Consider the following 115,063-nt stretch of genomic DNA (forward strand, 5'->3'; position numbering starts at 1 on the left):
TGCCGTTCAGGACCTGTGGATGATGCTCGCCGGTGACCGTCAGGAATGCCTGGGGCAGCTGTCGGAATTGATGGACGGCTACCAGGAATTCCACGACTTCGACCCACGCGAACTGGCCCTGATCGAACCGCTGCGCGCCCTGCGCCTGATGCACTACAGCGCCTGGCTCGCACGGCGCTGGGACGACCCGGCGTTCCCCCACAGCTTCCCGTGGTTCGGCAGCGAACGTTACTGGGGCGACCAGGTGCTGGCGTTGCGCGAGCAGTTGTCGGCGCTCAACGAAGAACCGTTGAAGTTGTTCTGATCCCTACCGTCTGGGCCCTGACCTTGGGCCCTACACTTTCAACACACATCCCCTGACAAATATCCTTACAATCGCGGCTTTGTTAGCTGCCTAAGCAAGGATTCTGCATGCAAGCCGCCAACCCCCGTCGCGGATACATATTGGGCCTGAGTGCCTACGTCATCTGGGGCCTGTTCCCGATCTACTTCAAAGCCATCGCCAGCGTTCCCGCCGCAGAAATCATCGTCAACCGCGTGCTGTGGTCGGCGTTGTTCGGCAGTTTGCTGCTGATGGTCTGGAAACACCCGGGCTGGCTCCGAGAACTGCGGGACAACCCCAAGCGCCTGGCAATCCTGGCCCTCAGCGGCACCTTGATCGCGGCCAACTGGCTGACCTATGTGTGGTCGGTGAACAGTGGCCGCATGCTCGAGGCCAGTCTCGGTTACTACATCAACCCGCTGGTGAATGTGCTGCTGGGCATGGTGATCCTGGGCGAGCGCCTGCGTCGCCTGCAATGGGTCGCCGTGGGGCTGGCTGCTGTGGGTGTGGCGCAACAGGTGTGGCAGGTAGGCAGCTTGCCGTGGGTGTCCCTGGTACTGGCAGCCACCTTTGGTTTCTACGGCTTGATCCGCAAGCAGGCGCCGGTCAAGGCATTGCCCGGGCTGGTGGTGGAAACCTGGATGCTGGTGCCGATTGCCATCGCGTGGCTGCTGTTCAACCCGTCTGCCCACAGTGCACAGATGGAATTCTGGGGCACCTCAGAAGCGTGGTGGCTGGTGGCCGCTGGCCCGGTGACACTGATCCCGCTGGTGTGTTTCAACGCCGCCGCGCGGCATTTGCCCTACACCGCCCTGGGCTTCCTGCAATACGTTGCGCCGACCCTGGTGCTGCTGGAAGCGGTGCTGCTGTTCAATGAACACCTGGCCCCGGCCACGTTGATCGCCTTCTGCTTTATCTGGGCCGGCCTGGTGGTTTACAGCCTCGACGCCTGGTTGACCGTGCGGAAAAACTGATCAAATAACGTACAGCCTACTGCAAGCCACAGCCGGCGTGGCTTGCAGGCATTCACCCCAAGGTTATCCACAGCCTGATCCCCGGCGTTTGTGCACAAGCCCTTGAAACTGCTCGTTTTTTACTCAACTCGCGCAGAGCCACGGCCCGCTTGGGCTGGGCGCGGGTCTCTACAGGTTATCCACAGGCCCATGCAAGATTTCCATGCATAACCTTGTGGGCAACTATTCCTCGCTGCGCAGTTCCAGTTCCACCATCAGGTCGTCTGCCAGGGTTTCCAATGCCGCCTGCAAGGTCTCCAACGGCAGTGTCAAAGGCACCGCCAACAAGGCTTCGGCGTGGAACAGCGGGTCACTGCTCATGGGTGCCGGGCGCACGTCGGTGATCAGGCGCTCCAGGTTGACCCCCTGCTTGCTGAGTAGCGCGGTGATGTCGCGAACAATCCCCGGCCGGTCATTGCCCACCAGCGCCATCGCGATCGGTTGCGACTCACTGGCGGCGACGGAACTGCTTTCGCCCAGCAGCACGCGAATGCCATGGGTGGACAAGTCTTCCAGCGCCCCAATCAAATCCAGACGATTTTCCGCCGGCACGCTCACCCGCAAGATCCCGGCGAACTGCCCGGCCATATGCGCCATTCGGCTTTCCAGCCAGTTGCCGCCATGGGACGCGATGCATTGGGCGATGCGTTCGACCACGCCAGGTTTGTCCGGGGCGATGACAGTCAGTACGAGATGGTCCATGGTGTCGTCCTCTTCTTATGATTCTGTAGGAGCGAGCTTGCTCGCGAAGAACGTGAGAGCACCGTTGGGTGTCAGGCATCCCGCGTTATCGTTAACGATCTTCGCGAGCAAGCTCGCACCTACAAGGTGGACGCAGGCGCTCGCGAAAACAAATCGTGTACCATTTTTATATTTATCTGGAACAATCCAATAGTTTTTTGAGAACATCCTGTACCCCACTGTGACCGTACGACCAAAGTGGGTCGCTAAACGACGTATTTAGTCTAATTTTCACAACCGCAACTCATCATGTAGTATGCCCAATCGCGCACTACATAACGTTAGGTCGATGTCTGCCAAGGCAACCACGCACCGCGACGCAGCCCGCCCAGCCGCCTTCAACGGCATGTACTGGTGCAGCGTGCTCACGGTTTACATGGCCAGAGGCTTCATTGGTAAATTGAAAAGCTGAAAAGCGCATAAGCTCCGCAGAGTGAGGCAAGCAATGACTGAACACGTTCAAGTCGGTGGCCTGCAGGTCGCCAAAGTCCTGTTCGACTTCGTGAACAACGAAGCCATTCCTGGTACCGGCATTACCGCCGACCAGTTCTGGGCCGGTGCCGACAAGGTCATCCACGACCTGGCGCCGAAGAACAAAGCCCTACTCGCCAAACGCGACGATTTTCAAGTGCGGATCGACACCTGGCACCAGGCACACGCCGGCCAGGCACACGACGCCGTGGCCTACAAAGCCTTCCTTCAAGATATCGGATACCTGCTGCCAGAAGCCGCGGATTTCCAGGCCTCGACCCAAAACGTCGATGAAGAAATTGCCCACATGGCCGGCCCGCAGCTGGTAGTGCCGGTGATGAACGCCCGTTTCGCCCTCAACGCCTCGAATGCGCGCTGGGGCTCTCTGTATGACGCGCTGTATGGCACCGACGCTATCAGCGAAGCCGACGGCGCCGAGAAGGGCAAAGGCTACAACAAGGTGCGTGGCGACAAAGTCATCGCCTTCGCCCGCGCCTTCCTTGACGAAGCCGCGCCATTGGCTGCCGGCAGCCACGTGGACTCCACTGGCTACAAGATCGTCGACGGCAAGCTGGTGGTCAGCCTCAAGGGCGGCAGCAACAGCGGCCTGCGCAGCGATGCGCAGTTGATCGGCTACCAGGGCGACGCTGCCAAGCCGACTGCCATTCTGCTGAAACACAACGGCCTGCACTTCGAAATCCAGATCGATGCCAGCACCCCGGTCGGCCAGACCGACGCCGCCGGCGTGAAAGACGTGCTGATGGAAGCCGCCCTGACCACCATCATGGACTGCGAAGACTCCGTCGCCGCCGTCGATGCCGATGACAAGGTGGTGATCTACCGCAACTGGCTCGGCCTGATGAAGGGCGACCTGTCCGAAGAAGTCGCCAAGGGTGGCAAGACCTTTACCCGCACCATGAACGCCGACCGCGTTTACACCGGTGCCGACGGCAAGGAAGTGACCCTGCACGGTCGTTCGCTGCTGTTCGTGCGCAACGTTGGCCACTTGATGACCATCGACGCAATTCTCGACAAAGACGGCAACGAAGTGCCGGAAGGCATTCTCGACGGCCTGCTCACCAGCCTGGCGGCGATCCACAGCCTCAACGGCAACACCAGCCGCAAGAACAGCCGCACCGGTTCGGTCTACATCGTTAAGCCGAAGATGCACGGCCCGGAGGAAGCTGCGTTCACCAACGAGCTGTTCGGCCGCATCGAAGACGTGCTGAAGCTGCCACGCAACACCCTCAAAGTCGGGATCATGGACGAGGAGCGCCGCACCACGGTCAACCTCAAGGCCTGCATCAAGGCGGCCAGCGAGCGCGTGGTGTTTATCAACACCGGCTTCCTCGACCGTACCGGCGACGAAATCCACACCTCCATGGAAGCGGGCGCGATGGTGCGCAAGGCCGCCATGAAAGCTGAGAAATGGATCGGCGCCTACGAAAACTGGAACGTCGATATCGGCTTGAGCACCGGCCTGCAAGGCCGCGCACAAATCGGTAAAGGCATGTGGGCCATGCCCGACCTGATGGCCGCCATGCTTGAGCAGAAGATTGCTCACCCGCTGGCCGGCGCCAACACGGCGTGGGTTCCTTCGCCAACGGCGGCTGCGTTGCACGCGCTGCACTACCACAAGGTTGACGTATTCGCCCGCCAGGCTGAGCTGGCCAAGCGCGAACGCGCGTCGGTCGACGATATCCTGACCATTCCTCTGGCCCAGAATACCGATTGGTCCGACGAAGAAATCCGCAACGAACTGGACAACAACGCCCAGGGCATCCTCGGTTACGTGGTGCGCTGGATCGACCAGGGTGTAGGTTGCTCGAAAGTGCCGGACATCAACGACGTCGGCCTGATGGAAGACCGCGCCACCCTGCGCATCTCCAGCCAGCACATCGCCAACTGGTTGCGCCATGGCATCGTCAATGAAGCCCAGGTGATGGAAAGCCTCAAGCGCATGGCGCCGGTGGTGGACCGTCAGAACGCCGGTGACGCGCTGTATCGCCCACTGGCTCCGGATTTCAACAGCAACATCGCGTTCCAGGCGGCGGTGGAGTTGGTGATTGAAGGGACCAAGCAGCCGAACGGTTACACCGAGCCGGTGTTGCACCGTCGGCGTCGGGAGTTCAAGGCCAAGAATGGCTTGTAACTAATCGCTGGAAACGAAAAAGCCCTGATCAATAAATGGTCAGGGCTTTTTTTGGCATTTCGTAGCAGCTGTCGAGCCTTGGCGAGGCTGCGTCGGGCGCGACTCGGTTCAGTGCCTGGATCATCATCGGCAGTGCGACCGACGCAGCCTCGCTGGCGCTCGACAGCGGCTACGGGAGGATCCGTTACTACGCCATCCCCAATTCCCGCTTCACCATCTTCGCCAGCTTCACGCTATCAATGGGCTTGAGCAAAAAATCCACCACGCTCAAATGCATCGCATCGATCACATCCGGCGCTTCAGCGTCCCCCGACATGATGATGATCGGCAACGCCGCCCGGGTGGATTCGCGCACCTGGCGAATCAATTGCAGCCCGTTGCTCGGCGCCATGCGCAGGTCAGTGATCAGCAAGCCAATGGAGCTGCTGGAGCTCAACAAGTCCCATGCCGCCTCGCCGCTGTCGGCGGTCATGCAACGAATGCCGTCCAAGCCAAGAATTTCTGCCAACAGTTCCCGCGCGTCCTTGTCGTCATCCACGATCAAAACCCGCTGTGGCGGTAAATCAGGCTCCTGCATAACCGCGCTCAGGGCCTCGCGCTCGGCGTCACTCAAAATATCGTGGTCGGACATACGTTTCTCGGCAGTTCTAAACAATCTCCCAGCACAGAGGTCAGACATCGCCGGAAGGGCGAACAATGTGCACTTCGTCGGAAAGTTTGCCTAGTGGGTGTTCTACGGGGTTTGGACGATATTCATGTAAGGTTTTTCCCTAGTCAGTGAGGGCGAATCGCTACCTAGACTTACGTCCAATGGGCACCCGCAGCGCAGGAGTCGACCATGAGGAACGATAACGACAAAAAAACTGCGGTCATAGGTATGAGTAAAGCTGATGCTTTCACACAAGCGGGGAAAACCGCCGTGTTGCAGAACATCCACGGCACCCTGCAATTCCTGCAACGCTTCCCGCCGTTCAACCAGATGGAAAACACCCACTTGGGGTTTCTGGTAGAACAGTGCCAATTGCGCTTTTACGCCCCCGGCGAGAGCATCCTCAAGCCCTCGGGCGGGCCGGTGGAACACTTCTATATCGTCAAGCAAGGGCGCGTGGTCGGCGAGCGCCCCGACTCGGCCGAAACCACCTTTGAAATCACCACCGGTGAATGTTTTCCGCTGGCTGCCTTGCTGGGAGAACGGGCGACCCGCACCGAGCATAAAGCCGCCGAAGACACCTTCTGCCTGCAACTGAACAAGCCGGCCTTTATCAAGCTCTTCGCCCTTTCCAGCGCCTTCCGCGACTTCGCCTTGCGCGGGGTGAGTAGCCTGCTGGACCAGGTCAACCAGCAAGTCCAGCAAAAGGCCGTGGAAACCCTCGGCACGCAGTACTCGCTGAACACCCGCCTGGGCGAATTGGCCATGCGTCACCCGGTGACCTGCAGCCCGCTGACGCCGCTGCGTGAAGCGGTCACGCAAATGCACGAGCAGCAAGTGGGCAGCATTGTGATCGTGGATGAACACAAGGCGCCCCTGGGGATTTTCACCCTGCGGGACCTGCGCCAGGTGGTGGCCGACGGCACCAGCGATTTCAGCCAGGGCATCGAGCGCCATATGACCCAGGCGCCGTTCTTTCTCACCCCGGACCACAGCGCCTTCGACGCGGCGATCGCGATGACCGAACGGCATATCGCCCACGTGTGCCTGGTCAAGGATCAGCGTCTGTGCGGCGTAGTCTCCGAACGTGATCTGTTTTCCCTGCAACGGGTGGACCTGGTGCACCTGGCGCGCACCATTCGCAATGCGCCCAGGGTCGAAAACCTGGTGGCGATCCGTGGCGAAATCGGCCAGTTGGTGGAGCGCATGCTCGCCCACGGTGCTTCGTCCACCCAGATTACCCACATCATCACCTTGCTCAACGACCACACGGTGTGTCGCGTCATTGAGCTGACCCTGGCCGAAAAAGGCGACCCCGGCGTGCCGTTCAGCTGGCTGTGTTTCGGCAGCGAAGGCCGCCGCGAGCAAACGCTGTATACCGACCAGGACAACGGCATCCTGTTCGAAGCCAGGGACGCCGCCGAGGCCGCCGAGATTCGTGGCCGCCTGCTGCCCCTGGCACAGCAGATCAACCAGAGCCTGGCGCTGTGCGGCTTCACCCTGTGCAAGGGCAATATCATGGCCGGCAACCCTGAGCTGTGCCTGTCCCGGGCCGAATGGGCGCGGCGTTTTGCCGGGTTTATTCGCGAGGCAACGCCAGAGAACCTGCTGGGTTCGAGCATCTATTTTGATTTGCGGGTGGTTTGGGGCGATGAGCAAGGGTGCGAGCAATTGCGTCAGGGCATTCTCGACCAGGTGGCGGACAATCGTTTGTTCCAACGCATGCTGGCGGAGAACGCATTGCGCCAGCGCCCGCCGGTGGGGCGTTTCCGGGATTTCGTGCTGACGCGCAAAGGCGCCGACAAGGCGACACTCGACCTCAAGGTGCAAGGCCTCACGCCCTTTGTCGACGGTGCTCGCCTGCTGGCATTGGCCAACGGCATCAGCGCCATTAACACCCTGGAGCGCTTGCGCCAACTGGTGGCCAAGGAAGTCATCGAACGCCTCGACGGTGCGGCCTATGAAGAGGCCTACCACTTCATTCAACAAACCCGCATGCAGCAGCACCAACTGCAAACCCGCGAGAACCTGCCCTATTCCAACCGCGTGGACCCCGACAGCCTCAACCACCTGGACCGGCGCATCCTGCGTGAATCCCTGCGCCAGGCCCAACGCCTGCAAAGCAGCCTGACCTTGCGGTATCAGCTGTGAGCTTGTTTGGTTGGCTGCGCAAGCCCAAACCTGGCCTGGACGCAGCGCAACAGCGGCGGGTTGAGCAATTGCCCAAACCTCGGGAGCTGGGTGACGGTTCGCTGCGGGACCAGCGCTGGGTGGTGGTGGACCTCGAAACCAGCGGCCTGAACCTCAATCGTGACCAAGTGCTTTCCATCGGCGCGGTGGTGATCGAAGACGGCGCGGTGGACTTTTCCCAGCTGTTCGAACGCACCCTGCAACGGGCCGAGACCAAGCTCAGCCCCAGCGTGCTGATCCACGGCCTGGGGCCCAGCGCCATCGCGGCGGGCAGTAACCCGGCAGAAGCGTTGATGGACTTCATGGAGTTTGTCGGCGACAGCCCGCTGCTGGCGTTTCATGCGCCCTTCGACCAACACATGCTGTGCCGGGCACTCAAGGACAGCCTGGGCTATCGCTTGAACCACCCCTTTCTGGACGTGGCCGACATCGCCCCTCTGCTGTGCCCTGATGCCAACATTCGCGAAGCGGGGCTGGATGACTGGATCACGCATTTCAAGCTGCAAGTGGGCGAGCGCCATCACGCCAGTGCGGATGCGTTGGCGACGGCGGAATTGATGTTGATTTTGTTCAGCCGCGCACGGCAGCAGCAGATCGACAGCCCGCACGCGTTACAGCAGCGCCTGGGCCAATGGAAACGTCGCAAGCAAGCGCCCTCATTCTAATGGTGGCGAGGGAGCTTGCTCCCGCTGGGGTGCAAAGCGCCGCCAAAATCAGCCAACCCATTTCCAACTGAATAAATGCACTGCCCGGATTACGACTGCTACGCAGCCGAGCGGGAGCAAGCTCCCTCGCCACACTAAGCTGCATCATCGTGATAGATATCATTACGCCGCCGCCCGACCAACGCCAATTGCACCCGTACGACGCCTCTGCCACAATCGCGAATAATTCTCGTTAGTTTAAACTTTCCGATCGGTGTCGCCTTGTCGTCCATCCAAAGTCCCCACAGTGAGCTTGTTGGCGCGTTATACCGCGACCATCGCAGCTGGCTGTTGGCGTGGCTGCGACGCAATGTAGCCTGCCCCAGCCGTGCCGAAGACCTGAGCCAGGACACCTTCATGCGCCTGCTGGGCCGTGAAGAACTGCGTGAACCCCGCGAGCCGCGGGCGTTCCTGGTGGCCATTGCCAAAGGTCTGCTGTTCGACTACTTCCGCCGCGCGGCACTGGAACAGGCTTACCTCACCGAGCTGATGCTGATCCCGGAAAGCGAGCACCCGTCCCCGGAAGAACAGCAACTGATCCTCGAAGACCTCAAGGCCATCGACCGCCTGCTGGGCAAACTTTCGAGCAAGGCCCGCGCGGCCTTCCTCTATAACCGCCTCGATGGCTTGGGCCACGCCGAAATCGCCCAGCGTCTTGGGGTTTCCGTGCCTCGGGTACGGCAATACCTGGCCCAAGGCATTCGCCAGTGCTACATCGCCCTGTATGGCGAGCCCCTGTGAGCCCGGTCAGTTCCAAGCCGGTCTCGGCACGGGTGCTTGACGCCGCCATTGCCTGGCAACTGTCCCTCGATTCGGGCGACGGCAGCGCCGTGGAACAAGAGGAGTTCGCCAAATGGCTGGCCAGCAACGAAGAACACGCCCGGGCCTGGCGCCAACTGGGCATGCTCGATCAGCGTTTCAGCGTGGCCTCGGGCCCGGCCCGTGCGGCGTTGCTGCAATCGCGCGAAGGCATTCGCAAGCGCGTGCGCAAGCTCGGCAGCGGCCTGGCCAGTGTGGTGCTGGTGTGCGGCCTGGTGCTCTTCGCCGGCCAGCGCTACGTGCCGCTCAGCTATTGGCTGGCCGACCAGCGCACCGCCACCGGCGAACAGCGCACCCTGAAGCTGGCGGACGGTACGGTGATCAACCTCAATACCCACAGCGCCATCGACGTTCGCTTCGACGAGAAACGCCGGCTGATCGTGTTACAGGAAGGTGAAATCCTCATCGAGACCGGCCACAACGACGCCCGCCCGTTTTTTGTCGAAACCCGCGAAGGCAGCCTGCGCGCCTTGGGCACGCGGTTTATCGTCAAGCGCGAAGACGACGGCACGCGCCTCAGCGTGTTGCAGTCGGCCGTCGGCGCACAGCCTGAAGCGCTGCATCAGGAGCAGATCTTCAAGGAAGGCCAGCAAGTCCTGATGCGCCGCGACGGCCTCGGCCCGATGCTGGCTGTCAACCCCGGCACCGACGCCTGGACACGCGGCATGCTGGTGGTCGACAACGCGCGCCTTGGCGACGTGGTTGAGGAACTGAGCCGCTACCGCACCGGCTACCTGGGTGTGGATAAACAAGTGGCAGACTTGCGGATCACCGGCAGCTTCCCGCTGCACGACACCAACCTGGCGCTGAATGCACTGCTGCCGACCTTGCCCGTGCAAATCGAACAGCACACCCCATGGTGGGTCACCGTAAAGGCCAAGCCGCCCACGCAATAGCCGCGTAGCGCACTCAATAGCCCCGTAGCAGCTGTCGAGCCCAAGCGAGGCTGCGTTGGCAGCGCTGCCGAACCTTCGCCTGGCATCGTACCGAGTCGCGCCCGACGCAGCCTCGCTTGGGCTCGACAGCTGCTACGGAAAATAGCGCCTGGGTCACCGGTGCGGGCCACATGGAAATTATTTTCATTCGGCCCTATCACTTTTTGCATCTCGTTCGGCACATAGGCAATTGAGAAATATTTCCATTCAGGAGCCGCCGTATGTCCCGCACGCTAGACACCTTGTTGCGCCCCAGCCTGTTAGCCGTGGCCATCGCCCTCAGCGCCCCGCTGGCCAGCACTCAGCTGATCGCCGCCGAACAGGCCTCCAGCGTGCGCGCGTACAACCTGCCGGCAGCGCCGCTGGCCACTACCCTGAACCAGATCGCCAGCCAGGCCGGTTTGGCGTTGACGCTGAACCCAGGGTTGGCCTCGGGCAAGACATCGGCACCGGTTAAAGGGCAGTTCGATGCGCAGGGCGCATTGCGTGAAGCGTTGCGTGGGACCGGGCTGCAACTGGAGCAAAGCAGTGCAGGCACGTTCAGCCTGGTCGCGATTCCGGATGGGGTTGTGGCGTTGCCGGAGACCAGCATTACCGGGCAGGCGGATGCGGAAAGTGCGTGGGGGCCGGTGGATGGCTACCTGGCGTCTCGCACCGCTGCCGGCACCAAGACCGATACCGCACTGGTCGAGGCCCCGCGTTCGATTTCCGTCGCCACTCGCCAGCAAATGCAGGACCGCAACGTCCAGAACCTGGATGACGCCGTCAAGTACATGCCCGGCATCGTGTCCGCCAGCTACGGCAGTGACACCCGCTACGACTGGATGCGTGTTCGTGGCTTCGAACCTACCCAGTTCCTCGATGGCCTGCCGCTGCCGCGTGGCGTGTACGCCAACCCGAAAGCGGAAACCTGGAACCTCGACCGCCTTGCGCTGCTGCGTGGCCCGGCTTCATCCGTCTACGGCCAGACCCCGCCAGGCGGCCTGCTGGATATGGTCAGCCGACGTCCAAGTGCCGAGTCGAGCAATGCCATCCAGGTGCAGTACGGCAGCGACAACTACCGCCAGATCAACTTCGCCAGCACCGGCAAAATCGATGATGAAGGCCAGTTTCTCTATGGGCTGACAGGCGTTGTGCGCGACGCCGGCACGCAGATTGATCACATCGACAACAAGCGCTACAACATCGCCCCCAGCCTGACGTGGAACATTGATCCGGACACCAAGCTGACCCTGCTGTCGCAGTTCACTCGCGACGATACCGGCGCCACCAGCCAGTTCCTGCCGATTCAGGGCACCAAGATCAAGTCGCCACTGGGGGATATATCGCATCACAAGAACCTGGGCGATCCTGACTACGAGTACTACGACCGTACCTACTACGCGCTGGGCTATGCGTTCGAACACCGTTTCAACGATACCTGGCAGTTCAAGCAGAACCTGCGCTACACCAAGTCGGAATTGTCTTTCCAGACCCTGACCGTCGGCGCCTATCCGTACACCCTGGTGGATGCGAACGGGAACGTCGGCCGCACGTCGACCAACGTAGACGAAAACATCGGCCAGTTCGCAGTTGATAATAACTTCCAGGCCGATTTTGCCACCGGCGACATCACCCACACGCTGTTGCTGGGCCTGGACCATCAGCGTACCGACACCTCGTACCTGTCGATCTACGGTGACGGCGGGACCACCAACGTCATCAACCCGATCTACGGACAGCCTATCGTTCGCCCACCGCGCTCGGCGGCGTACTACGACTACAACCAGAAAACCGTCCAGACCGGCCTCTATGCGCAAGACCAGATGGCCCTGGATAAATGGCGCCTGACCCTCGGAGGGCGTGAAGACTGGGTGCATCAGGGCACCACCTACTTCAATCAGAAAGATGCAACGAACACCGACCGCATCAAGCACTTCAGTGGCAATGCTGCACTGAGCTACGTGTTCGACTCGGGGTTTGTACCCTACATCTCCTACGCCGAATCCTTCCAGCCCGCGAGCAACGCCAGCGTCTCGGCAACCGAGTCGTATAAGCCTACAGAAGGCAAACAATGGGAAATGGGGATCAAATACCAACCACCCGGCTCGAATACCCTGCTGACTGCCGCGGTCTACGACCTGACGCAGAAAAACGTACTGGTGACCACCACCACAGCGGGCAGCATTCCGGTCACTAACCAGACCGGTGAAGTGAAAGTCAAAGGCCTGGAATTGGAAGCCGTGTCGGATGTGACCGAGAACCTCAAGGTTATCGCGGCCTATACCTTGGCTAAATCCGAAGTGCAAAAAGGGGATTACAAAGGTAATCGCCTGCAACTGATGCCCAACCAGCAAGCCTCGCTATGGACTGACTACACCTGGCACAGCGGCGCGCTCGATGGCTTCGGCATTGGCTTCGGTGCCCGCTACACCGGTAATACCTATGGCGACCAGGGTAATACGTGGCTAGGCAAGGCGGATGCCTACACCGTGTTCGACGCCTCGGTGCACTACGACCTCGGCCGTCTGGACAACAGTCTCAAAGGTGCCTCGGTGAAACTGAACGCAACCAACCTGTTCGACAAGGACTACATTTCCACCTGTGATGGTTTCTACTGCTACTACGGCGACCAACGTAGCGTCGTCGCCAGTGCCACCTACCAGTGGTAATCGGCTGAGTTAACAACCGGGCCGCCCCCGTGGGCGGCTTCGGTGTGTCTGAAGGCTAGAAAATGAAAAGCAAAACCATCCGCCGCTGGTCCTTCATCCACACCTGGACCAGCCTCGTCTGCACCGTATTCCTGCTGCTGCTCGCCCTCACCGGCCTGCCGTTGATCTTTCACCACGAGATCGACCACCTGCTGGGCAACGAACCCGAGCTGGCACAGGTGCCCGCCGATACCCCACAGCTGAACCTCGAACAGCTTGTTGCCAAAGCCCAGGCCCATCGCCCCGGCGAAGCCATGCAATACCTGGCCTGGGACGAAGACGACAAGAACGGCGTGATCGCGATCATGGCCGCCACCGCCGGCACCGAACCCAATTCCTCCCACACCTTCATGCTCGACGCCCGCACCGGCGAGGCCGTGGAAACGCCTTCGGCCAACGGCGGGCTGACGATGTTCCTGCTGCGCCTGCACGTCGATATGTTCGCCGGGCTGCCGGGCAAGTTGCTGCTGGCGTTCATGGGCATTCTGTTCGTGTTGGCGATCATCTCCGGCACGGTGTTGTACCTGCCGTTCATGCGCCGGCTGAAGTTCGCCACGGTGCGCCAGGACAAATCCACCCGTCTGCGCTGGCTCGACCTGCACAACCTGATCGGCGTGGTCACCCTGACCTGGGCGCTGGTGGTGGGCGTGACCGGCGTGATCAGCGCCTGCGCCGACCTGATCATCGCCGCCTGGCGTACCGACAGCCTCAGCGCGATGATCGAACCCTACAAAGACGCCCCGCCACTGACCTTGCGCGCCCCCGCCACCGACCTGCTAACGATCGCCGCCAAGGCCGCGCCGGGCATGGAGCCGGACTTTATCGCATTCCCCGGCACGCGCTTTTCCAGCGAGCATCACTACGCGGTGTTCATGAAAGGCAGCACGCACCTGACCTCGCACCTGCTGACACCGGTGTTGATCGACGCCAGCAACCTGCAGGTCACCGCCATCGCCGAACGACCGTGGTACATGGACGCCATGGGCATGTCCCAACCGCTGCACTTCGGTGACTACGGCGGCATGCCGATGAAGATTCTCTGGGCGGTGCTGGACGTGCTGACCATTATTGTTCTGGGCAGTGGCGTGTACCTGTGGCTGGTGCGGCGCAAGGCGGCCAAGTCATGAAGCCGCGGCAGTCGAATTTCTGGAAGGTGTTCGGTATACCGCTGGCCATCGGGCTGCTGAGTGCGGCCGGGTTGTTTGCGGCGTTGCTGGGGGATGGCTTGTGGGATTCGTTGAGCTGGGTGGGGCTGGGCATTCCGGCTGTAATTGGGGTATGGGCGCTTTTGTAGGCGCTGGCTTGCTCGCGAAAAGCCTGAGAACGCCGCGTTAAACCAGACGCGCTGCGTTATCGTTGACGCCTTTCGCGAGCAAGCTCGCTCCTACAGAGGAATGCCCATGTCCACCCCCAGCATGACGTTGTTCCACAACCCTGCCTCGCCGTTTGTTCGCAAAGTACGGGTGCTGTTGCACGAGACCGGCCAACTGGATCGCGTGACGTTGCAAGCCTGCGTGCCGACGCCGGTCAAGCCTGACGCGGAGGTGATCCAGGACAACCCGCTGGGCAAGATCCCCGCCCTGCGCCTGGCCGATGGCAACGTATTGCATGACAGCCGGGTGATCCTCGATTACTTCGACTATCAACATACCGGGAGCCCGCTGATCCCCCGGAACGGCCCGGCCCGCTGGCGCCGCCTGACCCTGGCCTCCACCGCCGACGGCATCATGGATGCCGCCGTGCTGGTGCGTTATGAAACCGCCATGCGCCCCGAGGAAAAACACTGGGACCTGTGGCTGGAAGGCCAGCGGGACAAGATCCGCCGCGCCCTCGACATGCTGGAACAGGACGCCATTGCCGAGCTGGCCGGGGCGTTTGATGTGGCCGCGATCAGCGTGGCGTGTGCACTGGCTTACCTGGACTTCCGCCACCCGGACATGCAGTGGCGGTCGAGCCATCCGAAGCTGGCGGCGTGGTATGCCGAGGTGAGTCAGCGGCCGTCGATGCTCCAGACCCAGCCACCGGTTTAACCTGCTGCAAGGGCCCCTCTGTGGCGAGGGAGCTTGCTCCCGCTGGGCTGCGCAGCGGCCCCAAAAATCCTGGGAGCGCTTCGCACTCCAGCGGGAGCAAGCTCCCTCGCCACAGCAAGCTCCCCCACCACAGCAAGCTCCCTCGCCACAGCAAGCTCTCTCACCACAAAAAGCTCCCGGGCTTCGGGAAACAGTGCATTGATCCGCATCATCAACGTCGCCCCTACCTGCTGATCTTCCCGCAACCCCAACGACCTACTCATCACCCACCTCCTTGCGCTTGCCCACGCCATACCAATCCAGCTTGCGGGTCAGCACCATCACCGTGCCCAGCAACCCGAACAGCAGCAACGACCCCATCAACAACGCGTAATCCTCGGCACTCAGCAACCCGTACAGCAAGCCATACAACGCCGCCAGCGCCGCCGAAAACCCCAGGCCATGAGCGACGCTGCGCAGCACATGGCAGACGTAAAACCCGATCAACAACACACAGGCCGCCGCCGATATCAGGTAAGCCGGGCCAAACCCGATATGCTCGGACAACGACAACAGCAGCAGGTAGAAAAACGCCAGGGCAAACCCCACCAGCGCGTACTGGATCGGGTGCACCGCCAGGCTCTTGAGCACCTCGAACAGAAAGAAACCGGCAAAGGTCAGCGCAATAAACAACAGCGCATATTTGATCGCCCGGTCACTCTTGAGGTACTGGTCCACCGGGTCGATAAAGCTCACGCCGAAGCTGCGGCTGTTGAAGTCGTCACAGCCGCGCTCGGCCAGGCAACTGCTGAGTGCTTCTTCCAAATTGGTGGAGAAAAATGTGGTCTGCCAATGGGCGCTGAAGCCTTGCGCGGTGACCTCACGCTGGGCCGGCAGGAAGTTGCCGATAAAGCTTGGGTGCGGCCAGTTGGACGCCAACTTGACCTGGCTGGTCTTGCCCACCGGCACCACTTGCAACTGCTCGGTGCCTTGCAGGCGCAGGTCAAAAGCGAAGTCAAAAGGCGCCGGCTTCTGGCTGTCCTGCTCGGGCAGCATCACGTGTACACCCTCCCCCAGCCACGCCACTTGGGTGCCCGGTGAAAACGCCAGTTGCTCACCGCCCAGCTCCAGCTTCAGCGCGTTTTCGATGCCACGAATGTCGCTGATACCCACCGCCAGATACGCCGGGTCAAAGCGGTAATCGGCGAAGTCTTCACTGATACCCAATTGCTCCGGCAATACAAAGCGCCCGCTGATCCGGCTGTCGGCGTGGAACAACCGTGCCTGGTAAATGCCCCGAGCGCGCACTTCGGTTTGCACCTGCCCGTCGAGGGCAAATTGCTCCGGCAAGAAATACAGATGACCGCGCACCTCACGGGTTTCTTCGTAGCGTTCGTTGAGCTTTTCATTGAGCTTCCACTCCCGGACGGTCTTGCGATAAGGCACCACCAGCACCGGGCCATTGAGGCGCTGGCTGTAGCTGGAACTGCGGGCGATATCCTGCAAGACGTCGTCGCGCAGTTGCTGACGGTCGGTAATCACCCCGTGGATCATCAGCAACGGAATCAACAACAACACGATCAGCAGCGCGATGGCGCCCAGTTTGAAAAGCAGATTGCGGTTCATGAAGCTCTCCCTGTTTTGATGGGGAGAGTCTGGCGGGCGCTTAAGGGGGATTTATGAAGGGAATGTGGAGACTGTGTGGAGATGCAGTTTTACCTGCACGCCGCCAGGCACGTTGCCGATCTGCAGTGAGCCGCCGTGCAGCTTCATCACCTCTTCGACAAAATTCAGCCCAAGGCCGGTGCTCTTGCGCCCACTGGCCGGGCGCGGCAGGGAATAGAAGCGCTCGCTGAGGCGCGGCAAGGCGTATTCGGGAATCGGCTCGGCCTGGTTGAACAGAGTGAATTCGACGCCGTCATTCACAGCCTTGGCGCTGAACCGCAAGGTGCCACCGGGCGGGGTGAAATCCAGGGCGTTTTCCAGCAGATTTCCCAGGGCCTGGCGCAGCAGGAACGGCTCGCCGTACACCTGCACATCCGCGGCAATCCCCTGCTCGACCTGCAAGCCGGCGCCTTCGATACGCGCGCATTGAGCCTTGAGTACTTCGTCCACCAGCGCTGCCAGCGACAGGCTGCTCTGGTCTTCAAGGCCCTGGCGCTGCTCCACCTGCGCCAGGTTCAGCAGGCGTTCGATCAATTGCTGCAAGCGCGCACTTTCACTGTCGATATTGCTCACGAAACGCTGCTGCTGATCCCGGGACATGTCGCCCTGCAACAGCTCCGCCGCCCCGCGAATCGCCGCCAATGGGCTTTTCAGTTCGTGGGTCAGGGTGTGCACATAACGCTCGACGTACGCCTTGCCTTCCAGCTGGGTGCGCATGTGTTCCACGGCGGTGGACAGCTGCTCCAGCTCACCGCCGCGATAGTGTGGCAACTCGGCACGCCGGCCCTCGCTGACGGCCTGGGCATACGCCGTGAGTCGGCGCAGCGCGACACTCAACCACCACGACAACAACGCGCCAAACAACAAGCCCAGGCCCACCAGCCCGGCGCCGTACCACAGCAGCCGGTCTTCGGTGCGATCCACATACGGCTGCAACGAGCTGTTGGGCTTGGCCACCGTGACTACGCCGATGATCTGCCCGTTATCGCGGATCGGCGCGCCGACGTGCATCACCGATGAGGCCGGGTCATCCAGCTCGCTGCGGGTCGAGCGCGCACCGTATTCGCCGCGCAGGGTCAGGTACACGTCATTCCACTTCGAGTAATCCTCGCCCACGGCCTCGCCGCTGGAGTCCAGCAGCACAATGCCCTTGGCGTCGGTGACGTAGATGCGGTGGTTGACCTGGTTTTTCGGCAGGCCCCAGATGTTCGCGCCGGGCTGGCGCTCGCCGTAGGCCTTGAGCAGCTCGGGCCAATGGCTCTGGCCGAGGGTGCCGTTCTTCACATCGCTGCGCAGGATTTCCGCCAGCAGGTTGGCGGTGTCCACCAGGGTTTCTTCGGTGGACTGGCGCACACCGGGGCGGATTTCCTTCATCACGGTGCTGAGTACAAAGTAGCCGGTCAGGCCGATAAACAGCGCATAGACCAGGAAGAACCGGATCCCCAGGCGCATCAGCTGTTGCCCGGGCTGTAACTGTAGCCAAGGCCGCGATGGGTCTGGATCGGCTCAGACTCGGGCGCCACCGTACGCAATTTGCTGCGAACGCTTTTGATATGGCTGTCGATATTGCGCTCGTAGCCTGCATCGGCCGCCACGCCCACCGCATCCAGCAGTTGCTCGCGGCTGAACACCCGCTCGGGTTGCTCCAAGAGGCTTTGCAGCAGGCGAAATTCATGGCGCGTAAGGTTAAGCGGCTGCCCGCGATAACTGATCTGCATGCGCTCCAGGTCCACCTGGAACACCGCCGGAGCCACACCGGGGCCAACCCGTTTGAGGATCGCCCGAACCCGCGCCGCCACTTCGCGCGGGCTGAACGGCTTGACCACATAGTCGTCAGCGCCGATCTCCAGGCCCACCACGCGGTCGATCTCGCCGTCCCGGGCGCTGAGGAACATCACCGGCACTTCGCTGAAGCGCCGCAGTTGTTTGCAGGTTTCAAAGCCGGTGATATCCGGCAGGCCGATGTCGAGGATGATCAGGTCCGCCGGGGTTTGCCGCTGATGGGCCAACGCCGCCTGGCCGAGGCTCAGCCAGGTGGTGGTGAAGCCCTCGCCTTGCAGGGCGAAAATCAGCGTGTCGGCGATGGCCGCTTCGTCTTCGACAATCAGGATATGCGGCATGGTGGTCCGTCAGCAGTCCGGTTTGTCCGCAGTGTAACGGCGCGCCGGGTTTACCGCAGCGCCGAATTCACGCAGGGCCTTGGCGCCGATCAGCAGCGGGTAGTTGAAGCTGCTGCGGTCGGTGAGGTTGACCTCGACGGTACGCTTGACGTTACCCAGGCACATTTCCAGGTCGATCACCGGACGCTTGGCCACGGTGGCTTCATCCTTGTCGTCATCTTCGTCGGCGCGGCTTTTGATTTTGCTGATGCGCGAGACCTTGTGCTCGTACACCTTGTTGGTGGCGTCCTTGCCGCCGAGGCGGAAGCGCACCCAATCGTCGCCATCACGGGTGAAGGTCTCGATGTCCCGGGCCGACAGCGAGGCGGTCAGCGCGCCGGTGTCCATCTTGGCCTTGAAGGTCTCGCCGATTTCCGGCAGTTGGATGTATTCGTAGCGACCGTAGAGGGTCGGCTCGGCGGCCATGACAGGCAAGGCCACAAGTGCTAGCAGGGCAAGGATGGATTTCACGTAGGAGGTTTCCTTGAAATAGATGGGCCAATTCTAGACTGCAAAAACGCCGCTTAGTTAGATCACAGAGCATACCCAGCCCGCTGTGAAACATTCGTAAGCTTATTTGCGATTTGGCCTCTAGACCCAAGCTGCTTATCATGGCGGGCCAAAATGATTCCAAGAGTTACTTATGCGCCGCCTGCTCACCGGCTGTTTCGTCACACTACTGCTATTGCTCAACACCTTGGTGCTGTTCGGGCCGCTGATGGTGTTTGCCCTGCTCAAGCTGGTGGCGCCCGGTCGCTTTCGCGACTACGCCTCCTGGGCCGTCATGTGGATCGCCGAAACCTGGGCCGAGATCGACAAGCTGATCTTCGCCCTGTGCATCCCCACCCAATGGGATATTCGCGGCGGCGACGACCTGCGGGGTGACACGTCTTATCTGGTGATCAGCAACCACCAATCCTGGGTCGACATCCCCGCTTTGATCCAGGCCCTTAACCGGCGCACGCCGTTCTTCAAGTTCTTCCTGAAAAAGGAACTGATCTGGGTACCCTTCCTGGGCCTGGCGTGGTGGGCACTGGATTACCCGTTCATGAAGCGCTACAGCAAGGCGTTCCTGGCCAAGCACCCTGAGCTGGCAGGGCAGGACCTGAAGATCACCAAAGAGGCCTGCGAGCTGTTCAAGCGCCAGCCGGTCACCGTGGTGAATTACCTGGAAGGGACGCGGTTCACCCCGGCCAAGCGCAAACAGCAGGCTTCACCCTTCGAACGTCTGCTCAAACCCAAGGCGGGTGGCGTGGCGTTCGTGCTCGCGGCGTTGGGTGAACAGCTGGATGCGGTGCTCGACGTCACCGTGGTTTATCCACAGGAAAACATTCCCGGCTTCTGGGACTTGATCAGTGGCGCAGTGCCGAAGGTGATCGTGGATATCCGCACCCGTGAACTGGATCCGGCGTTGTGGCAGGGGGATTACGAGAACGATCCGGTGTTTCGCCAGACCGTCCAGAACTGGGTCAACCAGCTCTGGAGGGAGAAGGATGCGCGCATCGCCCAACTGCGCGCGGAGCGGTCTTAGCCGCCAGTGCCCCAGGCCGAAGCCAGTTTGCTCAGCACCGACTCGCTGGCGCCCTGGCCGCCCAGGTATTTCAGGATAACCGGGGCAAACTGGCCAACCATCCCACTGTCCATGCCCAGCGCGCTGAACGCGGTGTTCAGGTCGTTGGTGTTCTTCACGTTACCCAGCAAGCCATCCAGGCCCGAGGTCTTGCTGCCGCCGCTCTGGCCGAGCATGCCGCTCAGGGCGCCGAGGCTGCCCAGGGAGTTGCTGCCGGAGAGCTTTTCCAGGCCAGGTACGCTTTGGGTCAGTTGCGAGTAATCACCGCCGCCCAATTTATTCTTGGCCAGGCCCAGCATCGCGCCGGTACCGCCGACGGCCTGCTCCGGGGACACGTTCAATTGCGAGGTCAGGGCGCTCAGCAAGCCGGCGGTCTGTGAGGTCGGCGCAGCCGCTGCTGCCTTGTCGCCACTCTGTGCGCCTGAAACGGCATTGGCTACGTCGCCGAGGCTGAAACCTGCCGCAAACACCGGGCTGGCCGCCACGGTCAACAGGCAGGACAGGGCAAAACCGCGTGAAATCTTCATCAAGACAACCTCTGAAAGTAAGCGCTGAAAGCAGGGGTTTGACTGGGTGTTACGAAAGATTGTTCCCACCTCACAGATTAGTTCAGAAAACCACTGCATCCGAACCGCCCTGCGCTGCGTATATCCACCACGAGCCGCGCGGAGGTAGATGGAATGAATGCCCAAGCTGGACTAACCTCAGCCTGCCCTCTTTACCGTGTGCCGCCCCATCGCCCTGTTGCAAGCGCCTGGAGAAGCCCCATTTCGACCCACGATGCAGATCAGCTACGGCAATTGCTGGCCCAGTGTTCCCTGGGTAACCGCCAGGCGTTCGAAACGCTCTATCGCAGCGTTTCCCCGCGTTTGCACGGTGTCGCCCTGCGGTTCATGGGGCGCCCTGACCTGGCTGAAGACGTATTGCAGGAAAGCTTCGTGCGCATCTGGTTCAACGCCTCGCGGTATGAAGCCCACTTATCGGCGCCGCTGACCTGGATGATCAACATCACCCGCAACCTGGCCATCGACCAGTTGCGTAAACACCGCGAACAGCCCTTGGCCGACGGCCAGCAGGACGCCATGGCCGACGAAAGCCCCAGCGCCCATGAATTGCTCGACAGCGAGCGCGAAGCCCACGCCCTGAACCGCTGCCTCGACAGCCTCGAAGGCATGCAGCGTCAATCGATCACCGTGGCATACTTCCAGGGCTTGTCCTGCTCGGAGCTGGCCGACCACCTGGCCGCGCCGCTGGGCTCGGTCAAATCCTGGATTCGCCGCGGCATGGAGCGCTTGCGCAGGTGCCTTGAATCATGAACTACCAGACCACCTCCCTGCGCCGCGCCCTCGCGGCGGATTACGCCATCGGGTTGATGCCCGCCACCGCCCGTCGACGTTTTGAAGCGCTGCTGCTGGACGATGCCGCCCTGCGCGTGGAACTGGGACACTGGCAGGACGCCCTCGCCAGCCTCACCGGGCCGCTGCCTGAACGGCCGGTGCCGGATCACGTGTGGGAAGGCATCAAGGCCCGCATTGAGCCGCAAGTGCTGCATATGCCGGCGAAGAGGCCGTTCTGGATGAACCTGCGTTTGCTGGTGGTGGCGTGCGGGGTGGTGATCGCGGTGTTGGTGGGCGTGCTGTACCAGCGTGATCTTGGGGTGGAGTACAACGCCACGCTGGTGGCGGCCAATCAACAGCCCGCGCTGAAGATCCAGGCCTATGCGGATCATCTGCAGGTGGAACCGCTGACCCTGGCGGCTGTGGAGCCGGCCCGCGCGTTGGAACTGTGGGCAATCCCGGCGGGCGGCAAACCCATCTCTCTGGGGGTGTTGCCGGTGTCGGGTAAAGGCCGGATCCAGTTGAGCAAAGAACACCAGGCATTGCTGACAGCACCGTTGACCCTGGCGGTGACTCTTGAGCCTCAGGGCGGCTCGCCAACCGGACAACCTACCGGACCGGTGCTGTATCAGGGCCAATTGGCCTCACTCTAATTACTGTAGGAGCGAGCTTGCTCGCGAAGGTCGTCAACGATAACGCGGGAAACCTGAAAGGCCACGGCGCCCTCAGGTTTTTCGCGAGCAAGCTCGCTCCTACAGTGGATTGCCCTTTTGAAATAACCCGGCTTTTTTTAATCCGAACTTGATCTACCCCGCTGTCAATATTGACAGTATCTGCAACGCCTCCGCACGCCCACCATGAAGACTCCTATCACGTAAGGGAGTACGACATGAAGCTGATGAACATCGCACTGAACGCGCTGGTATTTTCGACCCTTGTGGGCAATGCCCTGGCAGATGAAATTGCCATGTGCCCGCCCAAGGCAAGTATCAAACCGCAAGAGCCATGGGGGCCGTGGGATATTTTTTATGCCCCCGGCCCTCATAAGGGCATCTGGGTGGGAGAGAACCCCTTTGGCGACGAGAACCTGCTCGAAAAGCTCCACTTCACGGGGGCGCTGTACCGGGATATCAGTTCAGAAGGCAATGCATACGTAGTGTCCTGCGACTACGAGGGTGAAGGCTGGTTCGACTTTTTAAGGATGACCCTCTACTCCTTCAAAGGCTGGGCACCCGTGCCCGGGACAAAATGGGTGGATGAGTCGAAAACGGATGAGAGCAAAGCCAAGGCCGGGGCCTACAAAAAAGCCAAGGAGGTCCAATACTGCTATGCCGATTCCACCGAGCAGCATCCGGAAAAACAATGCGCATTCACGTACAAGGAACTGGTCCTCCCACCCCAGCACCATTGACGGTCGTTCCACAGTTCAGGGCCAATTGACATCACACTGCCCCAAGGTTCAAGACGACAGATGAGGAACCGATCGCCGTTAACTGGGTCCATGAAAGACTACAAAACATGTCAGGAAGAGCCTAATGACTGCGATCAACCCTCAAGTGATTGAGCACAAGCCTTCATTCTGGAACCGTCCACGCCTGTTCATCGGCGCGTGTCTGGTGGTAGTCGCCGGCGTCGGCGGCGCCCTCTACACCCAGGACAGCGTCAAGGCTGCCGCGCTGCTGGTGAACACCACCCAGCAACCGGCCACGCAGATCGTGGCCCACAAGGATTACCTCGAAGTGCAGCCGATTGCCGCTACGGCACCGGCTCCGGACCAAAGCCTGGAGCTGTGGGCGGTTCCGGCTGACGGTACGCCGGTGTCACTGGGCCTGTTGCCGGAAGACGGCAAAGGCATTATCGGCATCAACCCTCGCCAGCAGGAGTCGATCAGCAAGCCGGTGACACTGATGGTCAGCTCGGAAACCAAGGGCGGCTCGGTGAGCAAGCAGCCGACGGGCCCAACGGTGTATCAGGGAGCTTTGGCGATTCGCTGAGTGACCCACGCAGGCAAAGAAGGCGACCCCCGGGGTCGCCTTCTTTTTGCCCGGCGCCCTCAGGTTTTTCGCGGGCAAGCCCGCTCCTACAGTTGATCGTCATTGTGTCGGGAAATGTGTTCGGCATTGCGTCTTGCCTCGGCCAAACAAGGAGGCTTATAGTCCGGCGGTCGTCCACATGGCGATACGGGTTTGGCGACTCGATTGAAATAATGCATGCAAAAGCACCTGTTTCTTTGCAGGTCTTTTTGCACCCGCAAAGCTGCGCTTTATGGCGGCTGTGCGCGGGAGACCTTCGGGTCTGCCGGCTTTGCTTCATTTCACCGGTTCGCCAACCTGCGTACAGCTGCCACCCATTCGTTTGGCGACGGGTGAGTGGTAGCCCCATTATCTGAAATGAGGTTGCACACATGAACCGCTACATGCCCCTAACCGGCCACGACTGCACCGTCCCTTCCCTGCTCATCGACACCCAAACCCCGCTGGACGTGCTCCACGACGCCGCCGCCTACCGCATCCGCGCGGTGACCCAAGTCCTGGAAAACCTCGCGTTTCGCGACACCCTCATCACCGACACCATCGTCCTCAAGGACTTCGCCCTGCTCTGCGCCATACCGCTGCGCGACGGTTGCGATTTGATGGATGTGATCGGTCGGCGGCTGCAGGAGTAGGCATACGCCGACACTTAAGTAGTCCATTTCCGAAACACTAAAACGTCCCTGCACGCGTCTTACCTCGCCTGCAGCGCTTTCTTATAGTCGTGCACCTCAGTCACTTGGAGGTGCACGCGATGCAGGGACCTTACGCATTTATCAATGATCGATCACAGCCTTATCCGCTACTGAAACAACGCCTCTCGCTTAATCCTCATGTTCAAACCAAGTTCGACATCCTTAACCAACATATCCGCAACACCGTGGTGTTACCTGGGCAGCTGGTGATTAATGCTGGGGAGTTGGTGGGTAAAGTTCTCTATCAGGCAGTGGAGTATTGAATGCACTTGGAATACTTTGCGGTGGTCTCATGCGCCCTCCTGCTACTCAGCTTCCCAATCGTCTTTTCTGCCATGTACAAAAAGCTCGATGCCGCTGAGCGCTATATGCAATACAGCACCTTTATAGTCGGATGCAGGCACACGTTTCGTCATAGCCACTTTGAAGGAAGACCGCAACGCGTATTCGCTATGGCAACCGTTATTCTCATTCCGGGAATAATTCAACGCAGGGGTATGGTACTGGTTGAGGACGTTGAACAAATACCACGGCACCTCAAGTATTGGATGGTCATACCAACACTCGTTACCTGCCTCTCGCTTATAGGTATCACCATCACCGGTTTTCTTATAGAAAACTGAAGTTTTATATAAAAAGGGCGACCCTTGGGTCGCCCTTATCTAACGTCTAAGCCGCGCTGAACAACTTGTGCGGATCAATCACAAACTTCTTCGGCACGCCCGCATCGAACTCACCGTACCCGCGTGGCGCGTCATCCAGGCTGATGACTTCCACACCGACGATGTCGGCAATGTTGATACGGTCCCACATGATTGCCTGCATCAACTGGCGGTTGTACTTCATCACTGGAGTTTGCCCGGTGTGGAAGCTGTGGGACTTGGCCCAGCCCAGGCCGAAACGAATGCTCAGGCTGCCCATTTTTGCAGCGGCATCCACGGCACCCGGATCTTCGGTCACGTACAAGCCCGGGATACCGATTTTGCCGGCCACCCGCACCACGCCCATCAACGAGTTGAGCACGGTGGCCGGAGCCTCTGCCTTGGCCCCTTCATGACCATGGCCGCGCGCTTCGAAACCCACGGCATCGACGGCGCAATCCACTTCCGGCTCGCCCAGCAACGCAGCGATCTGTTCGTGCAGCGGGGTGTCTTTCGACAGGTCGGCAATTTCAAAACCCTGGGCCTTGGCGTGGGCCAGGCGGATCGGGTTGACGTCGCCGATGATCACCACCGCAGCGCCCAGCAGGCGAGCGGAAGCGGCAGCCGCCAGGCCCACCGGACCGGCACCGGCGATGTAGACCGTGCTGCCCGGGCCAACGCCTGCAGTGACTGCGCCGTGGTAGCCGGTGGGCAGGATGTCGGAGAGGCAGGTCAGGTCGCGGATTTTCTCCATGGCCTTGTCGCGGTCCGGCAGTTTCAGCAGGTTGAAGTCGGCGTAAGGCACCAGCACGTATTCGGCCTGGCCGCCGGTCCAGTCGCCCATGTCCACATAGCCGTAGGCCCCACCGGCACGGGCCGGGTTGACGGTCAGGCACACGCCCGTGTGTTGCTCTTTGCAGGAACGGCAACGGCCACACGCGACGTTGAACGGCACGGACACCAGGTCGCCGATTTTCAGGTTCTCGACGTCGCTGCCCTTCTCGATCACTTCGCCGGTGATTTCGTGGCCCAGGACCAGGCCGGTCTGGGCAGTGGTGCGGCCGCGCACCATGTGTTGGTCGGAGCCGCAGATGTTGGTGGAGACCACGCGCAGGATGACGCCGTGCTCAATCTTCCTGCCACGGGGGTCCTGCATTTTGGGATAGTCGATTTTCTGTACTTCGACCTTGCCGTTGCCGAGATACACGACACCACGATTACCAGACATGCTTTCACCTCGCTGTTGTTTTTATGGAACCGCGTTGCCCAGGCAGGCAGCGCGTTAAAGTGCTCGGGTACAGATGCTGTTTTGCGTTGTTAGTGATGGCCTCTTCGCGAGCAAGCCCGCTCCCACAGTTGACCGAGTTCTACCTTTGAAATGCGGTCGAATGTGGGAGCGGGCTTGCTCGCGAAGGCGCCCATCAGAGCACCACTGTCCGATTGGCGTTCAAGAACACCCGCCGCTCAATGTGATACCCCACAGCCCGGGCCAGGGTCAGGCCTTCGATATCCCGTCCCTTGGCAATCAAATCTTCCGGATAGTGACTGTGGTCCACCACCTCCACGCCCTGGGCAATGATCGGGCCTTCATCCAAATCGTTGTTGATGTAATGCGCGGTGGCGCCCACCAGTTTCACGCCCTTGTTGTAGGCCTGGTGATACGGCTTGGCGCCCTTGAAACCGGGCAGCAGGGAGTGGTGGATGTTGATGGCTTTACCATCGAGCTTGCGGCACAGCTCCGGCGACAGCACTTGCATGTAGCGCGCAAGAATCACCAGTTCGGCGCCGGACTCTTCGATCACCTGCCACACCTGGCGCTCTTGCGACGGCTTGTCGTTGGGGTCCAGGGGAAAGTGGTAATACGGAATCTGGTGCCAGTCGGCCAGGGGCTTGAGGTCAGGGTGGTTGGAGACCACGGCGACCACGTCCATCGACAGTTGGCCGATGCGCTGGCGGTAGAGTAAATCGTTGAGGCAGTGATCGGCCTTGGAGACCATGATCACCACTTTCGGCCGGTAGTTCGGCGCGGTCAGTTCGAAGATCATACCGAACGCTTCACCGCGAGTGGCCAGGCCATCGCGGAAAGCTTGCTCGTCAAAACCGTCAGGCTGGCGAAACTCCACGCGGATGAAGAAACGACCCGAAAGCCGGTCATCAAACGAGTGGTGCTCGGTGACGTAGCAGCCCTGCTCGAACAGATAGCGGGTCACCGCGTCCACCGTGCCGAGCACGCTGGGGCAGTCGGCGGTCAAAATCCATGTATCGGGTACGCGGCTCATTATTCGTGACTCCTTGATCGTTCCCACGCTCTGCGTGGCAACGCCGCAATGGACGCTCTGCGTCCGCTCTTGGGACGCGGAGCGTCCCGGGATGCATTCCCACGCGGAGCGTGGGAACGATCAGGCCTGGACGCTTAAACCATACTCAGCCGCCGCATCCTGCAACCACAGCCACCAGTAATCCGAGAAGCTGCGACGAATCAGCAGCTCCCAGGTGTCTTCAGCGGTATGGCGAATCACCAGTTGCGACTTGGCGAACACCGTGCCCACCGCCTTGCCCACCGGGAAGCTGTTGGGGTGTACGTCGTAGCTGGTGGATTTCATCAGCACGTCACGCACGTTGGGGCCGCTGAGTTCGAGGATCTGCTGGCCGCCGCTGACGTTGACGATCTGGATATGCAAATCACCCAGCGCCTCGCGCAAACTTTTCTCGGCGGCGAATTCTTCACCGCTCGGCACCACCAGCAGCCACTCATCCGGGCCGAGCCATTGCAGGCTGGTTTCACCCTTGACGATGACTTGCAACGCGCCGGGCAACTCGATGCCCAGGGCTTTGTGCACGCCGGCGGCGAAGGCGGCGTCGTGGCCATCGCCACGAATGGTCAGGTGGCCGAGGAGTTTCTTTTCACGCACGGTCACGCCGGCGTTCTTGCGGCCCTTGCCCACCAGGCTGGCGAGGTCGGCATGGTACAGCGACGACTCGGCCTTGGCTCCGGAGGTGGGGCGTTGCTGGTAAACATTGGCTGCTGTCATAAAGCACCTGTGTTGAATTTGATCGTTCCCACGCTCTGCGTGGGAATGCCGCCATGGACGCTCTGCGTCCGCTCTTGGGGCGCAGAGCGCCCCGGGATGCATTCCCACGCGGAGCGTGGGAACGATCAGGTGTCAGATGTTCTGGCGATCGCCTTTAGGGTCGAAGAACACCGAAGAAACAATCTCCGCCTCGATCACACTCCCATCCGCCAGCGGGGCAAACACCCGCTCGCCGATGCGCTTCAAGCCGCCCTTCACCACGCCCATGGCAAACGAATAACCGAGGGAGTTGTGGGCATAACTGGAGGTGACATGGCCGACCATCTTCATCGGGATCGTCTGCTTGGTGTCGAACACCAGTTGCGCGCCTTCCGGCAGCCACACGTTCGGGTCAATCGGCTTCAGGCCCACCAGTTGCTTGCGGTCTTCACGCACGCAGTCTTCGCGATTCATCCCGCGCCAGCCAATCCACGAGAACGGTTTGGTACGGCCTACACACCAGCCCATGTTCAGGTCGTCCGGGGTCATCGAGCCGTCGGTATCCTGGCCGACGATGATGAACCCCTTCTCGGCCCGCAGCACGTGCATGGTTTCGGTGCCATAAGGCGTCAGGTTGTACTGCTTGCCGGCCTCGACGATTTTCTCGAGCACGCCCATGGCGTAGTCGGCCTGCACGTTGACTTCGTACGACAGCTCACCGGTAAACGAAATCCGGAACACCCGCGCCGGCACGCCGCCCACCAGGCCTTCTTTCCAGGTCATGAACGGGAAGCCGTCCTTGTCCAGGTCGATGTCGGTGACTTCGCTCAACAGCTTGCGGCTGTTGGGGCCGGACAAGGTCATGGTTGCCCAGTGGTCGGTGACCGAGGTGAAGTACACCTTGAGGTCTGGCCACTCAGTCTGTTGGTAGATTTCCAGCCACTGCAGTACGCGCGCCGCGCCGCCGGTGGTGGTGGTCATCAGGAAGTGGTTGTCGGCCAGACAAGCGGTGACGCCGTCGTCGAAGACCATGCCGTCTTCCTTGCACATCAGGCCGTAGCGGGCCTTGCCCACGTCGAGCTTGGTCCAGGCATTGCTGTAGATGCGGTTGAGGAACTCGCGGGCATCCGGGCCCTGGATGTCGATCTTGCCAAGGGTGGACGCGTCCAGCAGGCCGACGCTGTCGCGCACGGCCAGGCATTCGCGTTTCACGGCGGCGTGCAGGTCTTCACCGTTGCGCGGGAAATACCACGGACGCTTCCACTGGCCGACGTCTTCAAACTCGGCGCCGTTTTTCACGTGCCAGGCTTGCAGCGCGGTGTAGCGCACCGGCTCGAAGATATGCCCACAGTGGCGGCCTGCTACTGCGCCGAAGGTCACCGGCGTGTAGTTGGGGCGGAACATGGTGGTGCCCATCTGCGGGATAGTCACGTTCAGCGAACGGGCCGCGATGGCCAGGCCGTTGACGTTGCCGAGCTTGCCCTGGTCCGTGCCGAAGCCCAGTGCGGTGTAGCGTTTGACGTGCTCCACCGACTCGAAACCTTCGCGGGTGGCGAGTTCGATGGCGGCCGCGGTGACGTCGTTTTGCAGGTCGACAAATTGCTTCGGCGCCCGTGCGGTGGCTTTCTCGTGAGGCACCTGGAACAGCGCCAGGGTCGGCTCTTCTAGACGGCTCAAGGCTTTGGGCAGCGTCCCTTCCACCGGCGCGAAACCGGCTTCGCTGGCGGCGCGCACGCCACCTTCAAAACCGTCAGCCAGGGAATCGCCGAGGCCATAGACGCCATTGATCCCACCGACGCACACGCGTTTTTGCGGTGCTTCGCCCGGCACAAAACCGAGGATGTCTTCACGCCAGATCGGCTTGCCGCCCAGGTGCGAGGCCAGGTGAACCACCGGGCTATAACCGCCGGAGCTGGCGACCAGGTCGCAGTCCAGCCATTCGCCGGGGCTGGTGACTTTATGGGCCTTCACATCAATAGCCGCAACGCGGGCGCCAGTGACGTGCTTGCTGCCACGGGCTTCGATCACGGCGCTGCCGGTGAGGATGCGAATGCCTTTGGCGCGAGCTTCTTCAACCAGTGCGCCGCGTGGGTTATGACGCGCATCGGCCACTGCAACTACGGAAAGACCGGCGTCAAACCAGTCCAGCGCCACGCGGTAGGCGTGATCGTTGTTGGTCGACAGCACCAGTTTTTTGCCCGGTGCCACACCGTAGCGCCGCACGTAAGTGGAGACCGCACCCGCCAGCATGTTGCCCGGTACGTCGTTGTTGCCGTACACCAGCGGGCGTTCACACGCGCCGGTCGCCAGCACCACACGCTTGGCGCGAACCCGGTGAATGCGCTGACGCACCTGGCCAATCGGCGCACGGTCACCGAGGTGATCGGTGAGGCGCTCGTGAATGGTCAGGAAGTTATGGTCGTGGTAACCGTTGACGGTGGCGCGAGGCAGCAGTACCACGTCCGGCAGGGATTTCAGTTCAGCAATAACACTGGCAACCCATTCGGCCGCCGGCTTGCCATCGAGGCTTTCGCGGGAGTCCAGCAAGGAGCCGCCGAATTCTTCCTGCTCGTCCGCAATGATCACCCGGGCGCCACTGCGGGCGGCGGCCAAGGCAGCCGCCAGGCCGGCAGGGCCCGCGCCCACAATCAGCACGTCGCAATGACGGTTCATGTAGTCGTAGGTGTCCGGATCGTTCTCGGTCGGAGAGCGGCCTAAACCTGCAGCCTTACGGATGTACTTCTCGTAAGTCATCCAGAACGATTGCGGGTACATGAAGGTTTTGTAGTAGAAACCCGGCGGCATCAGCTTGCCGCCGACCTTGCCGAGAATGCCCATCATGTCGTTGTTGACGCTCGGCCAGCCGTTGGTGCTGGTGGCGACCAAACCCTGGTACAGCGCCTGTTGCGTGGCGCGCACGTTAGGGATTTGCGTGGCTTCGGTAGCGCCGATCTGCAACACCGCGTTCGGCTCTTCGGCACCGGCGGCGAAGATGCCGCGCGGGCGGGAATACTTGAAGCTGCGACCGATAATGTCGACGCCGTTGGCCAGCAATGCAGCGGCCAATGTATCGCCTTCAAAGCCTTTGTAGCTCTGGCCGTTGAAGGTGAAGCTCAGGGCTTTGTTGCGGTCGATGCGGCCACCGTTGGACAGGCGATTGATCTGGCTCATACCTTCTCTCCAGAAGCCTTGGCGGTGAATTGCGGCTGGGTGCCAATCTTGTAGGTTTCAAGAATTTCGTAGGTCACGGTGTCGCGGGTCGCGTTGAAATACTGGCGGCAACCGGCGGCGTGAATCCACAGTTCGTGGTGCAGGCCGCGCGGGTTGTCGCGGAAGAACATGTAGTCGCCCCACTCCTCGTCGGTGCAGGTGTTCGGGTCCAGCGGGCGCGGGATGTGCGCTTGGCCGGACGCGTGGAATTCCTCTTCGGAGCGCAGTTCGCCACAGTGAGGACAGAAGATATGCAACATAGGGAATTTCTCCTGTTAGTGGGCGACGGCCGCAGCGCCGTGTTCGTCGATCAGCGCACCGTTGTGGAAACGGTCGATGGAGAATGGAGCAGCCAACGGGTGCATTTCACCCTTGGCGAGGCTTGCGGCAAACACGTTGCCTGAGCCTGGCGTGGCCTTGAAGCCACCGGTGCCCCAACCGCAGTTGAAGAACATGTTCGGGACCGGGGTCTTGGAGATGATCGGGCAGGCGTCCGGCGTGGTGTCGACGATGCCGCCCCACTGACGGTTCATGCGCACGCGGGACAGCACCGGAAACATCTCGACGATGGCCTGGATGGTGTGTTCGATCACCGGGTACGAACCACGCTGGCCATAGCCGTTGTAACCGTCGATACCGGCGCCGATCACCAGGTCGCCCTTGTCGGACTGGCTGATGTAACCGTGCACGGCGTTGGACATGATCACGCTGTCGATGATGGGTTTGATCGGCTCCGACACCAACGCTTGCAGCGGGTGGGATTCGATCGGCAGGCGGAAGCCCGCCAGGGATGCCATGTGGCCGGAGTTACCGGCGGTCACTACGCCGACGCGCTTGGCGCCGATGAAACCCTTGTTGGTTTCCACGCCGATGCACACGCCGTTTTCCTTGCGGAAACCGATGACTTCGGTCTGCTGGATCAGGTCCACGCCCAGTGCGTCAGCGGCGCGGGCAAAGCCCCAGGCCACGGCATCGTGACGGGCCACGCCGCCGCGCCGTTGCACGGTGGCGCCCATTACCGGGTAGCGGGTGTTCTTGGAGCAGTCGAGGTACGGAATCTCGTCGGCCACTTGTTTGGCGTTGAGCAGTTCGCCGTCCACGCCGTTGAGGCGGTTGGCGCTGACGCGGCGCTCGGAGTCACGGATGTCCTGCAGGGTGTGGCACAGGTTGTAGACGCCACGCTGGGAGAACATCACGTTGTAGTTCAAATCCTGAGACAAACCTTCCCAGAGTTTCATCGCGTGTTCGTACAGGTGCGCCGACTCGTCCCACAGGTAGTTGGACCGCACGATGGTGGTGTTGCGCGCGGTGTTACCGCCGCCCAGCCAGCCTTTCTCGACCACGGCCACATTAGTGATGCCGTGTTCCTTGGCCAGGTAGTAAGCCGTCGCCAGACCATGCCCGCCGCCGCCGACGATGACCACGTCGTAGACCTTTTTAGGGGTCGGCGTGCGCCACATTTTCTGCCAGTTTTCGTGGTGGCTGAGTGAGTGCTTGAAGAGGCCGAAGCCCGAGTAGCGTTGCATAGTCATTACTCCAAAACCGCGCTCAGCGATAAACCGGGAAATCAGCGCACAGGGCGGCCACATGCTTGGCGACGTTGGCCTCCACATCGGCGTCGCCGAGGTTGTCGAGGATGTCGCAGATCCAGCCGGCCAGCGTGAGGCATTGGGTCACTTTGAAGCCACGCGTGGTCACCGCCGGCGTACCGATACGCAGGCCCGAGGTCACGAAGGGCGACTGCGGGTCGTTAGGCACGGCATTCTTGTTGACGGTGATGTGGGCGCGACCGAGGGCTGCGTCCGCGTCCTTACCGGTGAGGCCCTGACGGATCAGGCTGACCAGGAACAAGTGGTTATCGGTGCCGCCGGACACTACATCGTAGCCGCGTTTGATAAACACGCCGGCCATGGCCTGGGCGTTTTCGATCACTTGCTGTTGGTAAGCCTTGAAACCTGGCTCCTGGGCTTCCTTGAAGCACACCGCCTTGCCGGCGATCACGTGCATCAGCGGGCCGCCCTGGGCGCCTGGGAATACCGCAGAGTTGAGTTTCTTTTCAATTTCTTCATTGGACTTCGCCAGGATCAACCCGCCACGTGGACCGCGCAGGGTCTTGTGGGTGGTGGTGGTGACCACATCGGCGTACGGCAGCGGGTTCGGGTACAGACCAGCGGCCACCAGGCCGGCGACGTGGGCCATGTCGACGAACAGCAGCGCACCGACCTTGTCGGCAATCTGGCGAAAGCGCGGGAAATCCAGGGTCTTGGAGTAGGCGGAGAAACCGGCCACGACCATCTTCGGCTTGTGCTCCACGGCCAGGCGCTCGACTTCGTCGTAGTCGATCAGGCCGGTAGCGGTGTCGATGCCGTATTGCACCGCGTTGTAGAGCTTGCCCGAGGACGATACTTTGGCGCCGTGGGTCAAGTGGCCGCCGTGGGCCAGGCTCATGCCGAGGATGGTGTCACCGGCGTTCAGCAGCGCCAGGTACACCGCGCTGTTGGCGGACGAACCGGAGTGCGGCTGCACGTTGGCGTAATCGGCACCGAACAGCTGCTTGGCGCGTTCGATGGCGAGTACTTCGACCTTGTCCACGTGCTCGCAGCCGCCGTAGTAACGCTTGCCCGGATAACCTTCGGCGTACTTGTTGGTGAGGCCGCTGCCCTGGGCTTCCATGACACGCTTGCTGGTGTAGTTCTCTGACGCGATCAGCTCGATATGATCTTCCTGGCGCTGCTCCTCGGCATTCATGGCCGCCAGCAGTGCATCGTCATAACCCTGGATCTGGTCTTGCTTGCTGAACATCGCGTCTCTCCCAGCGGCGGCGGTGCGCCAATCGTATTGTTGGGGCCGCCGCACGACGGAGGGGCCCTTTGATGCGATGGTAGGGCTGGCGCAGAGAGGCCAAATGCCTATGGACGCCACGCAAAGGTGCGTTTACGACATGGCCCCCGGCATTTGTAGGAGCGAGCTTGCTCGCGAAAAACCTGAGGGCGCCGCGCGCATCCAGACAGCCCTCGTAATCGTTGACGTTTTTCGCGAGCAAGCTCGCTCCTACAAGGGGTTAGGCGATGATCTTTCGAAGGAGTAGCAGCAGCAGGAAATGCGCAGGATAAAGCGCATACGCCCAGCGCCGCATGGCCGGCGGCGACACCTGCCTGGCCTGTCGCAACACGACCAATCCGGCCAGTGGCGCAATCAGGCATGTCGCCAATCCCAGCATCGCCACCAGCGTGCCGCTATTGAGCAGGATCTGCCATTGATTGGCAGCCAGGCACACCACACCCGGCAGCACGCTGAAGTACCACGGCCGGCGAAACACCAGCAGCATCGCCAACGGCAGCAGCACACCAAAAAACCCGAACATCAACTGAGCCGAAAACAACCCCGCCAAAACCAGCGCGATCAACGCCAATCCTCGATCAATGACAGCCTTCTGCTGCCATCCCCGGGCAACCAGCAAACCCAGCGCCAGGGTCGGCAGCACGTTCAGCGTATCGGCGTCGTCAATGAACATCCGGTACGGCACTTCACTGACCACACTGAACAGCAGCAACCAGCCCAGATAGCGCCACTGCCCCGCCACCGGCGCGCCCTTGACCCGATGCAGATTCGCCGCAATCGCCAGGCAAAACCACGGGAACGCCAGGCGACCCGGCACATACAGCCCGTCCAGGCTCAAACCGACATACCGCAGGTGGTCCAGCACCATACTCAGCAGCGCCAGCCACTTGAGCAGGTCCAGGGCGCCATCGCGGACGCGGCTTACAGGAACGCGTTCAGAACCGTGCATAATTCCCCAATGACTTTGCATTAACAGTGCGTGCGCCCGCCCGACAATCTTGGGTAAAGTGCGCACCAACATCGACCACAGGACTGGGCCATGACCGACAAGAGCCAACAATTCGCCAGCGACAACTATTCCGGCATCTGCCCGGAAGCCTGGGCCGCCATGGAACTCGCCAACCAGGGCCATCAACGCGCCTATGGCGATGATGAATGGACCCACCGCGCCGCCGACGGTTTCCGCAAACTGTTCGAAACCGACTGCGAGGTGTTCTTCGCCTTCAACGGCACCGCAGCCAACTCCCTGGCGCTGTCCTCCTTGTGCCAGAGCTACCATAGCGTGATTTGCTCGGAAACCGCCCACGTCGAAACCGACGAATGCGGCGCGCCGGAGTTTTTCTCCAACGGTTCCAAGCTGCTCACCGCCCGCACTGAAAACGGCAAGCTGACCCCGGAGTCGATCCGCGAGATCGCCCTCAAGCGTCAGGACATCCACTACCCGAAACCCCGCGTCGTAACGCTGACCCAGGCTACCGAAGTCGGCAGCGTCTACACCCCGGAAGAAATCCGCGCCATCAGCGTCACCTGCAAGGAACTGGGGCTGAACCTGCACATGGACGGCGCACGCTTCTCCAACGCCTGCGCATTCCTCGGCTGCTCGCCGGCCGACCTGACCTGGAAAGCCGGCGTCGACGTACTGTGTTTTGGCGGCACCAAGAACGGCATGGCCGTGGGTGAAGCGATCCTGTTCTTCAACCACAAGCTGGCCGAAGACTTCGACTACCGCTGCAAACAGGCCGGGCAGCTTGCCTCAAAGATGCGCTTCCTCTCCGCCCCGTGGGTGGGCCTGCTGGAAAACGACGCCTGGCTCAAACACGCCCGCCACGCCAACCACTGCGCGCAATTGCTCAGCAGCCTGGTGGCGGATATTCCGGGGGTGGAGTTGATGTTCCCGGTGCAGGCCAACGGCGTGTTCCTGCAACTCTCGGAACCGGCGATTGCCGCGCTGACGGCCAAGGGCTGGCGCTTCTACACCTTCATCGGCAAGGGTGGCGCGCGGTTCATGTGTGCGTGGGATACCGAGGAAGAGCGCGTAAGAGAATTAGCCGCCGATATCCGGGAAGTAATGAGCGCCTGAAGTAGTCATCGGGCCCTCAGATAATGGCGAAATGCCGAGACTGTTTTTTTGATATTTCTGACAGCAACCAACTCCGCTTTCATTGACTAGCCTCTTGAAACCCGAAAGGAAAAGGCCGCCTTTCGGGACTAACCGCCAGCCGAATAATCGGCCGGAAACGGAAATCCAGCAGAGGGCAATACCATGGAAGCGCAACGCTACGGAAACAACTTGCTAGGCGAAGGCACTATCAGCACTACGGTCATCGACTGGGACGAATTCAGAAAATCCGCGAAAATCGGTGACACCATCAGCGAACCGACGAGAACATTGCGGATCACTGACAAAGTCTATGAACTGACAGCATCAGGCCAGCACTTCGTCGTGCACATCTACGCCCAATAACCTCTAACTGACCGTTCCCACGCTCTGCGTGGGAACGCCTCCCCGGACGCTCCGCGTCCAGGCCACACCACGGTTCAAGGACGAATTGATGGGCAGAAGCCGCTACACCATTACCGAACCTGAAAAACCACACCTCCTGACATGCACCGTCATGGAATGGATACCGCTATTTACCCGCGACTACCTCGTCGGCCACTTATTGAGTTGCTGGCGATATCAACAAACCCACGAACATCTCAATCTCTACGGCTACGTCGTTCTCGAAAACCATCTGCACTTCGTCGCTCAGGCACCAGACCTGGGTAAATGTGTCAGCCAGTTCAAATCCTTCACCGCCCGAACCATCATTGACGACCTGCAGAAACGAGGAGCGGAGCGAGTGTTGCAGCGTTTGCGTTTCAGCAAACGGGCGCATAAAACGGACCGGATTTATCAGCTATGGCAAGAGGGGTCACACGCCGAATTGGTGTACAGCGAAGCGGTGATGCGCCAAAAGCTTGATTACATTCACCACAACCCTGTAAAGCGAGGTTATGTGGACTTGGCCGAGCACTGGCGGTATTCCAGCGCTCGCAACTATGCAGGACAGGATGGCCTGATTGAGATTCAGCGCTGGGCCTGATCGTTCCCACACTCTGCGTGGGAATGCAGCCCGTGACGCTCCGCGTCACACAGCGGGACGCCGAGCGTCCAAGGACTTGGCCGAGCACTGGCGGTATTCCAGCGCTCGCAACTATGCAGGACAGGATGGCCTGATTGAGATTCAGCGCTGGGCCTGATCGTTCCCACACTCTGCGTGGGAATGCAGCCCGTGACGCTCCGCGTCACACAGCGGGACGCCGAGCGTCCAAGGACTTGGCCGAGCACTTGCCGCGTTCCAGCGCCCGCAACTATGCGGGACAGGACGGCCTGATTGAGATTCAGCGCTGAGCCTGATCGTTCCCACGCTCTGCGTGGGAATGCAGCCCGTGACGCTCCGCGTCACACAGCGGGACGCGGAGCGTCCAAAGAGGCATTCCCACGCGGAGCGTGGGAACGATCGACCACTGTGAAGCGGGGTTATGTGGACTTGGCCGAGCACTGGCGGTATTCCAGCGCTCGCAACTATGCAGGACAGGATGGCCTGATTGAGACTCAGCGCTGGGCCTGATCGTTCCCACGCTCTGCGTGGGAATGCAGCCCGTGACGCTCCGCGTCACACAGCGGGACGCGGAGCGTCCAAAGAGGCATTCCCACGCGGAGCGTGGGAACGATCGACCACTGTGAAGCGGGGTTATGTGGACTTGGCCGAGCACCTGCCGCATTCCAGCGCCCGCAACTATGCGGGACAGGACCCCTGATTGAGATTCAGCGCTGAGCCTGATCGTTCCCACGCTCTGCGTGGGAATGCAGCCCGTGACGCTCCGCGTCACACAGCGGGACGCGGAGCGTCCAAAGAGGCATTCCCACGCGGAGCGTGGGAACGATCGACCACTGTGAAGCGGGGTTATGTGGACTTGGCCGAGCACTGGCGGTATTCCAGCGCTCGCAACTATGCAGGACCGGATGGCCTGATTGAGATTCAGCGCTGGGCCTGATCGTTCCCACGCTCTGCGTGGGAATGCAGCCCGTGACGCTCCGCGTCACATAGCGGGACGCGGAGCGTCCAAAGAGGCATTCCCACGCGGAGCGTGGGAATGATCAGGTGGGGTCAGAACTCGATGCGCACATCGCCCTTGGGCACGCTGCAGCACGACAGGATGTAACCCTCGGCTTCGTCTTCCTCGGTGATCCCGCCGTTGTGGTCCATCTCGACCTCCCCGCCCAGTTTCAGCACCTTGCACGTTCCGCAGATCCCCATGCCACAGGCTTTCGGAATCAGCAGGCCAAGCTTGGCTGCCGCCGCGTGCACGGTCTCGCCCGGTGCCACGCGGATGCTCTTGCCAGAGGCAATGAATTCCACCTGATGCAGGTCCGCGAGGTCGATTTCCGGCGCATCCGCCGCTTGTTCGGCTTGCTCCACCGCGTCGGCCCGGGCTTCCGGTGGCGTCGCGCCGAAGGATTCCTCGTGGTAGCGGCTCATGTCGAAGCCGGCGGCTTCCAGCAGGCGCTTTACCGCGTTCATGTAAGGCGTCGGGCCACAGCAGAAGACTTCCCGCTCCAGGAAGTCCGGCACCATCAGTTCGAGCATCTTGTGGTTCAGGTACCCGCGATAACCGGCCCAGGGCTCACCCAGGCCGTGTTTTTCGCAAATCAGGTGCAGGCTGAAGTTATCAATCCGCGACGCCATGTGCTCCAGCTCGCGGTGGTAAATGATGTCTTTCGGCGAGCGGGCGCTGTGGATAAACGTCATGTCGACGTTGGCGTTGGTGTCGTAGTACCAGCGCGCCATGGACATGACCGGCGTGATTCCGACGCCACCGCTCAGATACAGGACTTTCGGGTTGCTGAAGTCGATGGCGTTGAACAGACCCACCGGCCCGTGCACCGCCAGCTCCTGGCCTTCATGCAGCGTGTCGTGCAGCCAGTTGGACACCTTGCCGCCCGGCACGCGCTTGATGGTCACCGAAAAGCTGTAAGGCACCGACGGCGAGCTGGAAATAGTGTACGAACGCATGATCGGCTGGCCGTCGATTTCCAGCTCCAGGGTGACGAACTGCCCGGGCTTGAAAAAGAACAGGATCGGCTGGTCGGCCATAAAGCAGAAGGTGCGCACGTCCCAGGTTTCCTGGATGACTTTGACGCAACGGACGATGTGCCGACCATTGGCCCAGGTCTGGGTTGTTACCGGGTTCAGGAAGCTGTTGGACATGCTGTTCTCCATAGCCGTGTGATCGGCCTTATGGTGGCGATTCTGCGTAACGCGCGAATCACCCATTTACCTATCTGCGACATTCACATACTTATCGCGACCAGCCCCCATGCCACGGGGATTGCGCGTCGGGAACAGAGTGGGCCATGTCGTTCATGGATAAGGTTCTGGCCGTTGTGGGGCCCACACTCGCTCCCAACAAAGACGCTTTCTTTACGCCTTGCTGCAAAACCTGATCAGCCACTATTCGCCGGCCACACAGAATGGCCATGAGGACACACACGATGGACGTCACCGCAACCTTAAGCTTGGGCGATCCGCTGGAACCCGCACGCAAGGCCACTGCGCAAATGCTGCAAGAACGCGAGCGCACCTTTTCGCTGCCGCAGCCGTTTTACTCTGATGAGCGGCTGTTCGATATCGACATGCAGGAAATTTTCCAGAAAGAGTGGTTGATCGCCGGCATGACCTGCGAGATCCCGGCCAAAGGCAACTACATCACCCTGCAAGTGGGCAAGAACCCGATCATCGTGATCCGTGGCGCCGATGGCGTGGTGCATGCGTTCCATAACGTGTGCCGCCACCGCGGTTCGCGCTTGTGCACCAGCGACAAGGGCAAGGTCGCCAAGCTGGTGTGCCATTACCACCAGTGGACGTATGAACTGGACGGCCGCCTGCTGTTCGCCGGTACCGAAATGGGCGCCGACTTCGACATGAAGCAGTACGGCCTCAAGCCGGTAAACGTGAAGACCGCTGGTGGCTACATCTTTATCAGCCTGTCGGAGAACCCGCCGGCCATCGACGACTTCCTGTCGACCCTGAGCCACTACATGGAACCCTACGACATGGAAAACACCAAGGTGGCGATCCAGACCACCTTGTTTGAAAAAGCCAATTGGAAGCTGGTGCTGGAAAACAACCGCGAGTGCTACCACTGCAACGCGTCACACCCGGAACTGTTGAAAACCCTGCTGGAATGGGACGACGTCACCGACCCGCGGGCCGACCAGGCCTTCAAGGACCACGTGGCCGCCTCCGCCGCCGCCTGGGATGCCGAAAAGATCCCTTACGCCCACGCGAGCTTCGGCCTGCGTAACCGCATCGTGCGCATGCCGCTGCTCAAGGGCACCGTGTCGATGACCCTCGACGGCAAGCAAGGCTGCAACAAGCTGATGGGCCGCATCAAGAACCCGGACCTGGGCTCGATGCGCATCCTGCACCTGCCGCACTCGTGGAATCACTGCATGGGCGACCACATCATTGTGTTCACCGTGTGGCCGATCAGTGCCCAGGAAACCATGGTCACCACCAAGTGGATCGTGCACAAGGACGCCGTGGAAGGCGTGGATTACGACGTCGAGCGCATGCGTAAAGTGTGGGACGCCACCAATGACCAGGACCGTCGCCTGGCCGAAGAGAACCAGCGCGGCATCAACTCCACCGCGTACCAGCCAGGGCCGTACTCCAAGACGTATGAGTTTGGTGTGGTCAACTTTGTGGACTGGTACAGCGAGCGGATGCTGAGCAATCTGGGGGCGGCGCCAGCGCCGTATCTCAAAGGTGTAGCGGTCCACGAGTAAGCCATACACTGACAGGGACCTGAACTGTACAAAAAACAGCCAGGTCTCTGACAGCCCCCTGCTTTCCTGCCTTCCAGCCATTGCCCAACAACTTATCCACAAAGCCACCCACAGCAATTGTGGGCAACTGCGCTTTCCCTTCGAAATAAAACCAAGAAAATCCGTGACTTATTCAAAGGTACCGGTTTTATCCCACATTGATCGTTTTTTAACCTAAAGCCTGAAAGCCACGTTCTGCAAGGGCTACAGAGGAACGCAAACACCTTATCCACAGAAGCGCCAACAGACTTTGGGGGCAACTTTGGACCATCTGTGGAAAACCGGCTTAAACCGAGCAAAATCGCGGCTTTGAGAGCAAAACTCAGCTGGAATGGCGATATTGGTTACATTTTAACCAACGCACTGTAAGCCACGCGTTATATGGCCTACAGCGGATAGCGAACATCTTATCCACAGAAGCACCAACAGACTTTGGGGGCAACTCTGTACTGGGCATTTTCCTTATCCACAGAAAAACCCAAGGAAAAACCGTCAGTTAGGCTGGTTGTTTTTCGTACAGCGAGCTGGAGGGCTTGATTTGCATGGGGTGTGGACAGCCGCGAACAGGTTATCCACAGGTGGGTTAACAGGGATTGTGGGTAACCTAACAAGCGCCGCAAACAATGTGGGAGCGGGCTTGCTCGCGAAGGTCGTTAACGATGACGTGCGCTTTCTGGATGAACGCGGCGCCCTCGGGCTCTTCGCGAGCAAGCTCGCTCCTACAAGGGTTTAGCGCACTACGCCTTCTTCTATGAGCAACTTGAGAATGGCTTCCGCACCGGCCTCAGGGCTAACACCCTTGAGCACCTGCCCACCGCCGCCGCTGGCCTTGGCCGTGGCGGCCTTCATCCGGTCGGCGCCGCTCTTGGCCTTGATCACCTTGAGGCGCTTGGGTCGAGGCTTGGCCGGCTGCAGCACAGCGCCTGTGAATAACTCATCGTCCAGCACCTGCACGTCGTGGGCTTCCAGCACCCCGCGCTGAGCCGGGCCGTAGGCGCTTTGCCGTGGTTTGGGCGCGGCGTTATCCACCGTGGCCAGAAACGGCAGGCGCACCTTCAGGCGCCGCCGTTGGCCACGAGGCAAGGCTTGCAGCACATGGGCCACGCCGCCTTCGATGGATTCCACCTGGGCCAGGCCGACAATCAGCGGCCAACCCAGTTGTTCGGCCAGCAGGAACGGCAACATTCCCGAGCCTTCGCCGGTTTCCGCCTGGCTGCCGGTGAGCACCACCTGGGCGCCCGCGTCCCGCAGATAGTCACCCAGTACCGGCAAGGCATCCGCCCCGGCTGGTTGCTCAAGGACATGCAACTGCGGCAAGCCCATACCCAGGTAAGCACGCAGGGTCGGTTCTCCGATGTCGCCGGCGTGCAGCACTTGCAGGTTATCCCCAGCCAGTTGCAGGCCCAGTTCCACAGCGCGCGCATCTTGCTCGGCGCGGCGTGGGCGGCCTGAAGTCGGGTGGGCGCCGATGGACACCAGGCTGATTACATTCGTCGTCATGGCCATTTCCTTAAGCCGCATCGCGCTTGGCGCCGTTGCGGTAGGCCTCGACCGCAACGATCAAGGCTTGCAGAATCGCGGCGCTTTCGCCGATCACCGACAAGTCGGCACGCTTGATCATGTCGCAACCCGGGTCGAGGTTGATGGCCACCACCTTGTCGCAGGCACCAATGCCTTGCAGGTGCTGGATCGCCCCGGAAATCCCCACCGCCACGTAAACCCGCGCGGTGACCCAGGTACCGCTGGCACCGACCTGGCGATCCCGAGCCATGAAGCCGTCGTCCACCGCCACCCGCGAGGCGCCTTCTGTAGCGCCCAACGCGGCAGCAGTCTGGTGGAACAGTGCCCAGTCCTTGACCCCGTTGCCGCCCGAGAAGATGAACTCGGCTTCGGCCATGGGAATTGCCCCCGGGTCCACGGCCACCGCGCCCAAATCCTCAATGCGCGGCAAGCTGCGGGCCAGGCTTGTGGATAACTCCACCGGCAACACTTCGTGACGGGTATCGCTGACAGGCTCGGCGCATTCCGCCGCTGCCAGGATCATGCGTGGCAGTGGCCGGGCCAGGTCTTGCTGGCCGGCACCCGCACGGCCAATACATTCCTGGCCCTTGATCTGCCAGACCCGTGTGGCCGGGCGCTCCTTGAGGCTTGCGGCAAAGCGCCGGCCCAATTCCCCGCCACCGCTGCGACTGTCCGGCAGCAACCAGTGGCGCGGGTTGAACTGGTTATCCACAGCCCGCAGGCCCTGGACCCGTTGCTCCGGTGAATAACCCTCGAACTCATGCCCGTCCAGCACCAGCAACCGATCCACACCGGCGGTGGCAAAGGCGCCTTCCTTGTGTTCGCCGAACACCACGGCCAATACCGCACCGTCGTCGCCGGCCAGTTGCCGGGCCAGGCCCAGCAAGTCGCGGTCGTGGCTGCTCAGGCGGCCGCCGACCATGTCCGGCACCACGTTGATATAGAACGCGGGGGCTGCCACCTGATGCAGCGGCAATTGCACTTCCACCGCTGCCGTACGCTTGGCCGCGCCGCCCTGCTGGGCACCGCTGCGGTCAATACGCTTGATGCCGTTGGGGCCGATAAAACCGACGCCATGCACGTTCTTGCGGATGACGCCGTTAGGCCCCATCCAGCTGTGTTGCACCGGCTGCATGGCGGCGTGCAGCGGGTGCAGGCGGTTACGGGCGATCCATTCGGCCCGCGGGTCGCGGCGGATAATATCGCTCATCAATGCACCTCCGCAGGTTCGCGTTTCGGGGTCTTGACCGGTGCGGCGTCTTCGAGCAACGCGTCGGCCACCAGTTCGGCGATGTCCTTGATCAACGGACGCGGCTCAACCACGCCTTCCAGCATTGCCGTGCACTGTGGACACCCCACGGCCACCAGCTCGGCGCCGGTTTCGCGGATGTCTTCCATGCGCATGTCGGGAATCCGCTGCTTGCCGGGGATGTCGGTGATCGGCGCCCCGCCACCGCCGCCGCAGCAGCGGGAACGGAAACCGGAACGTTGCATTTCCTTGACCTCGATCCCCAGCGCCCGCAGCACTTGGCGCGGAGCTTCGTACTCGCCGTTGTAGCGGCCCAGGTAGCACGGGTCGTGATAGGTCACGCTGTTGCCTTTGTGCTGGCCCAGGTTCAGGGCGCCGGCGTCGATCAGTTCGGCCATGTAGGTGCTGTGGTGCTGCACGAGGTAGTTGCCATCGAAGGCGCCGTATTCGTTTCTCAGCACGTGGAAACTGTGGGGGTCGCAGGTGACGATGCGCTTGAAGCTGTACTTGGCCAGGGTCTGGATATTGCGCGCGGCCAGCAGCTGGAAGGTGGCTTCATCGCCCAGACGCCGGGCCACGTCACCGCTGTCACGCTCTTCAAGGCCCAGTACGGCAAAGTCGACCTTGGCCGCTTTCAGGACTTTGACGAACGAACGCAAGGTGCGCTGGTTGCGCATGTCGAAGGCGCCGTCGCCGACCCAAAAGAGTACGTCGACGGTTTTCTTGTCGCTGAGCAAGGGCAGGTTCAAATCCGCCGCCCAGTTCATCCGCCCGCCAGGTGCAAAACCGCCGGGGTTGTCGGTGGCGATCAGGTTTTCCAGGACTTCGGCGCCTTTGTTCGGGGTCGCGCCTTTTTCCAGGGTGAGGTGGCGGCGCATGTCGACGATGGCGTCCACGTGCTCGATCATCATCGGGCACTCTTCCACGCAAGCGCGGCAGGTGGTGCAGGACCACAGGGTTTCCGCATCCACCAGGCCGTTGACGATTGGCTGGTGCGGGTTGCCACTGTGTTCGCCGATGGCTTTGCCAGGGTAAGGGCTGCCGGCGAACTTGGCGTCGGTGCCACCGGCCAGGCCGACCACCATGTCCTGGATGAGTTTTTTCGGGTTCAGCGGCTGGCCGGCGGCGAACGCCGGGCACGCGGCTTCGCACTTGCCGCACTGCACGCAGGCGTCGAAGCCGAGCAGTTGGTTCCAGGTGAAATCCACCGGCTTTTCCACACCCAGGGGCGCGGTTTTATCGGCGAGGTCCAGAGGCTTCAAACCGGTGGAACGGCCACCACCGAAACGCTCGGCGCGGCGGTGCCAGGCCAGATGCAAGGCACCGGCAAAGGCGTGTTTCATCGGACCGCCCCAGGTCATGCCGAAGAACATCTCGGACACGCCCCACAGCACGCCCAAGCTCAGCAAGGCGGCGAGCAGCCAGCCGCCGAAGTTCGCCGGCAGAATCCCGGCCACCGGCAAGGTCACCAGGAAGAAGCTCACCGAGAACGCCATCAGGCTTTTCGGCAGGCGCATCCACGGGCCTTTCGACAGGCGCGCAGGTGGATTGCGACGACGCAGGTAGACGAACGTGGCGCCGACAAACATCAGCACTGAGGCCAGCAGCAAGGCGTAGCCGAGGATGCGGTTATGCAGGCCGAAACCGTGCACCAGGATCGCCAGCAACGCTGAGAGCACAAAGCCCAGGGCGGTGGCGACGTGGGTGTTGGCGATGTATTTGTCGCGGGCGACCACATGGTGCAGGTCGACCATGTAGCGCTTGGGCATGGCCAGCAGGCCGCCGATCAGGTCGACTTTGGAGGAGCGGCCGCGGCGCCACATGTTCACCCGGCGCAAGGCGCCGAGGACGGCAAGGCCCAGGGCGGCGAAGAGCAGGATGGGAAGAAGGGTGTTCAGCATGGTGAAGCTCCCAAAGACCTCGAGGTCAATGATCGTCCCCACGCTCTGCGTGGGGATGCATCCTGTGACGCTCTGCGTCACGACCTAAGAGCGGACGCGGAGCGTCCAGGGCGGCATTCCCACGCAGAGCGTGGGAACGATCAGGCGGATCAGAAATCCTTGCACAGGCGCAGGGCGTCATAGATGGCAGCGTGGGTATTACGCTGGGCCACGCAGTCACCGATGCGGAACAGCAAGTACCCCTCACCCGGCTCGCTCAGGCACGGCTGCGGCTTGATCGCGAACAAGGCTTCGACGTCTATCTGGCCCTTGTTGCGCGACCCTTCCTTGAGCCCGTAGTAGATCTCTTCATCCGGACGCACGCCGTTCTCGACCACCACCTGATCGACCACCCGTTCCTCTTTGGCCCCGGTGTATTCGTTCTCCAGCACCGCCACCAGCTTGTCACCTTCGCGGTAGACCTTTTCCAGCATCATGTCGCCGGTCATGATCACTTCCTTCGGGTACATGCTGCGGTAGTACGTCGGGAACGACGTACCGCCGATGGCCACGCCCGGCTTGATATCGTCGGTGACGATTTCCACCTGGCAACCCTTGTCTGCGAGGAAATCCGCCACCGACATACCGGTGAACTCGCAGATGGTGTCGTACACCAGCACGTTCTTGCCCGGCGCGACCTTGCCATCGAGCACGTCCCAGCTGCTGACCACCAGGCCTTCAGCCGCGCCCCAGTGTTCGTTCTGTTCCACGAACGGATGACCGCCCACCGCCAGCACCACCACGTCCGGACGCAGGTCCAGGATGGTGGCCGCGTCTGCCGCCACGCCCAGGCGCAGGTCGACGTTCAGGCGTGCCAGTTCCAGCTGGAACCAGCGGGTGATCCCGGCAATCTGGTCGCGCTGCGGCGCCTTGGAAGCGGTCGTGATTTGCCCGCCGATAAATTCTTTCTTCTCGAACAGCGTCACGTCGTGGCCGCGCTCAGCAGCAACCCGCGCAGCTTCCATCCCGGCCGGGCCGGCACCCACCACCACGACTTTGCGTTTCGGCCCGGTGGACTTCTCGATGATGTGCGGCACGCCCATGTATTCACGGGAAGTGGCGGCGTTCTGGATGCACAGCACGTCCAGCCCTTGGTACTGACGGTCGATGCAGTAGTTGGCGCCCACGCACTGTTTGATCTGGTCGATCTGGCCCATCTTGATCTTGGCGATCAGGTGCGGGTCGGCGATGTGGGCGCGGGTCATGCCGACCATGTCCACATAGCCGCCTTCGAGGATGCGTGTGGCCTGGTTCGGGTCCTTGATGTTCTGTGCGTGCAGCACCGGGACCTTGACCACTTCCTTGATACCGGCCGCCAGGTGCAGGAACGGCTCCGGTGGATAACTCATGTTGGGGATAACGTTGGCCAGGGTGTTGTGGGTGTCGCAGCCCGAGCCGACGACGCCGATGAAATCGAGCATGCCGGTGTCATCGTAGTACTTGGCAATCTGCTTCATGTCCTCGTGGGACAGGCCGTCCGGATGGAACTCATCGCCGCACAGGCGCATGCCCACGCAGAAGTCGTCACCGACCTCGGCGCGCACCGCTTTCAACACTTCCAGGCCGAACTTCATGCGGCCTTCGAAGGTACCACCCCATTCGTCGGTACGTTTGTTGACCCGTGGGCTCCAGAACTGGTCGATCATGTGCTGGTGCACGGCGGACAGTTCCACACCGTCCAGGCCACCCGCCTTGGCACGCTTGGCGGCGCTGGCGTAGTTGCCGATCACACGCCAAATCTCTTCCGGCTCGATGGTCTTGCAGGTGGCACGGTGCACCGGCTCACGCACGCCGGACGGCGACATCAGGGTCGGCCAGTTAAAGCCATCCCAACGCGAGCGACGGCCCATGTGGGTAATCTGGATCATGATCTTGGCGCCATGCTTGTGCATGGCGTCAGCCAGGTTCTGGAAGTGCGGGATGATGCGGTCGGTGGACAGGTTCACCGAACTCCACCATTCCTGGGGGCTGTCGATGGCGACCACCGAGGAACCGCCACAGATCGCCAGGCCAATGCCGCCCTTGGCTTTCTCTTCGTAGTACTTCACATAGCGGTCGGTGGTCATCCCGCCGTCGGTGGCATACACCTCGGCGTGGGCGGTACTGAGCACGCGGTTACGGATGGTCAGTTTGCCGATCTGGATCGGCGCAAACATTGCTTCGAAAGCCATGGCTGGGTCCTCGACTTACAACGGCTTGACGGTGAACAGGCCGTCGTCGTGGCCCTCTTCGGAGCCGCCATAGACCTGTTGCGCAACGGTGCGGATCTTGCTGCCGCGGGCTTCGAGAATCTGGTCCATCGCACCGGCAAACCAGCCGGTGAACATGTAGTCGACCTTGCGCCCGACCTTGCCGTACACGTAGACGAATGCCGAGTGCTCGAGCTTGACGCTGGCCGTGCCTTTGTCGAGGTCGATGTCCTGGATCTTGAACAGGCCCCAGCCGCGCTGCGACAGGCGCTTCATGTAGTGTTCGAACACCGCGACGCCTTCCAGGCCGTGGCATTCAGCTTCTTTTTCACACCAGTGCCAGGCGGATTTGTAGCCGGCCTTGTAGAGGATCTCGGCGTAGGCGTCGGCGCCCAGGACTTCTTCGATCCCCATGTGGTTGTTGACGAAGAAATGGCGTGGCACGTACAGCATTGGCAGGGCGTCGGACGTCCAGACACCGGTTTCGCTGTCGACTTCGATAGGCAATTGAGGGGCGATCTTGGCCATGGAAACTTAACTCCGGAAAATTCGTTGTGTTGTTGTCCCGTAGCAGCTGTCGAGCTCCAGCGAGGCTGCGTAGGGCGCGCCGCTGATCTGGAACCGAGTCGCGCCTGACGCAGCCTCGCTGGGGCTCGACAGCTGCTACGGGGCATCATTGTTTAGAGGTTGGCTTATTCGCCCCAAACGTCCTTCAAGACGTTGACCCAGTTCTCGCCCATGATCTTGCGCACCACGCGCTCGGGATGGCCGCGCTTGAGCAGGGTCTCGGTCAGGTTGGGGAACTCGCCCACGGTGCGGATGCCCAGCGGGTTGATGATCTTGCCGAAGCTGGTCAGGCGGCGGGCGTAGCCCTTGTCGTGGGTCAGCATTTCGAAGAAATCCTGGCCATGGCCCTGGGTGAAGTCGGTGCCGATGCCGATGGCGTCTTCGCCCACGATGTTCATGGTGTACTCGATGGCTTCGGCGTAGTCGTCGATGGTCGAATCGATGCCCTTGGCCAGAAACGGCGCAAACATGGTCACGCCGACAAAGCCGCCGTGGTCGGCGATGAACTTCAGCTCTTCATCGGACTTGTTGCGCGGGTGCTCTTTCAGGCCCGACGGCAGGCAGTGGGAGTAGCACACCGGCTTTTTCGATTCGAGGATGACCTCTTCAGAGGTTTTGGAGCCGACGTGGGACAGGTCGCACATGATGCCGACGCGGTTCATCTCGGCGACGACCTCGCGACCGAAGCCCGACAGGCCGCCGTCACGCTCATAGCAGCCGGTGCCCACCAGGTTCTGGGTGTTGTAGCACATCTGCACCACGCCAACCCCGAGCTGCTTGAAGATCTCGACGTAGCCGAGCTGGTCTTCAAAGGCATGGGCGTTCTGGAAGCCGAAGATGATGCCGGTCTTGCCCTGCTCCTTGGCGCGACGGATATCGGCGGTGGTTTTCACCGGGATCACCAGGTCGCTGTTTTCGCGAATCAGGGTCTGGCTGGCCACGATATTGTTAATGGTGGCCTGGAACCCTTCCCATACCGACACCGTGCAGTTGGCCGCTGTGAGGCCACCCTTGCGCATGTCTTCGAACAGGTCGCGGTTCCACTTGGCAATGATCAGCCCGTCGATAACGATGCTGTCGGCGTGCAATTCGGCTGGGCTCATCAGGCGTCCCCTTATTGGCGATTCATGCGCCGAATCGTCTGCCGGCGCTTTGGGGCCAGCATATGCCCCGGGGCAGAAGGAGCCGGGTGCAAAAACGACAAGGGAATTGCCGAAAGCGTCAATCCGCGACAAAGGCCAACATGACATCTCTGACGGGTGTCTGTTCTTTGTCTTACGCTTAAGCCAGAATTTGCTTATCAACTGATATGAGACGGCGCAATGAAATCGATTTTCCTGGCTTTGGCACTCATCGCAACCGGCGTACACGCGGCTGAAGACACCGATAACACGCCTTGCGATGGCATCGAGAACGACAAGCAAACCCTGGAATGCGCCACCTATAACAAAACCACCGCCGAGCAACTGCTCAAGGATAACTACCAGGGCTTGCTGGAACGCATGGGTTCGACCTATGGCAGCAACAAGACGCAGCTGGCGGACATTACCGCTCGTCTGAAGGATGCCCAGCAGAAGTGGGAAAAGTTACGTGATGCGGATTGCGCTGTAGATACCTTCCCGGCAGTGGCGGGCAGCAAGGCATATGCGATCCAGCAGAATGATTGCCTGGCGCGGATGAGTGATGAACGGTCGGAGTTTTTGGAGTCGATTGGGCAGGAATAAACACCACTCCCGCGCCATTGCGCGGGATGGTGGCTCCCTCATGCGATGAAGGGCGATTTGAAGGGGCTTTTTGTCAATGGCTGACTGGGGCTATAGGCGTAACCCAGCGCACTGATATCCATGACGTCTCTGATGCGACGGGTCCAGGGTTTGATCACATCGTCATAGTTGTGGCCCGGCGGTCCGTCCTGCATGGGGCAATAGTGGGGAGCCAGGCCCGGCTTATCCAGCTTCATCTGCGCTTGCCAGTCCGCCCATATCTTGTCGACAAAGCAATGGTGCAGGAAGAACACGGGGTCTTCCGGTGAAGTCATTGCCAGCATGTTGCCCCCAATCCACAAGTGCACCCGATTATGTAGCTGCGAACCGGGCGTCGTGACTTGTGGGTCGCCGCGCTGGGTAATCCAGCCTTCCAGGCGATTCCTGAAACCTCGATTGAAAGGGCTCGAATTGTAATTGGGCTCGTCGTACAGCCCTTCGCGCATGGCCATCTGTAGATCGTCTACGGTCGGCAACGAGCTGACCAGTTGCCCGAACTGACGCTTGAGTCCCGTTCCCGGCAAACCGTCTTCCGGGTATGCCGGCACCGGCCAATTTCCGTACTTTTGTGCAAAAGCGCCCTCCTGCACCCGGTGCTGATCAGCTGGGTCACCGTTGCCGCCCATGAAGCCCTGGCTCCACACCGGCGATTGACCTGGATCCGCCGCATCCTGGGTCCAGTCCCAGTAAGGCAGCGTGACACCCGGCTGGATGCTTTGCAGATCCCCCTCAAGCTGCATCAACATTTCACGGTGCCAGGGCAAAAATGCCGGCCCCAGGTGAGCACCATTGCGGTAGTCAGGATCCTGAGGCTCATCCGGATGAACCGTAGGTATCATGACTTGATGATGCCAGTGGACATACTTGTCGTAACCTCCTTGTTTCTTGAGTGCCAATAGGGTGTTGATAAACACCAGCTGCTCCGCCGGGCTGAGCGTACGAACTTCCTTGCGTATATTCATGGCGCGATTCTCTTATCAGGCAAGTGATGGGATGAATGCGAAACCATGGTTCGGTCCCTTCACCAATCTAAAGACGCCCGGTACGAGGATCTACTGTCAGAAATAACAGGTCACCGACCCTTTCAGACAAGTGGTAAAAAGCCAGGTCGAGGCGAGCGTTTAAAGCGCTCCACATGCAGCCGAAAGTGCGCGACCATCGCGCCATCTCTTTTTCCAAAGGCAATACCATGAAAATCTGCGGCATCGAAATCAAAGGCAGCGAAGCCATTATCGCTGTCGCCTCGTTCGACGGTCAGGCATTGAGCCATGTAGCCCTGGCCACCAAGAAAATCGCCCTTGAAGACGATGATGAGGCGGCCAATGTCAAAGCCTTCGCCGCCCAGGTGAGTGCGTTTGTGCAGGAAAACGCGATCACTCGGATCGCGATCAAGAAGCGCAGCAAGAAAGGCGAATTCGCCGGTGGCCCGACCACGTTCAAGATTGAAGGCGTGTTTCAGCTGCTGGAGGGTGTTGAGGTGACGCTGCTGTCGCCGCAGACCATCAATGCGCAGAATAAAAAACACGACTTTGCCCTGCCGGCGACGCTGAACAAGTATCAGCATGAGGCGTTTAAAGCGGCGTGTTCGGCACTGATGAAGAAATAAGCCACACCACAGATCTCCTGTGGGAGCGGGCTTGCTCGCGAATGCGGTGTGTCAGTCAATACATGTACCGACTGATCCACCGCATTCGCGAGCAAGCCCGCTCCCACATTTGATCTGTGTTGTTTTCAAGAGCCGTGATCATACCGCTTCCCGCCGCCGATCCTCCCTCGGGCACTTGGCAAACCTTGCCCGGTAACTGCGGGTGAAATACGACGGCGACTCAAACCCGCACGCAATACTCACTTCCAGCACACTCAGGTCGCTCTGGCGCAATAGCTGCCGGGCCTTCTCCAGGCGCAAGCCCAGGTAGAAATTGCTCGGCGTGTCGTTCAGGTGCAGCCGAAACAAGCGCTCCAACTGCCGCCGCGTGACCTTGATCGCCTCCGCCAGTGCCAGTGTGCTCAACGGCGGTTCCGTGTGTTGTTCCATCTCGCCAATCACCTGCACCAACTTCTTGTTGTTGATGCCGTAGCGCGTGGCGATCTGCATGCGTTGGTGGTCTTTGCGCGGGCGGATGCGGCCGAGCACGAACTGTTCGGACACCTGGATCGCCAATTCGGGCCCGTGGGCCTGGCTGATCAGGTCGAGCATCAGGTCGATGGACGCGGTGCCGCCCGCCGAGGTGATGCGCCGGCGGTCGATCTCGAACAGCTCCTGGGTCACCGTCAGCTGTGGATAAGATTCCTTGAAGGCGTCGATGGCTTCCCAGTGCAGGGTCAGGCGGTGGCCGTCGAGCAGGCCGGCTTCGGCGAGGACGCAAGCCCCGGTGTCGATGGCGCCCAGGGTCACGCCGTCGTGATCGAGTCGGCGCAGCCAGTGCTCCAGTGCCGGCGTGGCGAACTTCAGCGGTTCGAAGCCGGCCACCACCAATAAGGTCGAGCCTTTCTTCAGCGGCTCCAGCGCGGCGTCGGCGTTGACCGACATGCCATTGCTCGCCAGCACCGCGCCGCCGTCGGCGCTCAAGACGTGCCAGCGGTACAGCTCGCCACGAAAACGATTGGCGACACGCAAAGGTTCGATCGCGGAGATAAAGCCGATGGCGGAGAAGCCCGGCATCAGCAGAAAGTAGAAATCCTGGGACATGGAGCGCTCTCGTAGGACGGACAGCGTGGTCACTGTGATACGCCAGTTCATTCGGTCATTCAAGGGGGCAGGTCGCTGCAGTGCAAGAGCTGGTCGCCGCCGTGCGTTTTGTCGCACTGCAAGCTGCGTAACTTGATCGCACGGCGCACAAAGACGCCGGAACCCACAATAACAACCTGCCGAGGGAACCACCATGAACCGACTGATCAGCCGCTGCGTGCTCGCATTCAGCGCCAGCGCCATTTTGAGCACCAACGTCATGGCAGCCGATGCGGCTTCTTGCCAGAACGTGCGCATGGGCGTGGTGAACTGGACCGACGTAATCGCCACCAGCGCCATGACTCAAGTATTGCTCGATGGCCTCGGCTACAAGACCAAACAGACCAGCGCGTCCCAGCAAATCATCTTTGCCGGGATCCGCGACCAGCGCCTGGACATGTTCCTGGGCTACTGGAACCCACTGATGACCCAGACCATCACCCCGTTTGTCGAGGCCAAGCAGGTCAAGGTGCTCGACAAGCCGTCGCTGGAAGACGCCCGCGCTACGTTGGCGGTGCCGACTTACCTGGCCGACAAGGGCCTGAAGACCTTCGCCGACATCGCCAAGTTTGAAAAAGAACTGGGCGGCAAGATCTACGGCATTGAACCAGGCTCGGGCGCCAACACCCAGATCAAGGCGATGATCGCCAAGAATCAGTTCGGTCTCGGCAAGTTCCAACTGGTGGAATCCAGCGAGGCCGGCATGCTCGCCGCCGTCGACCGCGCCGTGCGCCGCAAGGAAGCCGTGGTGTTCTTCGGCTGGGCGCCGCACCCGATGAACGTCAACGTGGCGATGACTTACCTCACCGGCAGCGATGATGCCCTGGGCCCGAACGAAGGCATGGCCACTGTGTGGTCCGTCACGTCGCCGACCTACGCCGAGCAATGCCCCAACGTGCACAAGTTGCTCAGCAACCTGACCTTCACCGCCGCCGACGAGAGCCGGATGATGCAGCCGCTGCTGGATCACAAGGACGCTTTCGAATCGGCCAAGCAATGGCTCAAGGATCACCCGCAAGACCAGCAGCGCTGGCTGGAAGGCGTGACCACCTTCGACGGCAAACCCGCCGCGGCCAACCTGCAATTGACCAGCAAATAACCTGTCTTGAATCACCGTTTCGCAGCCGCTCCTGGCTGCGAACGGCATGACTACGCCTGAAATCACGCCTGTAAGGAACCTGCCCCATGAACCACGACGTCATCATCACCTGCGCACTCACCGGTGCTGGCGACACGACCGCCAGAAGCCCTCACGTGCCGGTCACCCCCAAACAAATCGCCGCCGCCGCAGTAGAAGCTGCCAAGGCCGGTGCCACCGTGGTGCATTGCCACGTACGTGACCCCGAAACCGGCAAGTTCAGCCGCGACGTCGCGCTGTACCGCGAAGTGATGGAGCGCATCCGCGAGGCGGACGTCGACATCATCGTCAACCTCACCGCCGGCATGGGTGGCGACCTGGAAATCGGTGGCGGCGAGAATCCCATGGAGTTCGGCCCCAACACCGACCTGGTGGGCCCGCTGACCCGCCTGGCCCACGTGGAAGAGCTGCTGCCGGAAATCTGCACCCTCGATTGCGGCACCCTGAACTTCGGCGATGGCGACACCATTTACGTCTCCACCCCGGCCCAGCTGCGCGCTGGCGCCAAACGTATTCAAGAGCTGGGCGTAAAAGCCGAGCTGGAAATTTTCGACACCGGTCACCTGTGGTTCGCCAAGCAGATGATCAAGGAAGGCTTGCTCGACAACCCGCTGTTCCAGCTGTGCCTGGGCATCCCGTGGGGCGCCCCGGCCGACACCACCACCATGAAGGCGATGGTCGACAACCTGCCGGCAGACGCAGTGTGGGCCGGCTTCGGCATTGGTCGCATGCAGATGCCGATGGCGGCCCAAGCGGTACTGCTGGGCGGCAACGTGCGGGTCGGCCTGGAAGACAACCTGTGGCTGGACAAGGGCGTGCTGGCGACCAACGGCCAACTGGTGGAACGCGCCAGCGAAATCCTCAGCCGCCTGGGTGCGCGGGTCATGACCCCGGCTGAAGGCCGCGTGAAGATGGGCCTGACCAAGCGCGGCTAAGGCGCACCGCACGACTCCCAGCAGGAACCGAATCAAATGTGGGAGCGGGCTTGCTCGCGAAAGCGGTGTGTCAGTTGATGCATTCGGTGGCTGATCCACCGCTTTCGCGAGCAAGCCCGCTCCCACATTTTGATCTTGGCTCTCACACAGAATCACCGAACTCTTTAGGAATTTGCCATGAGCTTTATCACTGAAATCAAAACCTTCGCAGCGCTGGGCAGCGGCGTTATCGGCAGCGGCTGGGTATCCCGCGCCCTGGCTCACGGCCTGGATGTGGTGGCCTGGGACCCGGCGCCTGGTGCCGAGGCAGCCCTGCGCAAACGTGTCGCGAATGCCTGGGGCGCACTCGAGAAACAAGGCCTGGCACCCGGCGCCTCCCAAGATCGCCTGCGCTTTGTGGCCACGATTGAAGAGTGCGTGAAAGACGCCGACTTCATCCAGGAAAGTGCCCCGGAACGCCTGGAATTGAAGCTGGAATTGCACAGCAAGATCAGCGCGGCGGCCAAGCCGAATGCCTTGATTGGCTCGAGTACTTCGGGGCTGTTGCCGAGTGAATTTTACGAAGGCTCCACCCACCCGGAACGCTGCGTAGTGGGTCACCCGTTCAACCCGGTTTACCTGCTGCCACTGGTAGAGGTAGTCGGCGGAAAGAACACCGCGCCAGAAGCCATTCAGGCAGCGATCAAGGTGTATGAATCCCTCGGCATGCGCCCGTTGCATGTGCGTAAGGAAGTGCCTGGGTTTATCGCTGACCGACTGCTGGAAGCCTTGTGGCGTGAGGCCTTGCACCTGGTGAATGATGGCGTGGCAACCACCGGCGAAATTGACGATGCGATTCGCTTTGGCGCCGGTTTGCGCTGGTCGTTCATGGGCACGTTCCTGACCTATACGCTGGCCGGCGGTGATGCCGGGATGCGGCACTTCATGGCGCAGTTCGGCCCGGCGTTGCAGTTGCCGTGGACCTATTTGCCGGCCCCGGAACTGACCGACAAGTTGATTGACGACGTGGTGGACGGCACCAGCGATCAGTTGGGCAAACACAGCATTTCGGCGCTGGAGCGCTATCGTGATGATTGCCTGCTGGCGGTGCTGGAGGCGGTGAAGACGACCAAGGAAAAACACGGTATGACCTTCGCCGAATAAGCCCTGTAAAGATCGTTCCCACGCTCTGCGTGGGAATGCAGCCAAGGACGCTCTGCGTCCCAACGCGTGACGCAGAGCGTCACAGGAGGCGTTCCCACGCAGAGCGTGGGAACGATCACCACTGCGTACATTTTGGAATTTAAGTCATGGCCGCATTGACCACCTACACCACCAAAATCCTCCCCGACTGGGTCGACTACAACGGCCACCTGCGCGATGCGTTCTACCTGCTGATCTTCAGCTACGCCACCGATGCGCTGATGGACACCCTGGGCCTGGACAGCGAAAACCGCGAAGCCAGCGGCCACTCGCTGTTCACCCTGGAGTTGCACCTCAACTACTTGCACGAAGTGAAGCTGGGCGCCGAGGTCGAAGTGCACACCCAGCTCATTGCCCACGACCGCAAGCGCCTGCACCTGTATCACAGCCTGCATCTGGTGGGCGACGAAAAGGAGCTGGCCGGCAACGAGCAAATGTTGCTCCACGTCGACCTTGCCGGCCCGCATTCGGCGCCGTTCAGCGAGGCGGTGCTGGGCAAGCTCGCAAGCATCAGTGCCGAACAAACCGACCTGCCGAAGCCCGCCCTGCTCGGCCGCGTGATTGGACTGCCACCCCAAAAATAAGGAATCGCCATGCAAACCGCCGCTGCTGTTGCCGACTTCCGTACTTACCCACTGATCAGCGACCTGGCCGAGGTGCAGGTGCACAACGACCACCTCAGTGTGCAATGGGCCGATGGGCGGGTCAGCCCGTTCCATCACCAGTGGCTGCGGGACAACTGCCCCTGCCCGATCTGCGTCTACAGCGTGACCCGTGAGCAGGTGCTGGAAATCGTCGATGTGGACGAACACCTCACGGCTGTCAGCGCGCGTATCGACCAGGGTTTGCTGACGGTTGAATGGAGTGGCGGGCATCGCAGCCAGTACGATCCCGGCTGGCTGCGTGCGCACGCCTACGACGATGAGTCCCGCGCTGAACGCCGGGCGGCCAAGCCGAAATCCAGACTGTGGGACCGTAGTTTCGAGCTGCCCGCCTTCGACTACGCGGCTCTGATGGAAGACCCGAAAACCCTGCTGCACTGGCTGCTGGCCCTGCGTGACAGCGGCCTTACGCAAGTGCGCGGCGTGCCCACCGAACCCGGCTCCCTGGCACTGATCGCCAAGCGCATTTCGTTCATCCGCGAGAGCAACTTCGGTGTGCTGTTCAACGTGCAATCCAAGGCCGATGCCGACAGCAACGCCTACACCGCTTTCAACCTGCCGCTGCACAGCGACTTGCCCACTCGCGAGCTGCAACCGGGACTGCAATTTTTGCATTGCCTGGTGAACGACGCCGACGGTGGCGAGAGTATTTTTGTCGATGGTTTTGCCATCGCCCGGGCATTGCGCGATGAAGACCCCGAAGCCTTTCGCGCGCTGTGCGAGATCCCCGTGGAATTTCGCAACAAGGACCGTCACAGCGACTATCGCCAGCTGGCGCCGATCATTGCGCTGGATGCTCTGGGTGAAGTCGCCGAGATTCGCATGGCCAACTTTCTGCGCGGGCCGTTTGAGGCGCCGGCAGAGCAGATGCCCTTGCTGTATCGCGCCTATCGGCGGTTTATTGCGATGACCCGGGAGGAGCGTTTTCGGCTGGTCAAACGCCTGAATCCGGGCGAGCTATGGTGTTTCGATAACCGCCGCACCTTGCATGCGCGCAATGCGTTTGATCCGGCGTCCGGTGCCCGGCATTTCCAGGGCTGCTATGTCGATAGGGATGAGTTGTTGTCCCGGATACTGGTGTTGCAGCGGTAGACCGAGGCGCGCCCTTCGCGAGCAAGCCCGCTCCCACAGTTGACCGCGTTTTTCCAGGGGGAACTTGGTCAACTGTGGGAGCGGGCTTGCTCGCGAAGGGGCCCGCACAACCACTACAAATTCAGCCAAAAAAAAGCCCCGATCAAGCCGTGACAGGATCGGGGCAGAGTGCTTTGTGTGAGCTGCGCATCCCGAGGGTGACCAAACCTTCAAGCTGCTGGCTGGATTCCAGTGTGCACACTCCCCTCTCTTGCGAGTTAGCCGAAAACGACCTGTTCATAGGTGTGCCGGACATTCGCGAATTCAGGCCTTGCCGACTCGGTGATGGCCTACCAGAATCGACCTCAATCCCCCGCTCCCCTAACGAGGATAAACGTCATGATGCACGCGGATTTGATTGACCAGGATGACCTGCTGGGCCAACTGCGGTCGTTGGGTTTCGAAGTGTCCAGCGGCGCTACCGCCGAGCAGGCGTGTGAGTGTGCGGTGCGCGGTTTGAGTGAAGCGCGGGCCAAGGCGCTGAAGAACATGGTTGAGCAGATGTACACCGGCAGCGCGACGATCTTGCCGGCGGTGAGGCAGGCGATCGATAAGCAGTTGTTGCCGGCTTTGGTGCAGTTTCGGCAGAACTCTGGCGCCTGAACACATACCTTGTGGCGAGGGAGCTTGCTCCCGCTGGGCTGCGAAGCGGCCCCAAAATCTTGGGAGCGCTTCGCACTCCAGCGGGAGCAAGCTCCCTCGCCACAAAAGCTCTGGTGGTGTTAGAGCCTTACACTGGCGAAAGTCGACTCATTCCTGGCCTGGCTCAACGCCGACAACGGCCCGGACAACGGTGACAACACCAGCGCCTGCGGAATCGGCATCATCGCCACCTGCTGCGTGGTGTTGGAACCCACACGCTCATCCCGCGGCGGAATGCCGAAGTATTCGCGGTAGCACTTGGAGAAGTGCGGCGTGGAAACAAAACCGCACACCGACGCCACTTCGATGATCGACATCGGCGTTTGCTTGAGCAACTGCCGCGCACGGATCAGGCGCAGCTTGAGGTAGTAGCGCGACGGCGAACAGTGCAGGTATTTCTGGAACAGCCGCTCCAGCTGACGCCGGGAAACCGCGACGTACACCGCCAGTTCATCGAGGTCGATCGGCTCTTCCAGGTTGGCTTCCATCAGCGCGACGATTTCCTGCAGTTTCGGCTGGTTGGTGCCGAGCATGTGCTTGAGCGGCACACGCTGGTGATCCTGTTCGTTGCGGATGCGCTCGTACACAAACATCTCGGAGATCGCCGCCGACAATTCACGGCCGTGGTCGCGGCTGATCAGGTGCAGCATCATGTCCAGCGGCGCGGTGCCGCCGGAGCTGGTGAAGCGGTTGCGGTCGAGGGTGAACAGGCGTGTGCTCATGGCCACGCGAGGGAAAGCTTCCTGCATCGACGCCAGGCATTCCCAGTGCACGCTGCAATCAAAACCGTCCAGCAGGCCGGCGCAGGCCAGGGCCCAGCTGCCGGTGCACACGGCGCCAAGGCGACGGGACTGGCGCGCCTGGCTTTGCAGCCACGACACGTGTTCACGGGTCACGGTGCGCTGGATACCCACGCCGCCGCAGACGATCACAGTGTCCAGGGCCGGGGCTTTGTGCATGGAGGCATCGGGGGTTATTTGCAGACCGTCGCTGGCCCACACCTGGTTTCCGTCCACACTCAAGGTCGTCCAGCGATACAGCTCGCGGCCGGAGAGTTGGTTGGCCATACGCAGGGGTTCGACTGCGGAGGCCAGGGAAATCAGCGTGAAATTGTCCAGCAGCAAAAAGCCGATGGATTGAGGCGCACGGTTCTGGGTTTGAGCCCCTGAGTTGAACGACGTCATCGCGGTATCTCCTCACACAAAGCGGGTGATGGCCTCAGGCGAGGCTCTTGTTATTGCGCTCATCGCCTTAAGGAAACTCCTATGGCGAGAGGCTTTGTATTGATAGAGCAAATGCCATGCCTAAAATTGAATACGTATTCAATAACTCCTGAAAACGACCTCCTGACGCGTCTATATAAGCCCGAGCGTGCAGGGGAAATATGACCCGAAAAAGGCGTCAAAGGACGTAGGCTCAATGTGTGTGAGCAGTTCGGTAGCACTTGTGGGAAGGGAGAGAATTGACGTAGGAAAAGTCTGTCACCACACGCACGGGTGACAGAGGGTCATGGCGGGAAATCGTTCGGGAGCTACTTATCTAATTACGACGCGCTAAAAGGTGGCGCTTGTGGGTGTCGGTGTTCACTTTATGAGCAGTGTTGCTCTTCTGTGGCGAGGGAGCTTGCTCCCGCTGGAGTGCGCAGCGCTCCCAAGAATTAGGGGCTGCTGCGCAGCCCAGCGGGAGCAAGCTCCCTCGCCACAGAAAGCTGGATCAACACTCCACCGCACTCACCGCCAACCCACCCCGCGATGTTTCCTTGTACTTGTCATGCATATCCGCCCCGGTATCCCGCATGGTGCGGATCACCCGGTCCAGGGAGATGAAGTGCTGGCCATCACCCCGCAGCGCCATCTGCGCCGCGTTGATCGCCTTCACCGCTGCAATCGCATTACGCTCGATGCACGGCACCTGCACCAGGCCGCCTACCGGGTCGCAGGTCAGGCCGAGGTTGTGTTCCAGGCCGATCTCCGCCGCGTTGCACAATTGCTCCGGTGTAGCACCGAGGATTTCCGCCAGCCCCGCCGCCGCCATGGCGCACGCCGAACCGACTTCACCCTGGCAACCGACTTCGGCACCCGAAATCGACGCGTTCTTTTTACACAGGATGCCCACCGCCGCCGCGCCGAGGAAATAGTCGACCACGTTGGCCTCGGTCACCTCTTCGCTGAACTTCATGAAGTAGTGCAGCACCGCCGGGATGATCCCCGCCGCACCGTTGGTCGGTGCCGTGACCATGCGCCCGCCGGCGGCGTTTTCTTCATTCACCGCCAGGGCGAACAGGTTGACCCATTCCATCGCGCTCAAGGTCGAACCAATCACATTCGGTTTGCCCAGCTCCTGCAAGCTGCGGTGCAACTTGGCTGCACGCCGCCTTACATTGAGGCCGCCGGGAAGAATGCCTTCGTGCTTGAGGCCTTGCTCCACGCAATCCTGCATGGCGCGCCACAGCTTCATCAGGCCGCTGCGGATCTCGTCTTCCGAGCGCCAGGTTTTTTCATTCGCCAACATCAATTCAGCGACCCGCAGGTTGTGGGTCTTGCACAGCTGCAGCAACTCCACCGCACTGGAAAAATCATAGGGCAATTCGGTGCGGTCCATGTCCGCCACGCCGCTGGTGGCCTGGGCTTCATCCACCACAAACCCGCCGCCCACCGAGTAGTAGGTGTCGCGGTGCAGCTCGCCGTTGTCACCGAACACCACCAGGGTCATGGCATTGGGGTGGAACGGCAGGTTTTCGTCGATCAGGCGCATGTCCCGTGCCCATAAGAAAGGCACCGGCAAATGTCCGTCCAGCAGCAGTGTGTGGGTCTCGCGCAGGGTTTCGATGCGGATGCCGATCTGCGACGGATCGATCGCGTCGGGCCACTCGCCCATCAGGCCCATGATCACGGCGTTATCGCTGCCGTGGCCGATGCCGGTGGCCGATAAGGAGCCAAACAGCTGAACTTCGACGCGCCTGACTTGTTCCAACACATCACGTTCACGTAATCCTTGAACGAACAACGCCGCGGCGCGCATGGGGCCGACGGTGTGAGAACTCGAAGGCCCAATGCCGATCTTGAACAGGTCGAAAACGCTGATAGCCATTGACGTGAAACTCCTCGATGAGCACAGGCCAGGCGCACATAACGCCTGGTGACGGAGCTGCTACGCTCATGTCGCAATCCGCCCAGATGCGGCCATCATCAAGCTTTTGTTGGCGCTCACGGCGTCTCACACCGACGTACCCATGCTCATCAGCGCCGCTGTTGTGGAAGGCGACGTTTTGGCCGTTTTTTGCGGTTCAGATCGGTAAAAAGTGCAGTTTTGCCGTTGAAAAAATCTGTAAGCGACGTCACCGACACTGGATACGACCATCCCTGTACTGGATACGACGCCCCCTGTAGGCGTCAGATTTTCACTGGTACATGATCAGTCTCGACTCGTTTGCACAGTTGCGTGGCAGAGCTGTGCCGCACGCCCAACCGCAACACCTATAAGCGCGGTGTTATTGCCGCCAGAAAAACACCAGGAGTCCACCCCCATGAAAGGTTCACCGTCGTTGTTGTTGGCCGCCATGCTGAGTCTGCCAGTCCTGGCTCACGCTGCAGAACCGGCGCAATGCCAGACCGTCAACTTCTCCGATGTCGGCTGGACCGACATCACCGTCACCACCGCCACCACCAGCGAAGTTCTCAAGGGCCTCGGCTACAAACCCCGCACCACGATGATTTCCGTACCAGTGACCTACAAGTCCCTGGCCGATGGCAAGAACATGGACATCTTCCTCGGCAACTGGATGCCGACCATGGAAAACGACATCAAGCAGTACCGTGATGCGGGCACCGTGGAAACCGTGCGCGCCAACCTGGAAAACGCCAAGTACACCCTGGCCGTACCGGAAGCGCTGTACAACAAGGGCCTGAAAGACTTCGCCGACATCGTCAAATTCAAGGACGAGCTGGGCGGCAAGATCTACGGCATCGAGCCGGGCAACGACGGCAACCGCACCATCCAGACCCTTATCGACAAAGACGCTTTCGGCCTGAAAACCGCAGGTTTCAAAGTGGTGGAATCCAGCGAAGCCGGAATGCTCTCTCAGGTGGAACGCGCCACCAAACGCGACCAGGCCATCGTGTTCCTCGGCTGGGAACCGCACCCGATGAACACCCGCTTCAAGATGAAGTACCTGACCGGGGGTGATGATTCATTCGGCCCCAACTACGGCCAGGCCACCATCTACACCAACGTCCGCAAGGGCTACACCCAGGAATGCAGCAACGTGGGCCAGTTGCTGAAAAACCTGTCGTTCACCCTGAACATGGAAAGCACCCTGATGGGTAACGTCCTGGACGACAAAATGAAGCCTGACGCCGCCGCCAAGGCGTGGCTGAAGAAGAACCCGCAAGTGCTCGACACCTGGCTCGCCGGTGTCACCACGGTCGATGGCAAACCAGGATTGGAGGCCGTCAAAGCTTACCTCGCCAAGTAACCGCTGACCCCGGGCCGGTACGCTGGCCCGGGATGTTTTTCCTCTTCGCATGTGGACATTCACTACCATGCTGACTGAACATAAAATCCCGCTAGGCCAGTACATCGCTGCCTTCGTTGAATGGTTGACCCAACACGGGGCCGCCTACTTCGACGCAATCGCATCGACTCTGGAAACGATGATCCACGGCGTGACGTTCGCGCTGACCTGGTTCAATCCACTGGCATTGATCGGTCTGATTGCGCTGCTCGCTCACTTCATTCAACGCAAATGGGGCCTGACGGTGTTTGTCATCGCCTCCTTCCTGCTGATCCTGAATCTTGGGTACTGGCAGGAAACCATGGAGACCCTGGCGCAGGTGCTGTTCGCCACCCTGGTCTGCGTGGTGATCGGCGTGCCGCTGGGCATCGTTGCCGCGCACAAACCGATGTTCTACACCCTGATGCGGCCGGTGCTCGATCTGATGCAGACCGTACCGACCTTCGTCTACCTCATCCCTACCCTGACCCTCTTCGGGCTGGGTGTGGTGCCCGGGCTGATTTCCACGGTGGTGTTTGCGATTGCCGCGCCTATCCGTCTGACTTACCTGGGTATCCGTGATGTGCCGCAAGAATTGATGGACGCCGGCAAGGCCTTTGGCTGCTCGCGCCGTCAGTTGCTCTCGCGGATTGAACTGCCCCACGCCATGCCGAGCATCGCCGCCGGCATTACCCAATGCATCATGCTGTCGTTGTCGATGGTGGTTATCGCAGCCCTGGTGGGCGCCGACGGCCTCGGCAAGCCGGTGGTCAACGCACTGAACACCGCCGACATCGCCCTGGGCTTTGAAGCGGGCCTGGCGATCGTACTGCTGGCCATCATGCTCGACCGCATCTGCAAACAACCCGACGCCAAAGTAGGGGGTGATGCATGAGCATTATCCGATTCGAAAATGTCGACGTGATCTTCTCCAAAGACCCACGCGAGGCGCTCAAGCTGCTGGACCAGGGCATGACGCGCAACGAGATCCTGAAAAAGACCGGGCAGATTGTCGGCGTTGAAAACGCCAGCCTGGATGTCGAGAAAGGCGAGATCTGCGTGCTGATGGGCCTGTCCGGCTCGGGCAAGTCGAGCTTGCTGCGCTGCATCAATGGCTTGAACACCGTCAGCCGCGGCAAGCTGTTTGTGGAGCATGAAGGTCGGCAGATCGACATCGCGTCCTGCACCCCCGCCGAGCTGAAAATGATGCGCACCCAGCGCATCGCCATGGTCTTCCAGAAATTCGCCCTGATGCCTTGGCTGACGGTGCGCGAAAACATCAGCTTCGGCCTGGAGATGCAGGGCCGCCCGGAGAAAGAGCGGCGCAAGCTGGTGGACGACAAGCTGGAACTGGTGGGCCTGTCGCAGTGGCGCAACAAGAAGCCCGACGAGCTTTCCGGCGGCATGCAGCAACGTGTCGGCCTCGCCCGCGCGTTGGCGATGGACGCCGATATCCTGCTGATGGACGAACCCTTCTCCGCACTCGACCCGCTGATCCGCCAGGGTTTGCAAGATGAGTTGCTGGAGCTGCAACGCAAGCTGAGCAAGACCATCGTATTTGTGAGCCACGACTTGGATGAGGCGCTGAAACTCGGCAGCCGCATCGCCATCATGAAAGACGGCCGGATCATCCAGTACAGCGTGCCGGAAGAGATCGTGCTGAACCCGGCGGATGACTATGTGCGGACCTTCGTGGCCCACACCAACCCGCTGAATGTACTGTGTGGCCGCAGCCTGATGCGCACGGTGGACAACTGCACCCACGTCAACGGCTCCATCAGCCTGGACCCGGGCGGTGACTCGTGGCTGGACCTGGCGGAAGGCAACACCATCAAGGGTGCGCGGCAGAACGGCGCGGTGCTGAACTTGCAGAACTGGGCACCGGGGCAAGCCGTGGAAGGTTTGGGGCGGATGCCGACGCTGGTGGATTCCAATATCGGAATGCGCGATGCGTTGCAGATTCGGTACCAGACAGGCAACAAGCTGGTGCTGCAGGACGACAACAAGGTGGTAGGGATTCTGGGTGACAGCGAGCTCTATCACGCGCTGCTAGGCAAGAACCTGGGCTAACAGACACCGCAAAATAAATGTGGGAGCGGGCTTGCTCGCGAATGCGGTGTATCAGTGTCAGATGTACTGACTGACACTGCGCATTCGCGAGCAAGCCCGCTCCCACATTTTGCTCAGGTGGTGTCAGTATTTGATCGTTCCCACGCTCTGCGTGGGAATGCCGCCATGGACGCTCTGCGTCCGCTCTTGAAATCGTGACGCGGAGCGTCACAGGATGCGTTCCCACGCGGAGCGCGGGAACGATCATCACCACCCACTCTTAGCTATAGACACGGCCAAGGAGCTGCCGATGGCTTTCAAACTGATCGAGCACGTCCCGGGTGATCTGTTCCTGGGTGAAGCCCATCAGGTCGTACTCTTGAGGCCCGTTGTGCAGGTAAACCTCGGCGCGGTAGTAACGCGTGCGCTCTTCCTCGGGCAAGTCGCTCGGTGCCGACGAATAAGCATCCAGGCTCACCTCGTAGACAAACGGATTACCCTCTTCCATCTCGATGCGCACACCAATGCAGCGCTTGGATTTACCCAGCAGGGTCTGCACTTCCAGCCCCTGATCACGCAACGCAGTCGCCGCTTCTTCCAGCGCCGGCGTGACGTGCTTGTCCATAAAGCGCTGCACGGTACCCTGGCTCGGTTGCAGGTCCAGGGCAGTCAAACGCTCGCTGAAACCACGCCGACCACGTTCAGCCAATTGCGCCTGCTCCAGCTCGATCGCCACGTCCTGGCGCATTGCCTTGTGCAGGCCGAACATGAACAGGATCAGCACCACCGAGAACGGCAGGCCGGCCAGCACCACCATGGTTTGCATGGCTTCGAAGTTACCGGCGAACAGCAGGCCGATGGTCACCAGCGTGATGACGACCGACCAGAAAATCCGCAGCCAGTGCGGCGCATCTTCGTCAACGTTGCCGCCCTTGCAGGACAGGTTCGCCATCATCACCGCGCCGGAATCCGCCGGGGTCAGGAACAGTACGAAGCCCACAAAGATCGACACACCGATGACGATTTTCGACGCCGGGTAATGCTCAAGCAGCTGGTAGATCGCCATGGACGGCTGTTCCAGTGCAGTCTTGCCCAACTCCACCGCACCATGGTTCAACACCAGGTCCAGGGCCGAGTTACCGAAGATCGACAACCACGCCAGGGTGAAGCCCAGCGGGATCAGCAGCACACCGGCCACCAGTTCACGCACCGTACGACCACGGGAAATACGTGCGATGAACATGCCCACGAATGGCGCCCAGGAAATCCACCAGGCCCAGTAGAACAGGGTCCACAGGCCCATCCAGCGTTCGGTCTTGCCGGCGTCGCCTTCATACACGTACAGGTCGAAGGTTTTCAGCACGATACCGTTCAGGTAGTCGCCGGTGTTTTGCACCAGGCCGTTGAGCAAGTGCAGGGTCGGGCCAAACAGCAACACGAAAATCAGCAGGCCGCTGAACAGCACGATGTTCAGGTTGGACAGACGGCGAATGCCGTTTTCCACACCCGACACGGCAGCGATGGTCGCCACGGTGCTCATCACGATGATCACGATCAGCAGGTTGGTGTTGCTGTGTTCCATGCCGAACAGGTTTTCCAACCCGGAGGACACTTGCATCGAACCAATCCCCAGGTTCGTCACCAGGCCCAGCAGCGTTACGAACATGCCGAAGCCGTCCACCGCGTGACCGGCCGCGCCTTTGACCCAACGCTCGCCCACCAGCGGGTACAGCGCCGAGCGCAAGGCCAGCGGCTGGTTATGACGGTAGGCAAAGTACGCCACGGCCAGGCCGACCAGTGCGTAGATCGCCCAACCGTGCAGGCCCCAGTGCAGGAACGTCAACTGCAACGCCTGACGCGCAGCGCCGCCAGTGGCCGACGCGCCTTCAGGCGGGTTGAAGTAGTGGTCCAGCGGCTCGGACGCGCCGAAGTACAGCAGCGAGATACCGATACCCGACGAAAAGAGCATGCCGGCCCAGGCGCCGTAGCTGAAGTCCGGGGTGTCGTCCTTGCTGCCCAGTTTCAATTTGCCGTAGGACGAAAACGCCAGGCCCACCACAAACACCAGGTAGGCGGCGATCACAACCATGTAGTACCAGCCAAAGCTTTTCGACAACCAGGCTTGGGCCACACCGAGCATCCTGCCGGCTTCCTGCGGGGCGATGATCAGAATCGCGGTCAACAACAGAATCAGCGCGGTGGAGGTGTAGAACACCCAACCGTTGACCCGCACCTTTTCCGGCGGGGTCTTTATAAGAGAGGCAGAACTCATGGCACAGATGCTCCGGGCAGTGCAGAGAAACACAAGGCAACGCATGACCCGAGCCATCGATTTTTCGGCAGTCGACGGACGGGTGTATAAAGACACCCCGAAAAACCACGAACCCCGGCGAACCGCTGTGCCGGGCTGTTTCATGGGGTTTCCCGATGTCAGGTGGTGCCACTTGCACGTAGGAAATACCTGTAGGCAGCGACCATTTGTCGCAGATCTTATTCTTTGTTGATTGAACGTTCAATCAAAACAAAATAGACTGGCCCACAAGCCGACGGACGTTTATCGCCCGTTGGCAGGCCTAAGGAGAGGTTCACGATGCCCAAGGTCGGTATGCAACCCATACGCCGCCAGCAGTTGATCGAAGCCACATTGACTGCGGTCGATCAGGTCGGAATGGGGGATGCCAGCATTGCGCTGATCGCCCGTCTGGCCGGTGTCTCGAATGGCATCATCAGTCACTATTTTCAGGACAAGAATGGCCTGATCGCCGCCACGATGCGGTACCTGATGAACGTGCTGATCGAGAACGTCACCGAGCGCCGGTTGGCGCTGAAAGATGACAGCCCGCGGGCTCATCTTCAGGTGATCATCGAAGGCAACTTCGACGCCAGCCAAGTCAACGGCCCGGCGATGAAAACCTGGCTGGCCTTCTGGGCCACCAGCATGCACCACCCGTCATTGCACAGGCTGCAGCGGATCAACGATCACCGTCTGTATTCCAACCTGTGTTGCCAGTTCCGCCGAGCGTTGCCGTTGTCCGACGCACGCAGCGCAGCCCGAGGCCTGGCGGCCCTGATCGACGGTTTGTGGTTGCGCGGCGCCCTGTCGGGAGACGCTTTCGACACGGAGCAGGCGCAACGGATCGCTTACGAATACATGGATTTCCAATTGGCCAAGCAGGTGAGTTAGAGCACACATAACCGCTCAACTCCCGAACCGCGCCAACCACTTATGCACTTGCGAGGACTTTATGGCCCGTTTCGAACTGCAAAAACTCTACATTGACGGCGGCTACTCCGACGCTGGCAGCGATGCCACTTTCGAAGCCATCAACCCGGCTAACGGTGAAGTTCTCGCCAATGTGCAACGCGCCACCAAAGAAGACGTTGAGCGCGCGGTAGTCAGCGCCGAAAAAGGCCAGAAAATCTGGGCCGCCATGACCGCCATGGAGCGTTCGCGCATCCTGCGTCGCGCCGTCGACATCCTGCGCGAGCGCAACGATGAGCTGGCCGCCCTGGAAACCCTGGACACCGGCAAACCGTACTCCGAAACCCAATACGTCGACATCGTCACCGGCGCCGACGTGCTGGAATACTACGCAGGCCTGGTGCCCGCCATCGAAGGCGAGCAGATCCCGCTGCGTGACACCTCGTTCGTCTACACCCGTCGCGAGCCGCTGGGCGTCGTGGCCGGTATCGGCGCATGGAACTACCCAATCCAGATCGCCCTGTGGAAATCCGCACCTGCCCTGGCGGCCGGTAACGCGATGATCTTCAAGCCAAGCGAAGTCACCTCGCTGACCACCCTGAAACTGGCTGAAATCTACACCGCAGCCGGCGTTCCGGACGGTGTGTTCAACGTTCTGACCGGCAGCGGCCGTGAAGTCGGCACCTGGCTGACCGAGCACCCGCGCATCGAGAAAGTCTCCTTCACCGGCGGCACCGACACCGGCAAGAAAGTCATGGCCAGCGCTTCGAGCTCCTCGCTCAAAGAAGTCACCATGGAACTGGGCGGCAAATCCCCGCTGATCATTTTCGACGACGCCGACCTCGACCGCGCCGCCGACATCGCGATGATGGCCAACTTCTACAGCTCGGGCCAGGTCTGCACCAACGGCACTCGCGTATTCGTTCCGACCGCCCTCAAAGGCGCGTTCGAAGCCAAGATCGCCGAGCGCGTTGCCCGCATCCGCATCGGCAACCCGGAAGATGAAAACACCAACTTCGGCCCGCTGGTCAGCTTCGCCCACATGGAAAGCGTGCTCGGCTACATCGCCAAAGGTAAAGAGCAAGGCGCGCGCCTGCTGTGCGGCGGCGACCGCCTGACCGACGGCGAATTCGCCAAGGGTGCCTACGTGGCCCCGACCGTGTTCACTGACTGCACCGACGAAATGACCATCGTCCGTGAAGAAATCTTCGGCCCGGTGATGAGCATCCTCACCTACGACACCGAAGAAGAAGTGATCCGTCGCGCCAACGACACCGACTTCGGCCTGGCCGCTGGCCTGGTGACCAAAGACCTGAACCGCGCGCACCGCGTGATTCATCAGCTGGAAGCCGGTATCTGCTGGATCAACGCCTGGGGCGAGTCCGACGCGAAGATGCCGGTGGGCGGCTACAAGCAGTCGGGCGTTGGCCGTGAAAACGGGATCAGCTCGCTGAACAACTTCACTCGCATCAAATCGGTACAGGTTGAGCTGGGCGACTACGCCTCGGTGTTCTAAAACCTGATTGAGCCTGGCATGGCCAATGTGGCGAGGGAGCTTGCTCCCGTCGGGCTGCGAAGCAGCCCCATGCCAGGTACCGCAGTTCTTTCAGACAGAACTCGAGCGCTGACTTTGCGAATGCTGCGCAGTCGAACGGGAGCAAGCTCCCTCGCCACAAAAGCAGCCTGAACCAACTTTCACGAGGGTGCATTTAATGTCCCAAGAATACGACTACATCATTGTGGGTGCCGGCTCCGCCGGTAACACCCTGGCGACCCGTCTGACCGAAGACGAAGGCGTCACCGTCCTGCTGCTGGAAGCCGGCGGCCCGGATTACCGTCTCGATTTCCGTACCCAAATGCCAGCCGCCCTGGCGTTCCCGCTGCAAGGCCGCCGCTACAACTGGGCCTACGAAACCGATCCAGAGCCACACATGGACGGTCGCCGGATGGAATGCGGTCGCGGCAAAGGCCTCGGTGGTTCTTCGCTGATCAACGGCATGTGCTACATCCGCGGCAACGCGATGGACTACGACAACTGGTCGAAACTGCCGGGCCTGGAAGATTGGACCTACCTGGACTGCCTGCCGTATTTCCGTAAAGCCGAAACCCGCGACATCGGCCCGAACGACTACCACGGTGGCGACGGCCCGGTCAGCGTGACCACGCCAAAAGCCGGCAACAACCCGCTGTTCCACGCGATGGTTGAAGCAGGCGTACAGGCCGGTTACCCACGCACCGAAGACTTGAACGGCTACCAGCAGGAAGGCTTCGGCCCGATGGACCGTACCGTGACGCCAAACGGTCGTCGCGCCAGTACCGCTCGCGGTTACTTGGACACGGCCAAGAAGCGCTCGACGCTGACCATCGTCACCCACGCCCTGACCGACAAAGTCCTGTTCGAAGGCAAGCGTGCCGTCGGCGTGCGTTACCTGATCGGTGCTGCCGAAGAGCGCGTTGAAGCCCGTGCCCGCAAGGAAGTCCTGGTGTGCAGCGGCGCAATCGCTTCGCCGCAACTGCTGCAACGCTCCGGTGTTGGCCCGGCGAAACTGCTGGAAAGCCTCGACATCCCGGTGGTCCACGACCTGCCAGGCGTCGGCGAAAACCTGCAGGATCACCTTGAGCTGTACCTGCAATACGCCTGCACCCAACCGGTCTCGCTGTACCCGTCGCTGCTCTGGTACAACCAGCCGGCCATTGGTGCCGAGTGGCTGTTCAACGGCACCGGCATCGGCGCCAGCAACCAGTTCGAAGCGGGCGGTTTCATCCGTACCCGTGAAGACTTCGATTGGCCGAACATCCAGTACCACTTCCTGCCGGTGGCGATTAACTACAACGGCAGCAACGGTGTGAAAGAGCACGGTTTCCAGGCACACATGGGCTCCATGCGTTCGCCGAGCCGTGGCCGCGTGCAGCTGAAGTCGAAGAACCCGCGGGAATACCCGAGCATCCTCTTCAACTACATGTCTACCGAGCAGGACTGGCAGGAATTCCGCGACGGCATCCGCCTGACCCGTGAAATCATGCAGCAGCCGGCACTGGATCAATACCGTGGCCGCGAAATCAGCCCGGGCATTGACGTACAGACCGACGAGCAACTGGATAAATTTATCCGCGAGCACGCCGAGACTGCGTTCCACCCGTCCTGCTCGTGCAAGATGGGCACCGACGAGATGGCCGTGGTTGACGCCGAAGGCCGTGTGCATGGCATGCAGGGTCTGCGCGTGGTTGACGCGTCGATCATGCCGATCATCACCACCGGTAACCTGAACGCGCCGACGATCATGATCGCCGAGAAAATCGCCGACAAGATCCGTGGCCGCCAGCCACTGCCGCGCAGCACTGCGGATTACTACGTAGCGGGCGATGCGCCGGTGCGTGGCAAGCCGATGCGTGAAGTAGGTCCTACAGCGCAGTAACTGATAGACCGAGGTGCTCCCTTCGCGAGCAAGCCCGCTCCCACATTTTTGACCGTGTGAACCCGATCAAATGTCGGAGGGGGCTTGCTCCCGAAGAGGCCCGATCTGACACCGCAAGACCTCCCGCCCGCCTACACTTTCCTTGATCAGCTCCCAGCCCAGGCCTACTCTGTTTGCCTGCCCGCGCCGAGCCGCCCACAAGGAAGGCCCCATGTTCGACCACCACGCCACACTCAAAAAGCAGTTCAGTGCCCTGCGCACCACCGCCGAATTCTTTTCCCTGCGCTACGTCCGGGAGTCCGGCCAGTACCTGTCGGTACGCAAGAACGTCGCCGAGCCGCCACACCTCAGCCAGGACGAAGGCGCGATGCTCACCGTGCGCCTCAACGGCGTCGAAGCCTACGCCGCCACTCACGACATTTCCCTGCCCGGCCTGCAAGCCGCCCTTGAGCGCGCCGAACAGCAAGCCCGGCTCATCAAGCCTCACGCCCTGCTCGACCTGCGCGACCAGCCGGTGTCCAGCGACATTGCCGACTACCTGTCGCCGAACCTCGACCAGCCCTTCCCGTCCCTGAGCGACTGCTACCAACTGCTCGGCGCCGAATCGGCCGCCGTGCCCAAGGACGAGCGCCTGGTGAACTGGGAAGTCAGCCTGGGCACCACCCACGTCGAACAGATCTACCTCAACAGCGCCGGCGCCGAACTGCGCCAGGCCCAGCGGTTTGTGTTCCCGGGCGTCAACGTCACGGCCTACGACGGCAAAGACAGCCAGACCCGCACCCTCGGCGGCACCAACTTCGGCCAGCAAGGCGGCTTTGACGTGATCAGCCGCTTCGGCCTGGTGGGCGCGGCCCCAAAAGTCGCAGACAGCGCCCTGCAATTACTGTTGGCGCCAAACACGCCCAACGGCAAACGCGACCTGCTGCTGACGCCCGACCAGATGATCCTGCAGATCCACGAATCCATCGGCCACCCGCTGGAACTGGACCGCATCCTCGGCGACGAGCGCAATTACGCCGGCACCAGCTTCGTCAAGGCCAGCGATTTCGGCCATTTGCAATATGGCTCCAACCTGTTGAACGTGACCTTTGACCCGGACATTCCCGAGCAGCTTGCCAGCTATGGCCATGATGACGACGGTACCAAAGCCAGCAAGCAATTCCTGATCCGAGAGGGTCTGCTGCTCAAACCGTTGGGCGGGGCGCTGTCTCAATACCGTTCTGGCATGGACGGCGTGGCCAACAGTCGTGCCTGCAGCTGGAATCGCGCGCCGATCGACCGCATGGCCAACCTCAACATCGAGCCCGGCAACAAAAGCATGGCGCAGCTGATTGGCGGTATCGAGAACGGCATCCTCATGTCCACCAACCGTTCGTGGTCGATTGACGACGCGCGCAACAAATTCCAGTTCGGTTGCGAATGGGGCCAGTTGATTGAAAACGGTGAACTCAAAGGCGTGGTCAAGAACCCCAACTACCGGGCGATCTCCGCACAGTTCTGGCGCAACCTCAGCGCTGTAGGCGACGCCAGCACCTCCAGGGTCCTGGGTACGCCAAACTGTGGCAAGGGCGAACCGAACCAGGTGATCCGCGTCGGCCATGCATCGCCGGCCTGTGTGTTCAGCAATATTGATGTATTTGGGGGAGATGCCTGATGAACAACTTCAAGGCATTGGTGGATTGGCTCAAGCAGGCCATCACCGAGACAGAACAATTCCACCTCGGCTACGCCGACGAGTCCTCCGAGTTTGTGCGTTTCAACCACGGCAAAGTGCGCCAGGCCGGCCAGGTGCAACAGGCCAGCCTGAACCTGAAGCTGATCAACGACGGGCGCCACGCCGACCTCGGTATCACCCTGGCGGGCGAGCCTGAACTGGATCGTCAGCGCCTGGCCAACGGCCTGCAACAACTGCGCGAGACCTTGCCGTTGCTGCCGCAGGATCCGTACCTGCTGCTCAACCACAACGCCTGGCAAAACAAGGACCAGCAGGACCGACCACTGCCGGACCTGGCCCAGGTGCTGGAAGCAATCAGCGTGGCCGCCGAGGGCGTGGACATGGTCGGCTTCTACGCCGCCGGCCCTATCAGCCGCGGTTTCGCCAGTTCATCAGGCGCCTTCGGCTGGCACCAGGCCAACAGTTTCAACTTCGACTTCAGCCTGTTCCACGCCAACGGCGAAGCGGTGAAAGCCAGCTACGCCGGTAACGACTGGGACAGCGCGGCCTTCGCCCAACGTTTCCAGCAGGCCCGCGAGCAACTGGAATTCCTCGGCCGCCCGCTGCACCCGCTGGCACCGGGGCAATATCGCGCCTACCTGGCCCCGGCGGCCATGGAAGAGATCATCAGCATGCTGACCTGGGGCGGGTTTTCCGCCCAGTCCATCGCCAGCAAGGGCAGCCCGTTGCAACGCTTGTACAACGGTGATCAAACCTTGAGCCCGCTGGTGACCCTGGACGAACAGGTCAGCGGCTCCCTGAGCTCGGCGTTTTCCCGCGACGGCTATCCACGCAGCGACGTGAAGCTGATCAATGCCGGCAAGGCTGAAGGCCAACTGGTCAACTCCCGCAGCGCGGCCGAATACGGCTTGAGCACCAACGGCGCCAGCGCCGATGAATCGCCCAGCGCGTTGCAGATGGCCGCCGGCAACCTGGCCCAGGCCGATATCCTCAAGCAATTGGGCACCGGCTTGTACATCAGCAACCTGTGGTACCTGAACTACTCCGACCAGCCCGCCGCGCGCCTGACCGGAATGACCCGCTTCGCCACGTTCTGGGTCGAGGACGGTGAGATCAAGGCGCCGGTCAGCACCATGCGTTTTGATGACAGCGTGTACAGCCTGCTGGGCTCGCAACTGGAAGCGCTGACCGCTGATCGGGAGTTGCTGCTGTCGGCGAGTACGTACAGCCAGCGTAATACCTCGTCCAATCTATTGCCGGGGGCATTGGTAAAACGCCTGACCCTGACCTTATAAGCAACGCAAAACCCATGTGGGAGCGGGCTTGCTCGCGAATGCGGCGTGTCAGCCACTACATCTGTGACTGAGGCACCGCATTCGCGAGCAAGCCCGCTCCCACAGTTGATCGCATTCCACATTTTGATTCGCTTCATCCTTAAAACCCCACTCCAGACACCTGGCCGTCCGGCCAGTTGTCGCTCGCGAAAAACCTCGTTATAAAGGTTAGTGGCATCTAGCCACGTCCGCGCGGTAAAAAAACTCAAACAACACCCCGCCGCCCTCAACCCACTTGATTTCAAGTGATGCATGACCTTGCCCGGGATAGGGCAAGCTGGAGCGTTGACATGAACCATGGAAGTTTTGTCATTGAAAAGCTGTTCAAGCACTACAACGTTCACGTAGAGCAGCTTGGTAACAACCCAGAGAAGAAAACCGTGCTGTTGGTCAATGGCGCGCTCTCCACCACCCGCTCGTTTGCACGCACCAGCAAGTGCCTGTCCGAGCACTTCAATGTGCTGATGTTCGACTTGCCGTTCTCCGGCTATTCACGCCCCCACAACACCGACCTGGACCTTGTGACCAAGGACGATGAAGTGCAGATCCTGCGGGCATTGGTGGAACGCTTTCAGGTCAACCACCTGGTGTCCGCCTCTTGGGGCGGGATTTCCACGCTGCTGACCCTCGCGCATAACCCGCCGTCGATTGAAAGCTCGGTGGTGATGGCGCTGGCGCCCAACCTCAATCAGGCGATGCTCGAGTACGTGGAACGGGTGCGAGTGTTGATCGAGGCCGATGACAAATCCGCCGTCGGCCATCTGCTGAATGAAACCGTGGGCAAATACCTGTCGCCCCGGCTCAAGCGCAACAACCACCGGCACCTGTCGACCATGGCCACCACCGAGTATCGCCAGGCGCGTTTCCATATCCATCAGGTGCTGGCCCTGGGTGACGGCAACTACCTGCCGCAATTGACCCGGATCGAAACCCCGGTGCACTTCCTCAACGGCGTGCTGGACGAGTACACCCCGGCAGACGAAGCCCAACTGTTCAAAAAATACGTAGGCCGCAGCAGCTTCGCCACCGCCGAACACACCGGCCATTTGCTCGACCTGGAATCCCGCGAAGCGGCCCTGGCCGTGCACCGGGCGCTGATTGATTTCCTGGTGGGCAAACACGTGGCGTTGTCAGATATAGACGAAGCGCCAGTGGGAAAAGGAGCTGCCGATGGCGCATAATCGCCGACACATAGGCTGCTAACAAAAAGGTAACTCATGCCGAATCGCGCCCCTCTCGATGCCAAGACCGCCCGCTGGCTACCCTGGGTGGTAGCGATTGCCTTTTTCATGCAATCGCTGGATGGGACGATTCTCAACACTGCGTTGCCGGCCATGGCCCGAGATCTGGCGGAGAACCCGCTGCGCATGCAAGGCGTGGTGATCGCCTACATGCTGACCGTGGCGTTGCTGATCCCGGCCTCCGGTTGGGTCGCCGACCGCTTCGGCACCAAGAAGATTTTCTTCGGCGCGATCATGCTGTTCAGCATTGGCTCGTTGCTCTGCGCGCTCTCCAGCACGCTGACCATGCTGGTGGGCGCCCGGGTGATCCAGGGCCTGGGCGGTGCCTTGATGTTGCCGGTGGGCAGGCTGGTGGTGCTGCGCGCCTACCCACGTTCGGAGCTGGTGCGCATCATGGGTTTCATCACCATTCCCGGGCTGCTGGGCCCGCTGCTCGGCCCGACCATGGGCGGCTGGATGGTGCAATACCTGACCTGGCACTGGATCTTCCTGATCAACCTGCCGGTGGGCATCATCGGCTGCTACGCCGTCTGGAAATTCATCCCCGACCTGCGCGGCAGCGAACGCACGCGTTTCGACGGCGTGGGCTTCCTGCTGTTCGGCGCGGCGATGGTGCTGATCACCATCGCCATGGAAGGCCTCGGCGAATTGCACCTGCCGCACCTGCGGGTGATGTTGCTGCTGTTCGGCGGCCTCGCGTGCCTGGCGGCGTATTGGCTGCGGGCCGGGCATATCGACAACCCGCTGTTCTCGCCGGTGCTGTTCAAGACCCGGACCTTTGCCGTGGGCATCCTCGGCAACCTGTTCGCCCGCCTGGGCAGCGGCGCGTTGCCGTTCCTGGTGCCGCTGCTGTTGCAAGTGGCGCTGGGTTATTCGCCGTCCGAAGCGGGGATGAGCATGCTGCCCCTGGCGGCGGCGGCGATGTTTGCCAAGTCCATCGCCCGGCCGCTGATCGAGCGCCTGGGCTACCGCGTGGTGCTCACCGGCAACACCCTGGCGCTGGGGATCATGCTGGCGAGCATGGGCCTGGTCAGCGAACACACGCCCTACCCGTTGCTGCTGGGCATGCTGGCGATCCTCGGGGCGATCAACTCACTGCAATTTACCGCGATGAACACCGTGACCCTGATCGACCTCGACGACGCCCAGGCCAGCAGCGGTAACAGTTTGCTGTCGGTGGTGGCGCAGTTATCCCTGAGCCTGGGGGTGGCCTGCGCCGGTGCGCTGCTGGGTGGTTTTACCGCCGAAGTGGGCAACGACGGGGTCGACACCGTGCTCGGCGCGTTCCAGTTGACCTTCGTCACCGTGGGCATCATGGCGATGCTGGCGGCGGCGATCTTCCTGCAATTGTCGCCAAAAGACGGCAAACGCGTGGTCAGCCGTGAGCACGACATTGAGCATTAACAGGCTTCTCGTCTAGAACTTGCAGGGAAAATCCCACGGGGCTGGTACACTGCGCGACATTTTGTTTTGCAGAGCCAGTCCCGTGACTACCATCGCCACCGCTTTTAATACTTTGCCCCTGTCCGCCGCCATGCTGGCTAACCTCGACTCGCTGGGTTATGTCGAGATGACGCAGATCCAGGCGCAAAGCTTGCCGGTGATCCTCAAAGGGCTGGACCTGATTGCCCAGGCCAAGACCGGCAGCGGCAAGACCGCAGCCTTTGGCATCGGCCTGTTGAACCCGATCAACCCGCGCTACTTCGGCTGCCAGGCACTGGTCATGTGCCCGACCCGCGAACTGGCGGACCAGGTGGCCAAGGAAATTCGTCGCCTGGCCCGCGCCGAAGACAACATCAAGGTGCTGACCCTGTGCGGCGGCGTGTCCCTCGGCCCGCAGATCGCCTCCCTGGAGCACGGCGCCCACGTCATCGTCGGTACCCCGGGCCGCATCCAGCAGCACCTGCGCAAGGGTTCGCTGGTCCTGGACGGCTTGAACACACTGATCCTCGATGAAGCCGACCGCATGCTCGACATGGGCTTCTACGACGCCATCGAAGACATCATCAGCAAGACCCCGGCCCGCCGCCAGACCCTGCTTTTTTCGGCCACCTACCCGGTGAGCATCAAGCAGTTGGCCTCGAAATTCATGCGCGCGCCGCAGCAAGTCAAGGCCGAAGCGTTCCACTCGGACGATCAGATCGAGCAGCGCTTCTACGAGATTTCCCCGGAAGAGCGCATGGACGCGGTGACCAAGGTCCTGGCGCATTTCCGTCCGGCTTCTTGCGTGGCCTTCTGCTTCACCAAGCAGCAAGTGCAGGAAACCGTGGATCACCTGACGTCCAAGGGCATCTCCGCCGTTGGCCTGCATGGCGACCTGGAACAGCGCGACCGTGACCAGGTGCTGGCGATGTTCGCCAACCGCAGTACATCGGTACTGGTGGCCACCGACGTAGCCGCCCGTGGCTTGGACATTGATGCACTGGACATGGTGATCAACGTCGAACTGGCCCGCGACTCGGAAATCCACATTCACCGCGTGGGCCGTACCGGTCGTGCCGGTGAGACGGGCATTGCTATCAGCCTCGTCGCACCGTCCGAAGCCCATCGCGCCCAGGCCATCGAGCAACTGCAGAAGTCGCCGCTGAACTGGGACCAACTGGACAACCTCAAGCCTCAGAGCGGCGGCCCGTTGCTGCCGGTGATGAGCACCCTGTGCATCGCCGCCGGCCGTAAAGACAAGGTTCGCCCGGGCGATATCCTTGGCGCACTGACCGGTGAAGCCGGGATTCCGGGGGCCCAGGTCGGCAAGATCGCGATCTTTGATTTCCAGGCCTTTGTGGCCGTGGAACGCGGGATCGCCAAACAGGCGCTGCAGCGCTTGAATGACGGCAAGATCAAAGGCCGTTCGTTGCGCGTGCGTATCCTGTAAAGATCTCAAGCTATACCGAGATCAAAAATGTGGGAGCGGGCTTGCTCGCGAATGCGGTGTATCAGTCGACAGATTCGGTGACTGACACTCCGCATTCGCGAGCAAGTCGAATCGTCGCACCGCCGCTCCCACATTTGACTGTATTCCAATTCAGAATTTGTATGAGGACATGGCTGTGCGCTCGACCGAAGTTGTGATCATTGGCGCCGGCGCCGCAGGCTTGATGTGTGCGCTGACCGCCGCCGGGCGTGGGCGCAAGGTGATGTTGATCGACCACGCGAACAAGGCCGGCAAAAAGATCCTGATGTCCGGCGGTGGCCGCTGCAACTTCACCAATATGTACACGGAGCCGGCCAACTTCCTCTCCCACAACGCGCACTTCTGCAAGTCCGCCCTGGCCCGCTACACCCAGTGGGATTTCATCGCGCTGGTGGCCAAGCACGGCGTGCCGTACCACGAGAAGAAACTCGGCCAGCTGTTCTGCGACAACAAGTCCAGCGACATCCTCGGGATGCTGCTGGATGAGTGCATCCAGGTCGGCGTGAGCATGCACCTGGACACCTCGGTACAAGAGATTGCAAAGGTCGATGGCGGCTATCAGTTGCAAACCACCCTGGGTGAGTTGCGCTGCGAATCGCTGGTGATCGCCACCGGCGGGCTGTCGATCCCGACCCTGGGCGCCACCGGCTTTGGTTACCAGGTCGCCAAGCAGTTCGGCCATGAACTGCTGCCAACCCGCGCCGGGCTGGTGCCGTTCACCATCACCGATCAGCTCAAGGAATTGTGCGGCGAGCTGTCCGGTACCTCCGTGGATTGCCTGGTGAGCTGTAATGACCAGAGCTTTCGCGAGAACATCCTGTTTACCCACCGCGGCCTGAGCGGGCCGGCGATCCTGCAGATTTCCTCCTACTGGGAACCCGGCGACACCGTGGAAATCAACCTGCTGCCCGACCACGACGCCCACACCTGGCTGCAAGCGCAACAGGTGGAGCGCCCGAACAGCGAGCTGAAAACCCTGCTGGGTGAGATCTTCACCAAGAAGATGGCCAACCTGCTGGCCGAAACCTGGTTCGTTTCCAAGCCGATGAAGCAGTACACCCACGCCGAGATTGCCGACATCGCCAGCAAACTGGGGAGCTGGCAGTTGGTGCCGGCGGGCACTGAAGGCTATCGCACCGCCGAGGTCACCCTGGGTGGCGTGGACACCCGGGAGGTTTCGTCCAAGACCATGGAATCCCTGAAAAGCCCCGGTTTGTACTTCATCGGCGAAGTGTTGGATGTGACCGGTCACCTGGGCGGGTTCAATTTCCAGTGGGCGTGGGCTTCCGGTTATGCCGCTGCCCAATTTGCCTGACGCAACGCGGTAAAAAAATGTGGGAGCGGGCTTGCTCGCGAAGGCGGAGTGTCAGCTAATACATCAGTGACTGATACACCGCCTTCGCGAGCAAGCCCGCTCCCACATTGATAATGTCGGGCCCGGAACATATTTTGCTCTCAGATGTGATCGCCACGCTTGCCGTGGCGTCATTACTGGCTCAATTTAGCGGCATCGTCCCGGAAGACCCCAGACTTCATGTCATCGACCTCCTTCAAGCAGTCCATGCGGCGCCTTTGGGCACTGGATAAGTTCAGTTACAGCGTACGGGTATTCATCGCCCTGACCGGCAGCATGGCGCTGTGCTGGTACCAGAATGAGATGGCGCTGCTGATCCCGCTGTTCCTGGGGATTATCGCCAGCGCCCTGGCCGAGACCGATGACAACTGGCAAGGCCGGCTCAACGCCCTGGCCGTGACACTGGTGTGCTTCAGCACCGCGGCACTGTCCGTCGAACTGCTCTTCCCCTACCCCTGGATCTTCGCGATCTTCCTGGCGCTCTCCAGCTTCGGCCTGACCATGCTCGGTGCCCTGGGCGAGCGTTATGGGGCGATCGCTTCGGCCACCCTGATTCTCTCGGTCTACACCATGATCGGCGTGGACCAGCGCGGTGGTGCGGTCACCGATTTCTGGCATGAACCCTTGCTGCTGGTGGCCGGTGCCGCGTGGTATGGCGCGCTGTCGGTGCTGTGGCAAGTGCTGTTTTCCAACCAGCCGGTGCAGCAGAGCCTGGCGCGGTTGTTTCGTGAGCTGGGGCGTTACCTCAAGCTCAAGTCCTCATTGTTCGAACCGATCCGCCAACTGGATGTGGAAGCGCGACGCCTGGAACTGGCGCAGCAAAATGGCCGGGTGGTGGCAGCATTGAACGCGGCCAAAGAGATCATCCTGCACCGGGTCGGCAATGGCCGCCCGGGCTCCAAGGTCAGCCGCTACCTCAAGCTGTATTTCCTGGCCCAGGACATCCACGAACGCGCCAGTTCCTCCCACTACCCTTACAACGCACTCGCCGAGGCCTTCTTCCACAGCGACGTGCTGTTCCGCTGCCAGCGCCTGCTGCGCCAGCAAGGCAAGGCCTGCCAGACCCTCGCCGAATCGATCCAGATGCGCCAGCCCTTCGTCTATGACGACAGCTTTGCCGAAGCCCTGGGCGACCTGAATGCCTCCCTGGAACACCTGCGCATCCAAAGCAACCCGGCCTGGCGCGGCCTGCTGCGCTCCCTGCGTGCCCTGGCCGCCAACCTGTCGACCCTGGACCGCCTGCTCGGCGACGCCGCCAACCCCGACAGCCTGGCCGATGCCACCGACAGCAGCCTGCTGGACCGCGCACCGCGCAACCTCAAAGAGATGTGGACCCGCCTGCGCACGCAGCTGACGCCTACTTCATTGCTGTTCCGCCACGCCCTGCGCCTGCCCCTGGCACTGAGCATCGGCTATTGGATGGTGCACTTGATTCACCCGTCCCAGGGCTACTGGATCATCCTCACCACCCTGTTCGTGTGCCAGCCGAACTACGGTGCCACCCGGCGCAAACTGGGCCAGCGGATCATCGGCACCGCCATCGGCCTGACCATCGCCTGGGCGCTGTTCGACCTGTTCCCCAACCCGCTGATCCAGTCAATGTTCGCCATCGCTGCCGGCCTGGTGTTCTTTATCAACCGCACCACGCGCTACACCCTGGCGACCGCTGCGATCACGCTGATGGTGCTGTTCTGCTTCAACCAGGTGGGCGATGGCTACGGGCTGTTCCTGCCACGGCTGTTCGACACCTTGCTCGGCAGCCTGATCGCCGGGCTGGCGGTGTTCCTGTTCCTGCCGGACTGGCAGGGTCGACGCCTTAACAAGGTGCTGGCCAACACCCTGACCTGCAACAGCATCTACCTGCGCCAGATCATGCAGCAGTACGCCGCCGGCAAGAGCGACGACCTGGCTTACCGCCTGGCCCGGCGCAACGCCCACAACGCCGACGCCGCACTGTCCACCACCCTGGCGAATATGCTGATGGAGCCGGGGCATTTCCGTAAGGAGGCAGATGTAGGGTTCAGGTTCCTGGTGCTGTCCCACACGCTGCTCAGCTACCTGTCAGGGCTGGGTGCGCACCGGGAAACCCAATTGCCGGCGGAGGTGCGCGAGCACTTGATCGAAGGCGCCGGGAAGACGCTGGCGGCGAGCATCGATGAGATCGCCACGGGGCTGGCCAACAAGCAGCCGATCGCGATTCAAAGTGATGCGGAAGAAGCCTTGGCGGTGGACCTGGAACAGATGCCGGATGAGATTGATGAAGGACAGCGGTTGGTGCAGACGCAGTTGGCGTTGATCTGCCGGCAACTGGGGCCGTTGCGCACGTTGGCGGCGCACCTGATCAAAGACACCAGCGAAGCCTGAACCCCTTTCGCGAGCAAGCCCGCTCCCACACTCGACCGCATTCCAACGGTGGAACTCGGTCGAATGTGGGAGCGGGCTTGCTCGCGAAGGGGCCATTAGCCTCACTACATCCCATGCTGCTTCATCAACCGCGCATAACTGCCATCCACTTTCATCTTGGCAATCTCCCGATCAAACCCGGCAACAATCTGCTCATGCTGCGGATTTTTCAGGCTGACCAGAATGTGCAGGCTGTTTTCGCTCAACGGTACCGGCAAAAAATCCACCGCGTTGCGCACCGTGGCGGACTCCCGTGCCAGGTAGTAACGGGCGACGAATTCATCTTCCACCGTCAGCCGGACCCGCCGCGCCGCCAACATCCGCACGGCCATGGCGAAGTTATGCACCGGGACTTTCTGCAATTGCACATCGGCGTCGAACGCCGCCGAATAAGCGTACCCACGCACCACAGCGACGGGATAATCGTGCAATTGCTCCAGGTTCTGGTACTCGATGGGGTCATCCCGACGTTTTAGAAACAGCACCCGATTGAGCAGGTATTCGCCGGAAAACTGCCCCAACTGAGTTCGCGCGTCGTCGTACCAGGCGTTGATGAGTACGTCGTAACGCCCATCGCCCACCCCCATCAGCGCGCGGGCCCAGGGCACCTGTTCAAAGTCACTGGCGAAGCCGGCGCGGGCCAGGGCGGTGGTGACGATATCGGTGGCCAACCCACCATTGATCAGGGTGGCATCGGTAAACGGCGGCCAGGCATCCGCTACCAGGCGCAAACGTTCTGCCGCCGCCGTCTGGGCCAGCAACAACAAACCGATCAAAGCAACGGCACGAGAAAATCGCGGCATGCTCAAGTCCTTGGCGGGCGTTCTATGGCCTGACCTCAGGGTTGAACCCGAGGGTTTAACAGTAGCTCATCAATGAGCCTGTACTGCAGATTACACAAAGGCGGAAGTGGCGCACGCACAGAATGATGGCAAATTGATCTCACTCACAAAAAATCCGCAATTTAGACACCCGCCCCCCACGCGCTTACTATCCTGACCAGACAATCAGCCGAGAAAACACCATGACAGTCGAATGGGTCTGCAAACACCACAGTGATCTGGGCAAGGAGCAGCTGTACGCCATTTTGCGCCTGCGCTCGGAGGTCTTCGTGGTCGAGCAGAAATGCGTCTACCAGGACATCGATGGCCAGGACCTGGACGGTGACACCCATCACCTGATGGCCTGGAGCGACGGTCAATTGCAGGCCTACCTGCGCCTGCTGGATCCAGAATCCCAGGGCGGCGATGTGGTGATCGGCCGGGTGATCGTTGCACCGAGTGCGCGGGGCACCGGGCTGGGGCACCAGATGATGGATGAGGCGCTCAGGCAGGCGGAGAAACAGTGGCCCGACGTGCCGATCTATCTGTCGGCCCAGGCGCATTTGCAGGGGTATTACGGGCGGTACGGGTTTGTGGTGGCGGGTGAGGAATACCTGGAGGATGACATTCCACATATAGGCATGCGCCGTCCCTGAACAGTTTAAAGGGCGGCAAAGCTACTGTGGCGAGCGAGCTTGCTCGCGCTGGGCTGCGAAGCGGCCCCAAAAAAAGCGGGAGCGCTGCGCACTCCAACGCGAGCAAGCTCGCTCGCCACAGGGTCAGGGGTAATCCAGGACAGCCTTGATCCGGCTTAGGTTCGCCTCGATCCAGCGCCGATCAATCGCGCCCCAATCACGAATCCGATAGCGCCCGGCATGGTTGCGGGCGCCGTCTTCCTGCTCAAACTCACACACAATGTCCAGGTCCGCCAACGCCGCAATCGTGTCCTGGGCGGTGCGCCGCGGCATGCCCGTCACGTCGGTCAATGCCGGGACGCTGCTGGCCAGCTGGCTGTCGATCAGATACGCCACATACAGGCGCCGGTAGAAGCTGCTTTTGGTCTTGCTCACATCCATGCTCGATCGCCTTTGAAGGTTAGGGCTTGCCCTGCAGGTCCCGCCAGGTCAGGTATACCCGCAGGTCGAATTCCACCTGATGGTAGCCCGGCAACATGTATTCACAGAGTTTGTAGAACGCTTTGTTGTGGTCCGACTCTTTAAAGTGCGCCAGTTCGTGTACCACGATCATGCGCAGAAACTCCGGCGCGGCTTCCTTGAACAGCGAGGCGATGCGGATTTCTTTCTTCGACTTGAGGTTGCCACCCTGCACCCGGGAGATGGTGGTGTGCAGGCCGAGGGCGCGGTGGGTCAGGTCCAGGCGGTTATCGAACAGCACTTTGTCGATGGCCGGGGCATTGCGCAGGTGTTCCTGCTTCAGGGCCTGGGCATAGCTGTACAGGGCTTTGTCGCTCTGCACGCCATGACGCTCGGGGTAACGCTGGGTCAGGTAGTCGCCGAGTTGGTCCTTGGCAATCAACTGGCGCACTTGCTCCTGCAATGCTGCGGGGTAGGCCTGGAGGTATTTCAGCGCGGTCATGGGGTCAACAACGGGGATTTGAATGGGCGCCAGTGTAGCGAATTCAGCGCAGTGCTGCGCGTTGGTGCCAGTCGGCAATTTCATCGGCCATCAACGGTGGCGCTATCTGCGGCCCCTGGATGAACTGGCAACCATTGGCCTTTAGCCACTCCGCTTGCTCCTGGGTCTCGACGCCCTCGGCAATCACCAGCAGGTCGAAGTGCCGGCACAGTTCGATAATGCTCCGCGTCATCGCCGCATCCCGGGATGAGCCTGGCAGGCGGGCGACCAGCTTAGGGTCGAGCTTGAGGGTATCGAACTCAAGGTCCCGCAGGTGCGCCAGGGAGCAGTTGCCCGCGCCGAAGTCATCGAGGGCGATCCGCACCCCTGCCCGGCGCAACAGCTTGAGCTGCTTGGTGGACTCATCCAGGTTGTGCATCAGGCTTTCTTCGCTGATCTCCACCTCAAGCTGCCGGCCCTGCAGCCCATGTCGCTCGAGCACCTGCTGCAGCTGGCTGGCCAGGTTCGGCATATTGAACTGGCTGCTGCTCAAACTCACGCTCAGCACCAGCCCGTCGCTGAACACCGCTTTCCATTCCTGCCGCTGGGCGGCCACCTGCTGATAGATCCACGAGCTTAATTGGCTGATCAGCCGCGCTTCTTCCAGCAACGGCAGAAACAGCCCCGGCGGCACATCGCCGACACTCGGATGCTGCCAGCGCAATAGCGCTTCGACACCCCGCAAGTGACCGTCGTGCAGCGAGACCTGCGGCTGGTACACCAGGGTGAAATCCTTGCTGTCGATGGCGTTGCGCACGCTGTCTTCGAGCATCAGCCGCGAGCGGGCCCGGCCGTTCATTTCCTGGTCGTAATAGCGATATTGCTGACGCCCGGCACGCTTGGCCTCGTACATGGCAACGTCGGCAGCCCGCAGCAGGCCGTTGAGGTCCGAGCCGCAGTCCGGAAAGGTGGCGATGCCGATACTGACGCCCAGCATCACATCCAAACCGTCGACCTGCTGACAGATCGACACCCGCTCGATCAGTTTTTCCGCAATCTTGGCCGCCTGCTCCGGGAATTCCAGCTCCAGCAGCGCGGTGAATTCATCCCCGCCCATGCGGCCAAGAATGTCGTAGGAGCGCAGGCACGCCTTCAACTGCTCCGAGACCCAGCGCAGCACCCGGTCACCGGCGTCGTGCCCCAGGGAATCATTGACCCGCTTGAACCCGTCGAGGTCCAGGTACAGCAGCACCAGCGACTGTTCGCTACGCTCACTGCGCAACAGCACATTCTCCACCGCCTGGTGAAACCCGCGCCGGTTGAGCAAGCCGGTCAGCGGGTCGGTAACCGCCTGGAACTCCAGTTGCTGATGCAGATGGCGCACCTCGGACATGTCCAGCACTGTGACCACCATGGCTTTCTGCTCGGCCGGCAGCGGCGCGCAGGACATCGCCACCGGCAGTTGCTGGCCGGGCGCGGTGCGCAAGATCGCATCGTGCAGCCGCCAGGTTTCGCCGCGCTTGTAGCCTTCGTACAAGGCCGAGTCAGGCCAGCCAGGCACGTGGGGCTTTTGCAGAAAAGCGAGGAACTCGGCGCCCTGCAACTCGGCGACCGGCGCATTCAGCAGCCGCGAAATCGCCGGGTTGGCGTAGCTGATCACGCCGTCCTCGCCCACCACCAGGATGCCTTCGGCGGCGTTGTCGAGCACCGAGGCATTGAAGGCCCGGGCTGACTCCAGGTCATGACTCAGGCGCTGCAAGGCCCGGCGATTACGCTGGTGCTCCAGCAGGGCCTGGACCTTGGGCTTGAGGATATTGGGGTCGAAGGGTTTGAGCAGGTAGTCGATCGCGCCGCTGGCATACCCTTCCAGCACCGCCGCCGGCGATTGGGCGTGGGCGCTGAGAAAGATGATCGGGGTCATTTGCGTGCGCTGGCTGCCGCGCATCAGCCGGGCGACTTCAAAACCGTCCATGCCGGGCATCATCACATCCAGCAACACCAGGTCGACGTCATGCTCCAGCAGTAATCCCAGGGCTTCAATCCCGGACGCCGCCGTCACCACATGCCAGTCTTCACGCTGCAATAGTGCACGCATGCTGATCAGGTTCTCGGGATAGTCATCGACCACCAAAAGCACTGAACAACCATCGCGAGGCTTGATTGGAGCGCATTCCATTGCTGCTTCTCTTTCGTCGGCGTCACTCCGGTCATTTTTGCGATAAAACCGGATAAACAATAAGGGCTCACTCTATCCCTGGATCCCATAAAGCAGAAGCCACGGCGGTGCCATCATTGCGCCAAAGTCCAGCCAACCGACTAACGGTCAGTGTCTACAGCCCCCGGTTTATGGGAAACATGGCTTTTTGACATTTGTCTGACGCCAACAAACCGCCACAAAATCATTAACAATCCATTTCGAGCCACCTATAAAGAAAGTGCCGGCCCCCGAGCCAAGGCCTTCTCTCCCCGTTAAAGGCGTATTCAATGATTGATCTGTCCACCTGGAACCTGAGCATCCCCGTCGGCTCCCCGCCCTCGACCATCGACACCCCGAAACTGCTCAGCGGGTTCAAGGACCAATACTTCCAGGCCGAAGGCAGCAGCGTGCAATTCTGGACGCCGGTCACCGGCACGCGTACCGAAAACGCCGTTTACCCCCGTAGCGAACTGCGGGAAACCTATGCCGACGGCCGCCTGCGCAACTGGCTGTACAGCGACGCCGACAACTACCTGCGCGCCACGTTGGCGGTCAACAAGGTGCCGTCCTCCGGCAAGGTGGTGATCGGTCAAATCCACGCCTACGAAAGCCAGAAGCCACTGATCAAGGTCGAGTACCAATACAAGGAAAAAACCCAGACCGGCAACATCGTCGCCAAGGTGCGCATGCGCCCTGACGAGTCGGAAGGCCGGGTGATCATCGTTGCCGAGAACGTACCGCTGGACCGCGACTTCACCTATGTCATCCACCTGAACAAGGCCGGATTGTTGAGCGTCGACGCTGCCAATGGGCAATGGAACGAACGAATTGGCGCTGCGTGGGGCAAACAACCGCTGTACTTCAAGGCCGGTGCCTACGTGCAGGACAACAGCGGCAACAGCAAGGAAGGGGCTCGGGTGACGTTTGCCAAGCTGGATATTGATCACGAGTGAGGCTGGCGGCTCGTAGGCACAGTCCTAAAGACCTAAGGATCATTCGGTGCTCAATAACAGTCGATCAAACACCACTGATCCCTGTGGGAGCCGGCGGTGCGACGATTCGACTTGCCCGCGATGACGGTGTATCAGTCACAGAATAAGCTGGCTGACCCACCGCCATCGCGGGCAGGCCCAGCTCCCACAGGGGTTCTGTGTCCTACAGGGCCGTTGCGGTGAGTCGGAGCGCCGCTTATAGTTCGCCCCGTCGCCGGCATTGAACGGCGATAGGGTTTCGCAGCCCTACAGAGTTAATACCGTATCCGTCAAAATACGACATAGGCAGTCCTGCCAATGCTCGGCTTTTTATGGCGGTTGTACGTGGGAGACCTTCGGGTCTGCCGGGTCTTAACTCCTCGGTCTGCGAACCCGCGTACAGCTGCCACCCTATTTGTTTCGCAGCAAACGGTGGCCAATTTTCTTTTGAGTTAAGGATTTGCCATGAAGCCACAACTTCCGCCCCGCCGTTTCACCCCTTGCACCGAAACAGCCACCGAATACCCTGTGCTATTGATCGACAGCGATGCACCACTCACGGACCTGCACGCCTGCCTGCGTGAACGCCTCAACGCCGCCCTCGAACACCTCAACCTGATGGCCTGCTCCAGCCTGCCCGATTTTGCGGAGCGTGACCTGAACCACGTAGCCAACACCGCCCGCATCCTGGTGCAGGACGTAAGCGACGTATTTCGCGTCATCGAATACCGCGGCTTCGACACCCCCGCAGCCGCCTGATCAAATTTCAGCCACAAAACGCCCGCACCGCTGCGGGCGTTTTTCTTAAGGGGACAGATTTATTTGTCGAACTATCTGACACTCTCCTACCACTCGGCCCGTGCCCTATCAGTTCACCAAGGAGCCTTGAAGGAGAATTCCCCAGTCACATCACATCACACACGTGAAGCCGAACCCTGTTTTTCCGAGTGCTACCCTTTTATCTCTCTACACGGAAGTAGGAGGTCAACATGCCCAGAATGGCACGGCTGGTACTGCCTAATTACCCACACCATGTCGTTCAGCGTGGTCATAACAAGCAGGTCGTCTTTGTTGATGCATCAGATTTCGAACACTACCTCACGAACTTGCGGGAACTGAAACAAGCGCTGGCAGTAAAGGTGTACGCCTTTTGCCTTATGACCAATCATGTACACCTCTTGCTGGATCCGGGCGATGACCCTATGGCATTAGCCAAGCTAATGAAGGTCTTAGCAGCACGTACGACGCGTTACCGCAACCGACTGGAAGGTCGTACGGGCACGCTTTGGGAAAGTCGATACCGTTCAAGCATTGTTCAGAACGATACCTATCTACTTGCGTGCACCCGATACATCGAACTCAATCCAATCCGTGCCAGGATGGTTGCTCATCCAAGCGACTATCCGTGGTCCAGCTTCAATACACGTTTCAACACGACGGCCACGGCTGACTGGCTGGATGAGATCCCTTGTTTTGAAGCGTCAGGTCTAGCGCCTGAGGAAAAGCGAGCACGCTACGTCGCCCTTATTGAGCAAGGCATTCCAACATCTGAAATTCAGTTGATCAGGAACGCATTACAACGAGGGCAGTTGACGGGCAATTCAGTTTTTGTAGATGAGATTGAGAAAATTACAGGGTTGCGTATCACCAATCGCGGGCGGGGTAGGCCTTGGTGACTTAAATAAATCTGTCCCCTTTATCGGTCCCCTTTATCGAAACTAAACTCGCCATCTTTTCCTACAGCCATTCGTCGGAACTGTGATTTCTAACAGGTAGTCACATATGTGATGCATCACTAGAGTGTTATCACGTCGTCAATTCATGACGACCCTTTACAGAAGGATATTGATCATGGCTGCCTATATTGATAGCGCGCAAGGCGGAGCCGCTCAAATTACAGTTTCAGGAAGGGGCACGCCCGGTTATCGGGTTTACTTGAATCAAGCTGGTACGGGAGCCACTCTAGGGAGCGGGGTTGTTGGCTCAAACGGCATATACTCCTTTACCACCCAAGAAGCGATCGTGCAGAACCTCCGCGGACAAACCATTAACGTACAAGTGAGAGAGACTGTAGATAACGTCAACTATTCGGACTGGAGCCTCACCAGGTCAGTGACGATTTCCTGACTTCCTACTCCAAACTTATTAGTTATCGGCATATCTATTGAATACAGTTAACCTTTCAAGTTTCAGTTCGACAATCAAGATAAGGAATATGAATAAAAAAGCCCGCATCGCTGCGGGCTTTTCATTAACGCGTAAGGCTTAGTTGACCTTAGCGTTCAACTCACCTTTCAGGTAACGCTGGTACATCGCTTCCAGGGAGATCGGCTTGATCTTCGAAGCGTTGCCCGCAGTACCGAAGGCTTCGTAACGTGCGATACATACGTCACGCATGGCCGTCACGGTAGCGCCGAAGAATTTACGTGGGTCAAATTCGCTCGGGTTGGTGGCCATCAGGCGACGCATCGCACCGGTGGAGGCCAGGCGCAGGTCGGTGTCGATGTTGACCTTGCGCACGCCGTACTTGATGCCTTCGACGATTTCTTCAACCGGCACGCCGTAGGTTTCTTTGATGTCGCCGCCGTACTGGTTGATGATCGCCAGCCACTCTTGCGGTACCGAGGAAGAACCGTGCATCACCAGGTGGGTGTTCGGGATGCGTTTGTGGATTTCCTTGATGCGGTCGATGGCCAACACGTCGCCGGTAGGTGGCTTGGTGAATTTGTAGGCGCCGTGGCTGGTGCCAATGGCGATGGCCAGGGCGTCAACTTGGGTCTTTTTCACGAAGTCAGCAGCTTCTTCCGGATCGGTCAGCATTTGGCTGTGATCCAGTACGCCTTCGGCGCCGATGCCGTCTTCTTCACCGGCCATGCCGGTTTCCAGGGAACCCAGGCAGCCCAGCTCGCCTTCAACCGAAACGCCGCAGGCGTGAGCCATGGCCACGGTTTGTTGGGTGACGCGGACGTTGTATTCGTAGTCGGTCGGGGTCTTGCCGTCTTCGCCCAGGGAACCGTCCATCATCACCGAGCTGAAGCCCAACTGGATGGAGCGCTGGCACACGTCAGGGCTGGTGCCGTGGTCCTGGTGCATGCACACCGGGATGTGCGGGAATTCTTCGATCGCAGCGAGGATCAGGTGACGCAGGAACGGAGCGCCGGCGTATTTGCGTGCGCCGGCCGAAGCCTGGACGATCACTGGAGAGTCAGTCTTGTCAGCGGCTTCCATGATGGCGCGCATCTGCTCAAGGTTGTTGACGTTGAAGGCTGGAACGCCATAGCCGAATTCGGCTGCGTGGTCCAACATCTGGCGCATGCTGATAAGTGCCATTGTGAGTCTCTCTCCCGGTCGAGGGTCGTTAATCGTGCAAGCCTGCCGTAGCGGCGGCTGCTATTCAAGTTATTGAAGGTCAGGCTTTCAAAGCCTGGCCTGCTGAATCGTTATTGCTGTCGGGGTTACTGCGCTTTACAGCCACGCCCGATCAAATCGTCGGTGGCAACCCAGTAAACCAGGCCTTCCTCACCCTTTGTGTGAAACGCCAACTGGCCGTCGCTGTACAGCACGCCCGAAGCCGCCACGTCCTGCTTGAGGCGATACACCTGGTCAGAGCCGCCGAGGCGTACATCCACCTGGGTGCGGGCCTGGTCGGCAAAGCGCCAGTTGACTTGCGCCTGGCTGTCACACGTCCAGGTGGTCCACTTGTCTACCGGCTCTGCCTTCTTGTCGAACATGTTCAGGTTGGTGCATCCGGCCAATAACGCCAGTGCTGCCAGGGCGAAAACGCCTTTCATTGCCAATCCTCAAGCGGCGACCTGCGGCCACCGCTGCTGTCGGTTAGTGAATCAGACCCGTCAAGGGCAACCCTGTTCCTGACCGTTGGGCGCAGAGTCGTATTTCTCCAACCCGTCCGGCCCGATGCGCTTGCTGATCACCGGCATGGTTTCGGCTTGCCAGTCAGCCTGGTAGCAACTCTTGCGCGGCTCAGCCCCGGGCTTTTCAGACTCGGGCGCCGCTTCAGGCGTGCTGCCGCAGCCGGCCAACACGCCCGCTGCTATCACCAGTGCCAACGACTTGATCATCGGAATGCTCCTTTTCCTCAGCAAGTGCTTCAGCCCTTCGCTCGGCTTTCCAGCACTTCAACAGCCGGCAGTACCTTGCCTTCGACGAATTCGAGGAACGCACCACCACCGGTAGAAATGTAGGAGATCTGGTCAGCAACGCCATATTTATCGATGGCTGCCAGGGTGTCGCCACCACCGGCGATGGAGAATGCCGAGCTTTCAGCGATGGCATGGGCCAGTACTTTGGTGCCGTTGCCGAACTGGTCGAACTCGAATACGCCAACCGGACCGTTCCACAGGATGGTCTGGGACGACTTCAGCAGTTCAGCGAAGTTGGCTGCAGTTTGCGGGCCGATATCCAGGATCATGTCGTCGGCGGCCACATCAGCGATCAGCTTGACGGTGGCTTCGGCGCTTTCAGCGAATTCCTTGGCCACGACTACGTCCACCGGCAGCGGCACGCTGACCTTGGCGGCGATGGCGCGGGCGGTGTCCAGCAGGTCCGGCTCGTACAGCGATTTGCCCACCGGGTGACCGGCAGCGGCCAGGAAGGTGTTGGCAATGCCGCCGCCGACGATCAGCTGGTTGCAGATCTGGCTCAGGCTGTTCAGTACGTCGAGCTTGGTGGAGACCTTGGAGCCGGCGACGATGGCGGCCATCGGTTGGGCCGGAGCGCCCAGCGCCTTGCCCAGTGCATCCAGCTCAGCCGCCAGCAACGGGCCAGCTGCGGCAACTTTGGCAAACTTGGCCACGCCGTGGGTCGAACCCTCGGCGCGGTGAGCGGTACCAAAGGCGTCCATCACGAACACGTCGCACAGGGCAGCGTATTGCTGGGCCAGTTCGTCGCTGTTCTTTTTCTCGCCCTTGTTGAAGCGCACGTTTTCGAACAGCACGATGTCGCCGGCCTTCACGTCCACGCCGTTCAGGTAGTCGGCAACCAGCGGCACGTCGCGGCCCAGGGCCTTGCTCAGGTACTCGGCTACAGGCTTGAGGCTGTTTTCTGCCGAGAATTCACCTTCGGTCGGGCGACCCAGGTGGGAGCAGACCATCACGGCCGCGCCTTTTTCCAGGGCCAGCTTGATGGTCGGCAGCGAAGCCAGGATTCGCGCATCGCTGGTGACAACACCGTCCTTGACTGGGACGTTGAGGTCTTCGCGGATCAGTACGCGCTTACCTTGCAGATCGAGGTCGGTCATCTTCAACACGGTCATGGGTGGCAATTCCTGAGAGCTAAAGTTGTGGAGAGGCTGTTTGCAGATAGTGTTCTGCAACGTCCAGCATACGGTTGGCAAAACCCCATTCGTTGTCGAACCACGCCAGGATGTTCACCAGCCGTGGGCCGGAAACGCGGGTCTGGCTGGCATCGACGATGGCCGAATGCGGGTCATGGTTGAAATCACAGCTGGCGTGAGGCAACTCGGTGTAGGCCAACAGGCCTTTGAGCGGGCCGCTGGTGGCGGCGTCGCGCAGGATCCGGTTGACCTCGCCAGCGTCGGTGTCGCTGACGGTTTGCATGGTGATGTCCAGGCAGGACACGTTCACCGTCGGTACCCGTACGGCTTTGGCCTGGATTCGCCCGGCAAGTTCCGGCAACAGTCGCTCGATACCGCGCGCCAGCCCAGTGGACACCGGAATCACTGACTGAAACGCCGAACGCGTACGGCGCAGGTCTTCATGGTGGTAGGCATCGATCACCGGCTGATCGTTCATCGCCGAGTGAATGGTGGTGATCGACACGTATTCCAGGCCGATCGCCTGGTCCAGCAGGCGCAACAGCGGCACGCCGCAGTTGGTGGTGCAAGAGGCGTTGGACACCAGCAGTTCGGTGCCGGTCAGGCAATCCTGGTTCACGCCATACACGATGGTGGCGTCGACATCCGCCTCGCTGGCCATCGGCTGGGAGAACAGAACCCGCGGCGCGCCGGCGTCGAGAAAGCGCTGGCCGTCGGCACGGGTGTGGTAAGCACCGGAGCATTCCAACACCAGGTCGACGTCCAGCGCCGCCCAGTCGATGCCCTCGGGGGTGGCACTGCGCAACACCTTCACGCAGTTGCCATTGATATGCAGACAGTCGTCTTCAACCCGTACTTCGCCGGGGAACCGGCCATGGGTGGAGTCAAAGCGTGTCAGGTATTCGATGCTGGCCATGTCCGCCAGATCGTTGATCGCAACAATTTCAAACCCGGCCGCCGCCCCTCGCTCGAACAGAGCACGCAAGACGCAACGACCAATCCGGCCGTAGCCGTTGAGTGCAACTTTGTAGGGACGCGGTTGAGGCATGGGGTTCTCGCATTGTGGGCGACACAAACCATTGTAGGAGCGAGCTTGCTCGCGAAGAACCCGAGAGCGCCGCGTTAAACCAGAAACGCTGCGTTATCGTTGACGATCTTCGCGAGCAAGCTCGCTCCTACAGTGGATGCGGCAACCAAAGGGTCACCGCGTTCGAGCTTTTAGTCTTCCAGCAGCTCTTCAGCCTGACCCAGGATGTTTTCCAGGGTGAAGCCGAACTCTTCGAACAACGCTGGCGCCGGCGCCGACTCACCGTAGGTGGTCATACCGATCACGCGGCCTTCCAGGCCCACGTACTTGTACCAGTAGTCGGCGTGAGCCGCTTCGATGGCGATACGTGCGCTGACCTGCAACGGCAACACCGATTGCTTGTAGTCGGCATCCTGGGCTTCGAAGACGCTGGTGCACGGCATGGAAACCACACGCACGTTGCGACCGGCAGCGGTCAGCTTGTCGTACGCCTGAACCGCCAGGCCCACTTCGGAACCGGTGGAGATCAGGATCAGCTCAGGCTCGCCGATGCAGTCTTTCAGCACGTAGCCACCACGGCTGATGCCTTCGATCTGCGCCGCGTCGCGGGTTTGGTGCTGCAGGTTCTGACGGGAGAAGATCAGCGCCGAAGGGCCGTCTTTACGCTCGATCGCGTGCTTCCAGGCCACAGCCGATTCGACCGCGTCCGATGGGCGCCAGGTGTCGAGGTTCGGCGTGGTGCGCAGGCTGGTCAGTTGCTCGACCGGCTGGTGCGTCGGGCCGTCTTCGCCCAGGCCGATGGAGTCGTGGGTGTAGACGAAGATCACACGCTTCTTCATCAACGACGCCATGCGTACGGCGTTGCGGGCGTATTCCATGAACATCAGGAAGGTCGCGCCGTAAGGCACCAGGCCGCCGTGCAGGGCGACGCCGTTCATGATGGCGCTCATGCCGAACTCGCGCACGCCGTAGTACATGTAGTTACCGCTGGCGTCTTCCGCCGAGACACCCTTGCAACCTTTCCACAGGGTCAGGTTGGAACCGGCCAGGTCAGCCGAACCGCCGAGGAACTCAGGCAGCAGCGGGCCGAAGGCGTTCAGGGTGTTCTGGCTGGCTTTACGGCTGGCGATGGTTTCGCCCTTGGCGGCCACTTCGGCGATGTAGGCCGAGGCTTTTTCCGAGAAGTCGGCAGGCAGGTCACCGGCCAGGCGGCGCACCAGTTCGTTGGCCAACTCCGGGAATTCAGCGGAGTAGGCAGCAAAACGCTGGTCCCACTCGGCTTCGGCAGCCAGGCCGGCTTCCTTGGCGTCCCACTCGGCGTAGATGTCAGCCGGGATTTCGAACGGGCCGTGGTTCCACTTCAGCGCAGCGCGGGTCAGGGCGATTTCCGCGTCACCCAGTGGGGCGCCGTGGCAGTCTTCTTTACCTTGCTTGTTCGGCGAACCGAAGCCGATGGTGGTCTTGCAGCAGATCAGGGTCGGCTGCTCGCTCTTGCGGGCGGTGTCGATGGCGATCTTGATCTCTTCAGGATCGTGGCCGTCGACGTTGCGGATCACCTGCCAGTTGTAGGCTTCGAAACGCTTCGGCGTGTCGTCGGTGAACCAGCCTTCGACTTCGCCGTCGATGGAGATGCCGTTGTCATCGTAAAAGGCAATCAGCTTGCCCAGGCCCAGGGTACCGGCCAGGGAAGCGACTTCGTGGGAAATGCCTTCCATCATGCAGCCATCACCCAGGAACACGTAGGTGTGGTGGTCGACAATGTTGTGGTTCGGGCGGTTGAACTGCGCAGCCAGCACTTTTTCAGCCAGGGCAAAACCCACGGCGTTGGCCAGGCCCTGGCCGAGTGGACCGGTGGTGGTCTCGACGCCAGGGGTGTAGCCGTATTCCGGGTGGCCCGGGGTGCGGCTGTGGATCTGGCGGAAGTTTTTCAGGTCGTCGATGGTGACGTCGTAGCCGGTCAGGTGCAGCAACGAATAGATCAGCATCGAGCCGTGGCCGTTGGACAGGATGAACCGGTCACGGTCGGCGAACGACGGGTTGCTCGGGTTGTGTTTCAGGTAGTCACGCCAAAGTACCTCGGCGATATCCGCCATGCCCATCGGGGCACCGGGATGGCCGCTGTTGGCTTTTTGCACGGCATCCATGCTGAGGGCACGAATGGCGTTGGCACGCTCACGACGGCTGGGCATCGCTGATCTCCTGGAGGTTGAATAAAAGAAACGGAAAAAAGGATCGGCATTTTCCCTCAGCCACGGCCCTCGGGGCAATGACAGATAGTCACTTGAGGGTGTTTTTCCTGCGGATAGGCTGGAGAAACCGTTGACCGCTTCGTCTATGGGTTATAGCGGCTGCTTATAACCACCGATTATCGACCAATATCAAAACTTTTTGATATTGCCCTTGCGGGGTTTTCCCACCGTCACTAGACTGCTGGCCTTATGAACCTGAGCGCATCTTCCATTCGCCCCGACGACAGCGACGAGCTGGCAGCCCTGTGCAAGGCCGGCGGCGACCCGTTGCGCCTGAATGTATTGCGCGCGCTGACCAACGATTCGTTCGGGGTGCTGGAGCTGGCGCAGATCTTTGCCATCGGCCAGTCCGGCATGAGCCACCACTTGAAGGTACTGGCCCAGGCCGACCTGGTGGCAACCCGCCGTGAAGGCAATGCGATTTTTTACCGTCGTGCCCTGCCCCACACCGAACAACTGGGCGGCAAGCTGCACGCTGCGCTGCTGGAAGAAATAGACAGCCTGGCCCTGCCGGCCGACGTGCAGTCGCGCATCAGCCAGGTGCACGGGCAACGCGCTGCGGCCAGCCAGGACTTTTTCTCACGGGTAGCCGAGAAATTTCGCGCCCAGCAGGATCTGATCGCCGGCTTGGCGCAATACCGCGAAAGCGTGCTGGCACTTTTGGACAAGCTGAGCTTCAGTGATGAAGCAACGGCGGTTGAAGTGGGCCCCGGTGACGGTGGTTTTCTGCCGGAGTTGGCGCGGCGCTTTCATCAGGTCACGGCGCTGGACAACAGCCCGGCGATGCTGGAGCTGGCCCGCCAACTGTGTGAGCGGGAGGCACTGGGCAATGTCCACCTGCAGTTGGCGGACGCCCTGAATGACACCAGCCTGCGGGCCGACTGCGTGGTGCTGAACATGGTCCTGCACCATTTCGCCGCCCCGGCAGACGCCCTCAGGCAGATGGCGAATTTGCTGCAACCAGGCGGCAGCCTGTTGGTCACGGATTTATGCAGCCACAACCAGAGTTGGGCCAGGGAAGCCTGCGGTGATCTCTGGCTGGGTTTTGAACAGGACGATCTGGCCCGTTGGGCCACCGCTGCGGGACTCGTTCCCGGGGAAAGCCTCTATGTAGGTTTACGTAATGGTTTCCAGATTCAGGTCCGCCATTTTCAGCGACCGACTGGCGACACTCACCATCGGTAAATATCAGGAAATCATCGAGATGAGCGAATACTCCCTTTTCACCTCCGAGTCCGTGTCTGAAGGGCATCCGGACAAAATCGCCGACCAGATCTCTGACGCGGTGCTGGACGCCATCATTGCTGAAGACAAGTTCGCCCGAGTGGCGTGCGAGACTCTGGTGAAAACGGGCGTGGCGATCATCGCCGGCGAAGTCACCACCTCTGCCTGGGTAGACCTGGAGCAGATTGTTCGTGACGTGATCATCGACATTGGCTACAACAGCTCCGACGTCGGCTTCGACGGCGCGACCTGCGGCGTAATGAACATCATCGGCAAGCAGTCCCCGGACATCAACCAGGGTGTCGACCGTGCCAAGCCTGAAGATCAGGGCGCCGGCGACCAGGGCCTGATGTTCGGCTACGCCAGCAATGAAACCGACGTGCTGATGCCAGCACCGATCACCTTCTCCCACCAATTGGTGAAGCGCCAGGCCGAAGCCCGTAAATCGGGGGCCTTGCCATGGCTGCGCCCGGACGCCAAGTCCCAGGTGACCTGCCGTTATGAAGGCGGCAAAGTCGTCGCCATCGACGCGGTGGTACTGTCGACCCAGCACAACCCGGACGTTTCCTACAGCGACCTGCGCGAAGGCGTCATGGAGCTGATCGTCAAGCACGTACTGCCTGCCGAACTGCTGACCAAGGACACCCAGTTCCACATCAACCCCACCGGCCAGTTCATCATCGGTGGCCCGGTGGGCGACTGCGGCCTGACCGGTCGCAAGATCATCGTCGACAGCTACGGCGGCATGGCCCGTCACGGCGGCGGCGCGTTCTCCGGCAAGGATCCGTCCAAGGTTGACCGTTCGGCGGCCTACGCCGGTCGTTACGTGGCCAAGAACATAGTGGCCGCCGGCCTGGCCGAGCGTTGCGAGATCCAGGTGTCCTACGCCATCGGTGTAGCCCAGCCTACATCGATCTCGCTGAACACCTTCGGTACCGGCAAGATCAGCGACGACAAGATCGTCAAGCTGGTGCGTGAAATCTTCGACCTGCGTCCTTACGCAATCACCACCATGCTCGACCTGCTGCACCCGATGTACCAAGACACCGCGGCCTACGGCCACTTCGGTCGCACCCCAGAGCAGAAGACTGTTGGCAACGACACCTTCACCACGTTCACCTGGGAAAAGACCGACCGCGCCAACGACCTGCGGACCGCCGCCGGCCTGTAATCGCTTTACGGTGTGCACAAAGCCCCGGATGAGCTGTTCCAGGTAAGCCGAAACATCGGGTAAAAAGCCTCGCGGTTGCGGGGCTTTTTTATGCCCGCCGGGATGGCTTAGGCTGGGCGCCCTTTCAGAGCAAGGATGCTCATGATGACGTTGCCTATGCGCTTGCTGTTCTTCTTTTTACTCAACCTCTCGCCGCTGATTGCGTGGGCGCGGGAGTGTCCCGACTGGGAGACCGATCACGCCCAGGCCCAGATCGCCGACCTGGCGCAGCAAGTCCGCCTGTGGGATGACAGCTATCACCGACTCGGCCAGTCATTGATCAGCGATGAACTCTATGACCAGGCCCGCCAGCGTCTTACCCAATGGCGCAGTTGTTTCGCCTCCTCCGCGCCGGCCACGGACAAGCCGCTGGCCAGCGCACGAGGCACCATCGCTCACCCGACACCACACACCGGCCTGGAAAAACTGCTGGACGACAACGCCGTTCAAACCTGGCTGAGCACGCGTCAGGACGTGTGGATTCAGCCCAAGGTCGATGGCGTCGCCGTCACCCTGGTTTACCGCAAAGGCCGACTGAGCCGGGTCATCAGTCGTGGCGATGGCCGGCTGGGCCAGGATTGGTCAGCGTCCGCCCGCAGGATTCCCGGGATCGTCCAGCAACTGCCCGAGCCCGTAGACTTGTTGTTGCAGGGCGAACTCTATTGGCGACTGAATGACCACGTGCAGGCCGCCAAAGGTGGCCTCGGCGCCCGCAGCAAAGTGGCTGGGCTGATGAACCGCCGGCAGTTAAGCGAAGCCGAAGCCGCCGGAATCGGCCTGTTTGTATGGGCCTGGCCCCAAGGTCCCGAGGATTTCCCCAAACGACTGAGCCAGCTTGCGCAATGGGGCTTCACCGACAGTGGGCGCTACAGCCACCCGATCAAGGACATTACCGAAGCGGCGCACTGGCGCAGTTACTGGCACAACCACCCACTGCCCTTCGCCAGCGATGGCGTGGTGTTGCATCAAAGCCAACGGGCGCCGGCCGAGCGCTGGCGGGTCAGTTCGCCCTATTGGGCGGTTGCCTGGAAATACCCGGTCGTCAAGGCACTGGCCCATGTGCGCAAGGTGCATTTCAAGATCGGTCGCACCGGGCGCATTACCTCCATCCTGGAGCTGGAGCCGGTACTGCTGGATGACCGAAAAATCAGCCGGGTCAGCGTTGGCTCCCTGAAACGCTGGCGGGAACTGGACATTCGCCCGGGCGATCAGGTGTCCATCAGCCTGGCTGGCCAGGTCATTCCGCGTCTTGACCACGTCGTGCTGCGCAGCCATCCACGGGTCGAATTGCAGATCCCCCAGGCCAGTCATTTCCACCCTTTGAGTTGCTGGCAACTGGCCCCAGGCTGCGAGGAACAACTGCTGGCGCGCCTGACCTGGCTGAGCGGCGCCCAGGGGCTGGCCCTGCCATATATCGGCCGTGAAACCTGGAACACTTTGATTCAGGCCGGTCTAATCGGCGGGCTGCTCGATTGGTTAACCCTGGATGAGGCAGAGCTTGCTAACATTGATGGCTTAGGTGAACGCAGCAGCGCACGTTTACTCGACAGCTTGCGCAGCGCCCGGCAGCGACCGTTCGCGCAATGGCTGATGGCCCTGGGAGTACCGCCCACGGCCCGCAACAATCTACAAGGCGGCTGGCAAACCCTGGCCGCCAAAGACACTCAAGCCTGGCTGGCCGAAGATGGCATAGGCCCGGGCCGCGCGGCGCAACTGAGCGCTTTTTTTCGCGACCCGCAGGTGCTGGCCTTGGGTGAAACATTACGGGCTGCCGGGATAGATGGTTTTTGACCTCTGCCCCACAGCATTAACCGGTGCCGGCAGAATTCATCCTGCCCACCTGATTGCGACCTTGTTTGCCTTGGAGTCTTTATGAAGTTTCTCGCACCTTTTGCCCTGTTGACCGTCGCAACCTTTATGGCCACACCACTGCTGGCGGCCGACGAAGCCCCGCAACTCACCGGCTGCGCCGCCAAGCGCCAGGCCATCAGCACCCAGATCGAACAAGCCAAGGCCCACGGCAACAGCGAGCAGCAAGCCGGCCTGGAAAAAGCCTTGAGCGAAGTCACTGCCAATTGCACCGACGCCTCCTTGAAAAAGGAGCGCGAAAACAAGGTGCTCGACGCCAAGCACGAAGTCAGCCGCCGTCAGGCCGACCTCGACAAGGCGATGAAAAAGGGTGACTCCGACAAGATCAACAAGCGCAAGGACAAGCTGGCCCAGTCACGCAAGGACCTGCAGGAAGCCCTGGACGAACTGGACAAGTAAGACGCCTCAGTGATCGCGAAACTGTTTATGGCACGCGGTGCAGGCATCTTCGACTTTCTGCACGGCCGGCCCCAGGTTGCTGGCCTTGTAGGGCTGGACCTGGCTGGCGATCACCAATTCACCGGTGGCCGCTTCAAGGTTGCGGGCCATCTCCTGGAAGCGTGCCTGTTGCTGCCACACGTCGTCCTTGGCGCTGGTGTGGTCTTCCTCACGCACGCTCGGGAAATGTTTCCACGGTTCATGGGACAACGCATCAAGCTTGACCGCGCCTTCGGCAAATTTGGCGCCGTCGAACGGAATGCGTCCACGCAGCATGCCGCCCAGGTCTTCGCCGGTCTTGAGCATCTGCTTGAAAATGGCCTTGCGCTGGCCAAGGGGCGAATTCGGATCAACCCCGCCGCAGGCGGACAGCGTCAGGCAGGCCAGCAATACAACGGTCAGTCTTTTAAAAGTCATGATGGCTCAAGGTCACGGGAAACGGCGGCCAGTATCCTCGCCCCGCCCGTAAAGACCAATACCCCTATTAATAATAAGGGTTGTTCGAGCGCCAATCCGCGCGGGCAACCGCTTCAGGAATTTTGTGTATGAATACCCGCTTTAAACCCTGGGGCCGCCGCTTGGCGTGGGCTCTGCCAATGATCGCGTTGCTGGCCGGTTGCGACACCGGCAAAGACGAGAAAGCCAAACCCCACGCCATCGCCACCTACGTTGGCGCGACCTGGGAAAACCTGCCGGCCGTGTCGGACACTGACCTGCAAGCCGGCTTTGAATCCTGGCGCAGTGCCTGTCAACGACTCAAGGCTGACCCGGTGTGGGGCGCGACGTGCGCGGCATCGGCCACTGTGCCGTCGACCGCAGTGGCGATTCGCGACTTCCTCAAGGCCAACCTTGATGTCTACGGCCTGCGTTCGGCCGACAACAGCCCCAACGGCCTGATCACCGGCTACTACGAACCGGTTTACCCCGGCAGCCTGACCGAAACCGCCACCGCCCATGTGCCGGTGTTCGGCGTGCCGGATGACCTGATCATCGTCAACCTGGAAAGCATCTACCCGGAGCTCAAGGGCAAACGCCTGCGCGGCCGCCTGGAAGGTCGGGTACTCAAACCCTATGACGACGCCAGCGCCATCAACCAGCAAGGCTCCACCGCCAAGCCCATCGCCTGGCTGACCAATCCGATGGACCTGCAATTCCTGCAGATTCAAGGTTCGGGCCGCATCCAACTGGCCGATGGCCGCCAATTGCGCGTCGGTTACGGCGACCAGAACGGCTACCCGTACCGTCCCATCGGCCGCTGGCTGGTGGAGCAAGGCGAACTGAAAAAAGAAGACGTGACCATGGGCGCCATCGCGGCCTGGGCCAAGGCGCATCCGCAGCGTATTCCTGAATTGCTGGCAAGCAACCCCAGCTACGTGTTCTTCAGCGCCCGCCCCGACAGCAACGAAGGCCCGAGAGGTTCGCTGAACGTGCCGCTGACTGCGGGTTATAGCGTCGCGGTGGATCGCAAGGTGATTCCACTGGGCAGCCTGTTATGGCTATCGACTACGCGACCGGACGGCACACCGATTGCCCGCCCGGTGGCCGCGCAGGATACCGGTGGTGCAATTACCGGTGAAGTGCGGGCCGACCTGTTCTGGGGAACCGGTGATGCCGCTGGTGAGTTGGCGGGCAACATGAAGCAGCAGGGCCAGATCTGGATGCTGTGGCCCAAAGGCGCAGCGCTGCCGAAAGTGCCCGATGCGCCGACAGGCACCTGAAGAACACCAAGGTCTATGTGGGAGCGGGCTTGTGTGGGAGCGGGCTTGCTCGCGAATGCGGTGGATCAGTCGATACATCCGGTGACTGACACACCGCATTCGCGAGCAAGCCCGCTCCCACATTTGAACAGTGTCAGGCTTTAGATCGAAACGAAGAAGAAACTCGCAATCAACGCCATCCCCACCGCCCATACCACCGACCGCAGAATCGCCCAGTCCGCCAGGTAGCAGATGATGTAAAGCAACCGGCTGGTAATAAACAGCACCGCCAGCACGTTGATCGTCACCAGCGACGCCGCGCCGGCCAAATGGGCAATGATCACCGCCGCCGCAAAGGCCGGGGTCACTTCAAAGCTGTTGAGCTGCGCACTGTGGGCACGCTTGGCGAACCCCTCCAGCGTATCCAGGAAGGCACGCGGATCATGGTTCTGCCGCGGCCCGAACTTGCCACCGCTGAACTTGGCCACGCCCGTGCACAGGTAAGGCAGAAAAATTGCGATCAACACACACCAGAAAGCGACTGTCATAACCCATTCCTTTTTTAGTTTTGTCCGACGGTTAGAGTTTCATCACGAACATGCCGATCAGCACCAACCCACAGGCTATGAGCCGCGGCCGGCCGAAAGGTTCTTTCAGGTAACGCATGCCGAACAGCACCACCAGAATCACGCTGACTTCCCGCAGCGCGGCAGCCTCGGCAATCGAGCCCAACTGCATGGCCCAAAGCACCAGAGCGTAGCTCAACAACACGCACAACCCGACACTCAGCCCCAGCCGCCATTGCGTGCGCCAGAACAACCCGAACGCCGCCCGTTTGCGCACCATCGCCAGCAACGGAAACGGCCACGCACTGATCAGCGTCAGCCACACCAGGTAGTCCAGTGGGTGTGACCAACGGCGCAGCGCCTGGCCATCGAGGAAGGTGTAGCAACCGATGCACAGGCCGATCAGCGCCACCACCGGCAGCATCGACCAAGGCAACCGGTCGCCACCGCCGCCCTGCCACAACAGGCACAACATGCCGAACGGAATCAGCAGGATGCCCAGGATCTGCTGGGTACTGAGCACCTCACCGGCAAACACCAACGTCAACGCCAGCACCACCAGCGGCGACAACCCACGCATCAGCGGGTACACCAAGCCCAGGTCACCCACGCGATAGGCCTGGATCAGCAGGTAGCGGTAGAGCAATTCAAACAGTGCCGAGGCGATGATCCACGGCCAGATTTCCAGCGGCGGAAACGATACAAACCCCACCGCCAGCACCACAAACAGCAACGCCACCGTGTCCATGCACGCGATGACCAACAGGCGCTCGCCGCTGAATTTGATCAAGGTGTTCCACGTCGCATGCAACAGCGCCGCTACCAGTACCAGAGCTGTTGCGATCACGGTGACTCCCCAGTCAGAAAAAGCAGATTTGATTCGCCATATTTCAGCACCTGTTTATACTAAAGCCGACCACGCCGCACTCAGTTGCGCAAAGACCTGGACCAATAAAATTTTGCTGCTGCCCGATCTTCGCCGATCCGGGCCTCGGCATGCGTATGCCTGATCAGAGCGTCACGATTACCGACAGGAGATCCTCGCCTGCCGCTCGGTGCATGGATCGGCGGGATGGTGCCGGCGGCACTTTTGTTCATCAACCTGCAACGTCGCCGCCCGGCTGCGGTCCACTTACCCAACTAAAAGCTAAAGCTTGCGTAGGAGCTGTCGAGCCCAAGCGAGGCTGCGATGGGAGCACCGCGGTGTTCCTGTCAGACCGCAGCGCTGCCATCGCAGCCTCGCTCAGGCTCGACAGCTCCTACGTGTTATTCCGAAGTAGATTTCCCACTCCCCATCCAAGGACCCCGGATGCTTGAACTTGTCGCTGCGTTTATTTGCCTGACCACTCTGCTCACTTACGTGAACTACCGCTTCATTGGCCTGCCGCCCACCATCGGTGTGATGGTGACGGCACTGATGTTTTCCCTGCTGCTGCAAGGCTTGAGCTTTATCGGCTACCCCGGCCTTGAAGAGCGCATCCAGCAGTTGATCGGCCAGATCGACTTCGGCGACTTGCTGATGAACTGGATGCTCTCGTTCCTGCTGTTCGCCGGCGCCTTGCACGTCAACCTGAGTGACCTGCGCAGCTACCGCTGGCCCATCGGCCTGCTCGCCACCTTCGGCGTATTGATTGCCACGGTGGTGATCGGCAGCCTGGCCTTCTACATCTTCGCCCTGTTCGGCTGGCACGTGAGCTTCCTGTATTGCCTGCTGTTCGGCGCGCTGATTTCCCCCACCGACCCGATTGCCGTACTCGGGGTGCTGCGGACCGCCAACGCGTCGAAACCACTGAAGACCACCATCGTCGGCGAATCGCTGTTCAACGACGGCACGGCGGTGGTGGTGTTCACCGTGTTGCTGGGCATCGCGCAACTGGGTGAGACGCCTACGGTCGGCGCGACGGCCATGCTGTTTGCCCATGAGGCAATCGGTGGCGTGGTGTTCGGCGGGCTGATCGGCTACATCGTGTACCTGATGATCAAGAGCATCGAGCAGTACCAGATTGAAGTGATGCTGACCCTCGCCCTGGTGATCGGCGGTTCGGCGATGGCCACCGAGCTGCACGTCTCGGCACCGATTGCGATGGTGGTGGCCGGGCTGATCATCGGAAACCTGGGCCGCAAGCTGGCAATGAACGACATGACCCGCCGCTACCTGGACGGTTTCTGGGAACTGCTCGATGACATGCTCAACGCCCTGCTGTTCGCGCTGATCGGCATGGAGCTTTTGTTGTTACCGTTCAACTGGCTGCACGTGTTGGCGGCAAGTTTGCTGGCGGTGGCGATCCTGTTGTCACGCCTGCTGACGGTGGCCCCGGCGATCCTGCTGCTGCGGCGCTGGCGCACCGTGCCCCGCGGCACCATCCGCATCCTTACATGGGGCGGCTTGCGCGGCGGGGTTTCGGTGGCATTGGCCCTGGCCTTGCCGTTGGGCCCGGAGCGCGACTTGCTGCTGAGCATCACCTACATCGTGGTGCTGTCGTCGATCCTGTTGCAGGGCTTGAGCATCGGCAAGCTGGTCAAGCATGTGACCAAGGATGAGCCGGCGCCTGCTGCGGCGCCGGAGACTCACTGATCCTTTTTGATCTGCTGCGGATGTCGAGGGTCCGCAGCAGCTTTGCCCGGCAAGCTGCTTTCGCTGCGAATCTGCGCATGGCTGATCAGCGCAAAGATAAAGCTGCCGCCAATGATATTGCCCGCCAGTGTCGGCCCGGCGAACACCAGCCAGAAGTCTTTCCACGGCAGCTCGCCGGCAAATACCAGGTACGACACTTCCGCCGAGCCCACCACGATGTGGGTGAAGTCTCCCAGTGCCATCAGGTAGGTGATCAGGATGATGATCCAGATTTTGGCGCTTTCCATGGAGGGGATCATCCAGACCATGGTGGCGATCATCCAGCCCGACACGATGCCCTTGGCGAACATCTGGTAGGCGTCGTTTTCCATGACCTTGCGCCCGATTTCCAGGAAGGCCAGGTCGGTCTTGGTGTCAAAGATCGGCAAGTGCAGCATCACGTACGCCACCAGCAAGGTGCCGCACAGGTTGCCCACCAGCACCACGGCCCATAAACGCAGCAGGCGTGCGAAATTCTTCAGCGTGGGTTTGCTCATCACCGGCAACACCGCGGTCAGGGTGTTTTCGGTGAATAACTGCTGACGGGCGAGGATCACGGCAAGAAAGCCGGCGCAGTAACCAAAACTGGCGATCACCTTGAACTCTTCGCCATCCGGCAGGCGCGAGTTGAGCAAGCCCATGCCCATCAGCGACAGGCCCATGGTCAGGCCGGCGGCCAGCGCCGACCACCACAACGCGGCGACGTTGCGCTCCAGTTCCTGGTCGCCTTGAGTGCGGATGATTTCATGCAGAACCGCCGCGCGGGGCGGCTGGTTCTTGTCGACGTCGTGCTGCTCTTCCTGCGACAGATTGGGGGTCTTGCCGTCTTCTTGCGTGGCCATGGTGATACCTGAACGGGGGGGGGCGATGTTCAGGTACGACCTATGGTTGATCAAGAGCGTTCACTGGCCCTGCGCAGGATTATTCGCCGAGGCCTTCCGACTGGAACTGATCCTTCACGTACTTGATCTCGGTGCGGCCATGGGGCGCTGGCAAACCGTCTTCACCCAGGTTCACAAAGACCATTTTTTCCACGGTCAGGATGCTCTTGCGGGTGATCTTGTTACGCACTTCGCAGGTCAGGGTGATGGAGGTGCGACCGAACTCGGTGGCGGTGATGCCCAGTTCGATGATGTCGCCCTGGCGCGAGGCGCTGACGAAGTTGATTTCAGAGATGTACTTGGTCACCACCCGCTGGTTGCCCAACTGGACAATCGCGTAGATGGCCGCTTCTTCGTCGATCCAGCGCAGCAGGCTGCCACCGAACAGGGTGCCGTTGGGGTTGAGGTCTTCGGGTTTTACCCATTTGCGGGTGTGGAAGTTCATGTTCACTCCAAAGCGTGTTGCGAAATGATGGGCAACATCATGGCAGAGGCCGGGCCCAAGCTCTATGAGCCATTGCCTATCAACCCCATGAGCGATCTTCATGCCGCCGACAGAAAGGCTTTAGAAGTCAGGCGCAGGCGGCTATAATCGCCTCCGCTTCAAAACGGTCATCTTCGATTGATACCGTTCTCCCGCCACCTGTCCGAGGGGCGCTGCAGCAGGCTCGACCTGTCAGGCTCGGATGGGGCGTTGTCCGGCCTGGTTAGCCAGCTGGATACTAAACGCACAACGGCGCCCATTCGCACACTACGAATGGAGGCTCTTCATGAGCGCTGTAATCACGCCTGCAGGTTTTACCGACTACAAAGTCGCCGATATGTCCCTCGCTGCCTGGGGCCGTCGCGAAACCTTTATCGCCGAATCCGAAATGCCAGCCCTGATGGGCCTGCGTCGCAAGTACGCCGCTGAGCAGCCGCTCAAGGGCGCGAAGATTCTCGGCTGCATCCACATGACCATTCAGACTGCCGTGCTGATCGAAACCCTGGTTGCCCTGGGTGCCGAAGTACGCTGGTCGTCCTGCAACATTTTCTCGACTCAAGACCAGGCCGCTGCCGCTATCGCTGCTGCCGGGATCGCTGTTTACGCCTGGAAAGGCGAGACCGAAGAAGAGTACGAGTGGTGCCTGGAGCAAACCATCCTCAAGGATGGCAAGCCATGGGACGCCAACATGATCCTCGACGACGGCGGCGACCTGACCGAGCTGCTGCACAAGAAGTACCCGCAGATCCTCGACCGCGTCCACGGCGTGACCGAAGAAACCACCACCGGCGTTCACCGCCTGCTGGACATGCTGGCCAAGGGCGAGCTGAAAATCCCGGCCATCAACGTCAACGACTCGGTGACCAAGAGCAAGAACGACAACAAGTACGGCTGCCGTCATAGCCTGAACGATGCGATCAAGCGCGGCACCGACCACCTGTTGTCCGGCAAGCAAGCGCTGGTGATCGGCTACGGGGACGTGGGCAAGGGCTCGTCCCAGTCCCTGCGTCAGGAAGGCATGATCGTTAAAGTCTCCGAAGTTGACCCGATCTGCGCCATGCAAGCCTGCATGGACGGTTTCGAAGTGGTTTCGCCGTTTATCAACGGCCAGAACGACGGCACCGAAGCGAGCATCGACAAAGCGCTGCTGGGCAAGATCGACCTGATCGTGACCACCACCGGCAACGTGAACGTGTGCGACTCGAACATGCTCAAGGCCCTGAAAAAGCGCGCCGTGGTGTGCAACATCGGTCACTTCGACAACGAAATCGACACCGCTTTCATGCGCAAGAACTGGGCATGGGAAGAAGTGAAGCCACAGGTACACAAGGTTCACCGTACCGGCGCGGGTGATTTCGACCCGCAGAACGATGACTACCTGATCCTCCTGGCCGAAGGCCGTCTGGTGAACCTGGGCAACGCCACTGGCCACCCAAGCCGCATCATGGATGGCTCGTTCGCCAACCAGGTACTGGCCCAGATCTTCCTGTTCGGCCAGAAATACGCCGACCTGTCGCCCGCCCAGAAAGCCGAGCGCCTGACCGTGGAAGTACTGCCGAAGAAACTCGACGAAGAAGTGGCCCTGGAAATGGTCCGCGGCTTCGGCGGCGTAGTGACTCAACTGACCAAGACCCAGGCCGACTACATCGGCGTGACGGTCGAAGGCCCGTTCAAGCCGCACGCTTACCGCTACTAAGTAACCGGCAACACCTGCTCTACCTGTAGGAGCGAGCTTGCTCGCGAAAAACCCAAAGGCACCGCGTATCCCTGTTTACACGCGTTATCGTTGACGTTCTTCGCGAGCAAGCTCGCTCCTACAGTTCGGATGGGTGCACAGTCGGCTTTCGAGTTCCCAAGGGTATGACCATGTCCCAAGACCGTCGCTACAGCTTCGAGTTCTTCCCGACCAAGACCGATGCTGGGCATGAAAAACTGATGGCGACTGCCAAGCAGTTGGCCAGTTTCAACCCCGATTTCTTCTCCTGCACCTACGGTGCCGGTGGCTCCACCCGCGATCGCACGATCAACACCGTGTTGCAGCTGGAAAGCGAAGTCAAAGTCCCTGCTGCTCCGCATTTGTCCTGCGTGGGCGACAGCAAGGCCGACCTGCGCAGCCTGCTGACCCAATACAAGCAAGCCGGCATCAAGCGCATCGTCGCCCTGCGCGGTGACCTGCCGTCCGGCATGGGCATGGCCAGCGGCGAGCTGCGCTACGCCAATGACCTGGTGAGCTTCATCCGTGAAGAAACCGGCGATCACTTCCACATCGAAGTGGCCGCTTATCCGGAGATGCACCCCCAGGCACGCAATTTCGAAGACGATTTGCAGAACTTCGTGCGCAAAGCCAACGCCGGCGCCAACAGCGCAATCACCCAGTACTTCTTCAACGCAGAGAGCTACTTCTACTTCGTTGAACGTGTACAGGCGATGGGCGTGAATATCCCGATCGTGCCGGGCATCATGCCGATCACCAACTACAGCAAACTGGCGCGCTTCTCTGACGCCTGCGGCGCGGAAATCCCACGCTGGATTCGCAAACAACTGGAAGCCTACGGCGACGACGTCAAGAGCATCCAGGCGTTCGGCGAGCAGGTCATCAGCGAGATGTGTGAACAATTGTTGCAAGGTGGCGCGCCAGGGTTGCACTTCTATACCCTGAACCAGGCTGAGCCTAGCCTCGCTGTCTGGAACAACCTGAAGCTGCCACGCTAAGGTCTGTTCCGAAATGCAAAGGCCCTCATAATGAGGGCCTTCGCCGTTCTAACGCCCACGGAATCCTGCAGTCCATGAATACAACCGCCCCGACGTCCCGCCCGCAACTGGTCTACCTGGTATTCGGCGCCGAGACTTACCATCAGGAAGCGGTATTCAGCATCGCCAGCGCCCTGGCTTTCCTGCGAGACACGCCGGATGCCGGCATCGACATCCAGGTCTTCAGCGACAACCCCGAGCCCTATCGCTTGCTGCCGGTACGGGTGCGCCTGCTGGATGAAGCCACGCGCAAACGCTGGAGCGAGCCCCATGGCTACCACTTCCGCACCAAGCACGTGGTGCTGCGGCAGGTGCTGCAAGAGTCCGAAGTGGCGCTGCTGATCGACACCGACACGTTTTTCCACCACTCGCCACTGGCGCTGTTTGAACGCGTGCAGCCCGGCACCCTGCTGTGCAACGCCTTCTACACCAAATACGGCGACAACCACGAAAGCATTCTGTACAGCGCCCTGTACCAGCGCCTGCTGGATATGGGCGTGGCCGACGACGACATGATGACCCTCAACTCCGGGGTCATGGGCCTGACGCAGCAGGACGCGCACATTCTCGACCGTTCGATCGAGTTGATGGACGAACTGTTTCCCCATGCCCAGGGCGCCTACACCCTGGAAGAGTTCTGCCTGTCCATCGCCGCTTATCGCACCGTCAACGTGCGCGAATGCCCGGACCTGATCCACCACTACTGGAGCCGCAAGCAGCTGTTCCGCGCCAAGGTCAAGGCGTGGATCGCCAAGCATGGGGCGAACCCCACCAGCGTCACGGCCCTGGACGATACCCGCCAGGTCTCCGCCCACCTGCCGCGCCCGCCGCGCCTGCAACGGCTGATGTACAAGCTGATCACCCTGATATTGCCCAAGCACCAGCAGCAGTTCATCCGGGAAATCCTCTACGGCTGCTATGAGCATGAAAACGAGTTCGACCAGGCGTGTGGCCCGGTTTGGTGGGACAAGGCCCGGCAAAATCAGGAAGAGCGCCAGGGCCGGCCCGTGGATGCCCATCTGCTGGAGCACTGGTTTGCCAATCCCGTGGTGCGGCTGATTCTCGGTGAGCGGCGCGAGGCGATCTACGAACACTTGATCAAATCTCCCGGTAAGTAAAACCGGCAGGCGCCCGCAGATCGCTGAGCCAGAGCTTCTCTTTAGCCCGAGACAGTCGTAATCTCGGGGCATGCCTGTCACTTTCCGGTTGTTGACCGTTGTTCTTTTCGCTTGCCTGAGCCTCGGTGCCCATGGCGAGAAACTGCGCATTGTCACCGAGCCCTGGGCGCCTTACGTATACGACGACAACGGCACCATGCGCGGGCTCGACTACGAGACCACGGTGATCGTGTTCCAGCGTTTGGGCATCGACGTGGACTGGCAGTTCTTGCCCTGGAAGCGCTGCCTGGCGATGCTCGATCAAGGCCAGGCCGATGGCGCACTGGATATTTTCCACAGCCACGAACGCGACGCGGTGCTGCTGTACCCCAGCGAGCCGCTGTCCGAGGTGGAGTTCGTGCTGTTCTACGCCAACAAGCGCCCATATCCGTTCCAGACCTTCGACGACCTGCGCGGCCTGACCATCGGCACGTCGCCGGGTTACCTCTATGGCGCCGAGTTCAGCGAGTCCACACAGTTCAAGCAGGAGCCGGCCGCCAGCCATGAGGCCAACTTCGGCAAGCTGGCCCTGGGGCGGATCGACCTGGTCATCACGGACCGCCGGGTCGGCCAGCATGTGCTCAAGGCCCTCGGACTTGAGGACCAGATCACCCAGGCGCCCCAGGTGGTCAGCAGCCAGCCACAGTTCCTCGCGGTGCGCCGGGGTGCCGGCATGGACTTGCTGGTGCAACGCTTTGCCGCCGAACTCAAACGCTTCAAGCAAGAGCCGGCCTACGCGGCCTTGAGCGCCAAATATGCCGGTGCAAGCCTCCAGACCAGCGCATCAGCCCTGCCTGCAAGCACCGTTGAGCAGCAGGAAAGCAGCGCAGAGTGATTGCTCTGTTATACTCCGGCCTTTCCGCCAGGCTTACGCCCGGACGCTTCGGTCTTGCAAAAGGCACCCGACCCCGCTACAGCGCAGCTTTCAAGCCCGCGCGAGCCGTCTGAGTGCCTGCCAGCCCCAGCAGGACCGGACGGGATTGCGTTCATCTAAACGCCATTCACGCCAGGCAAGACTATCCCTCTGGGCCAAGCCCTAACTAAAACAGGATTACTCATGTCCTTTGCTTCCCTCGGTCTCTCCGAGGCTTTAGTCCGCGCCATCGAGGCAGCGGGCTATACCGAGCCTACTCCGGTGCAACAGCGGGCCATTCCCGCCGTGTTGCAAGGCCGCGACCTGATGGTTGCGGCTCAGACAGGTACTGGTAAAACCGGCGGCTTCGCCCTTCCGATCCTGGAGCGGTTGTTCCCCAACGGTCACCCGGACAAATCCCAGCGTCACGGCCCGCGCCAACCGCGCGTATTGGTCCTGACCCCTACCCGCGAACTCGCCGCCCAAGTGCATGACAGCTTCAAGCTGTATGCCCGCGACTTGAAGTTCGTCAGCGCCTGCATCTTCGGCGGAGTCGGCATGAACCCACAGGTTCAGGCCATGTCCCGTGGTGTCGACGTACTGGTTGCCTGCCCGGGTCGTTTGCTCGACCTGTGCGGCCAAGGCAGCGTCGATTTGTCCCACGTGGAAATCCTCGTGCTGGACGAAGCCGACCGCATGCTCGACATGGGCTTTGTCCATGACGTGAAAAAGGTCCTCGCGCGCCTGCCGGCCAAACGCCAGAACCTGCTGTTCTCGGCCACGTTCTCCAACGACATCACCGCTTTGGCGGGCAAGTTGTTGCACAACCCGGAGCGCATTGAAGTCACGCCGCCGAACACCACCGTCGAGCGTATCGAGCAGCGCGTATTCCGCCTGCCGGCCGCTCACAAGCGTTCGCTGCTGGCACACCTGATCACCGCCGGCGCGTGGGAACAGGTATTGGTCTTCACCCGCACCAAGCACGGCGCCAACCGCCTGGCCGAGTACCTGGACAAGCACGGCCTCACCGCCGTCGCCATCCACGGCAACAAGAGCCAGAACGCCCGCACCAAAGCCCTGGCCGACTTCAAGGCCGGTGAAGTGCGCATCCTGGTCGCCACCGACATCGCCGCTCGCGGCCTGGACATCGACCAACTGCCCCACGTGGTCAACTTCGAGCTGCCAAACGTCGACGAAGACTACGTGCACCGTATCGGCCGTACTGGCCGGGCCGGTCGTTCGGGCGAGGCCATTTCCCTGGTCGCACCGGACGAAGAAAAGCTGCTGAAAAGCATTGAGCGCATGACCAAGCAGAAAATCGCCGACGGCGACCTGATGGGCTTCGACTCCAGCGCCGTTGAGGCTGAGAAGCCTGAAGTGCGCGAGCGTCCGGACGTGCGTAACCCGCGCAACAACCCACGCGGTCCGAAGGGCGATGGCCCGAACGGCGGCGGTGGTGGTGGCGGTCGTAAAGACAAGGGCAAGGACAAGGGCGGCAAGGACAAGGCTGCGACCAATGGCCGTGGCGAACGCCCGGCCCGTGAGCAAAAGCCCCGTGAAGGCACCCCGGCCCGCGAACAGCGCCAGCCGAGCCAGCCGCCACGCGCTGCTGCCGACCGTGCTCCGGACGAGTTCCTGGACGACGACGTGGACAACTTCGGTAACCGCGTTGACTACGTGCCCCAGGCCAAGCCGGCCCAAGGTCGTGGTCGCCGTCCGGGCGCTCCAGCCCAGGGCGCAGGCGCAGGTTCCGCACCACGCACCGGCGGCCAGCCACAAGGTCGCCAGAACGGTCCGCGCAGCAGCAACGGCGCCACCACCGGCACCCCGCCTGCCAAGCGCAGCGGCCCGCGCAACGGTGCACCCCGTGACGGCCAGGCCCGTCGCGAAGAGTCGCGCAACCGTCGCCCGGCCCGTGATGATCAACCTCGTCTGTCGGAGCCAGCGGTGCAAAACCCGCGCGGCGGCCCGGCACCGAAGATCATCCACAAAGAGTCGAAAAGCGATCGCACGCTGACACCTGAGCAGTTGGATCAACTGCCGGGCCGTCCACGTGGTGAAAAACCGGCGTTGCTGACCCGCAACCGCTGAGTTTTCAAAGCGCCATAAAAAATGCCCCGGATCGCGAGATCCGGGGCATTTTTGTGTGGCCGGCGAAAATTACTTCGCTTTCACACCTTCAAAGGTCACGTACAGCTCAACCGTGTTGGACGCTGGGCCCAGGTCCATCTGCTTGCCGAAGTCCTGGCGGTTGAAGGAGGTAGTGCCTTCAAAGCCAGCACGGTAGCCGCCCCATGGATCCTTGCCTTCACCCAGGAAGGTCGCCTTGACGACGATCGGCTTGGTCACGCCGTGGAAGGTCAGGTCGCCGGTCACGTCTGCAGTGACTTTGCCGTCAGCATTCTTGCCGGTGGTCTTGACGCTGGTGGAGACGAACTTGGCATCGGCATACTTGCCAACGTCCAGGAAGTCTTTGCTGGCGATGTGCTTGTCACGTTCGGCGTGGTTGGTGAACACGCTGGCAGTGCGGACGTTGAACTCAATCTTGCTGTCTTCAGGCTTGGCAGCATCGAAGCTGAACTTGCCGTCCAGGTCCTTGAAGGTACCGGTGATGAAGCTGTAGCCCAAGTGGCTGATCTTGAAGTCAACGAAGGCGTGCTGGCCTTCCTTGTCGACAACGTAGTCAGCTGCCATCGCCTGACCGGCAGTCAGCAGGGCAGAACCGATGGCCAGA

General features: G+C 60.9%; 102 protein-coding genes, 3 pseudogenes and 1 riboswitch (2 of these 106 only partly in view). Of the genes and pseudogenes, 62 read left to right on the forward strand and 43 right to left on the reverse strand.

Annotation, left to right across the window (positions count from 1 at the left end; genetic code table 11):
• Both NVB75_RS17320 and rarD read left to right on the forward strand, forming a co-directional pair.
• A protein-coding gene (locus tag NVB75_RS17320; RefSeq protein ID WP_017476395.1) for a serine/threonine protein kinase crosses the window boundary here: on the forward strand, window positions 1–304 show its end. The gene continues 671 nt to the left of window position 1, outside the view; 304 of the gene's 975 nt are visible here — the last part of the coding sequence; the start codon falls outside the window, past its left edge; the stop codon is at window positions 302–304.
• Window positions 305–411: 107 nt separating this feature from the next.
• Window positions 412–1,296 (forward strand): EamA family transporter RarD, encoded by an 885-nt coding sequence (gene rarD, locus NVB75_RS17325; protein ID WP_063026696.1) that lies wholly within the window; start codon window positions 412–414, stop codon window positions 1,294–1,296.
• Window positions 1,297–1,518: 222 nt separating this feature from the next.
• Here the strand turns inward: rarD and NVB75_RS17330 are convergent, their stop codons facing one another.
• Window positions 1,519–2,037, reverse strand: coding sequence for a glycine cleavage system protein R (locus NVB75_RS17330; RefSeq protein WP_088423326.1), 519 nt, complete (start codon window positions 2,035–2,037; stop codon window positions 1,519–1,521).
• 484 nt (window positions 2,038–2,521) lie between these two features.
• Here NVB75_RS17330 and NVB75_RS17340 point away from each other — a divergent pair, with 484 nt between their 5' ends.
• On the forward strand, window positions 2,522–4,699 hold the full coding sequence (locus tag NVB75_RS17340) for a malate synthase G (RefSeq protein WP_258342508.1): 2,178 nt from the start codon (window positions 2,522–2,524) through the stop codon (window positions 4,697–4,699).
• Between the two features lie 187 nt (window positions 4,700–4,886).
• Here NVB75_RS17340 and NVB75_RS17345 read toward each other — a convergent pair whose 3' ends face one another.
• Entirely contained in the window at window positions 4,887–5,330 is a 444-nt protein-coding gene (locus NVB75_RS17345) for a response regulator (RefSeq protein ID WP_258342509.1), read from the reverse strand.
• Between the two features lie 246 nt (window positions 5,331–5,576).
• Here NVB75_RS17345 and NVB75_RS17350 point away from each other — a divergent pair, with 246 nt between their 5' ends.
• The 8 genes from NVB75_RS17350 to NVB75_RS17385 all read left to right on the forward strand — a co-directional run bounded on the left by NVB75_RS17350 (window position 5,577) and on the right by NVB75_RS17385 (window position 14,716).
• A complete protein-coding gene (locus NVB75_RS17350) occupies window positions 5,577–7,499 on the forward strand; it encodes a putative nucleotidyltransferase substrate binding domain-containing protein (protein WP_258342510.1) in 1,923 nt (640 codons plus the stop codon).
• Window positions 7,496–8,203, forward strand: a complete 708-nt coding sequence (locus NVB75_RS17355; protein ID WP_258342512.1) for a PolC-type DNA polymerase III — start codon at window positions 7,496–7,498, stop codon at window positions 8,201–8,203. Before NVB75_RS17350 ends, NVB75_RS17355 begins: the two co-directional genes overlap by 4 nt.
• A gap of 261 nt (window positions 8,204–8,464) precedes the next feature.
• Window positions 8,465–8,983, forward strand: coding sequence for an RNA polymerase sigma factor (locus NVB75_RS17360; RefSeq protein ID WP_258342513.1), 519 nt, complete (start codon window positions 8,465–8,467; stop codon window positions 8,981–8,983).
• Window positions 8,980–9,957: a FecR domain-containing protein gene (locus NVB75_RS17365; RefSeq protein ID WP_258342515.1), complete on the forward strand. Its 978-nt coding sequence runs from the start codon at window positions 8,980–8,982 to the stop codon at window positions 9,955–9,957. Before NVB75_RS17360 ends, NVB75_RS17365 begins: the two co-directional genes overlap by 4 nt.
• A 260-nt stretch (window positions 9,958–10,217) precedes the next feature.
• Window positions 10,218–12,647, forward strand: a complete 2,430-nt coding sequence (locus NVB75_RS17370) for a TonB-dependent siderophore receptor (RefSeq protein ID WP_258342516.1) — start codon at window positions 10,218–10,220, stop codon at window positions 12,645–12,647.
• A 62-nt stretch (window positions 12,648–12,709) separates the two neighbouring features.
• The gene (locus NVB75_RS17375; RefSeq protein WP_258342518.1) at window positions 12,710–13,813 is read left to right on the forward strand and encodes a PepSY domain-containing protein; all 1,104 of its coding nucleotides are present in this window, start codon (window positions 12,710–12,712) and stop codon (window positions 13,811–13,813) included.
• Entirely contained in the window at window positions 13,810–13,980 is a 171-nt protein-coding gene (locus NVB75_RS17380; RefSeq protein ID WP_258342519.1) for a DUF4175 domain-containing protein, read from the forward strand. The genes NVB75_RS17375 and NVB75_RS17380 overlap by 4 nt, the downstream gene beginning before the upstream one ends.
• A 106-nt stretch (window positions 13,981–14,086) precedes the next feature.
• The gene (locus tag NVB75_RS17385) at window positions 14,087–14,716 is read left to right on the forward strand and encodes a glutathione S-transferase (protein ID WP_258342520.1); all 630 of its coding nucleotides are present in this window, start codon (window positions 14,087–14,089) and stop codon (window positions 14,714–14,716) included.
• A 255-nt stretch (window positions 14,717–14,971) separates the two neighbouring features.
• Here the strand turns inward: NVB75_RS17385 and creD are convergent, their stop codons facing one another.
• Genes creD through NVB75_RS17405 form a run of 4 tightly spaced genes read right to left on the reverse strand, consistent with a single transcriptional unit; the run spans window position 14,972 to window position 18,990 of the window.
• The gene (gene creD, locus NVB75_RS17390) at window positions 14,972–16,321 is read right to left on the reverse strand and encodes a cell envelope integrity protein CreD (RefSeq protein WP_258342522.1); all 1,350 of its coding nucleotides are present in this window, start codon (window positions 16,319–16,321) and stop codon (window positions 14,972–14,974) included.
• 51 nt (window positions 16,322–16,372) lie between these two features.
• The gene (gene creC / locus NVB75_RS17395; RefSeq protein WP_258342524.1) at window positions 16,373–17,812 is read right to left on the reverse strand and encodes a two-component system sensor histidine kinase CreC; all 1,440 of its coding nucleotides are present in this window, start codon (window positions 17,810–17,812) and stop codon (window positions 16,373–16,375) included.
• On the reverse strand, window positions 17,812–18,480 hold the full coding sequence (gene creB / locus NVB75_RS17400) for a two-component system response regulator CreB (protein ID WP_258342525.1): 669 nt from the start codon (window positions 18,478–18,480) through the stop codon (window positions 17,812–17,814). Before creB ends, creC begins: the two co-directional genes overlap by 1 nt.
• A 9-nt stretch (window positions 18,481–18,489) precedes the next feature.
• Window positions 18,490–18,990, reverse strand: coding sequence for an ATP-dependent zinc protease (locus NVB75_RS17405; protein WP_076017844.1), 501 nt, complete (start codon window positions 18,988–18,990; stop codon window positions 18,490–18,492).
• A gap of 172 nt (window positions 18,991–19,162) precedes the next feature.
• Between NVB75_RS17405 and NVB75_RS17410 the strand changes: the two genes are divergently transcribed.
• The gene (locus NVB75_RS17410; RefSeq protein WP_258342529.1) at window positions 19,163–20,050 is read left to right on the forward strand and encodes an acyltransferase; all 888 of its coding nucleotides are present in this window, start codon (window positions 19,163–19,165) and stop codon (window positions 20,048–20,050) included.
• Here the strand turns inward: NVB75_RS17410 and NVB75_RS17415 are convergent.
• Window positions 20,047–20,616 carry a DUF2780 domain-containing protein gene (locus NVB75_RS17415; protein ID WP_258342530.1) on the reverse strand — a complete coding sequence of 190 codons (570 nt, stop codon included), beginning with the start codon at window positions 20,614–20,616 and terminating at the stop codon, window positions 20,047–20,049. The two genes, NVB75_RS17410 and NVB75_RS17415, sit on opposite strands and share 4 nt — an antisense overlap.
• 153 nt (window positions 20,617–20,769) lie before the next feature.
• Here NVB75_RS17415 and NVB75_RS17420 point away from each other — a divergent pair, with 153 nt between their 5' ends.
• The 7 genes and pseudogenes from NVB75_RS17420 to NVB75_RS17450 all read left to right on the forward strand — a co-directional run bounded on the left by NVB75_RS17420 (window position 20,770) and on the right by NVB75_RS17450 (window position 24,414).
• Window positions 20,770–21,405: an RNA polymerase sigma factor gene (locus NVB75_RS17420; protein WP_258342532.1), complete on the forward strand. Its 636-nt coding sequence runs from the start codon at window positions 20,770–20,772 to the stop codon at window positions 21,403–21,405.
• Window positions 21,402–22,079, forward strand: coding sequence for an anti-sigma factor domain-containing protein (locus tag NVB75_RS17425; RefSeq protein WP_258342533.1), 678 nt, complete (start codon window positions 21,402–21,404; stop codon window positions 22,077–22,079). The genes NVB75_RS17420 and NVB75_RS17425 overlap by 4 nt, the downstream gene beginning before the upstream one ends.
• Window positions 22,080–22,096: 17 nt before the next feature.
• Window positions 22,097–22,192 (forward strand): annotated as a pseudogene (locus tag NVB75_RS17430) (outer membrane lipoprotein carrier protein LolA); the annotation flags it as partial.
• Window positions 22,193–22,315: 123 nt separating this feature from the next.
• Entirely contained in the window at window positions 22,316–22,837 is a 522-nt protein-coding gene (locus NVB75_RS17435) for a hypothetical protein (protein ID WP_258342534.1), read from the forward strand.
• 124 nt (window positions 22,838–22,961) lie between these two features.
• Window positions 22,962–23,420 carry an anti-sigma factor domain-containing protein gene (locus NVB75_RS17440; protein ID WP_177046484.1) on the forward strand — a complete coding sequence of 153 codons (459 nt, stop codon included), beginning with the start codon at window positions 22,962–22,964 and terminating at the stop codon, window positions 23,418–23,420.
• Between the two features lie 422 nt (window positions 23,421–23,842).
• A complete protein-coding gene (locus NVB75_RS17445; protein ID WP_258342535.1) occupies window positions 23,843–24,091 on the forward strand; it encodes a hypothetical protein in 249 nt (82 codons plus the stop codon).
• Window positions 24,092–24,210: 119 nt separating this feature from the next.
• Window positions 24,211–24,414: a hypothetical protein gene (locus tag NVB75_RS17450; RefSeq protein WP_258348831.1), complete on the forward strand. Its 204-nt coding sequence runs from the start codon at window positions 24,211–24,213 to the stop codon at window positions 24,412–24,414.
• Between the two features lie 406 nt (window positions 24,415–24,820).
• Here the strand turns inward: NVB75_RS17450 and fdhA are convergent, their stop codons facing one another.
• From fdhA to NVB75_RS17495, 8 genes are all read right to left on the reverse strand, one after another.
• Window positions 24,821–26,020: a formaldehyde dehydrogenase, glutathione-independent gene (gene fdhA, locus NVB75_RS17455; RefSeq protein ID WP_003209194.1), complete on the reverse strand. Its 1,200-nt coding sequence runs from the start codon at window positions 26,018–26,020 to the stop codon at window positions 24,821–24,823.
• Window positions 26,021–26,213: 193 nt separating this feature from the next.
• Complete coding sequence (purU, locus tag NVB75_RS17460) at window positions 26,214–27,071, reverse strand: formyltetrahydrofolate deformylase (RefSeq protein ID WP_003209192.1); 858 nt, start codon at window positions 27,069–27,071, stop codon at window positions 26,214–26,216.
• Between the two features lie 120 nt (window positions 27,072–27,191).
• Entirely contained in the window at window positions 27,192–27,824 is a 633-nt protein-coding gene (locus NVB75_RS17465) for a sarcosine oxidase subunit gamma (protein WP_258342536.1), read from the reverse strand.
• A 132-nt stretch (window positions 27,825–27,956) separates the two neighbouring features.
• Window positions 27,957–30,974 (reverse strand): sarcosine oxidase subunit alpha, encoded by a 3,018-nt coding sequence (locus NVB75_RS17470; protein WP_258342537.1) that lies wholly within the window; start codon window positions 30,972–30,974, stop codon window positions 27,957–27,959.
• Window positions 30,971–31,273 carry a sarcosine oxidase subunit delta gene (locus tag NVB75_RS17475; protein ID WP_177025572.1) on the reverse strand — a complete coding sequence of 101 codons (303 nt, stop codon included), beginning with the start codon at window positions 31,271–31,273 and terminating at the stop codon, window positions 30,971–30,973. The genes NVB75_RS17470 and NVB75_RS17475 overlap by 4 nt, the downstream gene beginning before the upstream one ends.
• Window positions 31,274–31,288: 15 nt before the next feature.
• The gene (locus NVB75_RS17480; RefSeq protein WP_003209185.1) at window positions 31,289–32,539 is read right to left on the reverse strand and encodes a sarcosine oxidase subunit beta; all 1,251 of its coding nucleotides are present in this window, start codon (window positions 32,537–32,539) and stop codon (window positions 31,289–31,291) included.
• A 22-nt stretch (window positions 32,540–32,561) separates the two neighbouring features.
• Window positions 32,562–33,815: a serine hydroxymethyltransferase gene (gene glyA, locus NVB75_RS17485; protein WP_258342541.1), complete on the reverse strand. Its 1,254-nt coding sequence runs from the start codon at window positions 33,813–33,815 to the stop codon at window positions 32,562–32,564.
• Between the two features lie 259 nt (window positions 33,816–34,074).
• The gene (locus NVB75_RS17495; protein ID WP_258342543.1) at window positions 34,075–34,803 is read right to left on the reverse strand and encodes a conjugal transfer protein TraX; all 729 of its coding nucleotides are present in this window, start codon (window positions 34,801–34,803) and stop codon (window positions 34,075–34,077) included.
• Between the two features lie 90 nt (window positions 34,804–34,893).
• On the opposite strand from NVB75_RS17495, the gene NVB75_RS17500 reads away from it, so the two are divergent.
• The 5 genes and pseudogenes from NVB75_RS17500 to NVB75_RS17525 all read left to right on the forward strand — a co-directional run.
• Entirely contained in the window at window positions 34,894–35,934 is a 1,041-nt protein-coding gene (locus NVB75_RS17500) for a low specificity L-threonine aldolase (protein ID WP_010167499.1), read from the forward strand.
• A 183-nt stretch (window positions 35,935–36,117) separates the two neighbouring features.
• Entirely contained in the window at window positions 36,118–36,318 is a 201-nt protein-coding gene (locus NVB75_RS17505) for a hypothetical protein (RefSeq protein ID WP_003209176.1), read from the forward strand.
• Window positions 36,319–36,406: 88 nt separating this feature from the next.
• Window positions 36,407–36,940, forward strand: coding sequence for a transposase (locus NVB75_RS17510; RefSeq protein WP_258342544.1), 534 nt, complete (start codon window positions 36,407–36,409; stop codon window positions 36,938–36,940).
• Between the two features lie 426 nt (window positions 36,941–37,366).
• A pseudogene (locus NVB75_RS17520) lies at window positions 37,367–37,468 on the forward strand (transposase); the annotation flags it as partial.
• Between the two features lie 325 nt (window positions 37,469–37,793).
• Window positions 37,794–37,895, forward strand: a pseudogene (locus NVB75_RS17525) (transposase); the annotation flags it as partial.
• 113 nt (window positions 37,896–38,008) lie between these two features.
• On the opposite strand, the gene gbcB reads toward NVB75_RS17525, so the two are convergent.
• Window positions 38,009–39,109: a glycine-betaine demethylase subunit GbcB gene (gbcB, locus tag NVB75_RS17530; protein WP_258342545.1), complete on the reverse strand. Its 1,101-nt coding sequence runs from the start codon at window positions 39,107–39,109 to the stop codon at window positions 38,009–38,011.
• A gap of 284 nt (window positions 39,110–39,393) precedes the next feature.
• Here gbcB and gbcA point away from each other — a divergent pair, with 284 nt between their 5' ends.
• Window positions 39,394–40,689, forward strand: a complete 1,296-nt coding sequence (gene gbcA / locus NVB75_RS17535) for a glycine-betaine demethylase subunit GbcA (protein WP_003216945.1) — start codon at window positions 39,394–39,396, stop codon at window positions 40,687–40,689.
• Window positions 40,690–41,457: 768 nt separating this feature from the next.
• Here the strand turns inward: gbcA and NVB75_RS17540 are convergent.
• From NVB75_RS17540 to NVB75_RS17565, 6 genes are all read right to left on the reverse strand, one after another.
• Complete coding sequence (locus NVB75_RS17540) at window positions 41,458–42,228, reverse strand: electron transfer flavoprotein subunit beta (protein ID WP_258342546.1); 771 nt, start codon at window positions 42,226–42,228, stop codon at window positions 41,458–41,460.
• Between the two features lie 10 nt (window positions 42,229–42,238).
• Window positions 42,239–43,459 (reverse strand): electron transfer flavoprotein subunit alpha/FixB family protein, encoded by a 1,221-nt coding sequence (locus NVB75_RS17545; RefSeq protein ID WP_258342547.1) that lies wholly within the window; start codon window positions 43,457–43,459, stop codon window positions 42,239–42,241.
• Window positions 43,459–45,399, reverse strand: coding sequence for a dimethylglycine demethylation protein DgcB (gene dgcB, locus NVB75_RS17550; RefSeq protein WP_258342548.1), 1,941 nt, complete (start codon window positions 45,397–45,399; stop codon window positions 43,459–43,461). The genes NVB75_RS17545 and dgcB overlap by 1 nt, the downstream gene beginning before the upstream one ends.
• Window positions 45,400–45,548: 149 nt before the next feature.
• Window positions 45,549–47,609, reverse strand: a complete 2,061-nt coding sequence (gene dgcA / locus NVB75_RS17555) for a dimethylglycine demethylation protein DgcA (protein ID WP_258342549.1) — start codon at window positions 47,607–47,609, stop codon at window positions 45,549–45,551.
• A gap of 15 nt (window positions 47,610–47,624) precedes the next feature.
• Complete coding sequence (locus NVB75_RS17560; RefSeq protein ID WP_017476435.1) at window positions 47,625–48,155, reverse strand: DUF5943 domain-containing protein; 531 nt, start codon at window positions 48,153–48,155, stop codon at window positions 47,625–47,627.
• Window positions 48,156–48,319: 164 nt separating this feature from the next.
• Window positions 48,320–49,297, reverse strand: coding sequence for a dipeptidase (locus NVB75_RS17565; RefSeq protein WP_003216932.1), 978 nt, complete (start codon window positions 49,295–49,297; stop codon window positions 48,320–48,322).
• Window positions 49,298–49,516: 219 nt separating this feature from the next.
• Here NVB75_RS17565 and NVB75_RS17570 point away from each other — a divergent pair, with 219 nt between their 5' ends.
• Complete coding sequence (locus tag NVB75_RS17570; protein ID WP_258342550.1) at window positions 49,517–49,918, forward strand: lysozyme inhibitor LprI family protein; 402 nt, start codon at window positions 49,517–49,519, stop codon at window positions 49,916–49,918.
• A 38-nt stretch (window positions 49,919–49,956) separates the two neighbouring features.
• Here the strand turns inward: NVB75_RS17570 and NVB75_RS17575 are convergent, their stop codons facing one another.
• Complete coding sequence (locus NVB75_RS17575) at window positions 49,957–50,919, reverse strand: tyrosinase family protein (protein WP_258342551.1); 963 nt, start codon at window positions 50,917–50,919, stop codon at window positions 49,957–49,959.
• Between the two features lie 227 nt (window positions 50,920–51,146).
• On the opposite strand from NVB75_RS17575, the gene NVB75_RS17580 reads away from it, so the two are divergent.
• Complete coding sequence (locus NVB75_RS17580) at window positions 51,147–51,563, forward strand: DUF3010 family protein (RefSeq protein WP_258348664.1); 417 nt, start codon at window positions 51,147–51,149, stop codon at window positions 51,561–51,563.
• A 138-nt stretch (window positions 51,564–51,701) separates the two neighbouring features.
• Here the strand turns inward: NVB75_RS17580 and NVB75_RS17585 are convergent, their stop codons facing one another.
• Window positions 51,702–52,646: a GlxA family transcriptional regulator gene (locus NVB75_RS17585; protein ID WP_003216927.1), complete on the reverse strand. Its 945-nt coding sequence runs from the start codon at window positions 52,644–52,646 to the stop codon at window positions 51,702–51,704.
• Window positions 52,647–52,839: 193 nt separating this feature from the next.
• On the opposite strand from NVB75_RS17585, the gene NVB75_RS17590 reads away from it, so the two are divergent.
• From NVB75_RS17590 to NVB75_RS17615, 6 genes are all read left to right on the forward strand, one after another.
• Window positions 52,840–53,784: a choline ABC transporter substrate-binding protein gene (locus NVB75_RS17590; protein WP_258342553.1), complete on the forward strand. Its 945-nt coding sequence runs from the start codon at window positions 52,840–52,842 to the stop codon at window positions 53,782–53,784.
• Between the two features lie 86 nt (window positions 53,785–53,870).
• Window positions 53,871–54,758: a 3-keto-5-aminohexanoate cleavage protein gene (locus tag NVB75_RS17595; RefSeq protein ID WP_003216924.1), complete on the forward strand. Its 888-nt coding sequence runs from the start codon at window positions 53,871–53,873 to the stop codon at window positions 54,756–54,758.
• Window positions 54,759–54,935: 177 nt separating this feature from the next.
• The gene (locus NVB75_RS17600) at window positions 54,936–55,901 is read left to right on the forward strand and encodes an L-carnitine dehydrogenase (protein ID WP_017476440.1); all 966 of its coding nucleotides are present in this window, start codon (window positions 54,936–54,938) and stop codon (window positions 55,899–55,901) included.
• Between the two features lie 146 nt (window positions 55,902–56,047).
• Complete coding sequence (locus NVB75_RS17605; RefSeq protein ID WP_201142238.1) at window positions 56,048–56,524, forward strand: thioesterase family protein; 477 nt, start codon at window positions 56,048–56,050, stop codon at window positions 56,522–56,524.
• Window positions 56,525–56,533: 9 nt separating this feature from the next.
• Window positions 56,534–57,694: a gamma-butyrobetaine dioxygenase gene (locus NVB75_RS17610; RefSeq protein WP_258342557.1), complete on the forward strand. Its 1,161-nt coding sequence runs from the start codon at window positions 56,534–56,536 to the stop codon at window positions 57,692–57,694.
• 378 nt (window positions 57,695–58,072) lie between these two features.
• Window positions 58,073–58,336 carry a hypothetical protein gene (locus tag NVB75_RS17615; protein WP_017476443.1) on the forward strand — a complete coding sequence of 88 codons (264 nt, stop codon included), beginning with the start codon at window positions 58,073–58,075 and terminating at the stop codon, window positions 58,334–58,336.
• Window positions 58,337–58,455: 119 nt separating this feature from the next.
• On the opposite strand, the gene NVB75_RS17620 is transcribed toward NVB75_RS17615, so the two are convergent.
• Both NVB75_RS17620 and NVB75_RS17625 read right to left on the reverse strand, forming a co-directional pair.
• Window positions 58,456–59,559, reverse strand: coding sequence for a GlxA family transcriptional regulator (locus NVB75_RS17620; RefSeq protein WP_258342559.1), 1,104 nt, complete (start codon window positions 59,557–59,559; stop codon window positions 58,456–58,458).
• 529 nt (window positions 59,560–60,088) lie between these two features.
• Window positions 60,089–61,465: an L-serine ammonia-lyase gene (locus tag NVB75_RS17625; RefSeq protein ID WP_258342560.1), complete on the reverse strand. Its 1,377-nt coding sequence runs from the start codon at window positions 61,463–61,465 to the stop codon at window positions 60,089–60,091.
• A gap of 436 nt (window positions 61,466–61,901) precedes the next feature.
• Between NVB75_RS17625 and NVB75_RS17630 the strand changes: the two genes are divergently transcribed.
• The 3 genes from NVB75_RS17630 to choV all read left to right on the forward strand — a co-directional run bounded on the left by NVB75_RS17630 (window position 61,902) and on the right by choV (window position 64,937).
• Window positions 61,902–62,849: a choline ABC transporter substrate-binding protein gene (locus tag NVB75_RS17630; protein WP_017476446.1), complete on the forward strand. Its 948-nt coding sequence runs from the start codon at window positions 61,902–61,904 to the stop codon at window positions 62,847–62,849.
• 67 nt (window positions 62,850–62,916) lie between these two features.
• Window positions 62,917–63,762 carry a choline ABC transporter permease subunit gene (choW, locus tag NVB75_RS17635; RefSeq protein WP_003216909.1) on the forward strand — a complete coding sequence of 282 codons (846 nt, stop codon included), beginning with the start codon at window positions 62,917–62,919 and terminating at the stop codon, window positions 63,760–63,762.
• The gene (choV, locus tag NVB75_RS17640) at window positions 63,759–64,937 is read left to right on the forward strand and encodes a choline ABC transporter ATP-binding protein (protein WP_258342561.1); all 1,179 of its coding nucleotides are present in this window, start codon (window positions 63,759–63,761) and stop codon (window positions 64,935–64,937) included. Before choW ends, choV begins: the two co-directional genes overlap by 4 nt.
• Window positions 64,938–65,196: 259 nt before the next feature.
• Here choV and NVB75_RS17645 read toward each other — a convergent pair whose 3' ends face one another.
• Window positions 65,197–67,131, reverse strand: coding sequence for a BCCT family transporter (locus NVB75_RS17645; RefSeq protein ID WP_258348665.1), 1,935 nt, complete (start codon window positions 67,129–67,131; stop codon window positions 65,197–65,199).
• A 375-nt stretch (window positions 67,132–67,506) separates the two neighbouring features.
• Between NVB75_RS17645 and betI the strand changes: the two genes are divergently transcribed.
• The 10 genes from betI to yccS all read left to right on the forward strand — a co-directional run bounded on the left by betI (window position 67,507) and on the right by yccS (window position 82,413).
• Window positions 67,507–68,100 (forward strand): transcriptional regulator BetI, encoded by a 594-nt coding sequence (gene betI, locus NVB75_RS17650; RefSeq protein WP_177043168.1) that lies wholly within the window; start codon window positions 67,507–67,509, stop codon window positions 68,098–68,100.
• Between the two features lie 61 nt (window positions 68,101–68,161).
• Window positions 68,162–69,634 carry a betaine-aldehyde dehydrogenase gene (gene betB / locus NVB75_RS17655; protein WP_076017806.1) on the forward strand — a complete coding sequence of 491 codons (1,473 nt, stop codon included), beginning with the start codon at window positions 68,162–68,164 and terminating at the stop codon, window positions 69,632–69,634.
• Between the two features lie 196 nt (window positions 69,635–69,830).
• Window positions 69,831–71,534 (forward strand): choline dehydrogenase, encoded by a 1,704-nt coding sequence (betA, locus tag NVB75_RS17660; RefSeq protein ID WP_017476450.1) that lies wholly within the window; start codon window positions 69,831–69,833, stop codon window positions 71,532–71,534.
• 211 nt (window positions 71,535–71,745) lie between these two features.
• Window positions 71,746–73,188: a TldD/PmbA family protein gene (locus NVB75_RS17665; protein WP_258342565.1), complete on the forward strand. Its 1,443-nt coding sequence runs from the start codon at window positions 71,746–71,748 to the stop codon at window positions 73,186–73,188.
• Entirely contained in the window at window positions 73,188–74,504 is a 1,317-nt protein-coding gene (locus NVB75_RS17670; protein WP_258342566.1) for a TldD/PmbA family protein, read from the forward strand. Before NVB75_RS17665 ends, NVB75_RS17670 begins: the two co-directional genes overlap by 1 nt.
• A 329-nt stretch (window positions 74,505–74,833) precedes the next feature.
• On the forward strand, window positions 74,834–75,724 hold the full coding sequence (locus NVB75_RS17675) for an alpha/beta fold hydrolase (protein ID WP_178911866.1): 891 nt from the start codon (window positions 74,834–74,836) through the stop codon (window positions 75,722–75,724).
• Window positions 75,725–75,760: 36 nt separating this feature from the next.
• Entirely contained in the window at window positions 75,761–77,188 is a 1,428-nt protein-coding gene (gene mdtD / locus NVB75_RS17680) for a multidrug transporter subunit MdtD (RefSeq protein WP_177035277.1), read from the forward strand.
• A 130-nt stretch (window positions 77,189–77,318) separates the two neighbouring features.
• Complete coding sequence (gene dbpA / locus NVB75_RS17685; protein ID WP_231988901.1) at window positions 77,319–78,656, forward strand: ATP-dependent RNA helicase DbpA; 1,338 nt, start codon at window positions 77,319–77,321, stop codon at window positions 78,654–78,656.
• A 175-nt stretch (window positions 78,657–78,831) separates the two neighbouring features.
• A complete protein-coding gene (locus tag NVB75_RS17690; RefSeq protein WP_026077838.1) occupies window positions 78,832–80,010 on the forward strand; it encodes an NAD(P)/FAD-dependent oxidoreductase in 1,179 nt (392 codons plus the stop codon).
• A gap of 219 nt (window positions 80,011–80,229) precedes the next feature.
• Window positions 80,230–82,413, forward strand: coding sequence for a YccS family putative transporter (gene yccS, locus NVB75_RS17695; RefSeq protein WP_003216889.1), 2,184 nt, complete (start codon window positions 80,230–80,232; stop codon window positions 82,411–82,413).
• A gap of 104 nt (window positions 82,414–82,517) precedes the next feature.
• Here the strand turns inward: yccS and NVB75_RS17700 are convergent, their stop codons facing one another.
• On the reverse strand, window positions 82,518–83,255 hold the full coding sequence (locus NVB75_RS17700; protein WP_258342571.1) for an ABC transporter substrate-binding protein: 738 nt from the start codon (window positions 83,253–83,255) through the stop codon (window positions 82,518–82,520).
• 221 nt (window positions 83,256–83,476) lie between these two features.
• Here NVB75_RS17700 and NVB75_RS17705 point away from each other — a divergent pair, with 221 nt between their 5' ends.
• The gene (locus tag NVB75_RS17705) at window positions 83,477–83,929 is read left to right on the forward strand and encodes a GNAT family N-acetyltransferase (protein WP_258342572.1); all 453 of its coding nucleotides are present in this window, start codon (window positions 83,477–83,479) and stop codon (window positions 83,927–83,929) included.
• Window positions 83,930–84,052: 123 nt separating this feature from the next.
• Here the strand turns inward: NVB75_RS17705 and NVB75_RS17710 are convergent, their stop codons facing one another.
• From NVB75_RS17710 to NVB75_RS17720, 3 genes are read right to left on the reverse strand one after another with little or no spacing between them, the layout of a single operon-like run.
• Entirely contained in the window at window positions 84,053–84,349 is a 297-nt protein-coding gene (locus NVB75_RS17710; protein WP_258342573.1) for a winged helix-turn-helix domain-containing protein, read from the reverse strand.
• Window positions 84,350–84,368: 19 nt separating this feature from the next.
• The gene (locus tag NVB75_RS17715; protein WP_010167569.1) at window positions 84,369–84,869 is read right to left on the reverse strand and encodes a M48 family metallopeptidase; all 501 of its coding nucleotides are present in this window, start codon (window positions 84,867–84,869) and stop codon (window positions 84,369–84,371) included.
• 43 nt (window positions 84,870–84,912) lie between these two features.
• Entirely contained in the window at window positions 84,913–87,024 is a 2,112-nt protein-coding gene (locus NVB75_RS17720) for a bifunctional diguanylate cyclase/phosphodiesterase (RefSeq protein WP_258342577.1), read from the reverse strand.
• Between the two features lie 308 nt (window positions 87,025–87,332).
• Here NVB75_RS17720 and NVB75_RS17725 point away from each other — a divergent pair, with 308 nt between their 5' ends.
• The 4 genes from NVB75_RS17725 (at window position 87,333) to NVB75_RS17740 (ending at window position 90,143) form a co-directional block, all read left to right on the forward strand.
• Window positions 87,333–87,998: a polysaccharide lyase family 7 protein gene (locus NVB75_RS17725; RefSeq protein ID WP_258342578.1), complete on the forward strand. Its 666-nt coding sequence runs from the start codon at window positions 87,333–87,335 to the stop codon at window positions 87,996–87,998.
• A 483-nt stretch (window positions 87,999–88,481) separates the two neighbouring features.
• The gene (locus NVB75_RS17730) at window positions 88,482–88,775 is read left to right on the forward strand and encodes a hypothetical protein (protein WP_008434070.1); all 294 of its coding nucleotides are present in this window, start codon (window positions 88,482–88,484) and stop codon (window positions 88,773–88,775) included.
• Between the two features lie 230 nt (window positions 88,776–89,005).
• Window positions 89,006–89,692 (forward strand): transposase, encoded by a 687-nt coding sequence (locus NVB75_RS17735; protein ID WP_258342580.1) that lies wholly within the window; start codon window positions 89,006–89,008, stop codon window positions 89,690–89,692.
• Between the two features lie 175 nt (window positions 89,693–89,867).
• Entirely contained in the window at window positions 89,868–90,143 is a 276-nt protein-coding gene (locus tag NVB75_RS17740; protein ID WP_258342582.1) for a hypothetical protein, read from the forward strand.
• Between the two features lie 138 nt (window positions 90,144–90,281).
• On the opposite strand, the gene fba is transcribed toward NVB75_RS17740, so the two are convergent.
• The 6 genes from fba to tkt form a co-directional block, all read right to left on the reverse strand.
• A complete protein-coding gene (gene fba / locus NVB75_RS17745; protein ID WP_003177554.1) occupies window positions 90,282–91,346 on the reverse strand; it encodes a class II fructose-bisphosphate aldolase in 1,065 nt (354 codons plus the stop codon).
• 125 nt (window positions 91,347–91,471) lie between these two features.
• On the reverse strand, window positions 91,472–91,807 hold the full coding sequence (locus NVB75_RS17750) for an MliC family protein (RefSeq protein ID WP_017476464.1): 336 nt from the start codon (window positions 91,805–91,807) through the stop codon (window positions 91,472–91,474).
• A 60-nt stretch (window positions 91,808–91,867) separates the two neighbouring features.
• A complete protein-coding gene (locus NVB75_RS17755; protein ID WP_017476465.1) occupies window positions 91,868–92,095 on the reverse strand; it encodes a hypothetical protein in 228 nt (75 codons plus the stop codon).
• A gap of 29 nt (window positions 92,096–92,124) precedes the next feature.
• Complete coding sequence (locus NVB75_RS17760; RefSeq protein ID WP_102605030.1) at window positions 92,125–93,288, reverse strand: phosphoglycerate kinase; 1,164 nt, start codon at window positions 93,286–93,288, stop codon at window positions 92,125–92,127.
• A gap of 19 nt (window positions 93,289–93,307) precedes the next feature.
• Window positions 93,308–94,357, reverse strand: a complete 1,050-nt coding sequence (gene epd / locus NVB75_RS17765; RefSeq protein ID WP_258342585.1) for an erythrose-4-phosphate dehydrogenase — start codon at window positions 94,355–94,357, stop codon at window positions 93,308–93,310.
• Between the two features lie 170 nt (window positions 94,358–94,527).
• The gene (gene tkt, locus NVB75_RS17770; RefSeq protein ID WP_258342586.1) at window positions 94,528–96,525 is read right to left on the reverse strand and encodes a transketolase; all 1,998 of its coding nucleotides are present in this window, start codon (window positions 96,523–96,525) and stop codon (window positions 94,528–94,530) included.
• Window positions 96,526–96,774: 249 nt separating this feature from the next.
• On the opposite strand from tkt, the gene NVB75_RS17775 reads away from it, so the two are divergent.
• The 4 genes from NVB75_RS17775 to NVB75_RS17790 all read left to right on the forward strand — a co-directional run bounded on the left by NVB75_RS17775 (window position 96,775) and on the right by NVB75_RS17790 (window position 101,287).
• A complete protein-coding gene (locus NVB75_RS17775; protein WP_258342587.1) occupies window positions 96,775–97,770 on the forward strand; it encodes a metalloregulator ArsR/SmtB family transcription factor in 996 nt (331 codons plus the stop codon).
• A 19-nt stretch (window positions 97,771–97,789) separates the two neighbouring features.
• On the forward strand, window positions 97,790–98,980 hold the full coding sequence (metK, locus tag NVB75_RS17780; protein ID WP_017476470.1) for a methionine adenosyltransferase: 1,191 nt from the start codon (window positions 97,790–97,792) through the stop codon (window positions 98,978–98,980).
• 144 nt (window positions 98,981–99,124) lie between these two features.
• Window positions 99,125–100,810: an NAD-dependent DNA ligase LigB gene (gene ligB, locus NVB75_RS17785; protein WP_258342590.1), complete on the forward strand. Its 1,686-nt coding sequence runs from the start codon at window positions 99,125–99,127 to the stop codon at window positions 100,808–100,810.
• 81 nt (window positions 100,811–100,891) lie between these two features.
• A complete protein-coding gene (locus NVB75_RS17790) occupies window positions 100,892–101,287 on the forward strand; it encodes a DUF1090 domain-containing protein (RefSeq protein ID WP_063026582.1) in 396 nt (131 codons plus the stop codon).
• Between the two features lie 6 nt (window positions 101,288–101,293).
• Here the strand turns inward: NVB75_RS17790 and NVB75_RS17795 are convergent, their stop codons facing one another.
• Complete coding sequence (locus tag NVB75_RS17795; protein ID WP_088425324.1) at window positions 101,294–101,743, reverse strand: cytochrome c; 450 nt, start codon at window positions 101,741–101,743, stop codon at window positions 101,294–101,296.
• Window positions 101,744–101,871: 128 nt separating this feature from the next.
• Here NVB75_RS17795 and NVB75_RS17800 point away from each other — a divergent pair, with 128 nt between their 5' ends.
• Window positions 101,872–103,044, forward strand: a complete 1,173-nt coding sequence (locus NVB75_RS17800; RefSeq protein WP_258342591.1) for a murein transglycosylase A — start codon at window positions 101,872–101,874, stop codon at window positions 103,042–103,044.
• Between the two features lie 140 nt (window positions 103,045–103,184).
• On the opposite strand, the gene NVB75_RS17805 is transcribed toward NVB75_RS17800, so the two are convergent.
• Both NVB75_RS17805 and NVB75_RS17810 read right to left on the reverse strand, forming a co-directional pair.
• Window positions 103,185–103,571, reverse strand: coding sequence for an MAPEG family protein (locus NVB75_RS17805; RefSeq protein WP_177043143.1), 387 nt, complete (start codon window positions 103,569–103,571; stop codon window positions 103,185–103,187).
• A gap of 31 nt (window positions 103,572–103,602) precedes the next feature.
• A complete protein-coding gene (locus NVB75_RS17810; protein WP_063026578.1) occupies window positions 103,603–104,436 on the reverse strand; it encodes an EamA family transporter in 834 nt (277 codons plus the stop codon).
• Between the two features lie 462 nt (window positions 104,437–104,898).
• Here NVB75_RS17810 and NVB75_RS17815 point away from each other — a divergent pair, with 462 nt between their 5' ends.
• Window positions 104,899–106,164, forward strand: a complete 1,266-nt coding sequence (locus NVB75_RS17815) for a sodium:proton antiporter (RefSeq protein ID WP_008434094.1) — start codon at window positions 104,899–104,901, stop codon at window positions 106,162–106,164.
• Here NVB75_RS17815 and NVB75_RS17820 read toward each other — a convergent pair.
• Window positions 106,158–107,045 carry a formate/nitrite transporter family protein gene (locus tag NVB75_RS17820; RefSeq protein WP_063026573.1) on the reverse strand — a complete coding sequence of 296 codons (888 nt, stop codon included), beginning with the start codon at window positions 107,043–107,045 and terminating at the stop codon, window positions 106,158–106,160. The genes NVB75_RS17815 and NVB75_RS17820 overlap by 7 nt on opposite strands.
• Window positions 107,046–107,124: 79 nt before the next feature.
• Complete coding sequence (locus tag NVB75_RS17825) at window positions 107,125–107,529, reverse strand: acyl-CoA thioesterase (RefSeq protein WP_003216852.1); 405 nt, start codon at window positions 107,527–107,529, stop codon at window positions 107,125–107,127.
• A 198-nt stretch (window positions 107,530–107,727) separates the two neighbouring features.
• Window positions 107,728–107,833: riboswitch (S-adenosyl-L-homocysteine riboswitch) on the forward strand.
• A gap of 21 nt (window positions 107,834–107,854) precedes the next feature.
• Here NVB75_RS17825 and ahcY point away from each other — a divergent pair.
• The 5 genes from ahcY to NVB75_RS17850 all read left to right on the forward strand — a co-directional run bounded on the left by ahcY (window position 107,855) and on the right by NVB75_RS17850 (window position 114,420).
• Window positions 107,855–109,264 (forward strand): adenosylhomocysteinase, encoded by a 1,410-nt coding sequence (gene ahcY / locus NVB75_RS17830; protein WP_076017775.1) that lies wholly within the window; start codon window positions 107,855–107,857, stop codon window positions 109,262–109,264.
• Window positions 109,265–109,434: 170 nt separating this feature from the next.
• A complete protein-coding gene (gene metF / locus NVB75_RS17835) occupies window positions 109,435–110,280 on the forward strand; it encodes a methylenetetrahydrofolate reductase [NAD(P)H] (RefSeq protein ID WP_063033886.1) in 846 nt (281 codons plus the stop codon).
• Between the two features lie 74 nt (window positions 110,281–110,354).
• A complete protein-coding gene (locus NVB75_RS17840) occupies window positions 110,355–111,437 on the forward strand; it encodes a hypothetical protein (RefSeq protein WP_258342593.1) in 1,083 nt (360 codons plus the stop codon).
• Between the two features lie 70 nt (window positions 111,438–111,507).
• Window positions 111,508–112,311: an ABC transporter substrate-binding protein gene (locus NVB75_RS17845; RefSeq protein ID WP_258342595.1), complete on the forward strand. Its 804-nt coding sequence runs from the start codon at window positions 111,508–111,510 to the stop codon at window positions 112,309–112,311.
• Between the two features lie 222 nt (window positions 112,312–112,533).
• Window positions 112,534–114,420: a DEAD/DEAH box helicase gene (locus NVB75_RS17850; RefSeq protein WP_017476487.1), complete on the forward strand. Its 1,887-nt coding sequence runs from the start codon at window positions 112,534–112,536 to the stop codon at window positions 114,418–114,420.
• A gap of 69 nt (window positions 114,421–114,489) precedes the next feature.
• Here the strand turns inward: NVB75_RS17850 and NVB75_RS17855 are convergent, their stop codons facing one another.
• Window positions 114,490–115,063, reverse strand: partial view of a YceI family protein gene (locus NVB75_RS17855; RefSeq protein ID WP_258342598.1) — the 3' portion only. The gene runs 23 nt beyond the window's last position; 574 of the gene's 597 nt are visible here — the last part of the coding sequence; its start codon lies beyond the right edge, outside the window — the gene reads right to left on this strand; the stop codon is at window positions 114,490–114,492.

Origin of the sequence: Pseudomonas sp. CBS, from assembly GCF_024734645.1 — a bacterium.
Taxonomy (GTDB): Bacteria; Pseudomonadota; Gammaproteobacteria; order Pseudomonadales; family Pseudomonadaceae; genus Aquipseudomonas.

Bases quoted from the DNA above. Each gene is read 5' to 3' on its own strand.
- rarD (WP_063026696.1), top strand. From the start codon at position 412: ATGCAAGCCGCCAACCCCCGTCGCGGATACATATTGGGCCTGAGTGCC.
- NVB75_RS17330 (WP_088423326.1), bottom strand. From the start codon at position 2,037: ATGGACCATCTCGTACTGACTGTCATCGCCCCGGACAAACCTGGCGTG.
- NVB75_RS17340 (WP_258342508.1), top strand. From the start codon at position 2,522: ATGACTGAACACGTTCAAGTCGGTGGCCTGCAGGTCGCCAAAGTCCTG.
- NVB75_RS17345 (WP_258342509.1), bottom strand. From the start codon at position 5,330: ATGTCCGACCACGATATTTTGAGTGACGCCGAGCGCGAGGCCCTGAGC.
- NVB75_RS17350 (WP_258342510.1), top strand. From the start codon at position 5,577: ATGAGTAAAGCTGATGCTTTCACACAAGCGGGGAAAACCGCCGTGTTG.
- NVB75_RS17370 (WP_258342516.1), top strand. From the start codon at position 10,218: ATGTCCCGCACGCTAGACACCTTGTTGCGCCCCAGCCTGTTAGCCGTG.
- NVB75_RS17375 (WP_258342518.1), top strand. From the start codon at position 12,710: ATGAAAAGCAAAACCATCCGCCGCTGGTCCTTCATCCACACCTGGACC.
- NVB75_RS17380 (WP_258342519.1), top strand. From the start codon at position 13,810: ATGAAGCCGCGGCAGTCGAATTTCTGGAAGGTGTTCGGTATACCGCTG.
- NVB75_RS17385 (WP_258342520.1), top strand. From the start codon at position 14,087: ATGTCCACCCCCAGCATGACGTTGTTCCACAACCCTGCCTCGCCGTTT.
- creD (WP_258342522.1), bottom strand. From the start codon at position 16,321: ATGAACCGCAATCTGCTTTTCAAACTGGGCGCCATCGCGCTGCTGATC.
- creC (WP_258342524.1), bottom strand. From the start codon at position 17,812: ATGCGCCTGGGGATCCGGTTCTTCCTGGTCTATGCGCTGTTTATCGGC.
- creB (WP_258342525.1), bottom strand. From the start codon at position 18,480: ATGCCGCATATCCTGATTGTCGAAGACGAAGCGGCCATCGCCGACACG.
- NVB75_RS17410 (WP_258342529.1), top strand. From the start codon at position 19,163: ATGCGCCGCCTGCTCACCGGCTGTTTCGTCACACTACTGCTATTGCTC.
- NVB75_RS17415 (WP_258342530.1), bottom strand. From the start codon at position 20,616: ATGAAGATTTCACGCGGTTTTGCCCTGTCCTGCCTGTTGACCGTGGCG.
- NVB75_RS17420 (WP_258342532.1), top strand. From the start codon at position 20,770: ATGAATGCCCAAGCTGGACTAACCTCAGCCTGCCCTCTTTACCGTGTG.
- NVB75_RS17425 (WP_258342533.1), top strand. From the start codon at position 21,402: ATGAACTACCAGACCACCTCCCTGCGCCGCGCCCTCGCGGCGGATTAC.
- NVB75_RS17435 (WP_258342534.1), top strand. From the start codon at position 22,316: ATGAAGCTGATGAACATCGCACTGAACGCGCTGGTATTTTCGACCCTT.
- NVB75_RS17440 (WP_177046484.1), top strand. From the start codon at position 22,962: ATGACTGCGATCAACCCTCAAGTGATTGAGCACAAGCCTTCATTCTGG.
- NVB75_RS17445 (WP_258342535.1), top strand. From the start codon at position 23,843: ATGCCCCTAACCGGCCACGACTGCACCGTCCCTTCCCTGCTCATCGAC.
- NVB75_RS17450 (WP_258348831.1), top strand. From the start codon at position 24,211: ATGCAGGGACCTTACGCATTTATCAATGATCGATCACAGCCTTATCCG.
- fdhA (WP_003209194.1), bottom strand. From the start codon at position 26,020: ATGTCTGGTAATCGTGGTGTCGTGTATCTCGGCAACGGCAAGGTCGAA.
- purU (WP_003209192.1), bottom strand. From the start codon at position 27,071: ATGAGCCGCGTACCCGATACATGGATTTTGACCGCCGACTGCCCCAGC.
- NVB75_RS17465 (WP_258342536.1), bottom strand. From the start codon at position 27,824: ATGACAGCAGCCAATGTTTACCAGCAACGCCCCACCTCCGGAGCCAAG.
- NVB75_RS17470 (WP_258342537.1), bottom strand. From the start codon at position 30,974: ATGAGCCAGATCAATCGCCTGTCCAACGGTGGCCGCATCGACCGCAAC.
- NVB75_RS17475 (WP_177025572.1), bottom strand. From the start codon at position 31,273: ATGTTGCATATCTTCTGTCCTCACTGTGGCGAACTGCGCTCCGAAGAG.
- NVB75_RS17480 (WP_003209185.1), bottom strand. From the start codon at position 32,539: ATGCAACGCTACTCGGGCTTCGGCCTCTTCAAGCACTCACTCAGCCAC.
- glyA (WP_258342541.1), bottom strand. From the start codon at position 33,815: ATGTTCAGCAAGCAAGACCAGATCCAGGGTTATGACGATGCACTGCTG.
- NVB75_RS17495 (WP_258342543.1), bottom strand. From the start codon at position 34,803: ATGCACGGTTCTGAACGCGTTCCTGTAAGCCGCGTCCGCGATGGCGCC.
- NVB75_RS17500 (WP_010167499.1), top strand. From the start codon at position 34,894: ATGACCGACAAGAGCCAACAATTCGCCAGCGACAACTATTCCGGCATC.
- NVB75_RS17505 (WP_003209176.1), top strand. From the start codon at position 36,118: ATGGAAGCGCAACGCTACGGAAACAACTTGCTAGGCGAAGGCACTATC.
- NVB75_RS17510 (WP_258342544.1), top strand. From the start codon at position 36,407: ATGGGCAGAAGCCGCTACACCATTACCGAACCTGAAAAACCACACCTC.
- gbcB (WP_258342545.1), bottom strand. From the start codon at position 39,109: ATGTCCAACAGCTTCCTGAACCCGGTAACAACCCAGACCTGGGCCAAT.
- gbcA (WP_003216945.1), top strand. From the start codon at position 39,394: ATGGACGTCACCGCAACCTTAAGCTTGGGCGATCCGCTGGAACCCGCA.
- NVB75_RS17540 (WP_258342546.1), bottom strand. From the start codon at position 42,228: ATGACGACGAATGTAATCAGCCTGGTGTCCATCGGCGCCCACCCGACT.
- NVB75_RS17545 (WP_258342547.1), bottom strand. From the start codon at position 43,459: ATGAGCGATATTATCCGCCGCGACCCGCGGGCCGAATGGATCGCCCGT.
- dgcB (WP_258342548.1), bottom strand. From the start codon at position 45,399: ATGCTGAACACCCTTCTTCCCATCCTGCTCTTCGCCGCCCTGGGCCTT.
- dgcA (WP_258342549.1), bottom strand. From the start codon at position 47,609: ATGGCTTTCGAAGCAATGTTTGCGCCGATCCAGATCGGCAAACTGACC.
- NVB75_RS17560 (WP_017476435.1), bottom strand. From the start codon at position 48,155: ATGGCCAAGATCGCCCCTCAATTGCCTATCGAAGTCGACAGCGAAACC.
- NVB75_RS17565 (WP_003216932.1), bottom strand. From the start codon at position 49,297: ATGAGCCCAGCCGAATTGCACGCCGACAGCATCGTTATCGACGGGCTG.
- NVB75_RS17570 (WP_258342550.1), top strand. From the start codon at position 49,517: ATGAAATCGATTTTCCTGGCTTTGGCACTCATCGCAACCGGCGTACAC.
- NVB75_RS17575 (WP_258342551.1), bottom strand. From the start codon at position 50,919: ATGAATATACGCAAGGAAGTTCGTACGCTCAGCCCGGCGGAGCAGCTG.
- NVB75_RS17580 (WP_258348664.1), top strand. From the start codon at position 51,147: ATGAAAATCTGCGGCATCGAAATCAAAGGCAGCGAAGCCATTATCGCT.
- NVB75_RS17585 (WP_003216927.1), bottom strand. From the start codon at position 52,646: ATGTCCCAGGATTTCTACTTTCTGCTGATGCCGGGCTTCTCCGCCATC.
- NVB75_RS17590 (WP_258342553.1), top strand. From the start codon at position 52,840: ATGAACCGACTGATCAGCCGCTGCGTGCTCGCATTCAGCGCCAGCGCC.
- NVB75_RS17595 (WP_003216924.1), top strand. From the start codon at position 53,871: ATGAACCACGACGTCATCATCACCTGCGCACTCACCGGTGCTGGCGAC.
- NVB75_RS17600 (WP_017476440.1), top strand. From the start codon at position 54,936: ATGAGCTTTATCACTGAAATCAAAACCTTCGCAGCGCTGGGCAGCGGC.
- NVB75_RS17605 (WP_201142238.1), top strand. From the start codon at position 56,048: ATGGCCGCATTGACCACCTACACCACCAAAATCCTCCCCGACTGGGTC.
- NVB75_RS17610 (WP_258342557.1), top strand. From the start codon at position 56,534: ATGCAAACCGCCGCTGCTGTTGCCGACTTCCGTACTTACCCACTGATC.
- NVB75_RS17615 (WP_017476443.1), top strand. From the start codon at position 58,073: ATGATGCACGCGGATTTGATTGACCAGGATGACCTGCTGGGCCAACTG.
- NVB75_RS17620 (WP_258342559.1), bottom strand. From the start codon at position 59,559: ATGACGTCGTTCAACTCAGGGGCTCAAACCCAGAACCGTGCGCCTCAA.
- NVB75_RS17625 (WP_258342560.1), bottom strand. From the start codon at position 61,465: ATGGCTATCAGCGTTTTCGACCTGTTCAAGATCGGCATTGGGCCTTCG.
- NVB75_RS17630 (WP_017476446.1), top strand. From the start codon at position 61,902: ATGAAAGGTTCACCGTCGTTGTTGTTGGCCGCCATGCTGAGTCTGCCA.
- choW (WP_003216909.1), top strand. From the start codon at position 62,917: ATGCTGACTGAACATAAAATCCCGCTAGGCCAGTACATCGCTGCCTTC.
- choV (WP_258342561.1), top strand. From the start codon at position 63,759: ATGAGCATTATCCGATTCGAAAATGTCGACGTGATCTTCTCCAAAGAC.
- betI (WP_177043168.1), top strand. From the start codon at position 67,507: ATGCCCAAGGTCGGTATGCAACCCATACGCCGCCAGCAGTTGATCGAA.
- betB (WP_076017806.1), top strand. From the start codon at position 68,162: ATGGCCCGTTTCGAACTGCAAAAACTCTACATTGACGGCGGCTACTCC.
- betA (WP_017476450.1), top strand. From the start codon at position 69,831: ATGTCCCAAGAATACGACTACATCATTGTGGGTGCCGGCTCCGCCGGT.
- NVB75_RS17665 (WP_258342565.1), top strand. From the start codon at position 71,746: ATGTTCGACCACCACGCCACACTCAAAAAGCAGTTCAGTGCCCTGCGC.
- NVB75_RS17670 (WP_258342566.1), top strand. From the start codon at position 73,188: ATGAACAACTTCAAGGCATTGGTGGATTGGCTCAAGCAGGCCATCACC.
- NVB75_RS17675 (WP_178911866.1), top strand. From the start codon at position 74,834: ATGAACCATGGAAGTTTTGTCATTGAAAAGCTGTTCAAGCACTACAAC.
- mdtD (WP_177035277.1), top strand. From the start codon at position 75,761: ATGCCGAATCGCGCCCCTCTCGATGCCAAGACCGCCCGCTGGCTACCC.
- dbpA (WP_231988901.1), top strand. From the start codon at position 77,319: ATGCTGGCTAACCTCGACTCGCTGGGTTATGTCGAGATGACGCAGATC.
- yccS (WP_003216889.1), top strand. From the start codon at position 80,230: ATGTCATCGACCTCCTTCAAGCAGTCCATGCGGCGCCTTTGGGCACTG.
- NVB75_RS17700 (WP_258342571.1), bottom strand. From the start codon at position 83,255: ATGCCGCGATTTTCTCGTGCCGTTGCTTTGATCGGTTTGTTGTTGCTG.
- NVB75_RS17705 (WP_258342572.1), top strand. From the start codon at position 83,477: ATGACAGTCGAATGGGTCTGCAAACACCACAGTGATCTGGGCAAGGAG.
- NVB75_RS17710 (WP_258342573.1), bottom strand. From the start codon at position 84,349: ATGGATGTGAGCAAGACCAAAAGCAGCTTCTACCGGCGCCTGTATGTG.
- NVB75_RS17715 (WP_010167569.1), bottom strand. From the start codon at position 84,869: ATGACCGCGCTGAAATACCTCCAGGCCTACCCCGCAGCATTGCAGGAG.
- NVB75_RS17720 (WP_258342577.1), bottom strand. From the start codon at position 87,024: ATGGAATGCGCTCCAATCAAGCCTCGCGATGGTTGTTCAGTGCTTTTG.
- NVB75_RS17725 (WP_258342578.1), top strand. From the start codon at position 87,333: ATGATTGATCTGTCCACCTGGAACCTGAGCATCCCCGTCGGCTCCCCG.
- NVB75_RS17730 (WP_008434070.1), top strand. From the start codon at position 88,482: ATGAAGCCACAACTTCCGCCCCGCCGTTTCACCCCTTGCACCGAAACA.
- NVB75_RS17735 (WP_258342580.1), top strand. From the start codon at position 89,006: ATGCCCAGAATGGCACGGCTGGTACTGCCTAATTACCCACACCATGTC.
- NVB75_RS17740 (WP_258342582.1), top strand. From the start codon at position 89,868: ATGGCTGCCTATATTGATAGCGCGCAAGGCGGAGCCGCTCAAATTACA.
- fba (WP_003177554.1), bottom strand. From the start codon at position 91,346: ATGGCACTTATCAGCATGCGCCAGATGTTGGACCACGCAGCCGAATTC.
- NVB75_RS17750 (WP_017476464.1), bottom strand. From the start codon at position 91,807: ATGAAAGGCGTTTTCGCCCTGGCAGCACTGGCGTTATTGGCCGGATGC.
- NVB75_RS17755 (WP_017476465.1), bottom strand. From the start codon at position 92,095: ATGATCAAGTCGTTGGCACTGGTGATAGCAGCGGGCGTGTTGGCCGGC.
- NVB75_RS17760 (WP_102605030.1), bottom strand. From the start codon at position 93,288: ATGACCGTGTTGAAGATGACCGACCTCGATCTGCAAGGTAAGCGCGTA.
- epd (WP_258342585.1), bottom strand. From the start codon at position 94,357: ATGCCTCAACCGCGTCCCTACAAAGTTGCACTCAACGGCTACGGCCGG.
- tkt (WP_258342586.1), bottom strand. From the start codon at position 96,525: ATGCCCAGCCGTCGTGAGCGTGCCAACGCCATTCGTGCCCTCAGCATG.
- NVB75_RS17775 (WP_258342587.1), top strand. From the start codon at position 96,775: ATGAACCTGAGCGCATCTTCCATTCGCCCCGACGACAGCGACGAGCTG.
- metK (WP_017476470.1), top strand. From the start codon at position 97,790: ATGAGCGAATACTCCCTTTTCACCTCCGAGTCCGTGTCTGAAGGGCAT.
- ligB (WP_258342590.1), top strand. From the start codon at position 99,125: ATGACGTTGCCTATGCGCTTGCTGTTCTTCTTTTTACTCAACCTCTCG.
- NVB75_RS17790 (WP_063026582.1), top strand. From the start codon at position 100,892: ATGAAGTTTCTCGCACCTTTTGCCCTGTTGACCGTCGCAACCTTTATG.
- NVB75_RS17795 (WP_088425324.1), bottom strand. From the start codon at position 101,743: ATGACTTTTAAAAGACTGACCGTTGTATTGCTGGCCTGCCTGACGCTG.
- NVB75_RS17800 (WP_258342591.1), top strand. From the start codon at position 101,872: ATGAATACCCGCTTTAAACCCTGGGGCCGCCGCTTGGCGTGGGCTCTG.
- NVB75_RS17805 (WP_177043143.1), bottom strand. From the start codon at position 103,571: ATGACAGTCGCTTTCTGGTGTGTGTTGATCGCAATTTTTCTGCCTTAC.
- NVB75_RS17815 (WP_008434094.1), top strand. From the start codon at position 104,899: ATGCTTGAACTTGTCGCTGCGTTTATTTGCCTGACCACTCTGCTCACT.
- NVB75_RS17820 (WP_063026573.1), bottom strand. From the start codon at position 107,045: ATGGCCACGCAAGAAGACGGCAAGACCCCCAATCTGTCGCAGGAAGAG.
- NVB75_RS17825 (WP_003216852.1), bottom strand. From the start codon at position 107,529: ATGAACTTCCACACCCGCAAATGGGTAAAACCCGAAGACCTCAACCCC.
- ahcY (WP_076017775.1), top strand. From the start codon at position 107,855: ATGAGCGCTGTAATCACGCCTGCAGGTTTTACCGACTACAAAGTCGCC.
- metF (WP_063033886.1), top strand. From the start codon at position 109,435: ATGTCCCAAGACCGTCGCTACAGCTTCGAGTTCTTCCCGACCAAGACC.
- NVB75_RS17840 (WP_258342593.1), top strand. From the start codon at position 110,355: ATGAATACAACCGCCCCGACGTCCCGCCCGCAACTGGTCTACCTGGTA.
- NVB75_RS17845 (WP_258342595.1), top strand. From the start codon at position 111,508: ATGCCTGTCACTTTCCGGTTGTTGACCGTTGTTCTTTTCGCTTGCCTG.
- NVB75_RS17850 (WP_017476487.1), top strand. From the start codon at position 112,534: ATGTCCTTTGCTTCCCTCGGTCTCTCCGAGGCTTTAGTCCGCGCCATC.